At 59.4% G+C, this 111,187-nt stretch carries 88 protein-coding genes, 3 tRNA genes and 2 riboswitches (1 of these 93 running past the window's edge); of the genes, 47 read left to right on the top strand and 44 right to left on the bottom strand.

Features of this window, described 5'->3' with window-relative positions; genetic code table 11:
• The 10 genes from ACM6IN_RS00700 to ACM6IN_RS00745 form a co-directional block, all read left to right on the top strand.
• Positions 1–1,069: the 3' end of an autotransporter gene (locus ACM6IN_RS00700; protein WP_414915189.1), read on the top strand. 1,367 nt of this gene lie to the left of the window's left edge; only the last 1,069 of its 2,436 coding nucleotides appear in the window; its start codon lies beyond the left edge, outside the window; the stop codon is at positions 1,067–1,069.
• A gap of 98 nt (positions 1,070–1,167) precedes the next feature.
• Positions 1,168–2,232: an NAD(P)H-dependent flavin oxidoreductase gene (locus tag ACM6IN_RS00705; RefSeq protein WP_414915190.1), complete on the top strand. Its 1,065-nt coding sequence runs from the start codon at positions 1,168–1,170 to the stop codon at positions 2,230–2,232.
• A gap of 169 nt (positions 2,233–2,401) precedes the next feature.
• On the top strand, positions 2,402–3,169 hold the full coding sequence (modA, locus tag ACM6IN_RS00710; RefSeq protein ID WP_007912266.1) for a molybdate ABC transporter substrate-binding protein: 768 nt from the start codon (positions 2,402–2,404) through the stop codon (positions 3,167–3,169).
• Positions 3,170–3,850, top strand: coding sequence for a molybdate ABC transporter permease subunit (gene modB / locus ACM6IN_RS00715; RefSeq protein ID WP_007912267.1), 681 nt, complete (start codon positions 3,170–3,172; stop codon positions 3,848–3,850).
• 3 nt (positions 3,851–3,853) lie between these two features.
• Positions 3,854–4,933: a molybdenum ABC transporter ATP-binding protein gene (gene modC, locus ACM6IN_RS00720; RefSeq protein WP_095113352.1), complete on the top strand. Its 1,080-nt coding sequence runs from the start codon at positions 3,854–3,856 to the stop codon at positions 4,931–4,933.
• A gap of 72 nt (positions 4,934–5,005) precedes the next feature.
• The gene (locus ACM6IN_RS00725) at positions 5,006–6,043 is read left to right on the top strand and encodes a DNA topoisomerase IB (protein WP_123375104.1); all 1,038 of its coding nucleotides are present in this window, start codon (positions 5,006–5,008) and stop codon (positions 6,041–6,043) included.
• Between the two features lie 146 nt (positions 6,044–6,189).
• The gene (locus ACM6IN_RS00730) at positions 6,190–7,827 is read left to right on the top strand and encodes an ATP-binding cassette domain-containing protein (RefSeq protein WP_414915191.1); all 1,638 of its coding nucleotides are present in this window, start codon (positions 6,190–6,192) and stop codon (positions 7,825–7,827) included.
• 71 nt (positions 7,828–7,898) lie between these two features.
• Positions 7,899–8,129, top strand: coding sequence for a hypothetical protein (locus tag ACM6IN_RS00735; protein ID WP_414915192.1), 231 nt, complete (start codon positions 7,899–7,901; stop codon positions 8,127–8,129).
• A 118-nt stretch (positions 8,130–8,247) separates the two neighbouring features.
• The gene (locus tag ACM6IN_RS00740) at positions 8,248–8,478 is read left to right on the top strand and encodes a hypothetical protein (protein WP_007912278.1); all 231 of its coding nucleotides are present in this window, start codon (positions 8,248–8,250) and stop codon (positions 8,476–8,478) included.
• Positions 8,479–8,735: 257 nt separating this feature from the next.
• Positions 8,736–9,020 carry a hypothetical protein gene (locus ACM6IN_RS00745; RefSeq protein ID WP_414894905.1) on the top strand — a complete coding sequence of 95 codons (285 nt, stop codon included), beginning with the start codon at positions 8,736–8,738 and terminating at the stop codon, positions 9,018–9,020.
• A gap of 607 nt (positions 9,021–9,627) precedes the next feature.
• Here ACM6IN_RS00745 and ACM6IN_RS00750 read toward each other — a convergent pair.
• From ACM6IN_RS00750 to ACM6IN_RS00785, 8 genes are all read right to left on the bottom strand, one after another.
• Positions 9,628–9,714: transfer RNA gene (locus tag ACM6IN_RS00750), tRNA-Leu, on the bottom strand.
• Between the two features lie 196 nt (positions 9,715–9,910).
• Positions 9,911–9,984, bottom strand: a tRNA-Cys gene (locus ACM6IN_RS00755).
• A gap of 46 nt (positions 9,985–10,030) precedes the next feature.
• Positions 10,031–10,106 (bottom strand) — tRNA-Gly (locus tag ACM6IN_RS00760).
• Positions 10,107–10,166: 60 nt separating this feature from the next.
• The gene (gene pgsA, locus ACM6IN_RS00765; RefSeq protein ID WP_007950102.1) at positions 10,167–10,727 is read right to left on the bottom strand and encodes a CDP-diacylglycerol--glycerol-3-phosphate 3-phosphatidyltransferase; all 561 of its coding nucleotides are present in this window, start codon (positions 10,725–10,727) and stop codon (positions 10,167–10,169) included.
• A 32-nt stretch (positions 10,728–10,759) separates the two neighbouring features.
• Positions 10,760–12,583, bottom strand: a complete 1,824-nt coding sequence (gene uvrC / locus ACM6IN_RS00770) for an excinuclease ABC subunit UvrC (protein WP_414915193.1) — start codon at positions 12,581–12,583, stop codon at positions 10,760–10,762.
• A gap of 2 nt (positions 12,584–12,585) precedes the next feature.
• The gene (uvrY, locus tag ACM6IN_RS00775) at positions 12,586–13,227 is read right to left on the bottom strand and encodes a UvrY/SirA/GacA family response regulator transcription factor (protein ID WP_016984198.1); all 642 of its coding nucleotides are present in this window, start codon (positions 13,225–13,227) and stop codon (positions 12,586–12,588) included.
• Positions 13,228–13,354: 127 nt separating this feature from the next.
• Positions 13,355–13,798 (bottom strand): GNAT family N-acetyltransferase, encoded by a 444-nt coding sequence (locus ACM6IN_RS00780; RefSeq protein WP_007912292.1) that lies wholly within the window; start codon positions 13,796–13,798, stop codon positions 13,355–13,357.
• Positions 13,798–14,556 (bottom strand): carbon-nitrogen hydrolase family protein, encoded by a 759-nt coding sequence (locus tag ACM6IN_RS00785; protein ID WP_414915194.1) that lies wholly within the window; start codon positions 14,554–14,556, stop codon positions 13,798–13,800. Before ACM6IN_RS00785 ends, ACM6IN_RS00780 begins: the two co-directional genes overlap by 1 nt.
• A 616-nt stretch (positions 14,557–15,172) precedes the next feature.
• On the opposite strand from ACM6IN_RS00785, the gene ACM6IN_RS00790 reads away from it, so the two are divergent.
• Positions 15,173–16,249: a 3-deoxy-7-phosphoheptulonate synthase gene (locus tag ACM6IN_RS00790; RefSeq protein WP_007912298.1), complete on the top strand. Its 1,077-nt coding sequence runs from the start codon at positions 15,173–15,175 to the stop codon at positions 16,247–16,249.
• A gap of 55 nt (positions 16,250–16,304) precedes the next feature.
• Here ACM6IN_RS00790 and ACM6IN_RS00795 read toward each other — a convergent pair whose 3' ends face one another.
• The gene (locus ACM6IN_RS00795) at positions 16,305–17,384 is read right to left on the bottom strand and encodes a hypothetical protein (RefSeq protein ID WP_414915195.1); all 1,080 of its coding nucleotides are present in this window, start codon (positions 17,382–17,384) and stop codon (positions 16,305–16,307) included.
• Between the two features lie 335 nt (positions 17,385–17,719).
• Between ACM6IN_RS00795 and ACM6IN_RS00800 the strand changes: the two genes are divergently transcribed.
• The 10 genes from ACM6IN_RS00800 to ACM6IN_RS00845 all read left to right on the top strand — a co-directional run bounded on the left by ACM6IN_RS00800 (position 17,720) and on the right by ACM6IN_RS00845 (position 30,774).
• Entirely contained in the window at positions 17,720–18,589 is an 870-nt protein-coding gene (locus tag ACM6IN_RS00800; protein WP_095113419.1) for a lipase family alpha/beta hydrolase, read from the top strand.
• Positions 18,590–18,686: 97 nt separating this feature from the next.
• Positions 18,687–18,968 (top strand): peptidylprolyl isomerase, encoded by a 282-nt coding sequence (locus ACM6IN_RS00805; protein WP_007912303.1) that lies wholly within the window; start codon positions 18,687–18,689, stop codon positions 18,966–18,968.
• Between the two features lie 133 nt (positions 18,969–19,101).
• Complete coding sequence (locus tag ACM6IN_RS00810; protein WP_007912304.1) at positions 19,102–20,970, top strand: extracellular solute-binding protein; 1,869 nt, start codon at positions 19,102–19,104, stop codon at positions 20,968–20,970.
• Positions 20,970–22,031, top strand: a complete 1,062-nt coding sequence (locus ACM6IN_RS00815; RefSeq protein ID WP_007912305.1) for a microcin C ABC transporter permease YejB — start codon at positions 20,970–20,972, stop codon at positions 22,029–22,031. Before ACM6IN_RS00810 ends, ACM6IN_RS00815 begins: the two co-directional genes overlap by 1 nt.
• The gene (locus tag ACM6IN_RS00820) at positions 22,031–23,053 is read left to right on the top strand and encodes an ABC transporter permease (RefSeq protein ID WP_007912307.1); all 1,023 of its coding nucleotides are present in this window, start codon (positions 22,031–22,033) and stop codon (positions 23,051–23,053) included. Before ACM6IN_RS00815 ends, ACM6IN_RS00820 begins: the two co-directional genes overlap by 1 nt.
• 9 nt (positions 23,054–23,062) lie before the next feature.
• Entirely contained in the window at positions 23,063–24,637 is a 1,575-nt protein-coding gene (locus tag ACM6IN_RS00825) for an ABC transporter ATP-binding protein (RefSeq protein WP_007912309.1), read from the top strand.
• Between the two features lie 169 nt (positions 24,638–24,806).
• Complete coding sequence (locus ACM6IN_RS00830) at positions 24,807–26,213, top strand: sigma-54 interaction domain-containing protein (RefSeq protein WP_007912311.1); 1,407 nt, start codon at positions 24,807–24,809, stop codon at positions 26,211–26,213.
• A gap of 296 nt (positions 26,214–26,509) precedes the next feature.
• Positions 26,510–27,901 carry a GntP family permease gene (locus ACM6IN_RS00835; RefSeq protein WP_007912313.1) on the top strand — a complete coding sequence of 464 codons (1,392 nt, stop codon included), beginning with the start codon at positions 26,510–26,512 and terminating at the stop codon, positions 27,899–27,901.
• Between the two features lie 7 nt (positions 27,902–27,908).
• Positions 27,909–28,682, top strand: coding sequence for a 3-hydroxybutyrate dehydrogenase (hbdH, locus tag ACM6IN_RS00840; protein WP_007912316.1), 774 nt, complete (start codon positions 27,909–27,911; stop codon positions 28,680–28,682).
• Between the two features lie 136 nt (positions 28,683–28,818).
• A complete protein-coding gene (locus ACM6IN_RS00845) occupies positions 28,819–30,774 on the top strand; it encodes an acetoacetate--CoA ligase (RefSeq protein ID WP_414915196.1) in 1,956 nt (651 codons plus the stop codon).
• Between the two features lie 49 nt (positions 30,775–30,823).
• On the opposite strand, the gene ACM6IN_RS00850 is transcribed toward ACM6IN_RS00845, so the two are convergent.
• Together ACM6IN_RS00850 and ACM6IN_RS00855 are read right to left on the bottom strand one after the other, a co-directional pair.
• Positions 30,824–34,507, bottom strand: coding sequence for a hypothetical protein (locus tag ACM6IN_RS00850; RefSeq protein WP_414915197.1), 3,684 nt, complete (start codon positions 34,505–34,507; stop codon positions 30,824–30,826).
• 145 nt (positions 34,508–34,652) lie between these two features.
• A complete protein-coding gene (locus tag ACM6IN_RS00855) occupies positions 34,653–35,759 on the bottom strand; it encodes a PilT/PilU family type 4a pilus ATPase (protein ID WP_414915198.1) in 1,107 nt (368 codons plus the stop codon).
• Positions 35,760–35,872: 113 nt separating this feature from the next.
• Here ACM6IN_RS00855 and ACM6IN_RS00860 point away from each other — a divergent pair, with 113 nt between their 5' ends.
• The gene (locus ACM6IN_RS00860; protein ID WP_414915199.1) at positions 35,873–38,410 is read left to right on the top strand and encodes a PAS domain S-box protein; all 2,538 of its coding nucleotides are present in this window, start codon (positions 35,873–35,875) and stop codon (positions 38,408–38,410) included.
• 51 nt (positions 38,411–38,461) lie between these two features.
• Positions 38,462–38,737: a peptidylprolyl isomerase gene (locus tag ACM6IN_RS00865; RefSeq protein WP_007912322.1), complete on the top strand. Its 276-nt coding sequence runs from the start codon at positions 38,462–38,464 to the stop codon at positions 38,735–38,737.
• Positions 38,738–38,869: 132 nt separating this feature from the next.
• Here ACM6IN_RS00865 and ACM6IN_RS00870 read toward each other — a convergent pair whose 3' ends face one another.
• The 8 genes from ACM6IN_RS00870 to ACM6IN_RS00905 all read right to left on the bottom strand — a co-directional run bounded on the left by ACM6IN_RS00870 (position 38,870) and on the right by ACM6IN_RS00905 (position 45,790).
• Positions 38,870–39,805: a sugar kinase gene (locus tag ACM6IN_RS00870; RefSeq protein WP_414894912.1), complete on the bottom strand. Its 936-nt coding sequence runs from the start codon at positions 39,803–39,805 to the stop codon at positions 38,870–38,872.
• Positions 39,806–39,937: 132 nt separating this feature from the next.
• Positions 39,938–41,152 carry an amino acid deaminase gene (locus ACM6IN_RS00875; RefSeq protein WP_123375091.1) on the bottom strand — a complete coding sequence of 405 codons (1,215 nt, stop codon included), beginning with the start codon at positions 41,150–41,152 and terminating at the stop codon, positions 39,938–39,940.
• A gap of 39 nt (positions 41,153–41,191) precedes the next feature.
• Positions 41,192–41,956 (bottom strand): IclR family transcriptional regulator, encoded by a 765-nt coding sequence (locus ACM6IN_RS00880; protein ID WP_414915230.1) that lies wholly within the window; start codon positions 41,954–41,956, stop codon positions 41,192–41,194.
• Positions 41,957–42,348: 392 nt separating this feature from the next.
• Entirely contained in the window at positions 42,349–42,738 is a 390-nt protein-coding gene (locus tag ACM6IN_RS00885) for a RidA family protein (RefSeq protein ID WP_007912330.1), read from the bottom strand.
• Positions 42,739–42,767: 29 nt separating this feature from the next.
• Positions 42,768–43,559 (bottom strand): amino acid ABC transporter ATP-binding protein, encoded by a 792-nt coding sequence (locus ACM6IN_RS00890; RefSeq protein WP_095113367.1) that lies wholly within the window; start codon positions 43,557–43,559, stop codon positions 42,768–42,770.
• Positions 43,556–44,218: an amino acid ABC transporter permease gene (locus ACM6IN_RS00895; RefSeq protein WP_007912332.1), complete on the bottom strand. Its 663-nt coding sequence runs from the start codon at positions 44,216–44,218 to the stop codon at positions 43,556–43,558. Before ACM6IN_RS00895 ends, ACM6IN_RS00890 begins: the two co-directional genes overlap by 4 nt.
• Positions 44,219–44,227: 9 nt before the next feature.
• Complete coding sequence (locus tag ACM6IN_RS00900) at positions 44,228–44,890, bottom strand: amino acid ABC transporter permease (protein ID WP_007912333.1); 663 nt, start codon at positions 44,888–44,890, stop codon at positions 44,228–44,230.
• Positions 44,891–44,941: 51 nt separating this feature from the next.
• Positions 44,942–45,790, bottom strand: a complete 849-nt coding sequence (locus ACM6IN_RS00905; RefSeq protein WP_007912334.1) for a transporter substrate-binding domain-containing protein — start codon at positions 45,788–45,790, stop codon at positions 44,942–44,944.
• Positions 45,791–46,127: 337 nt separating this feature from the next.
• Between ACM6IN_RS00905 and ACM6IN_RS00910 the strand changes: the two genes are divergently transcribed.
• Positions 46,128–46,559: a thioredoxin family protein gene (locus ACM6IN_RS00910; RefSeq protein ID WP_414915200.1), complete on the top strand. Its 432-nt coding sequence runs from the start codon at positions 46,128–46,130 to the stop codon at positions 46,557–46,559.
• A 57-nt stretch (positions 46,560–46,616) separates the two neighbouring features.
• A complete protein-coding gene (locus ACM6IN_RS00915) occupies positions 46,617–47,054 on the top strand; it encodes a hypothetical protein (protein WP_414915201.1) in 438 nt (145 codons plus the stop codon).
• A gap of 255 nt (positions 47,055–47,309) precedes the next feature.
• Here ACM6IN_RS00915 and ACM6IN_RS00920 read toward each other — a convergent pair whose 3' ends face one another.
• From ACM6IN_RS00920 to cobW, 6 genes are all read right to left on the bottom strand, one after another.
• A complete protein-coding gene (locus tag ACM6IN_RS00920; protein ID WP_123375084.1) occupies positions 47,310–48,869 on the bottom strand; it encodes a TerC family protein in 1,560 nt (519 codons plus the stop codon).
• 377 nt (positions 48,870–49,246) lie between these two features.
• Entirely contained in the window at positions 49,247–50,893 is a 1,647-nt protein-coding gene (locus ACM6IN_RS00925) for a phospholipase D-like domain-containing protein (RefSeq protein ID WP_414915202.1), read from the bottom strand.
• A gap of 174 nt (positions 50,894–51,067) precedes the next feature.
• The gene (locus ACM6IN_RS00930; RefSeq protein ID WP_414915231.1) at positions 51,068–51,751 is read right to left on the bottom strand and encodes a vWA domain-containing protein; all 684 of its coding nucleotides are present in this window, start codon (positions 51,749–51,751) and stop codon (positions 51,068–51,070) included.
• Complete coding sequence (locus tag ACM6IN_RS00935) at positions 51,733–52,734, bottom strand: ATP-binding protein (RefSeq protein ID WP_414915203.1); 1,002 nt, start codon at positions 52,732–52,734, stop codon at positions 51,733–51,735. Before ACM6IN_RS00935 ends, ACM6IN_RS00930 begins: the two co-directional genes overlap by 19 nt.
• A 238-nt stretch (positions 52,735–52,972) precedes the next feature.
• Complete coding sequence (cobN, locus tag ACM6IN_RS00940; RefSeq protein WP_414915204.1) at positions 52,973–56,821, bottom strand: cobaltochelatase subunit CobN; 3,849 nt, start codon at positions 56,819–56,821, stop codon at positions 52,973–52,975.
• 3 nt (positions 56,822–56,824) lie between these two features.
• Positions 56,825–57,898, bottom strand: coding sequence for a cobalamin biosynthesis protein CobW (gene cobW, locus ACM6IN_RS00945; protein ID WP_414915205.1), 1,074 nt, complete (start codon positions 57,896–57,898; stop codon positions 56,825–56,827).
• Positions 57,899–57,996: 98 nt separating this feature from the next.
• Positions 57,997–58,209, bottom strand: a riboswitch (cobalamin riboswitch).
• A gap of 999 nt (positions 58,210–59,208) precedes the next feature.
• A riboswitch (cobalamin riboswitch) is annotated at positions 59,209–59,431 on the top strand.
• A gap of 123 nt (positions 59,432–59,554) precedes the next feature.
• Here cobW and ACM6IN_RS00950 point away from each other — a divergent pair.
• The 4 genes from ACM6IN_RS00950 (at position 59,555) to cobM (ending at position 61,701) form a co-directional block, all read left to right on the top strand.
• The gene (locus ACM6IN_RS00950) at positions 59,555–59,752 is read left to right on the top strand and encodes a CbtB domain-containing protein (RefSeq protein WP_007912603.1); all 198 of its coding nucleotides are present in this window, start codon (positions 59,555–59,557) and stop codon (positions 59,750–59,752) included.
• Positions 59,753–59,763: 11 nt separating this feature from the next.
• Positions 59,764–60,465 (top strand): CbtA family protein, encoded by a 702-nt coding sequence (locus tag ACM6IN_RS00955; RefSeq protein WP_414915206.1) that lies wholly within the window; start codon positions 59,764–59,766, stop codon positions 60,463–60,465.
• Positions 60,462–60,875 (top strand): cobalamin biosynthesis protein, encoded by a 414-nt coding sequence (locus ACM6IN_RS00960; RefSeq protein ID WP_007912596.1) that lies wholly within the window; start codon positions 60,462–60,464, stop codon positions 60,873–60,875. Before ACM6IN_RS00955 ends, ACM6IN_RS00960 begins: the two co-directional genes overlap by 4 nt.
• A 79-nt stretch (positions 60,876–60,954) precedes the next feature.
• Complete coding sequence (cobM, locus tag ACM6IN_RS00965; RefSeq protein ID WP_123375080.1) at positions 60,955–61,701, top strand: precorrin-4 C(11)-methyltransferase; 747 nt, start codon at positions 60,955–60,957, stop codon at positions 61,699–61,701.
• Between the two features lie 86 nt (positions 61,702–61,787).
• Here the strand turns inward: cobM and nfuA are convergent, their stop codons facing one another.
• From nfuA to ACM6IN_RS00980, 3 genes are all read right to left on the bottom strand, one after another.
• The gene (gene nfuA / locus ACM6IN_RS00970; protein ID WP_007912592.1) at positions 61,788–62,372 is read right to left on the bottom strand and encodes a Fe-S biogenesis protein NfuA; all 585 of its coding nucleotides are present in this window, start codon (positions 62,370–62,372) and stop codon (positions 61,788–61,790) included.
• A 57-nt stretch (positions 62,373–62,429) separates the two neighbouring features.
• Entirely contained in the window at positions 62,430–63,452 is a 1,023-nt protein-coding gene (locus tag ACM6IN_RS00975; RefSeq protein WP_414915207.1) for an acyltransferase family protein, read from the bottom strand.
• Positions 63,453–63,630: 178 nt separating this feature from the next.
• Positions 63,631–65,937 (bottom strand): fatty acid cis/trans isomerase, encoded by a 2,307-nt coding sequence (locus ACM6IN_RS00980; protein ID WP_414915208.1) that lies wholly within the window; start codon positions 65,935–65,937, stop codon positions 63,631–63,633.
• 156 nt (positions 65,938–66,093) lie between these two features.
• On the opposite strand from ACM6IN_RS00980, the gene metH reads away from it, so the two are divergent.
• Complete coding sequence (gene metH / locus ACM6IN_RS00985) at positions 66,094–69,804, top strand: methionine synthase (protein WP_007912586.1); 3,711 nt, start codon at positions 66,094–66,096, stop codon at positions 69,802–69,804.
• Positions 69,805–69,857: 53 nt separating this feature from the next.
• Here the strand turns inward: metH and ACM6IN_RS00990 are convergent, their stop codons facing one another.
• Positions 69,858–77,096 carry an NEL-type E3 ubiquitin ligase domain-containing protein gene (locus ACM6IN_RS00990; protein WP_414915209.1) on the bottom strand — a complete coding sequence of 2,413 codons (7,239 nt, stop codon included), beginning with the start codon at positions 77,094–77,096 and terminating at the stop codon, positions 69,858–69,860.
• A 169-nt stretch (positions 77,097–77,265) separates the two neighbouring features.
• Between ACM6IN_RS00990 and ACM6IN_RS00995 the strand changes: the two genes are divergently transcribed.
• A complete protein-coding gene (locus ACM6IN_RS00995) occupies positions 77,266–77,484 on the top strand; it encodes a DUF2970 domain-containing protein (RefSeq protein WP_007912583.1) in 219 nt (72 codons plus the stop codon).
• 5 nt (positions 77,485–77,489) lie between these two features.
• Here the strand turns inward: ACM6IN_RS00995 and ACM6IN_RS01000 are convergent, their stop codons facing one another.
• The gene (locus tag ACM6IN_RS01000) at positions 77,490–78,563 is read right to left on the bottom strand and encodes an ABC transporter substrate-binding protein (protein WP_123375075.1); all 1,074 of its coding nucleotides are present in this window, start codon (positions 78,561–78,563) and stop codon (positions 77,490–77,492) included.
• A 524-nt stretch (positions 78,564–79,087) separates the two neighbouring features.
• Between ACM6IN_RS01000 and ACM6IN_RS01005 the strand changes: the two genes are divergently transcribed.
• Together ACM6IN_RS01005 and ACM6IN_RS01010 are read left to right on the top strand one after the other, a co-directional pair.
• Positions 79,088–80,746, top strand: a complete 1,659-nt coding sequence (locus ACM6IN_RS01005; protein WP_007912574.1) for a nitrite/sulfite reductase — start codon at positions 79,088–79,090, stop codon at positions 80,744–80,746.
• Positions 80,730–81,224 (top strand): DUF934 domain-containing protein, encoded by a 495-nt coding sequence (locus ACM6IN_RS01010; RefSeq protein WP_007912572.1) that lies wholly within the window; start codon positions 80,730–80,732, stop codon positions 81,222–81,224. Before ACM6IN_RS01005 ends, ACM6IN_RS01010 begins: the two co-directional genes overlap by 17 nt.
• A gap of 68 nt (positions 81,225–81,292) precedes the next feature.
• Here ACM6IN_RS01010 and sohB read toward each other — a convergent pair whose 3' ends face one another.
• On the bottom strand, positions 81,293–82,324 hold the full coding sequence (gene sohB, locus ACM6IN_RS01015; RefSeq protein ID WP_007912571.1) for a protease SohB: 1,032 nt from the start codon (positions 82,322–82,324) through the stop codon (positions 81,293–81,295).
• A gap of 204 nt (positions 82,325–82,528) precedes the next feature.
• On the opposite strand from sohB, the gene ACM6IN_RS01020 reads away from it, so the two are divergent.
• Both ACM6IN_RS01020 and ACM6IN_RS01025 read left to right on the top strand, forming a co-directional pair.
• A complete protein-coding gene (locus ACM6IN_RS01020) occupies positions 82,529–83,239 on the top strand; it encodes a histidine phosphatase family protein (protein ID WP_414915210.1) in 711 nt (236 codons plus the stop codon).
• Positions 83,240–83,289: 50 nt separating this feature from the next.
• Positions 83,290–83,607, top strand: a complete 318-nt coding sequence (locus ACM6IN_RS01025) for an SCP2 sterol-binding domain-containing protein (protein ID WP_095113380.1) — start codon at positions 83,290–83,292, stop codon at positions 83,605–83,607.
• 158 nt (positions 83,608–83,765) lie between these two features.
• Here ACM6IN_RS01025 and ACM6IN_RS01030 read toward each other — a convergent pair whose 3' ends face one another.
• The 10 genes from ACM6IN_RS01030 to ACM6IN_RS01075 all read right to left on the bottom strand — a co-directional run bounded on the left by ACM6IN_RS01030 (position 83,766) and on the right by ACM6IN_RS01075 (position 98,042).
• A complete protein-coding gene (locus ACM6IN_RS01030) occupies positions 83,766–85,340 on the bottom strand; it encodes an ABC transporter ATP-binding protein (protein WP_414915211.1) in 1,575 nt (524 codons plus the stop codon).
• Between the two features lies 1 nt (position 85,341).
• Positions 85,342–86,364: an ABC transporter permease gene (locus ACM6IN_RS01035; RefSeq protein WP_414915212.1), complete on the bottom strand. Its 1,023-nt coding sequence runs from the start codon at positions 86,362–86,364 to the stop codon at positions 85,342–85,344.
• Complete coding sequence (locus ACM6IN_RS01040; RefSeq protein WP_414915213.1) at positions 86,364–87,428, bottom strand: microcin C ABC transporter permease YejB; 1,065 nt, start codon at positions 87,426–87,428, stop codon at positions 86,364–86,366. Before ACM6IN_RS01040 ends, ACM6IN_RS01035 begins: the two co-directional genes overlap by 1 nt.
• Entirely contained in the window at positions 87,415–89,256 is a 1,842-nt protein-coding gene (locus ACM6IN_RS01045) for an extracellular solute-binding protein (RefSeq protein WP_414915214.1), read from the bottom strand. Before ACM6IN_RS01045 ends, ACM6IN_RS01040 begins: the two co-directional genes overlap by 14 nt.
• Before the next feature lie 314 nt (positions 89,257–89,570).
• Complete coding sequence (locus tag ACM6IN_RS01050; RefSeq protein WP_414915215.1) at positions 89,571–92,225, bottom strand: TonB-dependent receptor; 2,655 nt, start codon at positions 92,223–92,225, stop codon at positions 89,571–89,573.
• A gap of 118 nt (positions 92,226–92,343) precedes the next feature.
• Entirely contained in the window at positions 92,344–92,847 is a 504-nt protein-coding gene (locus tag ACM6IN_RS01055; RefSeq protein WP_414915216.1) for an RES family NAD+ phosphorylase, read from the bottom strand.
• On the bottom strand, positions 92,844–93,320 hold the full coding sequence (locus ACM6IN_RS01060) for an antitoxin Xre/MbcA/ParS toxin-binding domain-containing protein (protein WP_414915232.1): 477 nt from the start codon (positions 93,318–93,320) through the stop codon (positions 92,844–92,846). Before ACM6IN_RS01060 ends, ACM6IN_RS01055 begins: the two co-directional genes overlap by 4 nt.
• A gap of 270 nt (positions 93,321–93,590) precedes the next feature.
• Positions 93,591–96,500, bottom strand: a complete 2,910-nt coding sequence (locus ACM6IN_RS01065; protein WP_414915217.1) for a TonB-dependent receptor domain-containing protein — start codon at positions 96,498–96,500, stop codon at positions 93,591–93,593.
• Positions 96,501–96,591: 91 nt separating this feature from the next.
• Entirely contained in the window at positions 96,592–97,539 is a 948-nt protein-coding gene (locus tag ACM6IN_RS01070; protein ID WP_414915218.1) for a FecR domain-containing protein, read from the bottom strand.
• Positions 97,536–98,042 (bottom strand): sigma-70 family RNA polymerase sigma factor, encoded by a 507-nt coding sequence (locus ACM6IN_RS01075; protein ID WP_007912551.1) that lies wholly within the window; start codon positions 98,040–98,042, stop codon positions 97,536–97,538. The genes ACM6IN_RS01070 and ACM6IN_RS01075 overlap by 4 nt, the downstream gene beginning before the upstream one ends.
• Before the next feature lie 297 nt (positions 98,043–98,339).
• Between ACM6IN_RS01075 and ACM6IN_RS01080 the strand changes: the two genes are divergently transcribed.
• The 4 genes from ACM6IN_RS01080 (at position 98,340) to ACM6IN_RS01095 (ending at position 103,505) form a co-directional block, all read left to right on the top strand.
• A complete protein-coding gene (locus ACM6IN_RS01080) occupies positions 98,340–100,058 on the top strand; it encodes a hydrogenase maturation protein (RefSeq protein ID WP_414915219.1) in 1,719 nt (572 codons plus the stop codon).
• Between the two features lie 254 nt (positions 100,059–100,312).
• On the top strand, positions 100,313–101,176 hold the full coding sequence (locus ACM6IN_RS01085) for a LysR family transcriptional regulator (RefSeq protein WP_007912548.1): 864 nt from the start codon (positions 100,313–100,315) through the stop codon (positions 101,174–101,176).
• A 110-nt stretch (positions 101,177–101,286) separates the two neighbouring features.
• Positions 101,287–102,432 (top strand): sterol desaturase/SRPBCC family protein, encoded by a 1,146-nt coding sequence (locus ACM6IN_RS01090; RefSeq protein WP_414915220.1) that lies wholly within the window; start codon positions 101,287–101,289, stop codon positions 102,430–102,432.
• Complete coding sequence (locus tag ACM6IN_RS01095) at positions 102,429–103,505, top strand: SMP-30/gluconolactonase/LRE family protein (protein ID WP_414915221.1); 1,077 nt, start codon at positions 102,429–102,431, stop codon at positions 103,503–103,505. Before ACM6IN_RS01090 ends, ACM6IN_RS01095 begins: the two co-directional genes overlap by 4 nt.
• Positions 103,506–103,638: 133 nt before the next feature.
• Here ACM6IN_RS01095 and ACM6IN_RS01100 read toward each other — a convergent pair whose 3' ends face one another.
• Together ACM6IN_RS01100 and ACM6IN_RS01105 are read right to left on the bottom strand one after the other, a co-directional pair.
• Entirely contained in the window at positions 103,639–103,803 is a 165-nt protein-coding gene (locus ACM6IN_RS01100; RefSeq protein WP_007912545.1) for a hypothetical protein, read from the bottom strand.
• A 109-nt stretch (positions 103,804–103,912) separates the two neighbouring features.
• Entirely contained in the window at positions 103,913–104,155 is a 243-nt protein-coding gene (locus tag ACM6IN_RS01105; protein WP_016983385.1) for a YdcH family protein, read from the bottom strand.
• Between ACM6IN_RS01105 and ACM6IN_RS01110 the strand changes: the two genes are divergently transcribed.
• Entirely contained in the window at positions 104,154–104,330 is a 177-nt protein-coding gene (locus ACM6IN_RS01110) for a hypothetical protein (protein ID WP_414915222.1), read from the top strand. The two genes, ACM6IN_RS01105 and ACM6IN_RS01110, sit on opposite strands and share 2 nt — an antisense overlap.
• Before the next feature lie 30 nt (positions 104,331–104,360).
• Entirely contained in the window at positions 104,361–104,882 is a 522-nt protein-coding gene (locus ACM6IN_RS01115; protein WP_007912543.1) for a DUF4142 domain-containing protein, read from the top strand.
• 307 nt (positions 104,883–105,189) lie between these two features.
• Here the strand turns inward: ACM6IN_RS01115 and ACM6IN_RS01120 are convergent, their stop codons facing one another.
• Positions 105,190–105,453 carry a hypothetical protein gene (locus ACM6IN_RS01120; RefSeq protein ID WP_414915223.1) on the bottom strand — a complete coding sequence of 88 codons (264 nt, stop codon included), beginning with the start codon at positions 105,451–105,453 and terminating at the stop codon, positions 105,190–105,192.
• Positions 105,454–105,701: 248 nt separating this feature from the next.
• On the opposite strand from ACM6IN_RS01120, the gene ACM6IN_RS01125 reads away from it, so the two are divergent.
• Genes ACM6IN_RS01125 through ACM6IN_RS01150 form a run of 6 tightly spaced genes read left to right on the top strand, consistent with a single transcriptional unit; the run spans position 105,702 to position 111,127 of the window.
• Positions 105,702–106,553 carry an STAS domain-containing protein gene (locus ACM6IN_RS01125; RefSeq protein WP_414915224.1) on the top strand — a complete coding sequence of 284 codons (852 nt, stop codon included), beginning with the start codon at positions 105,702–105,704 and terminating at the stop codon, positions 106,551–106,553.
• 2 nt (positions 106,554–106,555) lie between these two features.
• On the top strand, positions 106,556–106,918 hold the full coding sequence (locus ACM6IN_RS01130) for an STAS domain-containing protein (protein WP_007912539.1): 363 nt from the start codon (positions 106,556–106,558) through the stop codon (positions 106,916–106,918).
• Complete coding sequence (locus ACM6IN_RS01135; protein WP_007912537.1) at positions 106,915–107,319, top strand: anti-sigma regulatory factor; 405 nt, start codon at positions 106,915–106,917, stop codon at positions 107,317–107,319. The genes ACM6IN_RS01130 and ACM6IN_RS01135 overlap by 4 nt, the downstream gene beginning before the upstream one ends.
• Positions 107,316–108,326 (top strand): ATP-binding protein, encoded by a 1,011-nt coding sequence (locus ACM6IN_RS01140; RefSeq protein WP_414915233.1) that lies wholly within the window; start codon positions 107,316–107,318, stop codon positions 108,324–108,326. Before ACM6IN_RS01135 ends, ACM6IN_RS01140 begins: the two co-directional genes overlap by 4 nt.
• Positions 108,319–109,194 (top strand): sensor histidine kinase, encoded by an 876-nt coding sequence (locus ACM6IN_RS01145; protein ID WP_414915225.1) that lies wholly within the window; start codon positions 108,319–108,321, stop codon positions 109,192–109,194. Before ACM6IN_RS01140 ends, ACM6IN_RS01145 begins: the two co-directional genes overlap by 8 nt.
• Positions 109,184–111,127 carry a response regulator gene (locus ACM6IN_RS01150; protein ID WP_414915226.1) on the top strand — a complete coding sequence of 648 codons (1,944 nt, stop codon included), beginning with the start codon at positions 109,184–109,186 and terminating at the stop codon, positions 111,125–111,127. The genes ACM6IN_RS01145 and ACM6IN_RS01150 overlap by 11 nt, the downstream gene beginning before the upstream one ends.
• The last annotated feature ends 60 nt before the right edge of the window (positions 111,128–111,187 follow it).

Raw genomic sequence — 111,187 nt, forward strand, 5'->3', positions numbered from 1 at the left:
CTATTCGATCCCGCCGAGCTCGCCCATGCATTACCTCACGTACGTCAAGGTCTACGAGTCCAGCGGCGATACCGTGGTGGTCGGCTACACGCCGGGTTATCAGGGTTCAAATCTTGATCCGAACACGGGCGTCGTGGTGTATGGCACCGGTTATCCCTACACGCCCTGGGTGGGCAGCGTCTGGTATGGCCCGCCGGTGACTTACGGTTTCGGCGTCGCCATCCGCTATACACCGTGGACGGGCTGGACTTTCGGTTTCGGTTTTGGCTGGAGTTGGGGCGGCAGCACCGTGGCGATGGGTTGGGGCTGGGGCGCGTACCCGTGGTGGGGCAATTACGGTTGGGGTTATGCCTGGGGGCCGCACCTGTACCCGGCGCCACTGGCCTGGGGTGGCGCCGCTTACGGCTATCGCGGTGGCGCGGTGGCCTGGGGACCTGGCGGCTGGGCCGGCACTACCGGCAACCTCTATCATCAGTGGGGTGACCGGGCCACGGTCAGCCGCTATGGCGCGGGCTACAACGCCTGGACCGGCAATCGCTGGGCCGGCCAGGTCGGTGCTTCCTACAACTCACGCACGGGCGTCGCGGCTGCCGGTCAACGCGGTGCCGTGCACAACGTCTACACCGGCAATTACGCAGCCGGACGCAGCGGCGTGGCAGTCGGACCGAACGGTGGTGCCATTGCCGGCGAACGGGTCACCGCCGGCAATGCGCGTAACGGCACGCAGGTCACCGCCAATCGTGGCGCCGTGTACAACCCCAACACCGGCAACACCACTCAATATGGCGGGATTCGCGGGCGCAATGGCGGCGCTGCACGCGTGGGCGACAACGTTTACGCAGGACGCGACGGCAACGTCTACAAGAAGACCGACAACGGCTGGCAATCGATGGTCGGGGGCGCGACTCGCACTGCCCCGGTCAATAACAATGCGCAATTGCAGAACCTCAACCGTGACTCCGCTGCGCGCAACTTCGGCAACCAGCGCACCAACAACTTTCACAACTCTTCGCAATTCATGAATCACTCGTTTGGCGGCGGTGGAGGCGGCGGATTTCATCGACGCTGAAAAACTGCACGGGTTGTTCTGAATTTCGAACTGGCTGCGGATCCGGTTTTGCTGTTAAAAAACCGGCTCTGCCTTTCATAGTTTGGAGTACAGCCTTCATGAGCCAATGGCCAGACACGCGCCTTCTTGACCTGCTCGGCATTGAACTGCCGATCATCCAGGGCCCGATGGCCGGCGCGACGAATTCGTCCATGGTCATCGCGGTGTGCAATGCCGGTGGCCTGGGTTCGATGCCGGCGGCGATGCTGAGCATCGAGCAATTGCGCGAAGAGCTGAAGACCATTCGCCAACACACCGACAGGCCCTTCAACGTCAACTTCTTCTGCCATCAGCCACCGCCGGCCGATGAGCAGCGCGCGCGTGAATGGAAGCATTTGCTGGAACCGTACTACCGCGAACTGGGCGCCGATTTCGACGCACCGACGCCGGTGTCGAACCGAGCACCGTTCGATGCGGCAGCCTGCGCAGTGCTGGAAGAATTTCGACCTGAGGTCGTGAGTTTCCACTTCGGTCTGCCAGAGAAATCCCTGCTGGATCGGGTCAAGGCAACCGGGGCGAAAATTCTGTCCTCGGCCACCACTGTCGATGAAGCGATCTGGCTGGAGCAGAACGGTTGCGACGCGATCATCGCCATGGGCTACGAGGCCGGCGGCCATCGCGGCATGTTTCTCAGCGATGATCTGAGCAGTCAGGTCGGCACCTTTGCCCTGGTGCCTCAGGTGGTCGATGCGGTGAAAGTGCCGGTGATTGCTGCCGGGGCCATCGCCGATGCTCGCGGTGTGGCAGCGGCATTCTTGTTGGGCGCTTCAGCAGTGCAGGTCGGCACAGCCTATCTGTTCACGCCGGAAGCGAAAGTCAGCGCCGCTCACCACAAAGCACTGCGCACCGCCAAAGAGAGCGAAACAGCGATCACCAATATTTTCACCGGGCGACCAGCGCGGGGTATTCTCAACCGCGTCATGCGCGAGCTGGGTCCGATGTCGTCGAAGGCACCGGCATTTCCCTTGGCCGGTGGTGCACTGATGCCACTGCGAGCGATCAACGAAACAGAGTTTGCCAACCTCTGGGCCGGTCAGGCATTCACTCTCGGTAAAGACATCGGCAGCGCTGAGCTGACCCGGCAATTGGCCGAAGGTGCATTGGCAAAACTCACTCGCCAGTGACGCTAAACAGAGTGAGGATTCAAGCATCCTCACTCTGCTTTTAAGCAACGCTTCCCGTTTGGCGGCATTTCGCTATATATTTCGCTATATAGCGAATTCACCCCCTCGCATCGGCGCAGTCCACGTCCAACAAAAGCGCCCTCTGCACTCGCCAACACGGAGCTGTTACATGACCATTCGTGCCCCACGTTTTGCCCCTACCTGCCTGGCCTCTTTACTCGCCGTCTTCGCCATTGGCGCTGCTCAGGCTGATGAGGTGCAGGTGGCGGTTGCAGCCAACTTCACCGCTCCGATCCAGGCCATCGCCGCCGATTTTGAGAAAGACACCGGGCACAAATTGGTGGCTGCCTATGGCGCCACTGGCCAGTTCTACACCCAGATCAAGAACGGCGCGCCGTTCGAAGTGTTCCTCTCCGCTGACGACACCACCCCGGAAAAACTCGAAAAAGAAGGCGACACCGTCAAAGGTTCGCGCTTCACTTACGCCATCGGCACTCTGGCGCTGTGGTCGGCGAAAGAAGGTTATGTCGATGCAAAGGGCGAGGTGCTGAAAAACAACGAGTACCAGCACCTGTCCATCGCCAACCCGAAAGCGGCTCCCTACGGCCTGGCAGCCACACAAGTGCTGGAAAAACTCAAACTGACCGAAACCACCAAAGCCAAGATCGTTGAAGGCCAGAACATTACTCAGGCCTACCAATTCGTTTCGACCGGCAACGCCGAGTTGGGTTTTGTCGCCCTGTCGCAAATTTTCAAGGACGGCAAAGTCAGCAGCGGTTCGGCATGGATCGTCCCTGCGAGCATGCACGACCCGATCAAGCAAGACGCCGTGATCCTCAATAAAGGCAAAGACAACGCCGCTGCCAAAGCCTTGGTTGAATACCTTAAAGGCCCGAAAGCCGCTGCGGTAATCAAGTCTTACGGATACCAGCTGTAAATGTCGCTGACGAGTGCCGATTTCGCGGCGATCTGGCTGACCCTGAAACTGGCGTCCCTGACCACCGCGATCCTGCTGGTTGTCGGCACTCCGATTGCCCTGTGGCTGTCGCGCACCCGTTCGTGGTTGCGCGGCCCGATCGGCGCCATCGTCGCCCTGCCCCTTGTGTTGCCACCGACCGTCATCGGTTTCTATCTGTTGCTGATGATGGGCCCGCACGGGTTTCTCGGCCAATTCACCCAATGGCTGGGTCTGGGCACCCTGACTTTCAGCTTCACAGGCCTGGTGATCGGTTCGGTGATCTATTCCATGCCGTTCGTGGTGCAACCGTTGCAAAACGCGTTCTCGGCGATCGGCACCCGCCCACTGGAAGTCGCCGCTACCCTGCGAGCCAACCCGTGGGACACTTTTTTCAGCGTGATTGTGCCGCTCGCGCGCCCCGGTTTTATCACCGCAGCTATTCTTGGCTTCGCCCATACCGTCGGCGAATTCGGCGTGGTGCTGATGATTGGCGGCAACATTCCCGACAAGACCCGCGTGGTTTCCGTACAAATCTACGACCACGTCGAAGCGATGGAATACGCACAGGCGCACTGGCTGGCCGGGGCGATGCTGGTGTTCTCGTTTCTGGTGTTGCTGGCGCTGTACTCCAGTCGCAAAACCCGCGCAGGCTGGAGCTGAGTGATGATTGATGTACGTCTTAACATTGCCTACTCGGGCTTCAGCCTCGACGTCGACCTGAACTTGCCGGGGCGTGGCGTGACCGCGCTTTATGGGCATTCCGGCTCGGGTAAAACCACCTGCCTGCGCTGTATCGCCGGGCTTGAGCGCGCCGAACAAAGTTTTATCCGGATCAACGACGAAATCTGGCAGGACAGCGCCAACGGCATTTTCGTCCCGCCGCACAAACGTGCGCTCGGCTATGTGTTTCAAGAAGCCAGCCTGTTCCCCCACCTGTCGGTGCTGGCCAATCTGCAGTTCGGCCTCAAGCGTATCGCCAGATCCCAGCGTCGGGTTGACATGGCGCAAGCCACCGAGCTCCTGGGCATCGGTCATCTGCTCGAACGCCATCCGCAGCATTTGTCGGGGGGCGAACGCCAGCGAGTCGGTATCGCCCGCGCGTTGCTGACCAGCCCGAAGCTGCTATTGATGGACGAGCCATTGGCGGCGCTCGACAGTCAGCGCAAAAGTGAAATCCTGCCTTACCTGCAACGCCTGCATGACGAGCTGGATATTCCGCTGCTGTACGTCAGTCATGCCCAGGATGAAGTCGCACGGCTGGCCGATCATCTGGTCTTGCTCAGCGAAGGCAAGGCGCTGGCCAGCGGCCCGATCGGCGAAACCCTTGCGCGTCTGGACCTGCCGATGGCGATGGGCGATGACGCGGGTGTAATTATTGAAGGCCAGGTCAGTGCTTACGATGCGGAGTATCAATTGCTGAGTCTGCAATTGCCGGCCACCGACATGAGCATCCGTGTCACGCACGCGCCGATGGCAGTGGGTCAGGCCCTGCGCTGCAAGGTACACGCTCGCGATATCAGCCTGACCCTGCACAACAGCGAGGTCAGCAGCATTCTCAATCGACTGCCGGTAACGGTGGTCAGCGAACAATCGGCAGACAACGCCGCTCACGTGCTGATTCGTCTCGATGCCGGCGGCACCCCGCTGCTCGCGCGCATCACGCGCTACTCCAGAGATCAGTTGGGCGTACATCCGGGCCAGTCATTGTGGGCGCAGATCAAAGCGGTCGCGGTTCTCGCCTGAATCATTCGGCACGACGGCAACGGCGCGCGGTCAATCGTTTTACAGACCGCCGCGCCATTGAAGGAAACCGCCATGCCCGACACCGAGCTGATTGCCGAACTGCCCTCCGATCTGCATTACGTCGATGACACCCAGCCCGGTATCACCCGCAAGAAGCTGCGCGGCAAGTTCAGCTACTTCGAACCGTCAGGTCAGCGCATAACCGACACCGACGAAATCAAACGCATCAATGCCCTCGCCGTGCCGCCCGCCTACACCGACGTGTGGATCTGCGCGGACCCGCGTGGCCACCTGCAAGCCACCGGCCGTGATGCCCGTGGCCGCAAGCAATATCGTTATCACGCTCGCTGGCGCGAAGTGCGCGATGCCGACAAGTATTCACGCCTGCGCGAGTTTGGTCTGGCGTTGCCAAAATTGCGCAAACAACTGGAGGCACTGTTGGACGCACCCGGTTTCAGTCGTGACAAGGTCATGGCCACGGTGATCACGCTGCTCGACGCCACACTGATTCGCGTCGGCAACACGCAATACGCCCGCGACAATCGTTCCTACGGCCTGACCACCCTGCGCAGCCGACATGTCGAGGTCAACGGCAGCGCGATCCTGTTCCAGTTTCGCGGCAAAAGCGGCATCGAACACCAGATCACCGTCAAGGATCGACGCCTGGCCCGCATCATCAAACGTTGCCTGGAGATTCCCGGGCAGAACCTGTTTCAGTACCTGGATGAAAACGGCGAACGACATACCGTCAGCTCTTCCGACGTCAACGCCTACCTGCAAACCCTGACCGGCGCCGATTTCACCGCCAAGGATTACCGCACTTGGGCGGGCAGTGCCTTGGCGCTGGCGGTGTTGCGCGAGTTGCAATGGGAATCCGAGACGGAGGCCAAGCGGCATGTGGTGGAGATGGTCAAAGGCGTCGCCAAGCAATTGGGCAACACGCCGGCGGTGTGCCGCAAGTGCTACATCCACCCCGCTGTGGTGGAGAAATTCATGCTCGGCGCCCTCGCTGAACTGCCCCGGCCGCGTGTGCGCAAGGGCCTGCGTGCCGAGGAAGTGGCATTGGCGATGTTTCTCGAACAAATGAGCGAGATGACCGAAGCCCCTTGATCCACGGCAAAACGTCATCTAGGCTAGCGACCTTCTCCTCCTCCCCGGACGACCGCAGAAGTGAACAATCCAGCCTTCTAAAAATGTAATCGCGACAGGCCGCTCTCGGCGCTTGTCAGTGTTCACGACATTTTTTGGAGGTGCCGATGACTCACGTCTCGCGTACAGCCGCACTCGTTTCCCTGAATCAACTGGGCTTTCAGTTCGCCAATGGCGCAACGCTTTTCGAAGCCCTGAACCTGAACTTCGATGGTCAACCGACCGCTATCGTCGGGCGCAATGGTGTCGGCAAGAGTGTGCTCGCACGTTTGATTGCCGGGCATTTGCAGCCTGATTTCGGCAGCGTGGCACGTTCAGCGTCCGCGCACTATGTCGCGCAAACCTTGGTCACCACACATGGACAAACCGTAGCTGACGCGACAGGAACAGCCACGGTGCTCCGCGCACTGGAGCGACTGCAACTCGGTTGTGCCACAAGCGAAGATTTCGATCTCATCGGCGAACGTTGGGACCTGAGCGAACGCTTGCGTGAAATGCTTGATGAGACCGGGATGAGCGATATCACCGCGACGGACCTGACCGAAAACCTCAGCGGTGGCCAGCAAGCCAGAATTGCCTTGATCGGCGCGTTGCTGAGTCAGGCGCAATTGCTCGTCCTCGACGAACCCACCAATCACCTCGACACTGCCGGTCGACAGTGGCTGATGAGCGCACTTGATCGCTGGCAGGGCGGACTGATTGTCGTCAGCCATGACCGACAACTACTGGAGCACATGCAGCGAATCGTCGAACTTACACCGCTGGGGGCAACTGTTTTCAGCGGAAGATTTTCGGCCTTCACCGAGCAGCGCCGGATACATCAACAAGCCGCGCAGGCACAACTCGATCAGGCCCGTACCGAGCGTCAGCGCGAACGCACGCGACTGCAACGCGAGCACGATACGATTCAGCGCCACGCGGCTGGCAGCCGGCGCAATGCGCAAACTGCCAACGTTTCTGCCTTCGAACGGGCGGCGATGAAAGCGGCCGCGCGGGACATCACTGGGCAAACAAAGGTTGGCCATCAGGTACGCAAATCCGAACTGGATGAACGCGTTCGTGAGGCTTACGCCAAGGTCCCGCTGGACGACGGTGTGCTGATCAATTTGCCGGGCAGCGTGGTTCCAGATAATCGCCGGGTGTGCACACTCGTCGACGCCTGTTTGCCATGGTTGTCGGCAGACGCGCCCAGCTCTCGGCTTGACCTCGCCATTCAAGGGCCGATGCGCATTGCTGTCAGCGGTCCTAACGGTTGCGGCAAATCAACGCTGTTGAGATTGCTGGCTGGCGAGTGGGCACCCGTGAGTGGCGAGTGCATCACCCATGTGCCTTTTGCCTTTCTCGATCAACAGCTGAAACTGCTGGATCCCGATGCATCTATTGTCGATCAATTGCTGACACAGCAGACGCCTTTGAGCGAAGGGACGCTGCGCAGTTACCTCGCTCAGCTGCAACTGGATGCGCAGCGTGTCACCCGACCTTGCGCCTCACTCAGTGGAGGTGAACGCTTGAAAGCCGCGCTCGCGCTGGCGCTGTGGCGCCAGACACCCGCACAACTACTGCTGCTGGATGAGCCCACCAATCATTTGGACCTGGCGTCGGTGCAGGCCTTCGAACAAGCCTTGCGGACATTTCCCGGAGCGATTATCACGGTGTCCCACGATCAGGCGTTTCTAGAGGCGTTAAACCCAAGCCATCATTTGACTTGGCACCGCGAAGGCTGGCGCTGGCAACCGACGAGCTGAGCTGTCTATTTTTTGCACGATTGCCAAGGGCTTCTATAGTTGATCTGACACGAATCAGCTGCGGTGACGCCATGGAAGACATTTTCGTCGTGAAGCGTTGCAACAAGATCATCATTCACGGTCGACGCGCCGGAGACAGTCAACATGATCCCGCCGAAGCCACTGGCTGGTTCCGCATCTGCGACACTCGCACCGGCGGTTTTATCGGCGACGGCTTCGACGCAGAGCAGGACGCGCAGCGCGAATGCAGGCGTCTCAACGCAGCCAGTTCCCCACTACCGACCCGCGCGCCGTCCGGCTGATGCCGATCAGAAGCGGGTCTATACTGAAACCAGCTGAAGGAGCAGCACCCCACGGCAGAAGGCTCGCAACACGCGGGCTTTTTGCTGCAGCTCAGGTTTCATAGAACGGAGGTGTTCCATGTCCGAAAAAGAGTCCATCACCACCCTCCTCACCCTGCTCGACGCTCGGCAAGCGCGCCTCGCGGCCGCCTGCAAAGAGATCGCCGACTGGGTCGACCACCAAGGCGGACATCCAACCGCCCTGCGCATCCGTGACCGGCTGAACGACATCGAGAAAGATGCTCCGCTGATTCGCAATACGCTGTCGGCGCTCAAACCCCTTGATCGGCCACTGCCTCGGTTCAGATGACCTCGACCCGGCCAGGGGTCCAGGAATTTGCTCATTAGCGGTGACACATGGGTCACCGCGCATGTGTCTGGCCGCTATGTTTCTTTTTCCAGTTTTTCACATGACCAATACATCCGCGCGACTACAGTGAAATCACTCCTTTGCAAAGTAACGCCCTCACCCGCCCGCATGCGGGTGTTTTTTTGCCAATGCCCAAACGGCGAACGGTTGCAGTTCGTAAGTTGTCATAACTTATACATGTCGCAAAGGAGACAGTCATGGTTACCCATTTCAGCGTCGACGGGCATCTGGCCTGCGGCCACAAAGGCAAACAACTGTCGGCAAGTCGCGAACTCAATCGCGTGAAGTGCCGCAGTTGCCGCAATACCGATGCCTACAAGCAGGCACGAAAGGATCAGCGCAACGCCACCCGCCGCATGGCCCGTCAGGCCAAAACCTTGCACGGCGCAACAAATTGGCGCGCAGAATGGATCGAGCGCCTGACCGCCATGGCCGGCCTTCAGCGCTTGCCTCGCGGCTTTAGCGGGCAAGCATTCGTCTAGCAGCGCGTATAAGCAAGGCACAAAAAAGGCCTGCATGAGAAAACTCATGCAGGCCTTTAATATTCAAGGTACCGCGCGGCGTTGTCCGAACATCCACATGGACTCAATCCCGCCAATCTGGAGAGCCTCGCCTTAGCACAAATGAGGCACCGAAGGATGAACATACGTTCATCGAAAACATGGCTCGATGCGTCTAGGCTGCGGGTTCCGACATAGTGACTACAGGAGTAACCCACCATGTTCTCGCACGAAAGCATCCCGCTTGTTGCCATCTTCATCATCATGCTCATAGGCGTGCTTACCGCCTTCCTACACCCGGTGCACGCGATCTTCAGCTGGCTTCGGAGACGGATTGAAAGATCTTCCTCTCGCTCTTCGAAAGAAGTGGATTCGCGCTGAATTTTTCCCCGACGAGCCCGGATACTTCCGGGCTTCTTATTCGTAACGCCTGCAAACTGCCGATAGCAGCCAACGGCCTCCACACACCTCTGCCTGCAAGCCCAAGGGATGGGATTGCACCAACTTCAGCGCGCTTACGACCTGGATTGAGACCCGGAAACAAACAAGGGTTTGCATCAGCTTTCGCCCGCAAACCCTTGATTCAAGATGGTGCCCGAAGCCGGAATCGAACCGGCACGCCCTTACGAGCGGGGGATTTTAAGTCCCATGCGTCTACCAGTTTCGCCATTCGGGCGGTAGCGCGGTGTTGCTGTCTTCTGCTGCACGGTAGCGATCCTGACAGGATCCAGCCTTGAACAGTAGTGCGGGAAATATATACATCACTTCCCGGTGAAGCAAGTTCGCAATGGCCGTTTTTCAAGACTAAATCTTGCAGCGCAGTGCAAATAAAAAAGCTCCGTAAATCATGGATCTACGGAGCTTGTTTATAGTGGAGGCCGAGGTCGGAATCGAACCGGCGTAGGTGGATTTGCAATCCACTGCATAACCATTTTGCTACTCGGCCTCAAAGTATTTGCTGTCAGTAGCACAACAACAAACACTGTACAAATTGGAGCGGGAAACGAGACTCGAACTCGCGACCCCGACCTTGGCAAGGTCGTGCTCTACCAACTGAGCTATTCCCGCTTGGTGATGCGCATTCTATAGAATTAAGAAGCTCCGTCAACCCCTTGATTCAAAAAAGTTTTATTTCTTTTCAACATCAGTCTTCAGGTGCGGCCAGGCGGCACGAAGGTATTGAACCATCGACCACAATGTCAGGCCAGCAGAGACCATCAGCAAGGCGTAACCCAGGATAACCCAGAAACTGAAGTCCTTAGGATTGGCCAGCAGGATCACCAGTGCGAGCATCTGCGCTGCGGTTTTCCATTTGCCGAGATTGGAAACGGCGACGTGGGCACGGGCGCCGAGTTCGGCCATCCATTCACGCAAGGCCGATACCACAATCTCGCGACCGATGATGACAGCCGCCGGCAGAGTGAGCCAGAGGTTGCCGTGTTCCTGGACCAGCAGTACCAGTGCCACCGCAACCATGAGTTTGTCGGCGACCGGATCGAGAAACGCACCGAAAGGCGTGCTTTGCTCCAGACGACGGGCCAGATAACCGTCCAGCCAGTCCGTCGCTGCCGCAAAGGCAAACACCGAGGCGGAGGCCATGTAACTCCACTGGTAAGGCAGATAGAACAGCAAAATGAAGATCGGGATGAGCAGGACGCGTAGAACGGTAATCAGATTAGGGATATTCATCGGCACAACTGGCTACGAGGTGAAGGGGCATTCTACTCGCTATGCAGGTTTGCATAAATCGACTCTGCGAGCTTTTTACTGATCCCCGGGGCTTTGGCGATCTCTTCGATGCTTGCACGAGACAGCTCCTGCAATCCACCAAAATGTTTCAACAAGTCGCGACGTCGGGTCGGCCCAACGCCGGCAACGCCTTCCAGCGTTGACGTACGGCGGGTTTTGCCGCGGCGTGCGCGGTGTCCTGTAATCGCGAAGCGGTGGGCCTCATCGCGGATCTGTTGAATCAGGTGCAGCGCCGGCGAATCGCCACGCAAGGTGAACTCATGCGCTGCATCATTCAGATACAACGTTTCGAAGCCCGCCTTGCGCGTAGCACCTTTGGCAACACCGAGGAGGATCAGGTCCGGCACGGCCAATTCGTTGAGAACATCTCGTGCCATCGACAGCTGGCCCTTGCCACCGTCTACTAGCAAGATGTCCGGCAACTTGCCCTCGCCTTCCTTGAGTTTGCTGAAGCGACGCGTCAGGGCCTGATGCATGGCGGCATAGTCGTCTCCCGCCGTGACCCCTTCGATGTTGTAGCGCCGGTAGTCCGACTTGATCGCGCCTTCCGGACCAAACACCACACAAGACGCGACCGTCGCCTCACCACTGGAATGACTGATGTCGTAGCATTCCAGGCGCTGCGGCGGCTCATCCAGGTTCAATACTTCGGCCAAGGCCTCAAACCGCGCGGCAGTGTGTTGACGGTTGGCCAGGCGCGCGCCCAACGCCTGCTCGGCATTGGTGACGGCCAGTTGCTGCCAGCGCGCACGCGTACCGCGCACCCGGTGACTGATGGCCAGCTCGCGACCACGCAACTCATGGATCGCTTCAATCAGAGCTGGAAAATCTTCATGCACCACGTTGACGATCAGCTCGCTCGGTAAATCGCGCTCAGGACTGCTGATGAAGTATTGGCCGAGAAACGCGGCCATGACTTCCGACACATCCTCTTCGATACCGACTTGCGGAAAGAAATTCTTGCTGCCCAACACGCGCCCACCACGGACGCTGATCAAGTGCACGCAGGCGCCGCCCGGATTGACGAATGCCGCGATGACATCGATATCTCCCGTGCCGCCCTCCATGCTCTGTTGATCCTGGACTCGACGCAGCAGCGCGATCTGATCACGCAGTTCGGCAGCTCGCTCGAACTCCAGGTTGATTGCCGCCTCTTCCATTGCAGTCGACAATTCGTTGGTCAGCGCGTGACTACGCCCCTCAAGGAACATGACCGAGTGACGCACGTCTTCGGCATAAACCTCAGGCTCAACCAACCCCACGCAAGGCGCTTTGCAGCGTTTGATCTGATACTGCAGACAGGGACGGGTGCGGTTCTTGTAGTAGCTGTCTTCACACTGGCGAACGAAGAAGGTCTTTTGCAGCAGACTCAGGCTTTCACGTATGGCGCCGGCACTCGGATAGGGGCCGAAGTACTTGCCTTTGGCTTTTTTCGCCCCGCGATGAATGCTCAGACGCGGGAATTGGCCGTCGGACAGAAATACGTAGGGATAGGATTTATCGTCGCGCAACAGGATGTTGTACGGCGGCCGCCATTCTTTGATCAGCGTCTGTTCAAGCAGCAGCGCCTCGGTTTCGTTGGCGGTGATGGTCGTTTCGACCTGCGCAATGCGCCCCACCAACGCGGCAGTTTTGGGCGCCAGACCGGTTTTGCGAAAATAGCTGGCCAAGCGTTTTTTCAGGTTCTTGGCCTTGCCCACGTACAACAGGCGTGCATCGCTGTCGAACATGCGATAGACGCCCGGGCGCCCGCTGACTGTCGACAGAAACGCGCCGGAATCGAATGTGTCAGTCATGGTCAGAGGCTGGCATCAACCATGCCGTGACGAACCGCCAACAGTGTCAACTCGACGTCGCTGCTGATCGAAAGCTTCTCGAAAATACGGTAGCGATAGGTGTTCACGGTTTTCGGCGACAGACACAACTTGTCGGAAATGATCTGTACCTTCTGACAGCCAACAATCATCAGGGCGATCTGAATTTCCCGCTCGGACAAGGCGTCGAAGGGCGAATCATTGGACGGCTGAAAGGACTTGATCGCCAATTGCTGGGCAATCTGCGGACTGATATAGCGCTGGCCGGCGAACACCAGGCGAATGGCCTGGACCATTTCCGGCAAACCCGCGCCTTTGGTCAAATAACCCGCGGCACCCGCCTGCAGCAAGCGTGTCGGGAAAGGATCCTCTTCACACACCGTAACCGCGACCACCTTGATGTCCGGATGACTGCGCAACAGTTTGCGCGTGGCTTCGAGGCCGCCGATGCCAGGCATCTTGACGTCCATCAGCACCACATCGGGCTTCAACTCTCGGGCCTTGATCAGGGACTCTTCCCCGGATTCGGCCTGGCCAACCACCTGCAAGCCATCGATATCGGCCAGCATACGTGTAATGCCTGTACGAACGAGATCATGGTCATCGACCACTAGCACCCTAATCAAGCAGACACCTCGCGATATGGTCATATTGGGATGCCGGACACCTTAGCAAAAAGAGCCACACAGACCTAGCGGAAAGCATCATTTAAAAAGTTTCAATTCATCATTGAAGGCTTGCCGGCCGTGGGTTTCAGAGCACATGTGTACTGATATCAAGCTGCATTCGCAGAAAACACTCGTCCGCGCCCTGAACCTGTAGGCCTTTTCTTTCATACAAGTTTCTCGCCGGATTATTTTCGAATACGGTCAGCCGCAAAGCCGGACGCTTTTCTTTGCGAGCCATCTCGATAACCTGATCAATCGCCCAGGAACCCAGGCCCCGCCCCTGAAACGCTTCAGCAATCTGCAGTTCACGAATGTACAACGCGCGCATATCCCGGCTGAGGCTGAGATAACCTGCCGGCACATCACCCTGCACTATCAGCCAGTTCTGCCGCCCCGACCACGCCACGTCAAACGCCTCGTCCTGCCATAACAGGTCATGGTGAATGTAGTAGCGCAGCATGTTCTGACAGGTGAGATCGCGGGCAAAGGCCAGATCCTCTGGACTTGCGAGACGTAAGCGCAATGTCATCAGGCTTGCACAACAGGAACTACTCGCCCCTGCCATACACTCTCGTGGCGCTCGGCGATTACCAGAAGATCGCCCGCCCCTGGCGCCGCAACGACCAACGAACCATCTTCAGACCAGATGCCACTGCGCCCTGCGGATTGCCATCCACCGGTTAGCCCGCCGTGATTGGCCATCAACACAGCCATCGAATGTTGCCGGGCATAACCCTGAAGTATTGCTGTGTCGGCTGCGTACCCTTTTTCGCTGATCAATACACCGGCCGCGTACAAGCCAGCGCCCTGATCAGCGGCCGCTGCAGCATGGCTGGCATGTGAGAAATCGGCGCACACCGCCAATGCGATCACTTCGCCGCCAATGTTCAGCGTCGACCCGCCGACACCTGGGGCAAAAACAAGCTCCTCGCCCGAGTGCAAATGCTGCTTGCTGTACACGCCGAGCGAGCCATCAGCGCCCAGGACGACGGCACCGATCAAAACCGAAGCACCGTCTTCAAGCCGAATCGGCATGCCGACGACGGCCGTTATACCAAGCGCTCGGGCCAAATCCCTCAGAGGTTGCAGCACGGCATCTTGCGGGTCTATCGCCAAAGCTGCCGCCACCTCTCCCTCGTAGCCAGTCAGCGACAACTCGGGAAAAACCAGCAATTCGACGCCTTGCTGCGCAGCGATCTCAATGAAGCGACCATGCCGGGTAATGTTTGCAGGAAGATCACCGGCGATGGAAATGGTCTGGGCAGCAGCAATAGTCAATGTCGACACGTTTCATCCTTGGCAATCAAGCAAAGCACAGAGTGTCACCACTCTTGCGTGACTCTAGCAATAGGCGTTTTGTTGATCAGGCGATAGCAATTTCTGATTGCTGAGGCGTATCAGCCTCTAGTAAGCTCGGCCCATTCATCGGAGACAGACCATGTTCAACGCCCTCTCACAGCTTCGTACCGCCAGCGCCCTGCGCTCGGTTGCGGCTGCCCGGGTGAATGACGTTTGCGCCCCGATCAGCTTTTATTTTGGGTATTGGTTTAGCCACTGGCGCGCCTGATACCCAAACGGCGCCCATAAAAACGGGTCGCCTACCAGAGAATTCTCAACCCCCGGTCGGCCTCCCGACCGGGGGTTTTGTTTTTTCAGCCCCCCACTTTTTCAGCAACACACCAGACACTTTGAGGATTCACGAAATGAACTACGCCACTTATTACCGTTACGACAGCTTTAGCGCCTGGCGATTTACCAGCTTCCGCTCGGGACAGCCTGCCGCCTCCGATCGGTCACCTACAGGTGGCAAGCACACACATATAGCCAATACGGCCAACTGTCGAACACCCCAGTAGGGCCGAGTGCGCGGGAAGAACCCGCCGCCAGCCCAGGAAGACCGAATATGAACTCGTCCGTTTCTGCTCTGCCACTGTCCACCCTGAACCCTGCCAACGAAGCATTGACCCTGCGTCTGCCCAGCTCGTTGCAACTCAAACAGCAATTGCCTCTGAGCAATGCCTTAAGCCTGCAAGTCACCAACCACCGCCAGGCGGTTCGTGCCATTCTCAATGGCCAAGATCCGCGACTGCTGGTTATCGTTGGCCCCTGCTCCATCCACGACCCGCAATCGGCACTCGAATACGCGGGCAAACTCGCTCGACTGGCTGAAGAAGTCAGCGGCGAAATGCTCTTGGTGATGCGCGCCTACGTCGAAAAACCACGCACCACGGTCGGCTGGAAAGGTCTGGCCTACGACCCACACCTGGATGGCAGCGATGACATGGCTGGCGGCCTGACTCTGTCACGCGAGCTGATGCTGGAAATGATCCGTCTCGGCTTGCCGGTGGCCACAGAATTGCTGCAACCGATGGCCGCCGGCTACTTCGATGACCTGTTGAGCTGGGTGGCCATTGGCGCCCGCACCACTGAATCGCAGATTCACCGAGAGATGGCCAGTGGTTTGAGCATGCCGGTCGGTTTCAAGAACGGCACCGACGGCGGCGCAGCCATTGCGGTTGACGCCATGCGTTCGGCAGCCCATCCGCACCGGCATTTCGGCGTCGACAGCCAAGGTCATCCGGCCATCATTCAAACGCCAGGCAACCCCGACACTCATCTGGTATTGCGCGGGGGCCATAAAGGGCCGAACCATGATCGCGAGAGCGTGGCAAAAATCCACGCTGACCTGAACCGACTGAAGATTCCAGGCCGAATCATGGTCGATTGCAGCCACGCCAACAGCGGCAAAGATCCATTGCGCCAGCCAGGCGTATTCAACGAAGTGCTCGAGCAACGCCTGCAAGGTGATCGCGCACTGATCGGCATGATGATTGAATCGCACCTGTTCGAAGGCTGCCAGCCACTGAGCGAGTCCCTGCGTTACGGGGTGTCGATTACCGATGGCTGCCTCGGTTTCAGCGCAACGGAACACCTGCTCCTTGACGCCGCACAACGCCTGGCGGCACAGGTAAAAGCCTGACAACCAGGCTTGCCCTCCAGATTCAGTGCAATCCGGAGGGCTGGCCACGTTCCCGCTATGCCTCCACTTGCACCTGCGCCACCGCCGATGCCTGACTGACATCGTCCAGACGTTCAACCGTGTAGGCCACACGCACAGTCGTGCCATGGTGCTCACGCCAGAACCGGTGTGGCACGATAAAGATCAGCGGCTTTCCCGCCGTCTCCCGAGTGATCTCACGGTCATCCCGGTGGTTGAAAAGATCGCCGTCGCACTTGAGATAAACCAGCTCACCTTCCTGCGTCTGGGCATTACCGATCACGACGGTGACACCATCGACTGAATCCTCTTTCAGCAACACGCCATTTTCAGCTTCCAGCACGTCGGGAGCATCCAGTTCACCACGAAGGAGCGGAGCGACAAGGATTTTTGTCACCTCGGATTTTCGCACTGCTCCACCGGCCTGCTCGACTCGATAGCTCACCATCACTTCGCCACCGAGATGCGCTGCGATGTGCGCCCCGTCAACCCAGAACGACAGCACGTCAGCGACAGCACAGGCTTCAACCTTCAAGCTGTCGCTGAACGCTGCGGGCAGTGCGTCAGCGCCCCACAGCAACCTGACCCGATCCCCCACCGCCATTCGGGCGTAAGGCTGGATAACGATTAGCGTGCCTTCCGTCACTCGCTCCGGATCCAGTGTTCCCCTTATCGCCCCCTCGACAACTGGTGCAAGCAACTGCGGCGGAGTATCTCCCACAGACAATTGCACCCGTGCAGATAGCGCAGGGACGGACGCGCCCGCACTGAGCAGCTTCCAGTAGACCTCCAGCGAGCCGCCATCCAGCGCCGCGATGTGCATGCCTTTGATAACGAAAACGACATCCCTGCCGACCTGGGCTTCGCTGACATAACGAACCATTTCATGCTGATAAGCAAAGCCCTCTATATCCAGACCGTCCCAACTCAACAGCAACTGATCGCCACAGGTCATGTTTGCATAAGGGGCAATACGGGCAACGACCTTGCCAAGAGAAGGGTCCAGCACCGCCCCCTCCAGACAATCCAGGGTTGCCGCTGGCAGCAGTTCGTTCGCCACACAGGGACTGACGGGGTGACGCATCCGGTAGCAAAACTCGACTTCATGCGTGTGCATTGGTGGCTCCATTCCTTGGAAAAAACGCCGTATCGGTGGACGGCGTCGACAGCCAACATTTAACCCGCCCTCTCACATTTTCGATGTCAGCCCGATCCGCCGCAGGTTCCCGGCAAAGGCCTCCAACTGGGTAGGCAAACTGCACAAAACCGCTATCAACCGGGCGAAAGATGGCCGCAACTTCCGATTCGGATTTCATAAGTATCTGAAAATTCGTACAGCACCTAGTCCAGATTCAACGGCCAAGAGAAGCCTCTTCTTACTTCGTCAACGGGACGAGTGTTTTAGAGTGGCCTCGGTACTCCCCGATGAACTTCTGCGAAAAAGGTAAGAACATGCAACGGAATGCTTCAACTCGTTATCCCGTCCTGTTGGTACATGGCCTGTTCGGATTTGAGCGCATTGGTCATTTCGAGCTGTTCCATGACGTAAAGAACGCGCTGAAAGCCGGCGGCAGCCGAGTGTTTGTTCCGCACCTCTCTGCCACCCACAAAAACGAAATACGAGGTGAACAACTGCTTGCACAGATTGATCGTGTATTGCGGGGCACAGGTGCCGAAAAAGTCAATCTCATCGGACACAGCCAGGGCGCACTGGCTGCCCGATACGCTGCGGCGCTTGCGCCACACGCGGTAGCCTCGGTGACTTCTGTCAGCGGACCGAACCACGGTTCGGAGCTGGCCGACTTTCTGCGCAAGGCACTGGTGCCCGGGCGACTGCCCGAGGCGGTCGCACAGAATGTTGCGACCCTGTTCGGCAACTTTCTTTCGCTGCTCAGTGGCAGTGCAAGATTGCCGCAAAACGCGCTGGCGGCACTCAATGCCTTGACTACCGAAGGCGTGGGCGATTTCAACGACAAGTTTCCTCAAGGGTTGCCCGGGAGCTGGGGCGGCCACGGCGCGGAGCAAGTCAATGGTGTGCGTTATTACTCATGGAGCGGCGTCCTGCCGGCTGACAGTCCATCGACACTCGATCCGACCCGGAACATTTGCCATGCGCTATCGCAATACTTCATGACCGAGACCCAGCAGAATGACGGTTTCGTCGGTCGCTTCAGTTCTCATCTGGGGCAGGTTATCCGCTCCGACTATCCGCTGGACCATCTGGGCAGCCTGCGCCGCACGGCCAGCCCCATCACGACCCTGCCCGATCCGATTGAACTGTACGTTGAACACGCCGAACGTCTGCACGCCGCGAATCTCTGATCAAAGCTGCGGACAATCGAACGGAACTTTGCCGAGAATTCGCCCACTGAATCCGGTAGGCTCCACACTTTACTGAAATAGATTGGAGAGTTTCCCCATGGCTAAAGCCACTGCCCGCCACATCCTGGTTTCCAGCGAAGACAAGTGCAACGAACTCAAGGCCCAGATCGAAGGTGGCGCTGATTTCGCCGAAGTTGCCAAAGCCAACTCAACCTGCCCGTCCAGCCGCCAGGGCGGTGATCTGGGTTCGTTCGGTCCTGGCCAGATGGTCAAGGAATTCGACACCGTGGTCTTCAGCGCGCCAATCAACGTCGTGCAAGGTCCAGTGAAAACCCAGTTCGGTTATCACCTGCTGGAAGTCACCAGCCGTCAGGACTGATCCGTCGCCTGATTGCTTATCAACGGCCCGCCTTCTGGTGGGCCGTTGTGTTTCAGTTACACATACGGCTGGCGACTGGCGCGCCTCTCGCGTACAACTTGCGCTTATCGATTTCCCGGTTCCAAGGCTGACAATGCGACTGGTTTTCCCCACATTGATGCTCACCGCCCTCGCCCTGCTGACGGGCGCCACCGGCGCGAACGCTGCACCGCAACACGCGCTGACTGTTTATGGCGAACCCGCCAAGTACCCTGCCGGCTTCAGTCACTTCGACTACACCAACCTGCAAGCGCCCAAGGGCGGGACGATGCGCCGCTCGGCCATCGAAATCGGCCACTTCGATCATGTTCTTCCTTATATAGACAAAGGCATCGGCGTCACCCAGATCGATGGTTTGCTCTATTCGCCGCTGGCCCAGCGTTCGCTGGATGAGCCTTACACGGTTTACGGACTGGTCGCGCAAAAGATGGAGCGCTCGGATGACGGTCTGTCGCTGCGATTTTTCATCAATCCCAAGGCACGTTTTGCTGATGGCAAGCCGATTACCGCCGAAGACGTACGCTACACCTACGATTTATTGATGACCCAGGGCAGCCTGCGTTATCGCACCCAGTTTGCTGACGTCAAAGGCGTCGAAGTGGAAGGCCCGTTGACCGTGCGTTTCGACTTCAAGAGCAATGAAAACCGCACCCTGCCACTGGACGTCGCGACCCTGCCGGTATTTCCCGAGCACTGGTGGAAGAGCCGCGATTTCGCCGGGGGTGGCGGGTATGAACCACCCCTGGGCAGCGGCCCTTATCGAGTCGGCAAAGTCGATTCAGGGCGCAGCATCACCTTTGAGCGCAACGCCGACTGGTGGGGCAAGGATTTGCCGGTCAGTCGCGGCCTCTACAATTTCGATCATTTCAGCATCGAGTACTTCGGTGATACCGACGTCGCCCGGCAAGTGCTGCGCGGTGGTGCTTATGACTACAACCGCGAGTTCTCGGCCACCGGCTACTCGATCGGCTACGACAGCCCCGCACTGAGCGACGGACGCCTGCAAAAAGCGCATCTGGCCACCGAGGCGCCCCAGTCGGCCCAGGGGTTTGTGTTCAATCTGCAAAAACCTGTATTCGCCGATCGCCGCGTGCGCCAGGCCCTGGCCATGCTCTGGGACTTCGAATGGAGCAACCGGCAGATGATGCGCGGCATGTATATCCGTCAGCAGAGCTACTTTTCCAACACGCAATTGGCCGCAAGCGAATTGCCCGATGCGCAGGAACTGAAAATTCTCGAACCGCTGCGCGGTCAGGTTCCCGATGAAGTCTTCAGCAAAGTCTTTGAAGCACCGAAAACCGACGGCAGCGGCCTGATCCGCGACAAACAATTACAGGCCCTCGAATTGCTCGAACAGGCTGGCTGGAAACCGGATGGCGATCAACTGGTGAATGCCCAGGGCGAGCCGCTGACCTTCACCTTCCTGGTCAGCCAGAACGGCATGGACCGCTTGCTGCTGCCGTACAAGCGCACGCTGAAACAGATCGGCATCGACCTGAATATTCGCCGCATCGACTCTTCGCAATACGTCAATCGCCTGATGAGTCGTGACTACGACATGATCGTCACCGGCTATCCGGTCAGCACTTCGCCGGGAGGCGAGTTGCTCAATTACTTCGGTTCCGCATCGGCCAACGACCCGGGCGCGAACAACTACATGGTGTTGAAAAACCCTGCCGTGGATACGCTCATCAACGGTCTGATCCGCGCCTCCACGCAGTCCGACATGCTGCGCTACGCCCATGCTCTGGACCGTGTTCTGCAATGGAATTACTACTGGATTCCCAACTACTATCCACCGGGCACCTCGACCGTGTGGTGGAACCGCTTCGGCATACCGTCGGTGCAAGCCAGCAATGACGAAGCCATCGAGAGCTGGTGGGAAATCAGCAGCACGCCGCTGACCAATCAACAGATGACGGCCGAGAAGATCGCCCGTGGCAGACCCGGAGGACCGCACTGATGTGGGGTTACATACTGCGGCGCCTGCTGCTGATCATCCCGACGCTGGTGATCATCCTGCTGGTCAATTTCGTGATCATCCAGGCCGCGCCCGGCGGTCCGGTGGAACAGGCCATCGCCCACCTGCAAGGGATCGGCGGCGCCAGTGTCGGCGGTGGTGCCAGCGAAACCATGAGCGGTACTTCCCGCGCCAGTCGCGGTCTCGATCCGCAACTGATCAAGGACATCGAAAAACAGTACGGCTTCGACAAACCGGCTCACGAACGCTTGTGGCTGATGTTGAAGAACTACGCGCAACTGGATTTCGGCAAGAGCTTCTTTCGTGGCGCGACGGTCACCGACCTGATCCTGGAAAAAATGCCGGTGACCATTTCCCTCGGGCTGTGGGCGACGCTGATCACCTATCTGGTGTCGATCCCGTTGGGGATCCGCAAGGCTGTGCACCATGGCAGTCATTTCGATATCTGGAGCAGCACGGCGATCATCATCGGTTACGCGATGCCAGCGTTTCTGTTTGCGATGTTCCTGATCGTGGTGTTCGCCGGCGGGACGTCATTGAACTGGTTTCCGGTGCGTGGCCTGGTCTCGGACAACTTCGAATCGCTGTCGACTCTCGGCAAGATTGCCGACTACTTCTGGCACCTGGTGCTGCCGGTCACGGCGCTGGTGATTGGTGGTTTCGCCACACTGACCATCCTGACGAAAAACTCGTTTCTCAATGAGATCACTCGCCAGTACGTGGTCACCGCGCGCGCCAAAGGTCTGAGCGAACGTCGCGTGCTCTACGGACATGTGTTCCGCAACGCGATGCTGCTGGTGGTGTCAGGCATCCCGCAGGCGTTCATCAGCGTGTTCTTCGCCGGTTCCTTGCTGATCGAAGTGATCTTCTCCCTCGACGGTCTCGGGCGCATGAGCTACGAAGCCGCGGTTTCGCGGGATTACCCGGTGGTGTTCGGTTCGCTGTTCATCTTCACCCTTTTCGGCCTGCTGATAAAACTCGTCGGTGACTTGTGTTACACGATGGTTGATCCGCGTATCGATTTCGCCGCGAGGAACGCCTGATGTTCAAGCTTTCGCCGCTGGGCCGTCGGCGCTTCGAACGCTTCAAGAAAAACCGCCGTGGCTGGTGGTCGCTGTGGCTGTTTATCGGCCTGTTTGTCCTGACACTGGGCGGTGAGTTGATCGCCAATGACAAGCCTTTGGTCGTCAGCTATCAGGGCCAATGGTACTTCCCGGTGTTCAAGCGGCATACCGAGCAGGAATTCGGCGGGCAACTGCCGTTCCAGGCCGATTACCGCAGCGACTATGTGCAGAAGCTGATTCGCAAGGACGGTGGCTGGTTGCTGTTCCCACCGATTCCATTCAGTGACGACACACCAAACTACGATCTCAACAAACCGGCGCCGAGCCCGCCGACGTCGGTCAACTGGCTGGGCACCGACGATCAATCGCGAGATGTACTGGCGCGAGTGATTTTCGGCGCACGGGTGTCGATTCTGTTTGCCTTGATGCTGACGTTTGTCAGCGCCCTCATAGGCATCGCCGCCGGGGCTTTGCAGGGCTACTACGGCGGCTGGGTCGATCTGCTCGGGCAACGCGTGCTGGAAGTCTGGTCGGGGTTGCCGGTGTTGTATCTGTTGATCATCCTCTCCGGTTTCGTCGAACCGAATTTCTGGTGGTTGCTGGGGATCATGGCGCTGTTTTCGTGGCTGGCACTGGTGGATGTGGTGCGCGCCGAGTTCCTGCGCGGACGCAACCTGGAATACGTCAAAGCCGCCCGCGCGCTGGGCCTGAGCGACCGCAAGGTGATCTTCCGGCACATTCTGCCCAACGCCATGAATGCGACACTGAGCTACCTGCCGTTCATTCTGACCGGGGCGATTTCCACCCTTACTGCGCTGGATTTTCTCGGTTTCGGCATGCCTGCCGGCAGCGCCTCGCTGGGTGAGTTGATCGGTCAGGGCAAACAGAACCTGCAAGCACCGTGGCTTGGGTTGACAGCGTTTTTCACCTTGGCGCTGATCCTTTCTTTATTGGTGTTCATCGGCGAAGCGTTACGCGACGCGTTCGACCCTCGATCATGAAGCGTGGCCATGACTGACAACCTGATTGAAATCCGTAACCTCAACGTCGCCTTCCATGGCCAGAACGTGGTGCGCGACCTGTGTCTGGACATCCGCCCCGGCGAATGTCTGGCGCTGGTGGGCGAATCGGGCTCGGGCAAATCGGTGACCGCCCATTCGATTCTGCAATTGCTGCCCGAAAGCGAAGCGCAAACCACTGGCAGCATTCGCTATCGCGGACAGCAACTGATCGGCGCCGATCCCAAGGTCTTGCGCGAGTTGCGCGGCAACCGCATCGCGATGATCTTTCAGGAGCCGATGACCTCGCTCAATCCGCTGCACACCATTGAAAAGCAGATCGGCGAAACCTTACTGCTGCACCGTGGCCTCGGCGGCAAAGCGGCGCAGGCGCGGATCCTCGAACTGCTGGGACTGGTGGGCATCCAGAAACCCAAGGAACGCCTCAAGGCTTACCCGCATCAACTCTCCGGCGGCCAACGGCAACGGGTGATGATCGCCATGGCGCTGGCCTGCGAACCGGAGCTATTGATCGCCGACGAACCAACTACGGCGCTCGACGTGACGGTGCAGCGCAAGATCCTGCTGCTGCTCAAATCCCTGCAGCAACGCCTGGGCATGTCGCTGCTGCTGATCAGCCATGATCTCAATCTGGTGCGCAGTATTGCCCAGCGCGTGTGCGTGATGAAGGCCGGGGAAATCGTCGAACAGGCGCCCTGCGAAACCTTGTTTACCGAGCCGAAACATCCATACAGCTGCGTGCTGCTCAACGCCGAACCCGAAGGCGAAGCCCTGCCCCGGGATGAGCGCGAAAACGTGCTGGAGGTCGATGACCTGAAGGTTGAGTTTGTCGTCGGTGGCGGTCTGTTTCAGCGCAAGCGATACCTGCGGGCGGTGGATGGCATCAGCCTGAGTATCCAGCGTGGCAAGACCCTCGGCATCGTCGGCGAGTCCGGCTCAGGCAAGTCGACGCTGGGTCAGGCGATCCTGCGTTTGCTCGACTCCGTGGGCGGTATCCGCTTTCAGGGCCAGGCGCTCGACGGCCTCAATCAGAAGCAGATGCGGCCGTGGCGCCGGCAAATGCAGGTGGTGTTCCAGGATCCGTTCGGCAGTCTCAGCCCGCGCATGTCAGTGGCGCAGATCATCAGCGAAGGCCTGGAAGTGCACTGCGAGTCGAGCGCTGATGAATGCGACGAACAAGTGATCCGCGTGCTTAAAGAAGTCGGCCTCGACCCCGAGAGTCGCCATCGCTACCCACACGAGTTCTCCGGTGGCCAGCGCCAACGCATTGCCATCGCTCGGGCGCTGGTGCTGAAACCGGCACTGATCCTGCTCGACGAACCAACGTCGGCGCTGGATCGCACGGTGCAGAAACAAGTGGTCGCCCTGCTCCGCCAGCTTCAGGAAAAACACGGTCTGACCTATCTGTTCATCAGCCATGACCTGGCGGTGGTGCGCGCCCTGGCCCACGACATGATCGTGATCAAGGATGGCAAAGTGGTCGAGCGTGGTGCCAGTCATGATGTGTTTGATGCGCCGCAGCATCCGTACACCAAAGAGCTCTTGGCGGCGGCGCATCCGGGGTAGGCATAATCGGGGATCGACGTGAAACCGAGTCGCGGCCATCGCTGGCAAGCCAGCTCCCACAAGGGGCTGCGGTGTACACAACAGGTGTGAACGACCGAGAACCCTGTGGGAGCTGGCTTGCCAGCGAAGAGGCCCGCATCAACAACTCAAATTCCGGACCAGCCGCCAGATGAACACCACCGAAAGCCTCAAGGACTACCAACGGGTTCGCACCCTGGCGATCCGTTCGCTGTTCGAGATCATCGAGCAGTCCAGCGAAGGCACGGTGATTGTCGACCGCGATGCCAACATCGTCTGGATGAACGAGCGTTACGCCCGGCGTTTCGGTCTTGAATCGGCAGCAGGCGCGATCGGCAAACCCTGTGAAAGCGTGATTCCCGGCAGCTTGTTGCGGGAAGTGGTGCGCACCGGCCGCCCTATTCTTCTGGACATGCAAGACACGCCAAAAGAGCCTTTGGTGGTGATGCGCCTGCCGATCCATGACGACGCCGGCACGGTGATCGGCGCGATCGGATTTGCCCTGTTCGACGAGTTGCGCACGCTGTCGCCGATGCTCAAACGCTACTTGAGCATGCAGGAAGAACTGGCCTCGACCCGTTCTCTGCTGCGCGCCCGACAGACCAAGTACAATTTCGCCCATTTCATCGGCACCAGCGCCGCCAGCCTCGAAGTCAAACGCCGTGCCCGACGCAGTGCCAGCGCCGAGTCGCCGGTGTTGCTGCTCGGCGAGACCGGCACTGGCAAAGAGTTGCTGGCCCAGGCGATTCACAGTGCCTCGCCACGGGCACACAAAGCCTTTGTCAGCATCAACAGCGCGGCGATTCCCGAGGCACTGCTGGAGGCAGAATTTTTCGGCACGGCACCCGGTGCGTTTACCGGCGCCGACCGCAAGGGCCGCACCGGCAAGCTGCAGATCGCCCAGGGCGGCACGTTGTTTCTCGACGAAATTGGCGACATGCCGCTGCCCTTGCAGAGCAAGCTGCTGCGCGTGTTGCAGGAAAAGGAGTTCGAACCGGTCGGCTCCAACGAGGTGATTCAGAGCGATGTGCGTGTGATTGCCGCCACCTCGACCGATCTGCAAGCGGCGATCAAACGCGGTGAGTTCCGCGCCGATTTGTACTATCGCCTCAATGTGTTGCCGATTCAGGTGCCGCCATTGCGTGAGCGTCTCGATGATCTGCCGGCGCTCAGCGAAGCGATCCTTGAAGAGCTGCGCAGTCAGCATGAGCTGCACCGTGATGCTCTCGAACTGCTCGGGCAACACGCCTGGCCGGGGAACATTCGCGAGCTGCGCAATGTGCTGGAGCGGGCGGCGTTGCTCAGTGATGACTTGATGCTGACCGAGCAGGATATTCGCGCGGCGATTGGCACGTTGACGCCGGTTGAACGTGCGACCGTGCCGACGATAGAGGCGCTGGCTGAAGAGACATTCGCTCAGGCGCGGGAGCGTTTTGATCGACAACTGATCCAGGCAGCTCTTGCGCAATGTGCGGGGAACGTGCCCGAGGCAGCGGCTCGACTGGGACTCGGGCGGTCGACGTTGTACAAGAAAATGGTGGCGCTGGGGATTGCTTGAGTCTCTATAAAGAGACATCAATCTCTTTTTCTAGATCAGTTATTTGAAGAGCAAAAGATCGCAGCCTTCGGCAGCTCCTACAGGGGAAATTCGCGTTCGCACTGTAGGAGCTGCCGAAGGCTGCGATCTTTTCGGTTTAACTCAGTCTCTAAAAGGAGACGAAACCGTTGAAAACCTTTAGTTACAACCAATAAAATCCATATATTTCAATAACTTAAATATCTGGCACAGATCTCGCTAATACCTCTCCCACACCCGTTCCACCCACAAAAATAACAATTCTGGAGAGACACACCATGAGTGTGATCATTGCCTTGGCAGCCCTGGCGCTGCTGATGCTGGCTGCCTACCGTGGCTATAGCGTTATCCTCTTCGCCCCGATTGCTGCCCTCGGCGCCGTGCTGCTCACCGACCCCTCCGCCGTCGCTCCCGCGTTCACCGGGGTGTTCATGGAAAAAATGGTCGGGTTCATCAAGCTGTATTTCCCTGTGTTCCTGCTCGGCGCCGTGTTCGGCAAGTTGATCGAACTGTCGGGGTTCTCCCGCTCGATTGTCGCTGCGGCCATTCGCTTGCTGGGCACCAAACAGGCGATGCTGGTGATCGTGCTGGTCTGCGCCTTGCTCACTTACGGCGGCGTGTCGCTGTTCGTGGTGGTCTTCGCGGTTTACCCGTTTGCTGCCGAGATGTTCCGCCAGAGCAATATTCCCAAGCGGCTGATCCCGGCAACGATCGCCCTCGGCGCGTTCTCGTTCACCATGGACGCCCTGCCCGGCACCCCGCAGATCCAGAACATCATCCCCAGCACGTTCTTCAATACCACCGCGTGGGCGGCGCCGTGGCTGGGCGTGATCGGTACAATTTTCGTGTTCTGCGCCGGCATGCTGTTTCTGCAACGTCAACGCAACAAGGCCCAACGCGCTGGCGAAGGCTACGGCACTGAATTGCGCAATGAGCCGGAAACCGCTGAAGACCTGAAACTGCCAAACCCATGGCTTGCGCTGTCGCCGTTGTTGGCGGTGGGCATCATGAACCTGCTCTTCACCCAGTGGATTCCGCAGTGGTACGGCAAGACCCACAGCCTCGCGCTGCCGGGCATGGCGGCTCCGGTCACCACCGAGATCGCCAAACTGACGGCGATCTGGGCCGTGCAGGCGGCTTTGCTGGTCGGCATTCTGATGGTGCTGGCATTCGGCTTTCAGGCGATTCGCAGCAAACTCGCCGAAGGTAGCAAAAGTGCGGTCAGCGGTGCATTGCTGGCGGCGATGAACACCGCGTCGGAATACGGCTTCGGCGCGGTGATCGCGTCGCTGCCGGGCTTTCTGGTGCTGGCGGACTGGCTCAAGCAAATCCCCAATCCGCTGGTCAACGAAGCCATCACCGTGACCCTTTTGGCCGGTATCACCGGCTCCGCCTCCGGCGGTATGAGCATTGCGCTGGCGGCGATGTCCGAGCAGTTCATCAGTGCGGCCCACGCCGCGAATATTCCGCTGGAAGTGCTGCACCGCGTCGCCGCGATGGCCAGTGGCGGCATGGACACCCTGCCGCACAACGGCGCGGTCATCACCTTGCTTGCGGTGACGGGCCTGACCCACCGCGAAGCCTATAAAGACATTTTCTGTATTACGCTGATCAAGACCCTGGCGGTTTTCGTAGTGATCGGCACTTTCTACGCCACTGGCATTGTGTGAGGTATTCATGACGACTCTTTCCGGCAAGACCGCCCTAGTGACCGGTTCCACCAGCGGCATCGGTCTGGGCATCGCACTGAGCCTGGCCAAGGCTGGCGCCAATCTGATTCTCAACGGTTTTGGCGATGCATCGAAAGTCATCGCCGAAGTCGCCCGGTTCGGCGGCAAGGTCGGCCATCATCCGGCCGATGTCAGTGATCCGGCGCAAATTGCCGACATGATCAATTACGCCGAGCGCGAGTTCGGCGGCGTCGACATTCTGGTCAACAACGCCGGCATCCAGCATGTCGCCGCCGTGGAGGATTTCCCCGTCGAGCGCTGGGACTCGATCATTGCCATCAACCTGTCTTCGGTGTTTCACAGCACGCGCTTGAGCCTGCCGGGAATGCGCGCCAAAGGCTGGGGGCGGATCATCAATATCGCCTCGGTACATGGCCAAGTCGGCTCCACCGGCAAAGCGGCTTATGTGGCCGCCAAACACGGCGTGATCGGTTTGACCAAAGTGGTCGGCCTGGAAACCGCGACCAGTAACGTCACCTGCAACGCGATCTGTCCGGGCTGGGTGCTGACGCCGCTGGTGCAGAAACAGATCGATGACCGCGCAGCCAAGGGTGTCGATCCGCAGCAGGCGCAGCATGATTTGCTGGCAGAGAAACAGCCGTCGCTGGAGTTCGTGACACCGCAGCATCTGGGCGAACTGGTGTTGTTTTTGTGCAGCGAAGCTGGCAGTCAGGTGCGTGGGGCGGCGTGGAATATTGATGGTGGGTGGTTGGCGCAGTAATGCTGCGTTCCTGTAGGAGTGAGCCTGCTCGCGATAGCGGTGTGTCAGCCCCGTAACAGTTAACTGACAAACCGCCATCGCGAGCAGACTCACTCCTACAGGGGAATTTTTGTAATCCGATAACAAGAGGCAAACAATGTCCGACATCCTCTGGCAACCCAATGCCAACCGTATCGCCCAATCGCGCATGGACACCTTCCGTCGTGCCGTGAACCAACGGCACTCGCTGAAACTCGACGACTACCCTGCCCTGCACCAATGGAGCGTCGAGCAGCGCCCGGAGTTCTGGCAGGCGATTGTCGATTTCTTCGATATCCGCTTCCACACTCAGCCCGATGCGGTGCTGCGCGAAGGCCCAAACATGCCCGACGCCGAGTGGTTTCCCGGCGCCACGCTGAACTTCGCCGAACACCTGCTGCGCCGGCGTGACGATGCAGTGGCGGTGATCAGCGTGGCGGAGAACGGTCAGCGCGAGCAATTGACCTGGGCCGAACTCGCCGAGCATGTCGCCGGATTTCAAGCCAGTTTGCAGGCCGCCGGCGTCGGTATCGGTGATCGTGTCGCCGCGTGCATGCCGAATACCTGGCAGACGCTAGTGGCGATGCTGGCCACCACCAGCCTCGGCGCGATCTGGTCGTGCTCCTCGCCGGATTTCGGCACCCACGGCGTGATTGATCGTTTCGGCCAGATCGAACCCAAGGTGCTGCTCACCTGCGCCGGTTATCGCTATGCCGGCAAAACCATCGACCAGACTGACAAGATCAACGGAATACTCGAGCAACTGCCAACGTTAAGGCAGTTGATCATCGTGCCTTATGCCCAGCCGCACGCCCACGTCGAGACTTACCGGACTCACGCCGAAGTGACCTTGTGGGATGACTTCTATCAAGCCGGCGGCGAAGCGGATTTTGTCCCGGTGCCGTTCAGTCATCCGCTGTACGTGTTGTATTCCAGCGGCACCACTGGCGTGCCGAAATGCATCGTCCACAGCACCGGCGGCGTACTGCTGCAACACGTCAAGGAACACGGCCTGCATTGCGATCTCGGCCCGGGCGATCGACTTTTCTACTACACCACCTGCGGCTGGATGATGTGGAACTGGCTGGTTTCGGCGCTCGCGGTCGGCAGCGCCGTGGTGCTCTACGACGGCTCGCCGTTTCACCCGGACAACCAGCGTTTGCTCGATTTGATCGACGACGAACGCATCAGCGTGTTCGGCACCAGCCCCAAGTTCCTCGCCACCCTGGAAAGCAGCGGTGCGAAACCCCGTGAAAGTCATGACCTCGGTAGCCTGAAGACGCTGCTGTGCACCGGATCGGCGTTATCGCCGCAAAGCTACGATTTCGTCTATCGCGACTTCAAGCCGGATGTGTGCCTGGCGTCGATGTCAGGCGGCACCGATATCGTTTCGTGCTTCGTCAACGCCAATCCACTGTCTTCGGTGCGGCGCGGCGAGATCATGGGCAAGAGCCTGGGCATGGCGGTGGAAGTCTGGAATGACGCCGGCCAACCGGTGATTGGCGGAAAAGGCGAACTGGTCTGCACCCGGCACTTCCCGGCCATGCCGATCGGTCTGTGGAATGACCCGGACGGAGCAAAACTGCGCCAATCGTATTTCAGCCTGTTTCCCGGGGTCTGGGCACAGGGCGATTACGCCGAACAACGGCCGCATGGCGGGATGCTGATTCATGGGCGCTCGGACGCCGTGCTCAATCCCGGCGGCGTGCGCATCGGCACGGCGGAGATTTATCGTCAGGTCGAGAAAGTCGCTGAAGTGCTGGACAGCGTCGCTATCGGTCAGCAGTGGCAGGACGATGTGCGGGTTGTGCTGTTTGTCCGGTTGCGTGAAGGGCTGACACTGGACGAGGCGCTGGAACAACGAATCCGGCAGGTGATCCGCGCCAATACCACCCCAAGGCATGTACCAGCAAAGATCGTTGCGGTGACGGACATTCCACGCACCATCAGCGGCAAGGTTGTGGAGCTCGCCGTGCGCGAGGTGGTGCATGGGCGACCGGTGAAAAACACCGATGCGCTGGCCAATCCCGAAGCGCTGGAGCAGTTTCGGGAGCGGCGGGAGCTGGGCGATTGAGCTCCAAGAAGCAACACAGCCCCGCGCCAGTGCGGGGCATCGGTAAAATTCAATCGCTGTTCAATTCAATAAGAACCTCACTGTCTATCGTGCGACCCGCGCTGCCAGCGACTGCTGCCTTCAGAATTTCCATATTCTTGAAGTACGCAGCAGCATCTGTTTCCACCTGACTCAGCAAAGCAGTTAATAGCGCATAAGAGTCTGCATTCAGCCGAGCTTCAGTCGCACTGTGAAAGCCTCCTCCCGACTTCGGCAGGCGCCCCGCCGCAAGATTCAACAAGGGTGCCACATTCAATACGGCATTTCTGTTCTGCATACTCGCCGTGGCGGCAATCAAGTCGGTCTTGCCTGCCCCTGCGCGGAACATCTCATGAAGCAAGTCGTCAGCAATCTCGCCATAATTAAAACCCGCTGCATTGAAACGGCGATTGAGATTCTGGTTATTGACGCTCAGGTACTGGATATTTTCCTTCTCATGCAAGCCGGCTTTTTTCCATTCGCTGTATTGCGTCTGGCTGACTTGAATGGTTTGATCATCAACTTTTGCACTGTCCAGCACGAAATTGCTGACGGACGTGTTGTAAATGTTTAATCGGACAGCCTTTAACAGATTTGCAAGCTCATCACGCCCGCCTGGGGTACTGCCTAAAAACAACCCAATGGCAAGATCGGTTTTCGTATTAAGCTTTGGCAAGTTGAGCACTTTGACAGCAGCGTCAACCTTTTCCCGCACAATCGGCAGACTGTTTTGAACGATATGCCGTGTATAGCTCTCAGGACGGACGCTAGGCACAGTAAATGCGTGCTGGAACTGAAAGTCCGCCAGTTTTTTTCCCCAAGGGGTTCCACGGCCGCTGATCGCATACCACTGATTGTTTCTGTTCAGCGCGCATACGTTGACTACATCCGCCGTACTGGAGCGAGGTCTCCATTTGCCTTGGCCTGCTTGGGGCAAGTTCACTAGCTGAAGAAAATCCACAGATTGGCGCCTGCCAGTCAATCTATGCAATTGAGATGTAGCTGTATCAAGCAGCTTGACACCCTGCCTGCTCAACTCAAGTCCGTTTTTCAACAGTGACTTGGTCGCCAGGTACCCAGCCGTCGGCAAACCATCGATAGGGTTCAGTGTCGACACCGTCAACTTCAGGGAGTATTTCACGACGCTGGCGAGTTTCGCAGTCAGCGAAACTGTTCTGGCTGCAATCGTCAGAATTTTTGCCGGCGCGCCTAATACCGTAAAGAAAATACCGATAGCATCCATCGTGCAGGCATAAATGCCATCAACGACTTTGTTGCGCTCCCCCGAAGCGAGGTCTTCAATGCATCGCTTAAAAGGCACGACCAGATCAATTACATATGTCACCCATTCGTCTGTCTTCTTGGTAAGCGTTTCTCTCTCCGTGAGGTCGGTAAACGCCAATACGAGTTCATCAATGCTTCCAATAGGGCGATGGGTAATCACGAACTGCGCGATATTTTCTATATGTTCGTTGATAAAAAACTGATAAAGACTGTGCTTGCTCTCTGGCGCAGTTTTCGGGGCCGCAAGCGTACCCAGCTTTTCGATGACCATGATATCGGAGGCATTAGGACGGGGACGTGTACCCTGCGTATAGCTTTGGAAATCAGTCGGAACATGATGGGTTTCAGGAAGAGGGAAAAAGGCATCGGTGCTACTACCTTTAAAGTCCAGCCTGGCCGGCATATTCATCTTTTGAGTTTGCAGAACCAGGTCACCCAAGGCGTCATTTCTTCGACACTCACCCAAAAGGCTGAATAACTCATAGCACAGAAATTTGTTGTCACCGTGCGAGGCGATCATGATCACCGCGAAGCGGCCTCTTGCCTGATCTTTCTTCGCTTGTACTTCGACACTCTGAGGCCCCTTGTTACCTACACCAATCAAGTTGTAATTACTTCTTGGGTAAACAAGCTCAGTGACTGGCGCTCGTACGGTAAAAAACGTGATTTTGCTTTTAGCAAAAATATCGCGATCCAGAGGGGGCATACCAGACAAGGCCAGCTTTACATTAGAAGCTATCGCCTTATGAATCTGCTGGTGGTACTTTCGAACCTCATCCTCAAAAACACGTTGATTAATCGCCAGCCCCATCAACTGCGGGTATTGGCTAAGAATGTGTGGTGTTTTATTCCAGTCCCACGCACCGGAAGTCAGCTCACCCTCAATGTGCAAATCCAGCATGGATACTCTTGCATTGGAAAAAGTCTCTGGCCGAAGTAGCGGATCTTCCAGGAAGTCACATTCTGGTATGGATTGTTGCAACGCTGTCAACGCTAGTTTCTTCCGATTGGGTACAGGCGTGGAAAACGCCTTTACGCCGTTGACCATCGTTTCTACATGTATTTGATAAGCACCCAGAGCCACATGAGCGGCGCTGGCGGCGGATGCGCTCAGATCATTCTGAACAATCACCTCGTTTATTAACGCCCAATCGATGATGACATCAACTGCGGTCAAGCCCTGTAGTTGGCCCAATGCGTTGCTGATCGAACCCATGTCGGCAAACAGCATGACGTCCTCGTAATCCACGCAGCGTGAAGCGCCTCTGATGCTGAGTTCGATCATGCCCACCGCTTGAGAAAAGGTTACCCACCCGATGGATCCGGCGGTAAGCCATGTCGGCACATTGTTGATCAGCAGCGCCGGGGCTACGGATGACAGCAGCATATGCGAAGCCAAAGGTGCCAATGCCCGAGGCACAATTTTCTGGCTGACGAGATGTTGTTCAAAGCCATGACGAATACTGGCCAAGGTCTTATCAGCGGCAACACTTGGATGATAAAGATCATAACCAGCGATGACGTTGCGTTGTTTTTCGTCACCCATTCGTGGATCAAATTGAAGAAGAATGGCGGTGTAGAGAATTTGCGCATAGTCATTAGCGTCACACGCCTCGCCAGCGCCAGCACCCCACCAACCCAGTGCGTCAATATATTTTTTCGCCAGATCATAAGAGAAGTCATGATGCACAAGTTCCTGTAGGACCTCGTCGGCAGTTTCCCAATCAATACCATCGTGTAGCACCGGTTTGACGTTGTCATACAACATCCCCAGCAAACTCTTTCCGGCAGGAACGAGCTTTCCGGTCAAGGTACGAATCTCTCGACATTGAACCTCGGTCAATGCGGCGGAGCCACCATCGTGGCCGTTTATTTGCTCCCAGTAATTGGCGATACGATCGGCGCTTGGAATCTCCCATTGCAGAAAGGTCAATAAACGTTCCAGTTGCTCAACATCAGTCGGGACGAGCAGCCCATGAAAACGTAACCATTGAGCATAACTGGCGTCATCCGTTACCGAGCGGACAGCCCCACCCGTTTGCTCGGCGCCTTCCATTATTATTTTCAACACCGCTTGTGCATTCGGATCAGACTGTATTCTCTGCCGTATGCTTTCAGCACCACTTCCGTTATCGATCCATATATCAAGTCCAGCGCTGGTGACAATTGCATTCGCACCACGATGGTACGACTTGATCAGATCCGCCAGCATCTCGCTGAAAGTCTTGTGCACATAATGAAAAGACGAATCTTCCTGCAGTGTCAGAGTGATTGATTCCATATCGATCAACACTGTACTTTTTCGCACCTTATACAATGCATAAAGCACTGAGGTTATTTTTTTGCGTTCTACCTCATCACCTTTAATGCATAGTTGATTCTCTTGCGCAGCCATAACTGCAGTACCAACAAAACCATTCCTGACCTTCATGCCTCATCCTTATTTAAATTGATTCACACCGCAATCGGCGCCGCCAAATTTAAACAGATGAAACAATCAATCAACTAGTTAGTTATTAACTTAAATTTCAAAACCGAACTTTCTGCAGAACAACCATTCCACCAGCAAAACACACTCACTCAATCAGCCCCCAGTCATCCGAAGATATACCTTTAATCTTATCGCCTGAATCCAGTTTTATCCGCAGCCTTAAATTATTCACAGAATCCGCATACTTCAAGGCCTCACCCACACTGACAACGCCCTCCTCAACCAACTTATAAAGCGCAGAGTCAAATGTTTGCATACCCGTATCATCTGACTTCTCCATGGCATTTTTGAGTTCTCCCAACTCATTTCTTCGAACCAGATCTGCCACTGTCGGCGTGCCCAGCAACACCTCGACAGCAGCCCTTCGTTGCCCATCGACAGTGCGAACCAACCGCTGTGAGATAAATGCTTTCAAGTTATTGCCCAGCGTGTGCAATAACTGCGGCCGCCGGTCTTGCGCAAACATATTGATGATCCGGTCCAGTGCCTGATTGGCATTGATGGCGTGCAACGTCGACAACACCAGATGCCCGGTATCGGCAAATGCCAAGGCATGTTCCATGGTTTCCCGATCACGGATTTCACCGATCAGCACCACATCCGGTGCCTGACGCAGGGTGTTTTTCAGGGCGGCGTGGAAACTGCGCGTATCGACCCCGACTTCCCGTTGATTGATGATCGAACGCTGGTGGCGATGGATGTACTCGATCGGATCCTCGATGGTGATGATGTGCCCGCTGCTGTGGCGATTGCGGTGGTCGATCAGCGCAGCCAGCGACGTCGATTTGCCGGAATCGGTGGCACCGACAAACAGAATCAGCCCCTGCTTGAGCATGACGGTTTCGAGCAGTACCGCTGGCAGTTTCAGATCAGCGAAACGCGGAATGTCGAGTTTGACGTTGCGAATGACGATCGATACATCGTTGCGCTGTTTGAAGATATTGACGCGAAAGCGGCCAATGCCCGTTCGCGAAATCGCCAGGTTCATTTCCAGATCCCGGTCGAACTCCCGTCGTTGCTCGGCGTCCATCAGGGAGGCAGCGATGGCGGCCGTTTCACCGTTTTTGAAAGGTCGTTCGCTCAACGCCGTGAGCACGCCGTCGACGCGCGCACTGGGCGGTGCTCCCGTTGACAGGAACAGATCCGAACCGTTTTTATTGGACAAAACTGACAACAGTGCATCGATTTCCATGGCAAAAAACACCCGCGAAGCATTCAATGAACAGACAATGAACTACGCCTGGCGCAGATCAACTGCAACAATGATAGACGTCGCCTCACCGAACCACGCTCAGGACTGATGTAATGAATGCTGTACCGAACAACGACGACGCCCAGGCACTGATCGCCCGCACCGACTGGAGCCGCAGCCCTTTGGGCGCTGCCGGCAACTGGCCGCAGAGCCTGCGCACCGCGGTGGACATCGTGGTTCACTCGCCGATGCCGATGCTGTTGTTGTGGGGCCCGCAACTCACGCAGATCTACAACAATGGTTTCGCCCTGCTCGCCGGTCACAAGCATCCGCACGCTTTCGGACAGCCTGCACACCAGATCTGGCCAGAACTTCGCGACTTTACCGACCCGATTTACAGCGCCGTCCTACAAGGCCAGGTTCGCACCTACAGTGAAAGACGCTTCACCCTGCAGCGCGAAGGCCAAGAGTCCGACTTCTGGCTGGATTTGACCTACAGTCCGATCCGCGATGAAACCGCGCAAGTCGCCGGGATTCTGGTCACCGCCATCGAAACCAACGAACGCCGACGCATCGCTCTGGAACTGCAGCGACGCTCCGAGGAAAGCCTCAAGGCTCAACGGGAAACCGAAGAGCGCCTGCAACTGGCGTTGGCCGCAACTGATGCCGTTGGCACCTGGGATTGGGACATCGGTGAAGACCGCTTTATCGCCGACGCGCATTTCGCCCAATTGCATGGCGTCGATCCCAGCCTCGCCGGACAGTTGCCGATCAGCGATTACTTGCAAGGCGTGCACCCTGAAGACCGCGCCATGATTGCGCGCAGCATCAAACACTGCATCACCCACGGCACCGAATATGCTGAGGAATATCGCTTGCAGCAAGGCGATGGCGAGGTGCGCTGGGTGTTCGCCCGCGGGCGTTGCTACAAGGATCACCACGGCAGGCCCATGCGCTTCCTCGGTGCGGCGCTGGACCTGACCGAGCGCAAACACACCGAACAGGCGCTGCGCCAGAGCCAGACCGAACTGCAGTTGATCATCAACGCCATGCCGATCCTGATCAGTTATGTCGACTGTGAAGAGCGCTTTCGCCTGAACAACGCGGCCTATCTGGACTGGTACGGCCTCACGCCACAGGAACTCTACGGCCGCACCATTCGCGAAGTCATCGGTGAAGAAGCCTATTTCCTGCGCCTGCCCTACATTGCCGAAGCGCTGGCTGGCAGACCGTGTTCGTTCAGCCTGTACACCCCGCACCGTGATGGCAGTAATCGCCACGCGCTGATGAATTACCTGCCGCGTTACGCCGCCGACGGCGCGATCAGTGGTTTCTATATCTTTGTGATCGATGAGACCGAGCGCAAGAAAACCGAAGAAGCCTTGCGCAATCTCAACGAAACCCTGGAAGAACGGGTCAGCGCCCGTACCGAACAATTGGCCCAGGCCAACCAGCGTTTGCAGAACGAGATGTTCGAACGCGAGCGCGCCGAAGATGCCTTGCGTCATGCGCAGAAGATGGAGGCGGTCGGTCAGCTCACCGGCGGTATCGCCCACGACTTCAATAACATGCTCACCGGCATTATCGGCAGCCTCGATTTGATGCAGCGCTACATCGCCAACGGCCGGGCAGACGAGATTGGTCGTTTTACCGAAGCGGCGGTGTCATCGGCCAACCGTGCGGCAGCATTGACCCATCGCCTGTTGGCATTTTCGCGGCGCCAGTCGCTGGATCGCAAAACCCTGAACGTCAATGAACTGGTGCATTCGCTGGAAGACCTGATCCGTCGGACCAAGGGCGACCCGATCGAACTCACCCTGCGTCTGGCCGAGAACGTGTGGCCGGTCAGCACCGACGTCAGCCAATTGGAAAACGCCCTGCTCAACCTGGTCATCAATGCCCGCGATGCCATGCCCGATGGCGGCGAGTTGTTGATTGAGACGGCCAACGTCTATCTCGACGGCAGCGATATCACCACGCTCGAACCGGTCAAGGCTGGCGATTACCTGATGCTGGCGGTCAGCGACAACGGCACCGGCATGACGCCGTCCGTACGTTCCAAGGCCTTCGATCCGTTTTTCACCACCAAGCCTATTGGGCAAGGCACCGGGCTGGGCCTGTCGATGATTTATGGTTTTGCCCAGCAATCAGGTGGGCATGTCAGCCTCGACAGCCTGCCAGGCCAGGGCACGTGTGTGCGCTTGTACTTGCCGCGGTTGTACGGCATCGAACCGGAACAGCCGGCTATCGTGCCAGTAAAACAAGCGCCGACGACGGCGACCGGTGAAACCGTAGTGGTCGTCGAAGATGACCCGGCGGTGCGCATGCTGGTGCTCGATCTGCTCCGGGAGCTGGGTTATCAGGCCCACGAAGCCGAAGACGCCAAGACCGCCCTGCCCCTGCTCGAATCCGATCTGCGCGTGGACCTGCTGGTCACCGACGTCGGCCTGCCAGGCATGAACGGCCGACAGTTGGCGGAGATTGCCCGTCAGCATCGGCCGGGCCTCAAGGTGCTGTTCATGACCGGCTACGCACAGAAAGCCGCCGAGCGGCAGGGGTTTCTCGAGGACGGCATGGACATGGTCGCCAAACCGTTTGCCATTGAGCTGCTGGCCAGCAAGATCCGCACGATGATCAGCCAAACCCCGTGACTTGAGGCATAATCCGCGCCCCGCCGTCACCCCGTTATCAGGTACCGCACGATGAAAGCCCAAGCCCGCCACATTCTGGTGAAAACCGCCGAAGAGGCCGAACAGCTCAAACAACGCATCGCCAAGGGTGAAGCGTTTGATGTGCTGGCGAAGAAATTTTCGACCTGCCCGTCCGGCAAGCGCGGCGGCGATCTGGGTGAAGTGCGGCCGGGGCAGATGGTCGGGGCGATTGATGCGGTGATTTTCAAGAAACCGCTGCGCACTGTGCATGGGCCGATCAAGAGCAAGTTCGGCTATCACCTGGTGCAGGTGTTTTACCGGGATTAATACTTTCCTCACAGGAGCTGTGTAGGAGCTGTCGAGTGAAACGAGGCTGCGATCTTTTGATCTTGAAAAACAAGATCAAAAGATCGTCCGATCGCGGCCCGAGCCTTCGCCAGCTCCTACAGGGATTGCATTTCAGGTTCTGGGGATCAGTGCTCCTGGCATCTGGATCACCCGACTTGCCAGCAGATGCCCGGCCTCGGCAGCCTCCGCCGGACTCCCCCCCAGCAGTCGCCTGGCCAGATACGCCGCACTGAACGAATCCCCCGCCGCCGTAGTGTCCACCACTTTCCCGACCTTCTGCGCCGGCACTTCAAATGCCTCACCATCACAGCGAATCAGACACGCCTCGGCGCCGCGCTTGAGCACCACTTCCGGCGTGCCGAACTGCGTGTAAGCGGCAAACACCGCGTCGCCATCGGCGAAACCGAACAGCGCCTGTTCGTCATCCACGGTCAGCAACGCCAGATCAACGTAAGGCAACACGCTGCGATACGCCGTCCGCGCGTCTTCTACAGAAGCCCACAACCGTGGCCGGTAGTTGTTATCGAAGACGATGCGCGCATCACGCTGCCGTGCTTCGATCAAGGTCTGGATCAGTTTTTCCCGGCCGAGCGCACCGAGCACGGCCAGGGTGATGCCGCTGAAATACAGCACATCGTAATCCGGCAACGCCGCAAGAATCGGCGCGGCGGCTGGCGTGGTGAAACAGTCGCGCACGGCGGCCTCGTTGCGCCAGTAGAGAAAGCGCCGTTCGCCGTTGGCGTCAGTCTGAATGCAATACAGGCCCGGCAAGCGACCCGGCAGACGCTGCACCAGACCGAGGCCGATACCTTCGCTGCTCCAGATCTGGCACATGGCGTCGCTGAAGCTGTCATCTCCCAGCGCGGTGACGTAGTCGACCTGGGCCTTGTCGCCCATGGCGCGGGACAGATACACCGCCGTGTTCAGGGTGTCGCCGCCGAAACTTTGCTGCAGGCTGCCGTCGGCACGCTGCTGCAGTTCGATCATGCACTCGCCGATCAGGGCAATGCGCGGGGTGTTCGGGCCCAAGGGGCTTAGGGTGGTCATGTTGTGGTGTCTCTGGTTGATCGCTGGTGTCTGGACGGGCGCTTTCGCGAGCAGGCTCGCTCCCACAATTTGGAATGCATTCCCCTGTGGAAGCGAGCCTGCTCGCGAATGGCCGCGACTCGGTCTCAAGCTTTAGAAACAGGTCTCCATGCTCTCAATCACTGACAACTGCTCATCCACCAGCAACCCCACACGCCACTTGTCGAACGTCAGGCACGGGTGCGACGTACCAAAGGAAATGATGTCACCCACACGCAATTCAACGCCCGGCGCCACCGTCATGAACGCGTGCTGATCCATCACCGCCGTGACTTTGCACGCACCGACATCCTCGCCCACTGCCGGCACCACACCCGCCTTGTAACGCAACAACGGCACCGGCAAACCCGCATCGAACGCAACATCACGCTTGCCCAGTGCGATCACCGCGAAGCCCGGCTCGGGCAGCGACTGCACGTGCGCCCAGACTTCCAGCGCCGGGCGCAAGCCCTCGTGCAGATCACTGCGACGATCAAGCACGCAGCACTGCGCTTCCTTGTAAATGCCATGGTCATGGGCCACGTAACTGCCGGGACGCAACACACTGAGGAAACGTCCGGATGCGTTTTGTGCCTCGAACGATTCGGCAATCAGGTCGTACCACGCCGAACCCGAGGCAGTGATGATCGGCTTACCGATGGCGAACGCGCCGCTGTCTTGCAATTGCACCGCCAGGCGCACCAGTGACGCGGCAAATTCACGAATGCCACTGACCGCGTGATCACCGTGAATCACCCCTTCGTAACCTTCAATACCGGTCAGGGCCAGCGCCGGTTGCGCGGTGATCGCCTTGGCCAGTTCGATGACTTCCTGTTCGCTGCGGCAACCGCAACGCCCGCCGACTACGCCGTATTCGATCATCACGTTCAGCTTCACCCCGCGCGTGGCGAAGTAGGCGCCGAGATCCGCGACGTTGTCCGGGTGATCGACCATGCAGTAAAAATCGAACGACGGATCCGCCAGCAGATCGGCAATCAGCGCCATGTTCGGCGTGCCAACCAGTTGGTTAGCCATCAGCACCCGGCGCACACCATGGGCGTAAGCGGCGCGAGTCTGGGTCGCGCTGGCGAGGGTGATGCCCCAGGCACCGGCGTCGAGCTGACGCTTGAACAGTGCCGGGGTCATGCTGGTTTTGCCGTGAGGCGCAAGCTGCGCGCCGCTGTCGCTGACAAACTTCTGCATCCAGCGGATGTTGTGCTCCAGCGCTTCGCGGTGCAGCACCAGCGCCGGCAGGCTGACGTCGCGTACCAGTTGCGCACCGATGGCGGCGTCGCCCTTTTCCACAGCAGTATTGATGGCAGTCGTCATGGTCGAACTCCTCACTTTCGCGGCCGCAGGCAGCCGTGGTTATTCGTTGATGCGCCGGGCGAGGCTGTTGGCGCTCTCGATCAGCACTCGGCGATAGTCGTTGTAATTGTTCTTCGCATCGGCCCGCGGGGCGACGATGCACAAGGTGCAAATCGCTACGCCTTGAGGGTCTTTGACCGGCGCGGCGAAGCAGTGGGTAAAGGTGTCGGCGACGCTGTCGAAGGAGAAAAATCCGTCGATGCCGGCCTGACGGATTTCCGTGAGAAAACGCTCCAGCGGCAGACGTTCGCCATCGGGCAGGATGAAGTCGTCTTCGTCGATCAGGTCGATGATCTGTTGATCGCTCAAGTGCGCGAGCAACAGACGCCCGGAAGCCGTCCACGGGATGGGGGCGTTTTCACCGATGTCGGAGGAAATGCGGAAATGCCGCTCGCCCTCCTTCATCAACGCCACTGTGTATTTACGGCCGTTGAGCAGGCACATCTGCGCGGTTTCATGGGTCTGGCTGACGATCTCCTGCAAGGCGTGATCGGCCTCGCGGCTGAGGTCGAAATGACGCAAATGCGCCTGACCGAGAAAATACAACTGCCGGCCCAGATAGACATGACCGTCCTTGCCCACCGGCTCCAGAATTCGTCGCTCGAGCAGCGACGCGACCAGTTCGTAGACCGTGGATTTCGGGCTGCCGATGCCGTTGGCGATGTCGTTGGGGCGCAGCGGCTGGCCGATCTCCTTGAGGAAATCGAGGATATCGAACGCCCGGTCCAGACCGCGTGCCCGGCGTTTGATGGTGTCTTCGGTCATTTCAGTGGTTCCCATTCAAAGTCGCCGGATGGTAACTGGCCCTTGGTGTTGTGTCAGTTGGATTGCTGCCCTCACCCCCCGCCCTCTCCCTGAGGGAGAGGGAGCCTGACTGTATCGATGCACATGTCATGGTCAGCCGCCAAAATCTGCATCGATGGAGATCAGTCCCCTCTCCCAGAGAGAAAGAGCCTGGCCGTATCGATGTAAATGTAAGCGTCATACGCAAAATCCACATCGATACAGATCAGTCCCCTCTCCCAGAGAGAAAGAGCCTGACCGTATCGATGTAAATGTAAGCGTCATACGCAAAATCCACATCGATACAGATCAGTCCCCTCTCCCTTGGGAGAGGGTTAGGGTGAGGGGCTGCGGCCTAAGCAACACAGCAATTTTCAAGCCTTCTTCTTGTACGCGATGCAGTCGATCTCGACCTTGCAATCGACCATCATGCTCGCCTGCACACAGGCCCGCGCCGGTGCGTGTTCAGGTTTGAAGTATTCGCCGAAGACCTTGTTGAAACTGCTGAAATCACGCGGATCATCCAGCCACACCCCGGCACGCACGACATCTTCCAGGCCATAACCGGCCTCCTCGAGAATCGCGATCAGGTTCTTCATGGTCTGATGGGTCTGCTCGACGATGCCGCCGACAATAATCTCGCCATCCACCGCCGGCACCTGGCCGGACACATGCAGCCAGCCATCCGCTTCAACGGCGCGAGCGAAGGGACGTGGCTGACCGCCAGCGGCGGTGCTGCCGGTGCCGTAACGCGTAATGCTCATGGGTGCTTCTCCTGATTACAAAACGAAAGTTAAAACCGCGTGCTCTTGAGAAACTCAGCCAGACGCGGCGATTGCGGGCGCTCGAACAGTTCCTTGGGAGGCCCCTGCTCTTCGATTCGCCCCTGATTCATGAAAACGATTTTGTCCGAGACCTCGAAGGCGAAACGCATCTCGTGGGTCACCAGCAGCATGGTCATGCCGTCTTCGGCCAGGCCCTTGATCACGTTGAGCACTTCGCCGACCAACTCAGGGTCGAGGGCCGAAGTGACTTCGTCGAACAGCATCAAACTCGGGTTCATCGCAATCGCCCGGGCAATCGCCACGCGCTGTTGCTGACCGCCGGACAACTGACCGGGAAAGTGATTGCGCCGCTCCAGCAAGCCGACGCGCTCCAGCCACTTTTCCGCGAGGACGACGGCTTCGTCCTTGTGCATTTTCTTCACCTTGAGCAAGCCCAGGGTGACGTTCTGCAACGCGGTCAAATGCGGGAACAGGTTGAACTGCTGGAACGCCATGCCGGTCATCGCACGATGGCGGGCGATGACTTTTTCGGCATGCCGCACTCGCTTGCCGTTGACCTCTTCATAGCCGATGGATTCGCCGTCAAGCAGGATCTGTCCGCCCTGGAATTCTTCGAGCATGTTCACGCAACGCAGCAGCGTGGTTTTACCCGAACCGCTGGAACCGATCAGCGTCACCACGTTGCCGCGCTGCATGCTCAGATCGACACCTTTGAGCACTTCTACTGCGCCGTACTGTTTGTGCAGGCCACGGATGTCCAGCAACGCCTGATTCTGTGGAGAAACTTGAGCTTGAGTCATGGCAGAGCCACCCGCTTTTCAATGTGCCGGCCGAGTAATTCGATGCCGTAGTTGATGACGAAGAACAGAAAACCGGCGAACAGGTAGAACTCCAGGGTCATGAAGTTCCGGGCGATGATCTGTTGCGTGCTGAGCAGCAATTCGGCCACGCCGATCACCGAGAGCAAGGTCGAAGCCTTGACGATTTCGGTGGACGAGTTGACCCAGGTCGGCAGGATCTGCCGCAGTGCCTGGGGTAACAGCACATAACCGAGGGATTGATAAAACGTCAGGCCGATGGCTTTGCTCGCCTCCATCTGCCCGCGCGGCAAGGCTTGCAGCGCACCCCGCACGATTTCAGCGACGTGGGAGCCGCAGAACAGCGTCAGCCCCAAGGCCCCGGCCTGAAATGCGCTGATCTGCCAGCCGAGTGCCGGCGCCATATAGAAGCAGGCCAGTACCAGCACAAACACCGGCGTGCCGCGAATCAGATCGACGTAAAACCGAAACGGTGCGCGCATCCAGAACTTGCCGTACGTCAGCACCAACCCGGTAATAACGCCGAGCATCGTGCCGAGCAGAATCGCCAGCGCCGACACTTGCACGCTGGTCAAAAAACCCTGCCACAGTGGCTCGCGTGCGACCCACAACTCATGTAACCAACTGGGAGATTCGTACATCGCAGCCTCCTATCGGCGGATCGCCAGACGCTGCTCGAGGTAGCGCAGCAGCATGGCAATGAGGTAACAGGCCGCGACATACAACGCCGTGGTCACCAGCCAGGTTTCAATCACCCGGTAGCTCTCGACGTTAATCTTGCGCGCGTAATAGGTCAGCTCCGGCACCGCGATCGCGGCAGCCAGCGAGGTGTCCTTGAACAGCGAAATGAAGTTGTTCGACAGCGCCGGCAAGACGTTGCGCAACATCACCGGCACGGTGACGTAGGCCTTGACCTGCCACTCGCCGAGACCGATCGCCAGCCCGGCTTCACGCTGCCCGTTGGGGATGCTCAGCAAGCCGCCACGGAACACTTCGGTCAGGTACGCCCCGGCATACAACGACAGCGTGATGATGAACGAGGGAATCTTGTCCAGACGAATGCCCAGGCTTGGCAGCGCAAAGTAGATCAACAGAATCAACACCAGAATTGGCGTGTTACGCACCACCGTGACGTACACCGAAGCCAGCACCCGCAAGGCGCGATGCTTCGACAGCAAGGCAAACGCCATCAGCAGGCCGATCACGCAGCCGATGGCGATCGACACCAGCGCCAGTTCGAGGCCCAGACCGAGCCCCGCCAGCAAGGTGTCGAAATCGCGCCAGACGGCGGCAAAGTTCAACTGATAGTTCATAGTCAGCAGTACCTTGAGCGGGGCGACTTTAATCGCCCCACTCTCACGGGATCATTTGAATTCGACTGGGAAACCAATTGCTGGCGAAGGCAGATCTACACCGAACCATTGCTTGAACGACGCCGCATAAGTCGGGAATTCAACGCCGGTCATGGCTTCATGCAGCGCAGTGTTGACGAAGTTCAGCCAGTCCTGATCGCCGCGTTTCACCGCGCACGCATAGGTTTGCGGGCTCCACGCATAGCTTGGGCTGCGGTAGCGGCCAGGGTTCTGCACCATCAGGTATTTGACCGAGGACTGGTCGGTGGCGGCGGCATCGGCGCGGCCGGAGTTCACCGCCTGATACATCAGGTCGACGCTGTCGTACTGATCGACCTTGGCTTTCGGCAATGCCTGATGCACCAGTTCTTCGGCATAGACGTTTTGCAGCACCGCCACGGTGACGCTGTCGCCGGCGGCCTGCAGGTCTTCAATTTCCTTGTACTTGCTGTTGTTCGGCAGCAACAGGCCGACGCCTTCGCGGTAGTACGGCAGGGTGAACGCCACTTGTTGCGCGCGGCTGGCGGTAACGGTGATGAACTGGCAGCTCATGTCGACCTTGTCGGTCAGCAGATTGGGAATCCGCGCATCGGACGACTGCACCACGAACTCGACTTTGCTCGGATCATTGAACAGACCTTTGGCGACGATCCGCGCAATGTCGATATCAAAGCCCTGCAACTTGCCGTCCGCGCCCTGAAAGTGCCACGGCGCATTGGTGCTGCCGGTGCCCACGATCAATTTGCCACGGGCCAGAACACTGTCGAGTTTGCTGTCAGCTGCCTGGGCCATACCCATGACAGCGGACGAAGCCGCAAGAACAAAAACACACGCTTTGAACAACGAAGGACGGCGATGCATGGCAAGCACTCCAGAATGGTGTTTATTCCGCTATACCGGAACACGGTTTGTTACTACGGAATAGACAGCAGAAAGTGTGCCACAGGATTGTTGGGGAATCTGTAGTGGAATTAAAAGTTTTCGAAATCAAAGAGATGCAGAAAAAGACAATGGCGCTGTTACCAAAGACACCATGAAGACTCGCTACCGTTGGCTACACACGCCGGGTATTCGCGCCACATTGCGGGGCGCATGACACAAAACAATGCGCGTGACACCTGTCAACTCTGACAGTAGGCGTGCGGAGCGCGCTGGATTACCGTTTAGTGAAACAGCGACAACTGAAAAGGAGATTCTCATGAGCGCGAATATCCCTCTCGCCACGTTGCCCCCCACCTATCGCAAAGCCCTGAAAACCTGGCGCCCAGTAATCCTTTATTTCGCTAACGAACATTGCCCCGCCTGCGAGTGGGCCGGGCCGATTTTTCGCCAGACGGCCGAGCCATACCGGCATCGCGCCAATATCTACATGCTCAATACCAGCGAAACTGCCCGTCATCCGCTGGTAACCGGTACGCCCACCGTACTGTTCTACAAGAACGGCAGGCTGGTGAAAAAACTCAAAGGCATCGGCACGGAAGAAACCCTCGCACGGGATTTCGCCGAGCACATCGGCAAGACCAAAGCGCCCGCTGCCGCCCGTAAAAAAACGCATAATCTGCCCTGGCTGCGTCAGACACTTCGTACTCTGTGCACGGTTGCACGTGCGCACCTGCGGAGTCAGTGCTGAACAGGCTGAAGGTTCCGAAGCCGGGTTAACCAAAAAGTCGCAGGGAGGGATAAGGACATGACGAATTTGATCAGGAATGGCGAGTTCTACGAAGGCGAGAAAGACTGGTCAGTGAGCCATCCAGATCAGGTGAAATTCAACGAGGATGACTGCAAGATCACTTCACCCGGATACATCAGTCAGGACGTCATTTTCCAATCTGAAGCCGAAGAATATGCGCTGTCCGCCAGAATCAAGACTGCATCCGGCTCCACGGCTCGCGTGATATTGACGCTACATCCTGCTGGCGACGAACTTGAGTTGGCGCTGACAGACGATCCAAACTGGCAAGTGCGAACCGACTGGATCCTCGCGCCAGCCGGCACGACCGGCGCCACAGTCAGACTCCAGACAGACGGAGCAAACAGCGTCGCCGCCGCGCAATTTGGCAGTCTGGTGCTACTGAGTCTGGAGACTAGAGAACCGAAAAACACCCTTGAGCGAATCGGGGTGTAGTGGAGATCCCTGTTCGGTGTCAGGGGATAAATCCAGCTTCCTGTTCTCTTGTTTGAAGCGCACTCATTCGAGCAGTGACGTCGAAAGCCGGAAGTAAAAACGCCCAAGGAACAGCAAGGCAGTGGTACGTCAGGATGAACAATGGATCAACCCAAGCATTCGCGAGCAGGCTCACTCCCACATTTGAAACGCATTCCAATGTGGGAGCGAGCTTGCTCGCGAAGTGGCCGGCACGTTTCGTAGAGAACTCAAGGATTACGCTGGCGCGCGCTCCAAAAGCACCCGCGTCACCCGCCGCTCTTCCACCGCTTTGACCGTCATGTGCCAGCCTTCAAGTTCCAGACGATCACCAATGACCGGGAGACGATCAAGAAGGCTCATCACCAACCCGGCCATGGTCTGATAGTCCTCGGTCGGCTTGGCGCCAAACCCGGTGCGTTGGCGCACCCGCGCCAGATTCAACGCACCGCTGACCATAAACCCGCCCTGCTCCTCGACCACGTCCGGGCCTTCGATTTCGCTGGCATCGGGCAACTCACCGGCAATCGATTCGAGAATGTCGGTCATGGTCAATACGCCGACAAAGTCGCCGAACTCGTTGACCACGAAGGCAATGTGCGTCGACGCAGCGCGCATCTGCTCCAGTGCGTTGAGGATCGAGTAACTGTCGAGCAAATTGATGGTCTTGCGCGCCAGGTGTTCCAGGTTCGGCTCGGTGCCGGCCAGGTATTCCTTGAGCAGTTCCTTCTTGTGCACGAAGCCCAACGGCTCATCCACCGCACCGTTGCGAATCAACGGCAGACGCGAATAGGACGAGTGCATCAAGCGGGTTCGAATCGCCTCGCGGTCATCGGCCAGATCAATCGTGTCGACATCGGCGCGCACGGTCATCAGCCCGCGAATCGGCCGCTCGGCCAGTTGCAGCACACCGCTGATCATCACCCGTTCACGACGATCGAACAGTTCGGTACTTGGCGCGTCACCGTCGTCGAGCAGGTCGGAGAGTTCTTCGCCGACCTCTTCCACCGCCAGTTTGCGCCCGCCCAGCAAACGCATGACCGCGTGAGCCGTGCGCTCGCGTATCGGCCGTAAACCCTGCATCGAGCGCTTGCGGCGTGCCCGGGCGATCTGGTTGAACACCTCGATCAGAATCGAGAAACCGATGGCGGCGTACAGATAACCTTTCGGAATGTGGAAGCCCAGACCTTCGGCGGTCAGGGCGAAACCGATCATCATCAGGAAGCCCAGACACAGCATGATCACCGTCGGGTGCGCGTTGACGAAGCGCGTCAGCGGCTTGCTGGCGACAATCATCAAGCCGATCGAGATGATCACTGCGATCATCATCACCGCCAATTCATCGACCATGCCCACCGCCGTGATCACCGCATCGAGCGAGAACACCGCGTCGAGCACCACGATCTGCGCGACGATCGGCCAGAACATGGCATAAGCGCTGTTGGTCGTGCGTTCGCCGACGTGACCTTCAAGGCGTTCGTGCAATTCCATGGTGGCCTTGAACAGCAGGAACACGCCACCGAACAGCATGATCAGGTCACGGCCGGAGAAGCTCTTGTCGAACACCTCGAACAACGGCTGCGTGAGGGTGACCAGCCAGGAAATACTCGCCAACAGGCCAAGACGCATGATCAGCGCCAGCGACAGGCCGATAATCCGTGCACGATCACGTTGATGCGGCGGCAATTTATCCGCGAGGATTGCGATGAACACCAGGTTGTCGATACCCAGCACCAGTTCCAGCACGATCAAAGTCAACAAGCCTAACCAGGCCGTGGGATCCGCTAACCATTCCATAAAACGTCTCTATCTCTCTCGGTTGATTCAGGCTGCCGGACACGGCAAAGCGCAACGCAAAGGCTCTGGGGCCGCGTTAGCAACGATAGTCGGGTGTCGGAAAACTGGATGCTGCGAGTGCGTCAAGACCGCGCCATGGCGCGAGGGGAAGCTGAAACTGGGAGGCTCCGAGAGGGTGTTCATGTAGATCCTGAATGAAAAGTGGCCTTGGAGCGTACAGGCTTTGGGAACATTTCCTACAGCGGCAAATCATTTCAAAATCTGTAATCCGCCCCGAATACCTCTGTAGGAGCTGCCGAAGGCTGCGATCTTTTGATTTTGATTCTTAAAAACAAGATCAAAAGATCGCAGCCTTCGGCAGCTCCTACAGTACGGTTTCAGCGTCCGGCAAAACGCAGCCGGGACAACTGCCGCAAATCCCCCTCGATGTAGTAATCGTTAGTCCAACTGTCATCCACGGCCAACGGACTCACCTGCTTCAACGCCAGTTTCTTCGCGAAATAGCGAAACCGGTAATGCTCGTAAAATCGCAGCAGCTCCAGCCCGTAACGATCCGCCAGATCGGTGTCGCCGCGAATGATCAGGTAGTTTTCATCGTTGCCATTACTGGCCGAAGCGCTGAGGTTATGGCTGCCACTGATGATGGTCGGCGTATCGGTGGTGAAGTCGGTGACCACCGCTTTGGTGTGCACCAGCAGATTGCCTTTCTGACCTTTCATGTTCTCGCGCAGCCAGCCTTCCAGACCGGTATTGAGCAAAGCGGTGGCGGCGAATTCGGCGCTGCGGTCGGCGTGAAACCCGGTGATGCGGCTGGCGGTGTTTTGCAGGCCATAACGCAAAATGTCGTCGTGGGGCTGGCCAAGCAAGGCATTAAGGATCGCGTCCGGCAGCGAGAACGCGGTGACGAACAGCACGTCCTTTTTTGCCGCGCTGATGATGTTCTCGAACGCCTGCAGGTCAGCCCCGCCGGTACGCGGTGAAAACCCGGTAAATAACGGCTGCTGCGGATTCATCGGATTGTGTTCGGTGATCCAGTCACGGGTTGCACCGACGTCGTCCGGCTGCACCCAGATCTGCTCGAACGTCTGCTGATAACTCGCGGCGATCGATTCATCGTCCAGCACATGCACCACGTTGGCCTGCCGGTAGACCCCGTTGGCGGTGAAATTAGTGCTGCCACACAGAACCGCCTCAGGGTGATGCTCACCACTGACACCGACGCGACTGAGGACCATGAATTTGTTGTGAAAGATGTTATGGGTCACTCGCCCGCGTTTGCTCGCCGCAGGCAGTGCCGCCAGACTCGCTTCGTTGATTGTGGTGTCTTCATCGTCCGGCCGGGCGTGGTAGAGCACCCGCACCTTCACGCCCCGCGCGAACGCCGCGTTCACCGCTACGACGATCGCCTGCAATTGATATTCGTAGATGGCAATGTCCAGCGCCCATTGGTCATCGACGGCACGCTCGATAAAACCCAGCAAGCGCCCGAGCAAACCGTTTTCCAGCCACTGACGGGCCGCATCGGGCCAGGCTTCGATGGGCATGTTTTTATTGGCGCTGATCTGCGCGTCGAGATCAGGAAACTTGCGCTGGAAGGCCTGACTGGCAGCAACGGCTCGATTGAAATTCACGCTTTGGTTGCTCGGCTGGCCGTCATCGGAAGTGATCGTCAGCTCCAGCGACTCGCCCAACTGCACGGCATCGGCCGTGCCGTAGGCCAGATGCACGCGATAGTGGAGGGTCATGCCCGGATTGACCGCGTAATCCGCCCAGCGAAATTTCTGCAGCGGCGCGGTATCGCTTGGTGTCGCGTGGAACTGGGGAAAGGTGTGAGCCTTATTCGGGAAGGTCAGGCTGTTGAACAGGAACAACCAGGGTTTGGCGCCCTGCTGCTTTTCGATGGCAAATCCCAGCAGGCCTTTGCGCCGGGGTTCGGCCAGATCCATGGCCAGCAGCACGCCGTTGGTGCCGGCGTAGGCTTTGACGCGGAAGTCGTCTTGAGGGTTTTTGACCAGAACGCGCATCGCTCACTCCTTGTGATTGGGCTGGGTGCAGCATAGAGCAGGGATGCGGGTTTTGAGTGTTCGGTTCTAGACCGGGTCGATGCAATCGCGAGCAGGCTCACTCCTACAGGGGAACGCATTCCAAATGTAGGAGTGAGCCTGCTCGCGAAGACGGTAGAACAATCGCCGAAAAGGTTAGAGAGAAATCAGCTCATCAATGTGTCGATACTCGGATCCCAACGCTGAAGCCAGATCCCGTGCCCGACCCAACCGGATCGGCCCGCGCTCGATATCGATCAACAACCCCGGACACGCTAGCGCCGGTAATCCCGACCACTGTTTCAAACGCCCATCGGTCACCACCAACAGCCGCTGCTGCTCGGCGGGAAAGCGCTTGCGGCGCACCGACAGCCATTGCTCTGCCTGCACCAGTGCCGCCAGCAACGGCGTGCCACCGCCAGCGCCCAACGCCTCCAGCCAGCTATGCAAACCGCTGGAGGCCTTCAACCCTTGCACCTGCCATTTCGGCGCCGAGCCGCTGGCCGTCAACAAGGCCAGGCGCGCCCGTTGGCGATAGGCGTCATCGAACAGTTGCGCGAGCAGGCCTTTGGCATCGCTCAAGGCCTGATGACGCCGCGTCGAGGCGGAGGCATCGACGATCACCAGCCACAGCTCATGCGGCGAGCGTGTGCGCAGTTGAAACAGCAGATCTTCACGAACCCGAGGACGCCCCTTGAGCAACGTGCCCGGCCAGTTCACCGTACCGCTGCGGGCCGTATGGCGCTTGCCCTGACGTCCGTTGTCCAGCCGTCCGGCGCGGGGTCTGGCATTCGCCCCCGCATCGGATCGGGGACGAATGCCTAAGGCTTTTTTGGCCAGCTCGGCACTTCGCGGCGGGCGCCGGTGGCGAGCGCCGGCGCCGGCATGTCACCCCACTGGCCCTGCCCTTCGCTCGGTGATGCCTGAGTCTCGGCCGGCGCCTGAGCCGGTTGTTGCGGACTCGATGGCGCTTGCTCACGGCGCCGATGGCGCAGGGCAAACTCGGCCACGGCGTCGATGTCTTCCTCGCCAATCACCTCAGCCCCGCGCCATGCCGCGTGAGCACGAGCGGCGCGTAACCAGACCAGGTCGGCACGCAGTCCATCGACGCCGGCAGCAAAGCAACGCTCGGTGATCTGCGCCAGTGCGGCATCGTCCAGCGCAATATTGGCCAAGGCAGCGCGAGCATTTTCGCAACGCACACGCAGGGCTTGTTGCTCAGCTTCCCACTGCGTGCAGAACGCTTGCGGATCGCTGTCGAAATCCAGACGCCGACGGATGATCTGCCCGCGCTCGGTCGGCGCCGTGTGGCCACTGAGGGCAACGTTCAGGCCGAAGCGGTCAAGCAGTTGCGGACGCAGCTCGCCCTCTTCCGGGTTCATCGTGCCGATCAGCACGAACTTCGCCGAATGCCGATGGGAGATGCCGTCGCGCTCGATCAGGTTGGTGCCGCTGGCGGCAACGTCGAGCAGCAGATCGACCAAATGATCGGGCAGCAGATTGACTTCATCGACGTAGAGCACGCCGCCGTCAGCCTTGGCCAGTACGCCCGGCGAAAACTGCGCTCGCCCCTCGCTGAGGGCGGCGTCGAGGTCGAGGGTGCCGACCAGGCGTTCTTCAGTCGCACCCAGCGGCAAGGTGACAAATTGACCGCTGGCGAGCAGGTCGGCCAAACCACGGGCCAGGGTGGATTTGGCCATGCCTCGCGGGCCTTCGATCAGCACACCGCCGATTTTCGGGTCGATGGCGGTGAGGCACAGGGCGAGTTTCAGGTCATCGGCGCCGACCACGGCGGAGAGCGGGAAATGCGGGGTGTCGGTCATTTGGGTTTTCTCTGTCGTGGTCGTGGATGTACTTGGCATTGTGGGGTGTCAGTCGGGGTGGCCCTCACCCTAGCCCTCTCCCGGAGGGAGAGGGAACTGACCGAGGTGTTCTTTCAAGGTACGCCGACCTGGATTATCGAGTCGACTTCGATTCTGAACAGCACACAAATCGGCTCCCTTTCCCCCTCGCCCCCTTGGGGGAGAGGGCTGGGGTGAGGGGGTGACTTTCCTGAGGACGCTACATATCTTCCTCAATATCCAACAGCAGATTCTCCAGCGCCTCTTTATAAGCCCCCGGCTCCTGCCACATCCCGCGCTGCTGCGCCTCAAGCATGCGCTCGGTCATGTCCCGCAGCGCATGCGGATTATGCTCGCGAACAAACTCCCGGGTTGCCGGATCGAGCAAATAAGCCTCTGCCAACAACGCGTACTGGTGGTCATCAATCAGTTGAGTCGTCGCATCAAACGCAAACAGGTTATCAACCGTCGCCGCCAGTTCGAACGCGCCTTTATAGCCGTGACGCTTGACCCCGTCGATCCATTTCGGATTGGCCGCCCGTGAGCGAATCACTCGGTTCAGTTCTTCTTTCAAGGTGCGAATCTTCGGCAGATCCGGTTGACTGTGATCGCCGTGATAACTCGCCGCCGCTTCGCCGCGCAGGGTTTCCACGGCAGCAAGCATGCCGCCCTGGAACTGGTAATAGTCGTTGGAATCAAGCAAGTCGTGCTCGCGGTTGTCCTGATTTTGCAGCACCGCCTGGACGTGACTCAGGCGCTGGACGAACTGCTCGCGGGCGGCCGTACCTTCGTCGGCACCGCCATAGGCGTAAGCGCCCCAGTTCAGATAAACCTCGGCCAGATCGTCGCGGCTCTGCCACAAACGGCCATCGATCGCGCCCTGCACGCCTGCGCCGTAGGCACCGGGTTTGGCGCCGAAGATCCGCCAACCGGCCTGACGCCGTGCTGTGTCCGCATCGACGCCCGACTGCAACAGTGCCTCGCGCTCGGCCCGTACTTTGGCGGCCAATGGGTTGAGATCGTCCGGCTCGTCCAGTGCCGCTACCGCCTGCACCGCCGCATCGAACAGGCGAATCAGGTTAGCGAACGCATCGCGGAAAAATCCGGAAACCCGCAACGTGACATCGACGCGCGGGCGGTCGAGCAGACTCAGCGGCAGAATTTCGAAATCGTCAACGCGCTGACTGCCAGTGGCCCACACCGGACGCACGCCCATCAACGCCATGGCCTGGGCGATGTCGTCGCCACCGGTGCGCATGGTTGCCGTGCCCCAGACCGATAAACCGAGCTGGCGCAGGTGATCGCCGTGGTCCTGGAGATGGCGTTCGAGAATCAACGTCGCCGACTGGAAACCGATGCGCCACGCGGTGGTGGTCGGCAAGTTGCGTACGTCGACCGAGTAGAAGTTGCGCCCGGTGGGCAGCACGTCGAGGCGGCCACGGCTGGGTGCGCCACTCGGGCCAGCAGGGACGAAACGACCGCTGAGGGCGTCGAGCAGGCCGCGCATTTCGGCAGGGCCGCAGGCATCGAGGCGTGGGGCGACGACTTCGCGCAGATTCTCGACTATTGCACTGACTTCAGCCCAACGCGGCCCTTGTAGGAGTGAGCCTGCTCGCGATGGCGGTGTATCAGGCAAATCTGTATCGAATGACACTCCGCTATCGCGAGCAGGCTCACTCCTACAAGGGGATTGCAGCGTCTGGGAAATCAGTTGCGTGGCAAACAGTTCGAGGCGTTCGCGGGTGTCGCCGGCGCTGCGCCAGACTTCATCGCTTTGCGATTGCAGCTCTGCGGGGCGCGGGCCGGTCCATGGATCGGCTAGCGCGCAATCGAGCGGATCGAAACCGAGTTCAAAGGCTTTGGCCAACGCGCGCAGCAGACTCGACTGCGCGCCCTTGCCGTCTCCGCGTGGAATGCGCAGCAGCGCCAGCAACGTATCAATGCGCAATCGCCCGCTCGGTGACTCGCCAAAAATGTGCAAGCCATCGCGAATCTGCGATTCCTTCAAATCACACAAATAGGTATCGAGACGCGGTAGCCAGATTGCCGCGTCGGCGTCGCTGTCCATCCCGGCGTCGAGTTGCAGTTCGCGGTCGATCTGCGTCTCGCGCACCAATTGCAGAATGTCGCGCTGCAACTCGCGGGCGCGGCGCGGATCGAGCAGTTGCGCTTCGTAATACTCGTCAGCCAGCAGTTCCAGATTGCGCAGCGGCCCGTAGGTTTCGGCGCGGGTCAGCGGCGGCATCAAGTGATCGATGATCACCGCTTGCGTGCGTCGCTTGGCCTGGGCGCCCTCACCCGGGTCGTTGACAATAAACGGATAAATGTTCGGCAGCGGCCCGAGCAACGCATCCGGCCAGCAATTCTCCGAAAGACCAACACCCTTGCCCGGCAGCCATTCGAGGTTGCCGTGTTTGCCAACGTGAATCACGCCGTGTGCACCGTAGGTGTTGCGCAGCCAGAAATAGAACGCCATATAGCCGTGCGGTGGCACCAGATCCGGGTCGTGATAGACCGCACTCGGGTCAACCTGATAACCACGCGCCGGTTGAATGCCGACGAAGGTCAGGCCGAAGCGAATGCCGGCGATCATCATGCGCCCGTCGCGGCACATCGGATCGTTTTGCGGCGCGCCCCAGCGTTCAACCACCGCCGCACGATTGGTTTCGGGCAAGGCGTTGAACATCGTCAGGTAAGCGTCCATCGCCAGGCTTTGTTGGCAGGGGCGCAGATCAATGGTGTCGAGATCGTTGCTGACGCCACCGAGCAACTGCTGGATCAACTCGGTGCCGCTGCCCGGCAATTCTGCGGTGACCGGATAGCCCTCAGCCTGCAACGCACGCAGGATGTTCAGTGCCGCCGCCGGCGTGTCGAGGCCGACGCCGTTGCCGATGCGTCCATCACGGGTTGGGTAGTTGGCGAGGATCAACGCGATGCGTTTATCGCCATTTGGCACCCGCGCCAGATCGATCCAGCGCCGCGCCAATTCGGCGACAAAATCCATACGCTCGGGCTGCGCGCGATAGCAGACCACGTCGGACTGACTGCGCTCGCTGCGCCAGGCCAGATCCTTGAAGCTGATCGGTCGGCTGATGATGCGTCCGTCGAGTTCCGGCAAGGCAATGTGCATGGCCAGATCCCGCGGCCCCAGGCCTTGCTCGCTGGCGCGCCAGCCAGGCTCGTTGTCCTGCGCGCAGATCGCCTGGATCACCGGAATATTGCGGCGAAACGGCCGCAAGTGCGGCGCTTCAGGGCTGGATTGGGCGAAGCCAGTGGTGTTCAAAATCACCCCAGCCTCGACTTCATCCAGCCAATCCTCGACCACCGTCAGGCAGCCGGGTTCTTTCAGACTGGCCACCGCGATCGGCAACGGATTAAGCCCCGCCGCCTGCAAGCGCTGGCAGAAAACATCGATAAAAGCAGTGTTCGCCGCTTGCAGATGCGAGCGGTAAAACAGCACCGCCGCAACCGGGTTTTCGGGCAGCCATTCGGCTTCCCAGTCACTCAGTGCGGCGGAGGTTTTATTGGGGTGGTAAATCGCCGTGCGCGGCAGGGTCTGCGGTTCTTCCCAGGCGTAATCACGGGCGAGCCAACGGCTGGCCAGACAGCGGAAGAAGTCCAGCGCATTGCCCAAGCCGCCCTGACGCAAAAACTGCCAGAGCCGGTCGCGATCTTCGGCGTTGACAGTGCTCAAGTCGCTGAGCTCCGGATCGGGACGGTCATCGCCCGGCACCAGAATCAACTTCACGCCACGCTCGGACAACTCAACCAGACGCTCAACGCCATAACGCCAATAGGCAATGCCACCGTGCAACGAAATCAGAATCACCTTGGCGTGACGCAGCACTTCATCGACATACAGATCGACCGAGGCGTGATTCTGCACCTGCATCGGATTGGCCAGGCGCAGGCTCGGGTAATCTTCGGGCAACTGCTGCGCGGCCTCGGCGAGCAGCGCCAGGCTGGAGTCGCCGCTGCACAGGATCACCAGCTCGGCGGGGGTTTGGCCAAGGTCGGCAATGTTGTCATCCGAGACGAAACCGCCGGGCTGGGTCCTGAGCAGGTGCATGGCTTAAACGCTGAGCGCGGCGCGCAGTTGCGCTTCGAGTTGGGCGGCGTCGAGTTCCTGGCCGATCAGCACCAGACGTGTCACGCGCGCTTCATCGGCGCCCCACTGACGGTCGAAATGCTTGTCGAAACGCGTACCCACACCCTGGATCAGCAGGCGCATCGGCTTGTTCGGAATGGCGGCGAAACCTTTGACCCGGAGGATGCCGTGCTTGACCACCAGTTGTGTCAGTGCGTCGAGCAGCAGGCTTTCATCGGCTTGCGGCAGTTCGATGGAGATCGAATCGAAGGCGTCGTGATCGTGGTCATCGTGGTCGTCATCGCCGTCACCGTGGTGGTGATCGTGATGGCTGTGGCGGCTGTCGATGTGTTCTTCGGATCCGGCGCCGAGGCCGATCAGCACGTCCAGCGGCAGACGGCCGTTGCTGGCTTCGATGATTTTCACCGCTGGCGGCAGTTCTTCGGCGACTTCAGCGCGAACGCGAGCCAGATCTTCCGGGCTGGTCTGGTCGGCCTTGTTGAGGATGACGAGGTCGGCGCTGGCCAGTTGGTCGGCGAACAGTTCGTGCAGCGGCGATTCGTGATCGAGGTTCGGATCGAGTTTGCGCTGGGCATCGACCTGATCCGGGAACGCAGCGAAGGTGCCGGCAGCGACGGCCGGGCTGTCGACCACAGTGATCACTGCGTCAACGGTGCAGGCGCTGCGGATTTCCGGCCACTGGAAAGCTTGTACCAATGGTTTCGGCAGGGCCAGGCCCGAGGTTTCGATGAGGATGTGGTCGAGGTCGCCACGACGGGCAACCAGTTCACGCATCACCGGGAAGAATTCTTCCTGAACGGTGCAGCACAGGCAGCCGTTGGCCAGCTCGTAAACGCGGCCGGTGGCTTCTTCTTCGGTGCAACCGATGGTGCATTGCTTGAGGATTTCACCGTCAATGCCCAACTCGCCAAACTCGTTGACGATCACCGCGATACGACGGCCCTGAGCGTTGTCGAGCATGTGCCGCAGCAGCGTGGTTTTGCCCGAACCGAGGAAGCCGGTGACGATGGTGACGGGGAGTTTGGCCAGTGTTTTCATCGGTATGCCCTTTGGCAAGCGGCGGGCATACGGGACGAGAACCGGCAACGCGCGTGCGTGCCCGGAGAGTTCGCCACCGGATCACCCCGCCCGGTTGAATTGAGAATCTGTGACGAGGCAGGTCTCCTGGCTGACGGCGTTCAGGCGCTGGGCCTGGCGTTTGCTGCGCCTTCCCGCGGGCTCATCAGTTGAGCTGGCAGTGGCGTGGCAGCGAACATCACCGTTCACAGTTGCGGGGGCAGCCGCGGCATTGACCGCGTTCCCTTCTTAGCTTCGGCGTGGGCCGAAGAACCTCGAAGGCGCAAGGCTACGCATGGTGTGGTTATGGGTCAATGTTTGGATTGGGGGCATATCCGTTGCTGCGGGTGGTGCCGCTGGCGGTTTCGCTCTTACAGCGAGTCCCTTTTTCAAACGCCAAAAAGGAACCAAAAGGCTTTGCCCCGGCGTACGGCACTTCGCTGAGGCTCAGTGTTCCCTCGCTACGGTGTCCATCCGGGGGCATCGCCTACGGTTTGCTTCGCTGCACCTCCTCTCGATGTGTTCGACTTCGTCGAACGGCGCTGCGCGCCTACCCCCCGGATGAACACCTTCGCTCGGCCTGCCGAAGGGGCAAAAGATCAAAAGCCAAAGGCAAAGCCAAAGCCAGATCAAGAGCCCCTCACCCTAGCCCTCTCCCGGAGGGAGAGGGGACTGACCGAGTGGTTTGGTAGGGTTACGCCGACGTGAGATATCGCGTTGAACTCAGGCTTTGAAAAGCACATAAATCGGCCTCCTCTACCTCGGGAGATTGGACTGATCGAGGCGTTTGGGGGAGGTACGCCGACGTGCGATACCGCGTTGAACTCAGATTTTGAGAAGCCCAAAAATCGGCTCCCTCTCCCTCGGGAGAGGGCTGGGCGGGCGGCGTTCCGATGAGGGGCAGCAACAACGCAAATCAAAAGCCGAACACCCGCTCTTCACCACTCAAGGCCGAGTGTCAGCTCGCCTGCTTTTGATCTTGATCCACGGGCGACGTCGGAAGGCTGAGTGGAGGGATTGATCCGGGCGTGGGAGCGCAGCGACCGTTTGGCGAAGCCAAACACAGCGGGAGTAGGTGCAGCGAAGCAAACCGGAGACGCTGCGCCCGGATCGATCCCGGAGCGAAGGCACCCCGAGCCCCAGCGAGCGGGCCGCACGTAGGAGCAAGCCTTTTTGGTTACTTTTTCGGCGTCTGGAAAAAGTGACCCGCCGTAAGGGCGGAACCCTAAGAAGCCGTTACCGCAGCAACGGATCCACCCACATAATTGACTAAAATCCCCGAGCCATGCTCTCCTACACAACTTGTTACGGGTGCCCTTCACAGGGTGAAACGGGAAACCGGTGAATCATGTGCTTTACTCAAGCCCATGTCAGTCCGGTGCTGCCCCCGCAACGGTAAGCGAGCGAAGCGTCAAAACCACTGTGTCAGCAAGGCATGGGAAGGTGACGCTTGCAGGTCGGCCTGACGCCAACCCCTCGTGAGCCCGGAGACCGGCCCGCAACACACAGCCCGCATTTTGTGCGTCGCTGAACATAACAAACCCGCGGTGGGCGGGCGCTGTTCGAACCTCTGCGAGCCCGACCCGCAGGGGTTTTCATGCGCTCGATTCACCCACTGACACTCCAGAGGGAAGCGCCATGTCGATCATCAGCAGCACCGGCAGCAACACGGACAAAATCGTCAGCACCACCACCCTGAGCCAACGCCTGAGCGCTGCGATCTTCGCGTCGATCCTCGGCGCCAGCCTGGTCTACTTCGCCGGTTTCTCGCACATCGAGGCGGTGCACAACGCCGCTCACGATACCCGTCACAGCGCCGCGTTCCCGTGCCACTGAGACCTGCCGACATGATCAAGCGTATTGCGCAAACCGCAGGTTTCACCGGCCTGCTGGCCGCCCTGCTCCTCACTCTGCTGCAAAGCTTCTGGGTTTCACCGCTGATTATTCAGGCTGAAACCTACGAGAAAGCCGAGCCGGTGGCTGTTCATGAACACGCCGAAGGCGCCATGGCCGGCCACACCCACGATGCCGAAGCCTGGGAGCCGGAAGACGGCTGGCAGCGCGTGGTTTCGACCACAGGCGGCAATCTGGTGGTGGCTGTCGGTTTCGCCCTGATGCTCGCGGGCCTCTACACCCTGCGCGCGCCGACCAAAACCTCGCAAGGCCTGCTCTGGGGTCTGGCCGGTTACGCGACCTTCGTCCTCGCGCCAACCCTGGGCCTGCCGCCCGAGTTGCCGGGCACCGCTGCCGCTGATCTGGCCTCACGACAAATGTGGTGGATCGGCACGGCCGCTTCGACCGCTGTCGGCCTGTCGCTGATCGTGTTCAGCCGCCACTGGCTGATGAAGATCCTTGGTGTGGCCATCCTCGCCGTGCCGCACGTGATCGGCGCGCCGCAGCCGCAAGTGCATTCGATGCTCGCGCCGGAAGCACTGGAAGCCCAGTTCAAAATCGCTTCGCAGCTAACCAACGTAGTGTTCTGGCTGGCCTTGGGCCTGATCAGCGCCTGGTTGTTCCGCCGCAAAAGCGATGGTCAATACCACGCATGACCGATGACAGCGCAGTGCCGACCTTCGTGATCGGCCTGGGCTGCCAGCGCGGCTGCCCGGCCAGCACGCTGCGCGCATTGCTTGACCAAGCCTTACAGGCACACCGAATCGAGCTGCAAGCGGTCAAGGCGTTGGCCAGCATCGACTTGAAGCGCGACGAGCCAGGGCTGCAAGAACTTGCCGCGCAACTGGCCCTGCCCTTGCTGTACTTCAGCAGCGAGGAATTGGCCACTTATCAGCAACGACTCAGTCACCATTCGCAAATCGCCTTCGAACGCACCGGTTGCTACGGCGTCGCCGAAAGTGCGGCACTGGCCCTCGCCGAACAGTTGATTCAGGCACCGGCAAAATTGCTGATTTCCCGGCAGAAATACGCCCAGGCCACGTTGGCATTGGCCGGCGCGGCGTAAAATCCCGATAATCCCCGCCATTGATCATGAGCAATCTTCATCTGAAGCGTTGTTGCACCTCTTTTCCAAGGATTTAACGATGACTGTCTACTTCATCGGCGCCGGCCCCGGCGACCCGGAATTGATCACCGTGAAAGGCCAGCGGCTGATCCGCAGTTGCCCGGTGATTATCTATGCAGGTTCGTTGGTGCCGGCAGCGGTGCTCGACGGCCATCAAGCCGAGACGGTGGTCAACAGCGCTGAGCTGCACCTCGAACAGATCATCGAACTGATCAAAACCGCGCATGCCAACGGCCAGGATGTGGCGCGGGTGCATTCCGGCGATCCGAGTCTGTATGGCGCGATTGGTGAGCAGATTCGTTATCTGCGTGAGCTGGATATTCCGTTTGAGATCATTCCCGGGGTGACCGCGACCGCTGCGTGTGCGGCGTTGCTTGGCGCGGAACTGACACTGCCGGACGTGTCGCAGAGCGTGATTCTGACCCGCTACGCCGATAAAACCGCCATGCCGGCCGGTGAGGAATTGGGCAGCCTGGCGCAGCACGGCGCAACCATGGCGATTCATCTGGGGGTCAACCATCTGGAGAAGATTCTGGCGGAGCTGTTGCCTCATTACGGCGCAGACTGCCCGATTGCGGTGATCCACCGGGCGACGTGGCCGGATCAGGATTGGGTGGTGGGGACGCTGGCGGATATTGCCGGGAAGGTTGAGGCCAAAGGGTTTCGGCGTACGGCGTTGATTCTGGTGGGACGCGTGTTGGGCAGTGAGGTTTTTAGCGAGTCATCGTTGTATCGCGCCGGGCATGCTCACCTCTATCGCCCATGAAGCCTGCTCGCGAATGCATTCCTGAATGTCACCCATAAAAAAACGGCGCTCACGGGGCGCCGTTTTTCATGTCCGCAGCGAACACCTTAGTAGTAGGCGTTTTCTTTCTGCGTGTGGTCGGTCACGTCGCGAACGCCCTTGAGCTCCGGGATGCGCTCGAGCAAGGTGCGCTCGATGCCTTCCTTCAAGGTCACGTCCGCCTGGCCGCAGCCCTGGCAACCGCCACCGAACTGCAGTACGGCGATGCCGTCTTCAACCACATCGATCAGGCTGACCTGACCGCCGTGGCTGGCAAGCCCCGGGTTGATTTCGGTTTGCAGGTAGTAATTGATGCGCTCGTTGACCGGGCTGTCAGCGTTGACCATCGGTACTTTGGCGTTTGGCGCCTTGATGGTCAGTTGACCGCCCATGCGGTCGGTGGCGTAGTCGACCACGGCGTCATCGAGAAACGCTTCGCTGAAGTGATCGATATACGCGGTGAAGCTTTTCAGCCCCAGCGCGGTGTCTTCAGGTTTTTCTTCGCCCGGCTTGCAGTAGGCAATGCAGGTTTCGGCGTACTGGGTGCCAGGCTGGGTGATGAAGACGCGGATGCCGATGCCCGGGGTGTTCTGCTTGGAGAGCAGATCAGCCAGGTAATCGTGGGCGGCGTCGGTAATGGTAATAGCGGTCATGGAAACTCCTCGCAGGCTTGGGCGCAGTTTACGCCAATCGTTGCGCCGGACAAAGTCCTAGTATTTTTGTCGGGAAAGATTCTCGTCAGGCTCTTCGTCGATTTGCGCCTTGAGCCAGCGATAGCTGCGTTTTTCCACCCACTCGTAGCTCAGCCAGGAGCCGACACCGATGGCCAGCGCGCAGACGACAAACATCAAATACGGGTTGATGCCGTAGCGCCGGGCCAGATAACCGCCTGCCGACAGCACCAGAACGTGCATCAGATACACCGAATACGAGCAATCGCCGAGCAGTTTGAGTACCCGACTGCGCTCGACATAACGCTCAAGTGAGATACACGCCATCACCAACACGGCGCTCGGCCCCCCCCAGTTCAGCAACCTCGGCGCCGGCGGCAACTGATAGATCGTCAGCAATACCGCCACGATTGCCGCCAGCGGCAGCCACAGTCCCGCACCGATCCAGCCCCGGCGATAAAGCATGCCGATGCCAATCCCCAGCAGGAATTCATAGATGATGTCCGAACGATAGAACTCGCTGATCCAGCCAAACCCGGTCCAGGTCTGACACACGGCGAACAACAGCGCCGCGACCACCAACAGACGCACCTGCAAGCGAAACAACAGCGCCCAGGCAAACAGCACGTAGAAAAGGATTTCGTAATTCAACGTCCAGCCGACATTGAGCGTCGGGTAGATGCCGTAACCGCCGGGGTTCTCGGTAGGAATGAACAGCAACGACAACAGCAGATGGCCCCAGTCCACCGTTTGATCCGGCAATATGGGCTGGGCAAACGCCACCAGCAGCGCCATCAATAGCGTGTAGAGCCAATACGCCGGGACGATGCGAAACAGCCGGTACAAGAGAAACCGCGCGGGCGGCAGGGGTTTGTTTTCGGTCGAGAGGAAAATCACCAGGCCGCTGATGACAAAGAAAATATCGACCCCCACCGCTCCTTTATCGATGAACAGTTGCCCGATCGGTCCGCGTGCCTTGAAGTCGAAGAAAATCTGCATGAAGTGATGGCAGACCACCGTCCACGCGGCCAGCGCACGCAGGGCTTGCACTGAAATCAACATCACCTGCTCCCGATCACACCCTCAAATTCACCTCAATCCCTGTAGGAGCTGCGGCACGCTGCGATCTTTCGATCTTGATTTTGAAAGATCAAAAGATCGCAGCCTCGTTTCACTCGGCAGCTCCTACAGGGTTTTGCGGTGTTGCTTGAAGTTGGGACAGCAGGACGCTCTCAAACGATCAAAGATTCTCGTAGCGGTTCATGTCCAGCACACCCTCTTCCACCGGATCGGTTTCGTGGATGTACTGACTCAAATCGTGGAAATAGAACCAGAATTGCGGATGACTGCGCCGAATTCCCCAACGTTCGACGATTTTCTCGAAGCGGTTGGCATCTTTGGCGTTTTCCATGGCATCGACAAATTCCGCCACTTGGTCGGCAGGAATGTTGAACATGAAGTTCGGATAACTGCTGAGCACGCCCGGATAAATCGTGATCGTGTCCAACCCAGGCTGATAGCGCAGCGACTCACCAAGCAGGAACGCCACGTTGCTGTGCGCACGGTTGCGCAGCAGGCTGTAGACCTCGCGCTTGCCGTTGGCCGTTTCTATGCGCAGCATGGTCGCTTCCGGCAACTGGTCGATCACCTTCAAACCGGCCGCCGGGCGCGACGTCAGGCGACTCAGCGCCTGCTCGGCATTTTGCAGCGCCGGGTCGATATTCGGCCGTGAGCAGTAAGCGCCGTCGCAACGGTTGATCGGATCGGGCCGCGCGTTGAGGTCACCGTAACGCGCCAGCAATTGCATGGCGAAGTCGTATTTCGGATCCTTTTCATCGAGCTTCAGCGCCGTCGGCTTGTCGTCATCGATCGCCTCATAATCGAGCCACATCTTGAACTGGCCGCTGCTCTGGTACCAATCGTCGAGGTAATCCTCGCGGGAATCGGCGGGCATCAGGCGCAGGAAGTTCTGCTCGGCGCCATTACGGATCAGGTCGAAATACAGACGGGTTTGCGCCTGATGCGAAACGTTGCCGAACACGTCGAAGTTGACTGCCAACTGGTAATAGGTGCGCTCGAGCAAGGGATAGTCGAACAGCCACATTGTCTGCGGCACCTCGCCAATCAGGCCTTTGGTCACCGAAGCGCTGTCGAAGTGACGGAAAATGCTCAGCAACGCGTTGTCGTTGCCGGCCCACAGGGTCGACCAGCTCGGCGCGGGCAGATCGGCGTAGCTGTCGCGGCGCAGCGCTTCGTACTCATTACGTTTGTTGCGGTAGTTGTGCCACAAGCTCAAAACGCTGCCGACATCGTCGTTCTGCCCGGGCATGGCCAACAACGGCGTGGCCTGGCCGCGATAGTTCGGGTCGGTGATATAGAGGTCGTGTTCCGGCGCCTGGAACAGCGCCCAGAAGTTGTCGCGGATTACGTCGGTGGCGATCTGGCCCCGGCACACCGGCCCGCGAATAAAGGTGCGGACGAAGTATTCGGCGTTATCGAGCATAAATTGATATCGCGCCTGGGCCGGAATCGCTTCGAACGTCGCGAATGGATTGGCACGGCTCTGCGGGCCGTAACCGGGCAAGGCATTGACCTGCCAGTTGCCGCTGTAGAACAGGCTTTTCACCCGCGCCATCTTCGCCGCGCTCAGCGGATAGGTGATGTGGGTTTTATGCACAATCACGCCCTGCACCGGCCACAAGCGGTAATACACCTGAGTACCCGGATCGTCGTTGGGACGACGGGTGGCGATCAGGTCGATCGGCTGACCGCTCGGCGTGCGCGAACGCACCCACTGGAAGTAATGCCCCGGCTCGCCGTCCTTGAAATAAATGTGCGCGAGGTACCAGTGCTCGTACAACCAGCGGCCGACCAGACTTTGCCGTGCCCCCGGCATGTTGAGCAGGTTCTCCCACTGGACGATTTGCAGCGCCTCTTTCGCACTCGGTGCCAGGCCTTGTTCGTCAATCGGCGCTCCGGATGCCAGCCAACGCTGCAACGTCTGATATTGCTGATCGGTCAACCCGGTCACCGCCAGCGGCATGCCTTCTTTCGGGTGAGCGCCGGCGTAACCTTCAAACTCGGCGGGCAGCGCGCACATATTCTGGCGGTTCAGGCCCAGCACGATCTCTTGCGGGAGTTTGGCGTTCGGTGTCAGCGGCGTCTTGTGCCCGAGTTCGAGCATGCGCGCCATCAGTGCAGCCTGGCTGCCTTGGGCGTCGAGCACCGAATAGAAATCTTTCTGCTGCCAGGCGTGCTTGCCGAAGGCGTCGTAATACAGTCGGGTGGTCGGCGCCGCGACAGTGCGCTCGCCGTCATAGACCGGCATTTTGCTCGCACCACGGGCCGCGCCTTCGCCACTGCCCAGATTCAACTGGCAAGCGGAGTCGTAGCACGCATGACAGGCTACGCACTTCTCGGTGAAGATTGGCTGGATGTCGCGGACGTAAGAAATCGAAGGAGAAATGGCCGGTGCAGTCGCTGGCTCTTGCGCCACGGCGCCCCAGCTGAGAAACAGCAACACAAAACCAATGACGCGGTAAGACATGCTGCTGATCCCGATTGTTAAAAAAAACGCTGCGATTCTACATTATGACGCTCGTACCAACATGAGCGATATTCATGCAAAAGCCCCGCATGCTCTAAAACCGCACAGGTTTGCTATGATCCCGCTCCTTCGTAATGGTCTTTCCGAGTAGTCCAAATGTCCGATCGCAGCGTCCGCCTTCAAGCTCTCAAGCAAGCTCTCAAAGAGCGCATCCTGATACTCGACGGCGGCATGGGCACGATGATCCAGAGCTACAAGCTCGAAGAGCAGGATTATCGCGGCAAACGCTTCGCGGATTGGCCGAGTGACGTCAAGGGCAACAACGACCTGCTGGTGATCACCCGTCCGGACGTGATCGGCGGCATCGAGAAAGCCTACCTGGATGCCGGTGCCGACATCCTCGAAACCAACACTTTCAACGCCACGCGCATTTCCATGGCCGACTACGGCATGGAAGAACTGGCCTACGAATTAAACGTAGAAGGCGCACGTCTGGCGCGCAAGATTGCCGACGCCAAGACCGCCGAGAACCCGGCCAAGCCACGTTTCGTCGCTGGCGTGCTCGGCCCGACCAGCCGCACCTGTTCGCTGTCGCCGGACGTCAACAACCCCGGCTATCGCAACGTCACCTTCGATGAGCTGGTGGAAAACTACACCGAAGCCACCAAAGGTCTGATCGAGGGCGGCGCCGACCTGATCCTGATCGAAACCATTTTCGACACCCTCAACGCCAAAGCGGCGATCTTCGCCGTGCAAGGTGTGTTCGAAGAGCTGCACATCGAACTGCCGATCATGATTTCCGGGACCATCACCGACGCCTCCGGCCGTACCCTCTCGGGCCAGACCACCGAAGCGTTCTGGAACTCGGTGGCGCACGCCAAGCCGATTTCTGTAGGTCTGAACTGCGCGCTCGGCGCCAGTGAACTGCGTCCGTACCTGGAAGAGCTATCGAACAAGGCCAGCACTCATGTGTCCGCGCACCCGAACGCCGGCCTGCCGAACGAATTCGGCGAGTACGACGAACTGCCGTCGGAAACCGCCAAAGTCATCGAAGAATTCGCCCAGAGCGGCTTCCTCAACATCGTCGGCGGCTGCTGCGGCACCACGCCGGGGCACATTGAAGCCATTGCCAAAGCCGTCGCCGGTTATGCGCCGCGGCAGATTCCGGACATTCCCAAGGCTTGCCGCCTCTCCGGTCTGGAACCGTTCACCATTGATCGCAGTTCGTTGTTCGTCAACGTCGGCGAACGTACCAACATCACCGGTTCCGCCAAGTTCGCCCGCCTGATCCGTGAAGACAACTACACCGAAGCGCTGGAAGTCGCCCTGCAGCAGGTCGAGGCCGGCGCGCAGGTGATCGACATCAACATGGACGAAGGCATGCTCGATTCGAAGAAGGCCATGGTGACCTTCCTCAATCTGATCGCCGGTGAACCGGACATCTCCCGCGTGCCGATCATGATCGACTCCTCTAAATGGGAAGTCATCGAAGCCGGCCTCAAGTGCATTCAGGGCAAGGGCATCGTCAACTCGATCAGCATGAAAGAAGGCGTCGAGCAGTTCATCCACCACGCCAAACTGTGCAAGCGCTACGGCGCGGCGGTGGTGGTGATGGCGTTCGACGAAGCCGGCCAGGCCGACACCGAAGCGCGCAAAAAAGAAATCTGCAAACGCTCCTACGACATTCTGGTCAACGAAGTCGGCTTCCCGCCGGAAGACATCATCTTCGACCCGAACATCTTCGCCGTCGCCACTGGCATCGAAGAACACAACAACTACGCGGTGGACTTCATCAACGCCTGCGCCTACATCCGCGACGAACTGCCGTACGCGCTGACGTCGGGCGGCGTGTCCAACGTGTCGTTCTCGTTCCGGGGCAACAACCCGGTGCGTGAGGCGATCCACTCGGTGTTCCTGCTGTATGCGATCCGCGCAGGCCTGACCATGGGCATCGTCAACGCCGGGCAGCTGGAGATCTACGATCAGATCCCGCAGGAACTGCGCGACGCTGTGGAAGACGTGATCCTCAACCGCACGCCGGAAGGCACCGACGCCCTCCTCGCCATCGCCGACAAGTACAAGGGCGACGGCAGCGTCAAGGAAGCCGAAACCGAAGAGTGGCGCAACTGGGACGTCAACAAGCGTCTGGAACATGCGCTGGTCAAAGGCATCACCACGCACATCGTTGAAGACACCGAAGAGTCGCGTCAGTCGTTCGCGCGTCCCATCGAAGTGATCGAAGGTCCGCTGATGTCGGGCATGAACATCGTCGGTGACCTGTTCGGCGCCGGTAAGATGTTCCTCCCGCAGGTAGTGAAATCCGCCCGTGTGATGAAGCAGGCCGTGGCGCACTTGATCCCGTTCATCGAACTGGAAAAAGGCGACAAGCCGGAAGCCAAGGGCAAGATCCTCATGGCGACGGTGAAGGGCGACGTGCACGACATCGGCAAGAACATTGTCGGCGTGGTACTCGGTTGCAACGGCTATGACATCGTCGACCTCGGCGTAATGGTGCCGGCGGAGAAGATTCTGCAGGTCGCCAAAGAACAGAAGTGCGACATCATCGGCCTCTCCGGCCTGATCACGCCGTCGCTGGACGAAATGGTTCACGTTGCCCGTGAGATGCAGCGTCAGGATTTCCATCTGCCGCTGATGATCGGTGGCGCGACCACTTCCAAAGCGCACACTGCGGTGAAGATCGAACCGAAGTACAGCAACGATGCCGTGGTTTACGTGACCGACGCTTCCCGCGCGGTCGGCGTGGCCACGCAGTTGCTGTCGAAAGAATTGAAGGCCGGTTTCGTCGAGAAAACCCGTCTGGAATACGTCGATGTACGCGAACGCACCTCGAACCGCAGTGCCCGTACCGAGCGCTTGAGCTACGCCGCGGCCATCGCCAAGAAGCCGCAGTTCGATTGGGCAACTTATGAGCCGGTCAAACCGACCTTCACCGGCAGCAAGGTGCTGGACAACATCGACCTCAAAGTCCTCGCTGAATACATCGACTGGACGCCGTTCTTTATCTCTTGGGACCTGGCCGGCAAATTCCCGCGCATCCTTGAAGACGAAGTGGTCGGTGAGGCCGCCACCGCGCTGTACAAGGACGCGCAGGAAATGCTCGCCAAGCTGATCGACGAGAAGCTGATCAGCGCCCGTGCGGTGTTCGGTTTCTGGCCGGCCAATCAGGTGCATGACGACGACATCGAACTGTACGGCGATGACGGCAAGCCATTGGCCAAGCTGCATCACCTGCGCCAGCAGATCATCAAGACCGACGGCAAGCCGAACTTCTCGCTGGCCGACTTCGTGGCGCCGAAAGACAGCGAAGTGACCGACTACGTCGGCGGTTTCATCACCACCGCCGGCATCGGCGCCGAGGAAGTGGCCAAGGCTTACCAAGACGCTGGCGACGACTACAACTCGATCATGGTCAAAGCCCTGGCCGACCGTTTGGCCGAAGCCTGCGCCGAATGGCTGCACCAGCAAGTGCGTAAAGAGCACTGGGGTTACGCCAAGGACGAAGTGCTCGATAACGACGCGCTGATCAAAGAGCAATACAGCGGCATCCGCCCTGCTCCGGGTTACCCGGCCTGCCCGGATCACACCGAGAAAGCCGCGCTGTTCGCCTTGCTCGATCCGCAAGCCGAAGAAATGCGCGCCGGCCGCAGCGGCGTGTTCCTCACCGAACACTACGCGATGTTCCCGGCGGCTGCGGTCAGCGGCTGGTACTTCGCCCACCCGCAAGCGCAGTACTTTGCCGTGGGCAAGGTCGACAAGGATCAGGTGCAGAGCTACACCTCGCGTAAAGGTCAGGAATTGAGCGTGACCGAGCGCTGGCTGGCGCCGAATCTGGGTTACGACAACTGAGACCGGTTAAGGGCCCGGGATTTCTCTAATCCCGAGCCCGGTCAATCACTCAGTCAAGAACGCCACGAGGGCCCGGGCTTGGCTGAAAGCGTGCCTGGGCGCTCCGACTCATCGGCCAGACTCCGAAGATCGTTGATCTCTCGACGGGTCAGCTCGACTACTTTCTGTACGCGCAGGGCATCAATTGTCCTGCTCAGCTCAGCCAATTCCAGGTTGTAGTGTTCTTTGTCGATTTCACCGTTTGACTGGCGATCCTCAAGCTCGCTGAGCGATTGGTGACGCTGCTCGGCCACCGCGCGGTCGATCGCATTCGTTTCCTGCGGATAACGCTCGTGCAGATATTCGTTCCAGTAGTCGCGCGATGCCATGCTCACCAACAGTGCGTCGGTGCGCTCCGCCTCCAGAATCGATGCCCGCGATTGCGCCAGCATTTGGTCGCTGATCGGCGTGCCGTATAGCATGTACGCCGGTTGCCCGGGCAAATCCACGCCGTCCCCCCAACCGCTGGTCAGGCTGATCCGATAACGCAGACGTATTTCGGCGCGATCATGCCCCTGCCCTGCGGCCTCGGCCAGGGTCTCGACCCTTTCCAGACGAAACAACTGCCGTGACAACCTCAACAAGGCCCGCCCTCGGAGCATCAGTCGATTCGGTGGAATTTCGCGCAAGGCGCGATACACCGCCACCCGTACTTCCATTTCGCTGAACGTCAGAGTTCGTCCATCAGGACAGGTGCCATGGGACTCAGCGCTTTGGAACAGCAACTCCCGAAGCTCGGTGTTTTCGCTTGCGGCGTCCATGACATCCCACACCCTGCGCGTCAGATCGGCCTGCACAAGCCTGTAGTCGCGGGTATCGCGCAACAGTCGGATCAACTGGAAAAAGCGCTCGTGGCCTGGCTCTTGCGCCAATCGCGCCCAGACGCCCCTTCTCACCTCAGCCAATTGCGGTGAAGCCCCCTCGAGCCAGGGATTCAATGCCCTTGGCGCAATGTCGTTGGCCGGGTCAAAGATGTTTTCGGCTGGCAACACGGCCGCATGGGGGTCATGCCCCGCGACGGCGCCATCTTCGCCTTCCACCACGCCACCGTTTCCGGCAATGGGCTGCTCGGCGAGCGGGCTGACGTCGGCGCCAAACAGCTGAGCGTGAATCATCCCGTCAATCTGCCCGCGTGAAATGCCCAGGACATGAGAAGAGGCATTCACGCGACTGAAGTATCTGAGCTGCTGTAACGCAGAAAGTGACAGGTCATCGTTGCCGGACAAATCGGTGCCTGCTACCAGGCGCGAGTGATTGCCATCGAAAAGCGTCTCGGGAAGGTGCGCGATGTTGTTGCTGCGCAGATCCAGCCGGCGCAGGTATCGAGCCTGCAAGACGCCAGCGGGCCAATCGTTCAACGCGTTGTAGCGCAGATCCAGCGTTTCGAGGACGCCGAAGCCGGGCGGGTTGAAGGCTTGCAGAATGTTGTAGCCCAGATCCAGTCTGCGCAGACGGTTATGGCTCAGCAACGGGTAAACACTGGCGCCGCTCGAGAGGTTGCAGTGTTGCATTTCCAGTTGTTCCAGTTCGCGCATGCGGCGCACCGCGCCTGGAAGATTCGCGAGGTCATTGCCACTGATGATCAATGTGTTCAGATCAGCAAAGGCATTCAGAAAGCCATTGGACCCGTGCTCGCTGATTCCCACACCGCGCAGGTTCAGCGTCGTCACCCCTGCAAGTGGCGCATCCAGAGAAGGTAGATCGCCGGTCTGCAGTCCTTGCAACCTAAGCTCCATGGCTTCGCCAGCGGCGCCCGGCGTCAGCCCCTCGAGCCAGGCTTCACAGATGCGCAAAGCCGCGAACGAGCGATTTTGCGCAGTGATGTGGCGCCTGCCAGTGCGCACCTCGCGGGTATACAGCCAGTCATTCAACTGGCGAATCAAGCCTTCACTGGCTTGCTGCCATTGGCTGATTTGCGCGTCTATCTGCACATCGCTGCGTCCCGCTTCACGCAGCTTGCGCAATAGCAGCCGGGCGCGTTCGGGCGTCATGCTCGGGGTCAGGCGCCGCAAGTGCGCCAGCCTCCCCGCCTTGTCCGCAATCACGGCGCCGCGCTCGGGCACGGGTAGCAACAGGTCAGCCAGAGACCAGCCCGTTTCCGCCGGTGGAAACTGTGCAGGCACCGGCTCCTCGGCGAAGCGTGTCAGTGCGCCGTGCCCAAGCCCTTTGGCCTGTTCGATGCGGCGCAAAGCCGTATTCAGGGCGGTCTCGCCTTCAGCACTGAAGACGTTGCCCGTCAGATTGGCTTTTATCAATGCATCGGGATGCGCCAGTGCTTGAGGCGACAGCGACGCTATCTCGTTGTCACGCAAGTCGAGCCAGGACAGCAGCGGCAGACTTTCGGCGCCGGTGGGCCAGGATTGCAGCTTCGTCGAGCGAAGGTTCAACGCCTGCAACCCGGTCATCGCCCTGACATCCAGAGTGTTTAACGGGTTATGCCCCAGATTCAGTACCTCGATGCGCGGCAAATCATTGAATTGCGCTTGCACTGGCGGTGTGACGAGCAGGTTGTTATTGGACAAGTCGAGTTCGGTCAAGGCCGGTAGCTCACTGGCGGTAAACGGCAGTTCGGTGAACGCATTGCCACTGACATCCAGTATTTCAGCACCGCTGAAACCTCTGATAAACCCGCGAGCCTGTTCGACGGGGACGTCGAGCAACCCCAGGCGCAACGTAGAAACGTGGGGAAAACTGCCCGCCGGCAATGACGGCAGCGTGAGGATCTTCTCGACCGATGCCAGTCCTCCAAGGCTCAGCCCTGACTCAGGCAGGGCAAATGTGGAAAGGTCTGCCCTCACGCCGTAACGCTGACGAAGCGCGCCATTCCAGCTGCTCTTGAGCGCCCTTAAAACGCCGGCGCTGCGTCCGGTCGCCCATTGCCAGCGAAGTGCCGGATTGCGCAGCCCGCCCTGCTGGGACGGGGCGTAGAACTGCGCAAAGATTTCATCGTGTTCGACCCTGAGCTGGTCAATCGCCAGCAGTCTCGCTTCGGGCGTTGTCCAGACCTCATTGAATCTCTGCGGCAGAGGATCGCTGAAGTTAGGCATCACGGCCATGAAGTCCAGTTCTGCGCGGCAATACTCGCTCACCATTTGTTCCAGATCGACCAGATGGCCGAAGGGGCCTGAATAGTTTTTGACGTATTCAAAAGCGCGCCTGAACGCCGCCCGACTCAGTTTCGACCAGTCCAGCGAGAGTCCGGCCCAAAGCCTTTCGTGCCCGCTGTAGAGAGCATCGGGCAGTGTGTCGATCGAGGTACGTGTCAAATCCAGACGCTCAAGCTGTTCCAGCCGCTCGACGTAAGCCGGCCACTGTCGCAATGCGTAGGGGGCGTTGACTTGCAAAGCACGCAAACCACTCAGCGGTGAAAGATCCAGCGCGTGCAGGATTGTCGAGTCGAATCCTGAATAGTCGATGCGTAACGTCTGCAAAGACGTCAACGCACTGAGCCTGTGCGTAAAACTCTCGGCCAATTCCGGCGCATAGGTCGAAAACCGCAGGTGGGTCAGCCCGGACAACCGACTGACCGCCTCGGGCAATGAGGTGAGTGGTTGAGGCCTGGCGGGCAGTTGACCATAGCTGGGGCCCAGATCCCCCAGGGTCAGCCGGGTGACATTGGGGAACAACGCGATGAAGGCGTCGGCATTGGCATCCGTGATGCCGCTGCCTGTCACCGAAAGTTCGCGCACATGGGGAAAACGCGTGGTGATCACCGGCAGCGGCGTCTCACACACCAGCGACAGACGCGCCGCTTCGGCTGAGTGCTCCGCGAGTGGGCCATTGCGCCAAGCCTCCCTGAGCGCTTGAGAGAATGACCACTGGTGTTGTCCAGCCTGACTGCCAGTCGGGCCGGCCTGCCATTGATCCAGTGTGGCGTTGAGCGCCTCCCACTCACGCCGACGCGTGCCCAGTTCAGTGAAGATTTGCCTGTCGGTCCGGCCGCGCTGCTGGCGCAAAAATGCCTCGGCCTGTTGCGGACTCGGATAAAGCTCCGTCACGCTCGCTGCGACGGAGGAATGCAGGCTGGCGCCACGCCCGCTTGCGTAGTAGCCCTTGAGTGTGGCGCTCACCCGTGTCGGAGGCTTGAACCATTTGAGTCGCGGCGCCAGCAGTTGTGCGGCTTCACGGCGATGAATATGCGCGTATTCGATGATTTTGTGTTGCAGTTCACGGCTGTCACTGACCTGCGGCAGACCAATCGCCGCACGTGCGTCATCCGGCAGTGCATGCATGATCGAGTTGTAGAAATTGTCGCCCGCCCCGGAAACGTGGTTGAGCAATTCACCGCGCTCATTGAAGGCGAGAAAAAATGCTCCGTTCTTGACCAGGTATCTTTTATCCGGTGCGGTTGTTTCACCGAGGCTGTCGAGCAGTGCTCCGGTGGTGCTGCCGTCACGGAGCTCCAGACGCAGAGTCGACGGCCAGCCTGGCAATTGCTGCAAGGCGTGCAAGGCCAATCGTCGGCTGTCCGCCGTTGCAAGGTTGGCACTGCGCAAACCGATAAAAGCGCGGGTCTGGCGTCCTTGACGGGCATGCCAGCGAGCCTCTTCGAGCATTTTCAAAGGCGAGCGCCCCGTCGTATCCATACGCTCCAGCTGTGCTGCAGTGGCATGATCCAGCACATCCTGCGCGGCGGCCTCACTCAAACCTGGACACTCGCGCTGCAGCAGGCTGACTCGCGCATCGAGCGGTTCAGTGCCGTCGTAGAGGCTGGCAAAAATCGCAGGCTGGCGTGTATTGGCAAAACCGGCGAGTTGCTTGCGCAATGCGTCTGCTCTGGCGGAATGGAGTCGCGCCGCATCCCTGCCAAGCAGATAGGTAATCTCGTTTTCGTCCAGCGCCGCCAGAATCCGCGCCGGCATTTCGCCGTTCAACACCTGCGCACGACTGAGCTGGATAACCGGTCGGGGGACGACCCATGGCGGTTGTTTTGCCGCGCCATAGCGGATGGACGGCCCGGACAATCCCGCCGCTTCAAAAACTTCCAGCGCCCGACCGAGTGGCCAGCGCGGCATTTCGGTGACCAGGGTAAGTGCATACAGATAGCGATCATCGATCCGCGCTGCCCCGCTCAATTGTTCGATGACCTGCCCTGCCGACGCATCCGCGTTGAACAAACGCATGGCGTCGAGCCATTCCGGCGGCGGTGGCAAATGATCCAGGTGCATCTTGCGCAAGGTGTTGTCGCTGACACCGCTGATCTGCGCCAGCATCAACAACGCCTCATCCGAAAGGCCCTCGGTGACATGCCCCATGCGCCGCAGCAGTGTCAGCGTGTCCCAGGACATCGGGCGTTCCAGCGTGTGGCGCCAGGCACCCCGGCCGTTGTGCCCAAGGACGGGCTGGTAAGCGTTGGGTTCAGTGGGGTGCCTGAGGCGCCATTGCGACGTCGAGGGATCGAAAAACTGTTCGTAGACCTTGTCACCCTGACGAATGTAGGTTTTACCGTCGATAGCGTGTTGCCCCAGGTCATTCGGCTCGGTCGAATCACTCAGCGTGACAGGATGTTCATAGCCGCTCAGATCGGATTTCCACAAACGTGTTTCACCGTTGGGCAATGTCACCGGGTGCAGATCTTCGATCACCGGCTCAGGCTTGACGGCAGCCAGTCGATTGAACCCCGCGCCCGCGCCAGCCATCACAGCGATCAGCGCAAGGTTTTCTGCCACATCCACCAGGTGCGCCTTGGCGGCGTGCTTGTCGCCCTCGCTCCACTCTTTTACGCCTTCGAAGGTTTCGTATAACAGTTGTCCGGCCATGATCACCATCATGACCTCGCCCAACACCGGGACGAACATCGACACCATGTTCAGCCCCAGCAACCCGACCTGCAGCAAGGCCGCCAGTTTGGCGTCGCGCGCCTTGATGTTGACGTCAGCGGTCGGAACCGCATGACTGCGCGCGTCGGCCAATACCCTGTCGCGATGCTGTTCATAGAGATATGTCCACAAATCCGAATTCTCGGCCCAATGACCATCGCCTTCGTGACGCAAAAGCGAGGCGCCCAGATAAGGATCAGGATCAGGCTGCATTTTCGTATGCCTGGGTGGCAGCTCCTGGATCGCGATAAACGGGTAAGCCGGGGTAATGACCTCGATGATCCTGCGCCACGGCGACCAAAGCAGATCAGTTGATGCATCGTCAGCTTCCTGTACGAACTGGCTGAAGTAATAGGGGCGCTTGGCATAAGGCAAAAACTGGCTGAAAAACCGCTGATAGGGTGTCGGCTCGGCACTCTGTGCCTGTTGTGCATCGCGAGTGGTAAACAGGCGCTTGAACGTTTCGTCGGCTTGCTTGCCGGAGTAGCGTTTCAGCGGATGCTCGGGATCATTGGGCACATAGAGAATCGTTGCATCGTACGACCGACGCTTTTCAGCGATCGTGAAGGCGACGCAGCCCACCAGCCTTTCCCCCATCAGGCCCAAGTCATGAAACCAGACGGGTTTGCCTCGCACCCTTGGATGTTTTTCACCATCGACGACGGAAAGAATCATGGCGTGATCTTCTGGCTGAATATCCCCGGCCAACAACGCGCGTTCGGCCGCCGCCCTCAGGGCGGCCTTTTGACTGGCAATGAAATGCTCGCGCAACAGCGTTTCTGCCGCAGTGTCCGCCGGGTGGAAAAAAGCCTTGAGATACGCCTGGTATTTCGCCCCGATGTCCAGGTCGCGGCACAGGCTCAGAAATCCTCTGACCGAGACGTTAACGGGCACTGGCGTGTAAATGCCGGGAGTAGTGGTCTCTACGATGAAACCGGAACTGCGGTGAAAGGCACCGTACTTGCACTCCTGACTTTCGAAGTTGTGCAGAGCCGCCTGCAGCAGCGGCAACTTCAAGACCTCGAAAGAACCGATTTCCGCTTGAAAGATCCCCATGACCAAAGGACGCTTGAGGCATAACAAGGTCTTATCGACGTCGACATCCACCTGATGGCGACTTTTCAACGCTTCAAGCAGTAAAGGCCGGGCAAACGCGTCGATGTCTTTGAAGCTGGACAGGGTGTTGTCCAATTGCACCTGCGCCGTGACACTGCTCTTGAAACTGGCATCCAGAATCTGGCGTTGTGCAGATGACGCGCGCGCGTACCAGTCTGGCATCACCGTCCCCGCGCGCTTGATCGCCGTCCTTCTCGGCTCGCTGGCATCGATCAGCCATTGCGGTACTGCAGCTTCCAGGAACTGCGCGTGGAAACTGTCCGTGGCTTGAGGTCTGGCTGGCCCGTTGTCCTGGGCAGTAAGGGAATTGGGGGACATACATCGCTCCTGTAAATGGAGCGACAGCACACCATCTCTGCCCCGCTGTACTGCGATACATAGTTATTGGCGATCGGTATCAGTTGTAACAAGTCATCTGAATCAAAAGACCGAGGCACCGCTGGCGCCTTTGACTATGCTTCAAATGCACGATTTCGAAGGGGGATTTATGGACGATCCAATCGACAACAAACCACCGACCTTCTGGCAGATGCTGCACAGCGTGATGGCGGCGGCGTTCGGGGTGCAGAGCGGCAAGAACCGGGCAAGGGACTTCACCCATGGCAAGCCCAGCCATTTCGTGGTGCTGGGCATTCTGTTCACGGCGGTGTTTGCGTTGACACTATTTGCCATCGTCAAACTGGTGCTGCATTTCGCCGGGGTCTGACGCGGTCAGCGCATCAGGGTCTGCAAGGTGAACGGGTAGCGATACGACACCGGTTGCCCCTTGGCCGAGAGCTTGCGGAAATTCACGCCGTAGTTCGGCGACTTGCCCATGGCCAGCATTTGCCGGGCATGCGATTTGTCGATCAGTTGCAACAAGGGAATCTGCCGGTCGCGGCCGCCGTAGTGATTCAAATCGACGCCCTGCTCAACGTCATGCAATTCGACCAACGCCCAGCCACCCAAGGTGAAATGCCCACCGACCAGTGCGCTCAGGCGCCCGTCAACCAGCGCCTGCAAGGCCGCCGGCGAGGTGTTGACCGCACTGAACAAGGCATTTTTGCCGGCGACTTTGCCGGTCTCGGCGTACGCGCGCATCGCGCCGAAAGCCATTTCATCATTGGCCGACCACACCAGCGACACCTTCGGGTAACGGGCGAACAGCTGTTTGGCCTGCTCATAGGCGCGTTCCTGGTTCCAGCCGCTGTAGACCAATTGCCGCAGACGCATCTGAGGGTGTTCGGCCAGCGCCCGTTGCATGCCACGCTCGCGCAATTGCGCCGAGGGGGTGACTTTCAGCCCGGAGAACGCCAACACTTCAATCGGTTCGGCAGCGGGCGTCGGCGGGTGCAGGCGGATCAGTTCCTTCATCATCAGGTAACCGCCCTCCTCGTCGTTCGGCACCAGACTGCCGATGCGGTCATTCCGTTCGCCGACCAGCGCTTGCTGGTCAGGTGTCAGTGCCGCGTTGACCATAAACAGCTTCACGCCGCTGTTCTCGGCCAGACGCAAAATTTGCGGGGCGACGTATTGTTCGTTGACGAACACCAGGTACTCGGGACGATTCGGCCCCTGCAACGCGACACGCGCCTGAGCCAGGGTCAGTTCGGGCTGGCGTTGGGAGTAGAGAATCTGCAGATCGATGCCCAGATCATGGGCGGCCGCCTGCATGAATTGCGAATAGCTGACCCAGAAGGCTTCCTGCGTCGAACCCGGATTCAAAAACAGCACAGACTCTGCCCGCGCGCCGGTCTGGAACAGCGCGACGAACAACAGAAGACTGATTTGCAAAAGCTTGAACATGAAGCATCCGGGCCCAAGGAAAAATGGCCGCGCATTATAGCCCTCGTTCCACCGGCTATTGATGCCTGATCCCGCTTTTGTCCGACAATTTGTCGGAAGCGGGCCCGGATGGGTCGTTTACTGATGGCTGACCCAGAATACCGCTGTTCCTACCACGAGAATGATCAGGAACAAAATGGCCCACGCATCGACACTGCTGTCGCTTTTTCTTGCCTTGGTCGGATTGCTCATTGCATCGCCTCTTGTCGGTTTTATCGGTGATTGCAGAAAGACTCGACCACAGTTAAGACGATGATTGTCCGCACGACAAATGTGGGATAGTTGACAGCGATTCTCGTTAGGCGATTTGGTTCTTTACATATACTCAAACATCACTTTTGCGCATAACTGCAAACGGGTATATTGCCCCGGCTCCGTTAGGGAGTGCGCGGCCGTGCGCGCAGAATTGCAGAGGCACAATCGGACTCCGGCAAGCGAAAACGCAGTGCTACTCCGAATGGCCCAAGCCTGAGAACAGGACTTATATGTACGTATACGACGAGTACGATCAGCGGATCATCGAGGACCGCGTCAAGCAGTTCCGTGATCAGACCCGACGCTATCTGGCAGGTGAGCTGAGCGAAGAAGAATTCCGCCCCCTGCGCCTGCAAAATGGCCTGTACATCCAGCGCTTCGCGCCGATGTTGCGTGTGGCGGTGCCTTACGGCCAGCTGACTTCGCGTCAGACGCGCATGATGGCCAAGATTGCCCGCGACTACGACAAGGGCTACGCCCACATCAGTACGCGGCAGAACGTGCAGTTCAACTGGCCGGCGGTGGAAGACATCCCGGACATTCTGGCTGAACTGGCCACCGTGCAAATGCACGCGATCCAGACCAGCGGCAACTGCCTGCGCAACGTCACCACCGACCAGTTCGCCGGCGTCGCCGCCGACGAAGTGATCGACCCGCGCCCATGGTGCGAAATCGTCCGCCAGTGGACTACATTCCACCCGGAATTCGCCTACCTGCCGCGCAAATTCAAGATCGCCGTCAACGGTTCGACCGCTGACCGTGCGGCCATTGAAGTCCACGACATCGGTCTTGAGCCGGTGCACAACGCCGCCGGCGAACTGGGTTTCCGCGTGCTGGTCGGCGGTGGCCTTGGTCGTACGCCAGTCGTTGGCGCGTTCATCAACGAGTTCCTGCCATGGCAGGACCTGTTGAGCTACCTCGACGCCATCCTGCGTGTCTACAACCGCTACGGCCGTCGCGACAACAAATACAAGGCGCGGATCAAGATCCTCGTCAAGGCACTCACGCCTGAAGTGTTCGCACAGAAAGTCGATGCGGAAATGGAACACCTGCGCGGTGGCCAGACCACACTGACCGACGCTGAACTGCAGCGCGTGGCCAAGCACTTCGTCGACCCGGACTACAAGGCGCTGGACAACCAGACTGCGCAACTGGCCGAGCTGGACAAAGAGCATCCGGGTTTCGCCCGCTGGCGTACCCGCAACACCCTGGCGCACAAAAAGCCGGGTTATGTCGCCGTGACCCTGTCGCTGAAGCCGACCGGCGTTGCCCCGGGCGACATCACTGACAAGCAGCTCGATGCCGTCGCCGATCTGGCCGACCGCTACAGCTTCGGTCAGCTGCGCACCTCGCACGAGCAGAACATCATTCTTGCCGACGTCGAGCAAAGCCAACTGTTCACCCTCTGGGGCGAACTGCGTGAAGGCGGTTTCGCTACGCCGAACATCGGCCTGCTGACCGACATCATCTGCTGCCCTGGCGGTGATTTCTGCTCGCTGGCCAACGCCAAGTCGATCCCGATTGCCGAGTCGATCCAGCGCCGCTTCGACGACCTCGACTACCTGTTCGACATCGGCGAGCTGGACCTGAACATCTCCGGTTGCATGAACGCCTGCGGTCACCACCACGTCGGCCACATCGGCATTCTCGGCGTCGACAAGAAAGGCGAAGAGTTCTACCAGGTCTCCCTCGGCGGCAGCGCCAGCCGTGATGCGAGCCTGGGCAAGATCCTTGGCCCGTCCTTCGCTCAGGAAGCCATGCCGGACGTGATCTCGAAGCTGATCGACGTGTACGTTGAACAACGTACCGAAGACGAGCGCTTCATCGACACCTACCAGCGTATTGGCATCGACCTCTTCAAGGAACGCGTCTATGCAGCGAATCATTAAGAACAACGAGGTCGTCGACGAAACCTGGCACTTGCTGCCCAAGGATTTCAACATCGACGAGATCAGCAACTGCGACGATCTGATCGTTCCGCTGCAACTGTGGCGCGAACACAGCCGCATGCTCAAGGCTCGCGACGGCGGTCTGGGTGTATGGCTGGACGCCGACGAAGAAGCCGAAGAAATCGGTGAAGACGTTGCCGAGTTCCAGGTGATTGCCCTGAACTTCCCGGCGTTCACTGACGGCCGCAACTACTCCAACGCCCGCCTGCTGCGTGACCGTTACGGTTTCAAAGGTGAACTGCGGGCGATTGGCGACGTGCTGCGCGATCAGCTGTTCTACATGCACCGCTGTGGTTTCGACGCCTTTGCCGTGCGTGCGGACAAAGATCCGTACGAAGCCCTGGAAGGTCTCAAGGACTTTTCGGTGACCTACCAGGCTGCCACCGACGAGCCGCTGCCGCTGTTCCGTCGCCGCTAAGTCTTCTGGTTTAGCGCGGACAAAAAAACGCCGGTCATGTGACCGGCGTTTTTTTATGCCTGCTCGATTTACCAGAAACGCTGCTGGGTCAGGCGACTCCACCAGCTCAACAGTACGCGATCAACCGAACCGCTGGCGGCCATGCCAATGCGCTCTTGCAGGCTTTTGCGCTCGGCATAGTGCAGGTGATAGACCTCGGCCTTTTTCGCCCGGTCTGCGAGGTATTCATCGCTGGTCTTGAGCTCATCGACCAATTGTTTATCCAGTGCTGCGACGCCGAGCCAGACTTCACCGGTGGCGACATCGTCGATCGCCAGTTGTGGACGGTAGCGGGCGACGAAGTTCTTGAATAACTGATGAGTGATGTCGAGGTCTTCCTGGAACTTCTCCCGGCCCTTCTCGGTGTTTTCGCCAAACACGGTCAGGGTGCGCTTGTACTCACCGGCGGTGAGGACTTCAAAGTCAATGTCGTGTTTCTTCAGCAAACGGTTGACGTTGGGCAACTGCGCGACCACACCAATCGAGCCGAGAATCGCGAACGGCGCGCTGATGATCTTCTCGCCGATGCACGCCATCATGTAACCGCCGCTGGCCGCGACCTTGTCGATGCACACGGTCAACGGCACGCCGGCTTCACGGATACGCGCCAGTTGCGAGGACGCCAGACCGTAGCTGTGAACCATGCCGCCACCGCTTTCCAGACGCAGAACCACTTCATCTTTGGGTGTGGCGAGGGTCAGCAGTGCAGTGATTTCATGGCGCAGGCTTTCGGTGGCCGAGGCCTTGATGTCGCCGTCAAAATCCAGCACGAACACCCGTGACTTGGTCTCGGGCTTGCTCTTCTTCTTTTTCTCGCTTTTCTCCGATTTGGCCTCGCCCTTGCGCAGGGCCTTGAGCTGATCCTTGTCGAGCAAGGTCTGCTCCAGGCGTTCGCGCAGGCCCTTGTAGAAATCATTGAGTTTGCTGACCTGCAACTGACCGGCCGATTTGCGCCGGCCCTTGCTGCGCAATGCAGCAAAACTGGCCAGCACCACCAGAATGGCGATCACCAGGGTGACGGTCTTGGCCAGGAAGCTGGCGTATTCGGTGAAAAACTCCACAGAGACTCCTTAAACGATGCGCGGATTTCAGACACACGCGGGATGGCTCCAGCATACCCATGCGCCGGCTTGTCGGCCAGCCGTGAAACCTCTGGCAACACCCCTGTAACGGGCATTTCAAACAAGCGTATGTTTTTTCATTGACAGCTACCCGTCATCCTCATAACCTCGCCACAACCTTCAACGTACCGGGATGACGCGGACGTGGGCAGCATCTACTTGATTCGACATGGCCAGGCCTCCTTTGGTGCAGACGACTATGACGTCCTCTCGCCGACCGGTGTGCACCAGGCAGAAATCCTCGGTCAGCACCTCGCTGAACTGGGTATCAGCTTCGATCGCTGCCTTGCCGGCGACCTGCGTCGTCAGCAGCACACGGCCACCAGCGCGCTGGCGCAATTCGCCGCCAAAGGTTTGCCGGTGCCGACGCTGGAAACCGATTCCGCTTTCAACGAATTCGATGCCGACGCGGTCATCCGCGCGCTGCTCCCGGACATGCTGGCGGACGAGCCGGAAGCGCTCGACATCTTGCGCAACGCCGCGCAAAACCGTGGCGAATTCCAACGCATTTTCGCCCTGATCATCGAGCGCTGGCTGGCCGGCACTTATGACACACCGGGGCTGGAAAGCTGGCTGGGGTTCGTCGAACGCGTTCAGGCCGGGCTGCAGCGGATTCTTGATCTGGCCGATAAAAACCAGAAAATCGCCGTGTTCACCTCCGGCGGCACCATCACCGCCCTGCTCCACCTCATTACGCAAATGCCGGCTAAACAGGCTTTTGAATTGAACTGGCAAATCGTCAACACCTCGCTCAACCTGCTGAAGTTCCGCGGTCGCGAGGTGGCTTTGGCCGCCTTCAACAGTCATGCACATCTGCAGCTGTTGAAGGCTCCGGAACTCATCACTTTTCGCTGAGTCCGGTTAACTGTGAACCTTGCTGTAATCAACCTCATAAGGATCGAACCATGACCTCCGTAGCCGATGCCGTAAAAGCAATGCAAGCCAAGTTCAACCCAGCCGCTGCTGTCGGTCTGGATCTGGTCTTCGGTTTCAACATCACTGACGAAGACAAGCAGTACTCGCTGATCGTCAAAGACGGCACCTGCGATATCCAGGAAGGCGAAAACCCGGATGCCAACTGCACGCTGGTGCTGGACAGCGAAACCCTGAAAGGTATCGTCAGCGGCGAAACCGACGGCATGCAGGCTTTCATGGGCGGCAAGCTGCGCGTTGAAGGCGACATGATGCTGTCGATGAAACTGTCCGAACTGTTCCCGTCGTAATAACGCGTTCAGTGACACAAGAATCCCGCCCCCTGTGGCGGGATTCTTGCGTTTCGGCCCTGTAGGAGCTGCGGCACGCTGCGATCTTTTGACCCTGTTTTTTTTGAAAGCAAAGTCAAAAGATCGCAGCCTCGTTTCACTCGACAGCTCCTACAGGGTTACCCGGTGAACGAAGCGGCCAGTAGCTCCCGGGTATACGGATGTTGCGCGGCATGAAACAGCGTACTCGTCTCGCCACGCTCCACCACTTCACCGTCCTTCATCACAATCAAGTCATGGGCCAACGCGCGCACGACCGCCAGATCGTGGCTGATGAACAGATAGGTCAAGCCGTGCTCCGCCTGCAAACGCCGCAACAACGCGACGATCTGCTTTTGCACCGTGCGATCCAGTGCCGACGTCGGTTCATCCAGCAGGATCAAGTCGGGCTTGAGCACCAGCGCCCGGGCAATGGCGATGCGTTGCCGCTGACCACCGGAAAACTCGTGGGGATAGCGATGGCGGGTAGCCGGATCGAGACCGACTTCATGCAACACTTCAATCACTGCCCTCTCACGCTCGCTGGCGTTCAAATCGCTGTGCACCTGTAAACCTTCAGCGATGATCTGCTCCACGCACAGGCGTGGGCTGAGGCTGCCGAACGGATCCTGAAACATCACTTGCAGACGTTTGCGCAGCGGTCTGAGTTGCTTGCCGCTCAAGTGCTCCAGCGCCTCGCCCTGAAAGCGGATGCTGCCCTGGGCATCGAGCAAACGCAGAATGGCCTGGCCCAGTGTCGACTTGCCGGAACCGGATTCGCCGACAATCCCCAAGGTCTTGCCGCGCTGAAGATGCAAATCAATGCCGTTGACCGCGTGCAACCAAGACTTCGCGCGCAGCCAACCACCGCCCAAACGGAAGCGCACATTGAGATCACGCACCTCCAGCAAATCCTCAGCGGGCTCACGGCACAATGCCTCACCACCCGGCTCGGCATTGAGCAACTCAATGCTGTAAGGATGCTGCGGCGCGCTGAACAACTGTTCACAGGGCGCCTGTTCGACAATCACCCCGCCACGCATGACCGCCACCCGCTGAGCGATATTGCGCACCAGATTCAGATCATGACTGATGATCAACAGCGCCATGCCCAGGCGCTCCTGCAGTTCTTTGAGCAACAGCAGAATCTTGCGTTGCACGGTCACGTCCAGCGCCGTGGTCGGCTCGTCGGCAATCAACAACTGCGGCTCGCAGGCCAGTGCCATGGCAATCATCACCCGTTGGCGCTGACCGCCCGAGAGTTGATGCGGATAGGCCTTGAGCCGCTCGCGCGGGCGCTGAATACCCACGAGTTCGAGCAACTGCACAATTCGCTGACGTGCAGCCGCTCCGGCCAACCCCTTGTGCAGCGCAAGGCTTTCACCCAGTTGCCGCTCAATCGTGTGCAAAGGGTTCAGCGAGCTCATCGGCTCCTGAAAAATCATTGCGATGCGGTTGCCACGCAATTGCCGCAAGTAGCGCTCATGCACGCCCAGCAGTTCCGTGCCGTCATAGCGGATGCTGCCGTCGATCCGGGTGATGGCCGGGTCAAGCAATTGCAGAATGCTGTGCGCCGTGACGGATTTGCCCGAACCGGATTCGCCGACCAGTGCCAGGCACTCGCCGGGGCGGATATCGAGGTCGATGCCGTGCACCACAGTCTGGCCATTGAACGCGACGCGCAGGTCACGAATTTCAATCAAGTGTTCAGGCATCTCAAGTCCTCGGATCAAACGCATCGCGGCAGGCTTCGCCGATGAATACCAGCAGCGAGAGGATCAGCGCCAACGCAAAGAACGCGGTGAAACCCAGCCACGGTGCTTGCAGATTGCTCTTGCCCTGGCCGATCAACTCGCCCAGCGAAGCGCTGCCCGCCGGCATGCCGAAACCGAGAAAATCCAGTGCTGACAAGGTTGCGATTGCCCCAGTGAGGATGAACGGCAGATAAGTCAGCGTTGCGCTCATGGCATTGGGCAGGATGTGCCGAACGATCACTTGCGCATCACCTACACCCAGCGCCCGCGCCGCTTTGACGTACTCCAGACCGCGACTGCGCAGGAATTCGGCCCGCACCACATCGACCAGGCTCAACCAGGAAAACAGCGCCATGATCCCCAGCAGCCACCAGAAATTCGGCTCGACAAACCCGGACAGAATGATCAGCAGGTACAACACCGGCAGCCCCGACCAGACCTCCAGCAAGCGCTGACCGATCAGGTCGACCCAGCCGCTGTAGTAACCCTGCAAGGCCCCCGCGGCGATGCCGATCAGCGCACTCGCCGCCGTCAGCGCCAAGGCAAACAGCAGCGACACGCGGGTGCCAAATATCACCCGTGCCAGCACGTCGCGCGCCTGATCATCGGTGCCCAGCCAATTGTCGCCGCTGGGTGGACTCGGCGCCGGCTCCGTCAGGTCGTAATTGACCGTGTCGAACGCGAACGGAATCGGCGCAAACCACATTCGCCCGCCCTGCCCCTCGATCAATTGCCGCACCTGAGCACTGCGATAGTCCGGTTGAAACGGCAACTCACCGGCGAAGTCCTGCTCGGTGTAGCGCTTGAACGCCGGGAAATACCAGTCGCCCTGATACGTCACCAGCAGCGGTTTGTCATTGGCCACCAGTTCACCGCCAAGGCTCAGGCCGAACAACGCGAGAAACAGCCACAACGACCACCAACCACGGCGATGCGTCTTGAAGCGCGCCCAGCGGCGCTGGCCGATCGGAGATAACGTCAACATCAGGCAACCCTCGCGGTGAAGTCGATGCGCGGGTCGACCAGCGTGTAGCAAAGGTCGCCGAGCAGTTTTATCAGCAGGCCGAACAGGGTGAAGATGAACAGCGAACCGAACACCACCGGATAGTCGCGCGCCACCGCCGCTTCGTAACTGAGACGGCCGAGACCATCGAGGGAAAAGATCACTTCGATCAACAGCGAGCCGCCGAAGAACACCGTCACCAATGCTTGTGGCAAACCGGCGACGACCAGCAGCATCGCATTGCGAAACACGTGCCCGTACAAAACCTGTTTTTCACTCAGTCCCTTGGCACGCGCAGTCACCACGTACAGTCGTGAGATCTCATTGAGAAAGCTGTTCTTGGTCAGAATGGTCAACGTGGCGAACCCACCAATGACCAAGGCAATCACCGGCAACACCAAGTGCCAGAAATAGTCGGCCACCTTGGCCCACGGCGACAGTTCGGCGAAGTTGTCCGAGACCAGCCCGCGTACCGGAAACCAGTCCAGCGCCGTGCCGCCGGCAAACACCACGATCAGCAGCAGCGCGAAGAGAAATCCGGGCAGCGCATAACCGATGATGATTGCCACACTGCTCCAGACATCGAACGCCGAGCCGTTGTGCACGGCTTTGCGAATGCCCAACGGAATCGACACCAGATAGGTGATCAGCGTCGCCCACACGCCCAACGACAAGGTCACCGGCAGTTTCTGCCAGATCAGTTGCGTGACGCTCGCACCGCGAAAGAAACTCTGGCCGAAATCCAGTCGCGCATAGCTTTTGAGCATCAGCCACAAACGCGCGCTGGCCGGTTTATCGAAGCCATACTGACGCTCGATATCGGCCAGCAGTTTCGGGTCCAGCCCTCGGGTGGCGCGAGACTCGCCACCGACGGTTTCGACATGGCTGGAACCCACCGCCGCGCCGACGCCAATTCCCTGCAAGCGCGCGATGGCCTGTTCCACCGGGCCACCGGGTGCGGCTTGGACGATAACGAAATTGACCAACAGGATGGCGAGCAAGGTCGGCACGATCAGCAGCAGACGCCGCAGGCTATAACCCCACATGGCTGTACTCCTTGTGCATCTCGCTTGTGGTCAGTGCAGTCGGACTGATTTCCCACCAGGTGTCGAGGCCGGCGTCGTACAGCGGCGCAATCGCCGGTCGGCCGAAGCGGTTCCACCACACCGTGGAAATCCCCGGCGGGTAATAGTTGGGCACCCAGTAATAGCCCCACTGCAACACCCGATCCAACGCATGAGCATGGCGCAGCAGACTCTCGCGTTTGTCGGCCCGCACCAGCCCTTCGAGCAGGGCATCGACGGCCGGGTCGCGCAGCACCATGTAATTGTTCGAGCCGGGATCAGCGGCGCCATCTGAGCCGAAGTAATTGAACATCTCGCGCCCCGGCGCCTGACTCACCGGGTAACCGGCGACGATCATGTCGTAGTCGCGATTGCGCACGCGGTTGGTGTATTGCGCGGTGTCGACCTGACGGATATCGAAGCCGATGCCGATCTGCGCGAGGTTGCGTTTGAACGGTAACAACAGTCGTTCGAAACCTTTCTGGCCATTGAGAAACGTGAAGTGCAGCGGCTCGCCATTGGCGTTCACCAATTGATCGCCACGGGGTTTCCAGCCAGCGGCTTCGAGCAATTTCAAAGCCTGCAACTGTTCGGCGCGGACGTTGCCGCTGCCATCGGTTTTCGGTGCTTCAAACACCGTGGTGAACACTTCATCGGGAATCTGTCCGCGCAACGGCTCAAGAATCTTCAACTCTTCGGCATCCGGCAATGCCGTGGCCGCCAGTGCGCTGTGGGAGAAGAAGCTGCGCTGACGCAGGTACATGCCGCGCATCATCTGTCGGTTGGTCCACTCGAAATCCCAGAGCATGGCGATCGCCTGACGCACGCGACGATCCTGAAACGGCGGTTTCTGCAGGTTGAACACAAAGCCCTGCGCGCCTTGCGCAGCACCGGGTGCAAGATGTTCGCGGAGTAATTTGCCTTGCTCCAGTGCGCCCCCCGCGTAACCGATGGTGAAACTGGTGGCGGAGAATTCGCGGTTGTAATCAAAGCCACCGGCCTTGAGCACCTGCCGTGACACGTCGGTGTCGGCGAAGAACTCCACGCTCAATTGATCGAAGTTGTACAAACCGCGCGTGATCGGCAGATCCTTCGCCCACCAGTCCTGCACCCGCTGGAATTTCACGCTGCGCCCGGCATCTACCGCGTTGATGCGATACGGACCGCTGCCGGGCGGGATCTCGAAACCGCCGCCCTCGGCGAAATCGCGGGTCCGCCACCAATGTTCGGGCAGCACCGGCAGTGTCGCCAAATCCAGCGGCAAGGTGCGGCTGTCGTTGTTCTTGAAGAGGAAGCGCACTTGCGTCGGCGACTCCACGACGACTTCAGCGACATCGCGAAACTGCTGGCGGTATTTGAGGCTGCCCTGGGTGGTGAACAGGTTGAAGGTGTAGCGCACGTCTTCGGCGGTGATCGGCGTGCCGTCGTCGAAACGCGCCTTCGGGTTCAGGTAGAAGCGTATCCAGCGGCGATCCGGATCCAGCTCCATCTGCTGCGCCACCAGACCGTAAACGCTGTAGGGCTCATCCTTGCTGCGATAGGCCAGCGGTGCGTAGAGCCAGCCATCGATGTCGGCCACGCCAGTGCCTTTGTCGGTATAGGGAATCAGGTGATCGAACGGGCCGCTTTCCAGCGAAGAACGGCGCAGGCTGCCGCCCTTCGGTGCATCGGGGTTGGCGTAGGCCAGGTGCTGAAAGTCGGGGGCGTATTTGGCGGGTTCGCCGTAGACCGTTAACGCGGGTTGCGGTGCGGCCCAACTGAACGGCGTTAAAAGCGCACATGCGCTGAATAAAATGAGCCTGGAGAACATGGGCAGATCCTTTTACACGGTGCTGCTACCTGCCTCATCGCTGGCAAGCCAGCTCCCACATGGAATTTGTGAACACCACAGACCCTGTGGGAGCTGGCTTGCCAGCGATGAGGCCAGAACAGCCAATACACCTTCTGCCTACCTGTGATGTGCAACAGGCCGGCGATTTTTATAGGGCGGGCTTTAGATCAATAGGTGACTAAAATTCGCACCAACTGCTAAAGCCCGTTCTGTAGGAGCTGCCGAAGGCTGCGATCTTTCGCCGTTGGAAGATCAACAGATCGCAGTCTTCGGCAGCTCCTACAGGGCTCGTTTCAGAACTTGTAACTGACCCGCGTGTACAGCGTCCGCCCAAACGGATCGCCGTATTTCGGGTCGTAGCCGCTCTGGAACGTGTACGTCTGGTTGCTGAACGGTGGCTCGCGGTCGAACAGGTTTTTCGCGCCGAGGGTCACGCTCAGGGTCTTGCGCCAGGTGTAGGTGCCGGCCAGATCCCAGACGTTGTACGAGCCGACGTAATCGTGAGTATCGCGATCGGAGTCGTGGTAACCGCTGGTGTAGCGGTTGGTCAGCGCGGCGCCGAACGGGCCGGAACTCCAGCTGCCGGTCAGGCTGTGCCGCCAGCGCGCCACGGCGCCCGCCGAAGCAAAGTCGCCGCCACGGAAATCGCCCAGTTTGTCGATGTAGTCGCCCTTGAGCTGTTGCTGATAGTCATAGCGAGTGACGTAAGTGCCTTGCAGGCCGATGCCGAAATTGCCGTACGGGGTGCTCGGCAGACGGTAATCGAAGCTGACGTCGACGCCGTTGGTCTTGATCTTGCCGAGGTTGGCCAGGCCGGTAACGATGTGGTCAATGGAGCCATCCGGCTTGCGGATCAGGCGATCCGGGTACAGCTCAGGATTGTCGAACACCGCCGACTCGGGGAATTCGGCAATCTGGTTGGCGATGTCGATCCACCAGAAATCCAGCCCGGCGCTCAGGCGCTCGAACGGTTGATAGACAAACCCGAGGGTAACGTTGCGCGCGGTTTCCGGGCTCAGGTCGGTATTGCCGCCACTGGTGCGATTGAACTGCTGCGCGCAATCACGGTTGGCGATACCGCCATTGCTCGGATTGCCGCCAGCGCACAAGCGCGGATCGTTGTAGTTGGCGTTGGTAAAACTGGTGAAAGTCGGGTTGTACAACTCATACAACGAGGGCGCGCGGAACCCTTCGCTGTAAGCACCGCGCACCACCAGTTCCTTGAACGGCTGGAAGCGGAACGAGTATTTCGGGTTGGTGGTGCTGCCGAAGTCGCTGTACTTGTCGTGACGCACGGCAGCGGACAGTTCGAGGCTGTCGAGCACCGGCACGTTGACCTCGGCGTACTCGGCCGAGACGCTGCGATCCCCGGCCACGCTGCCATTGGGATCGACACCGAGGCTTTGCACGTCGCCGGCAAACTGCGCGAAATCCTGATGGAAATCTTCCTTGCGGTATTCGCCGCCCAACGCCAGTGCCGAAGGGCCGGCACCGAACCAGTCGCCGATTTCACGACTGATGCGCCCGTCGATAGCCTTCACCCGCCCGACCGCCGTGGCGTAATCGCCGTCCACCGCGTTGGCCGCCAACAGCGCCGAGCCGGCAGCCGTCTGCGGGCCGAACGGATTGATCACACCGTTGGCAATACCGGCACTGACGGCGCGGTCGTTGACGTAACCGTCCTGAATACTGTTGACCACTTTGTTCTGGTTGTACGAGGCACCGAGGTTGTAATCCCAACCGACCAGCGTGCCGTCGAAACTCAGCAGCAAGCGCTGACTGGTGTTGTCGTCTTCGTGCTGGCGCGCGCCGACGGCGGTTTCGCGCCAGTTCACGTCGACCGGTTGCGTCGGGTCGAGGGCAAAGCCGTTCGGCCCCGGCGTGATGCCGTTACCCGGATAGAACGTCGTACCGGGGTTGACCTGATTACCCATCAAGGTGCCGGGGCCGATTTGCGTGCGGTTTTCGTTTTGCGCCCAGAAGTATTCGAGGCTGACGTTGTGATCGTCGGACAGCTTGCCGGTGGCTTTGGCGAAGGCCGAGGTCTTCTCCGTTTCCGGCACCAGATCGAGGTAGTTCCACAGGCTCTGCCGGCAGATGCCGTTGCGCGCCAGCAACCCCGGTGCGTTGCAGCCGGAGCCGGCCAAGGGGTTGGTGGCGTTACTGCCCTGACTCCAGTTGGCCGGCGATGCGGTGCCGGAGGTGTAGTCGAGTCCACGGTTCGGCTGATAGTTGTAGGTGTAGCCGCGATCCTCAGCAGCCAGACGTTGCTGCTTGTCGTAGCTGACCACGCCGAACACGTTGAAGCGATCATCCTGCAAATCACCGAAGCCCCAACTGCCGCTGAAGTTGCGGCTTTCACCGCCACCGGAGTGCGTCGGTGTGTCGTAGTTAGTGCTGATCTGCCCTTCGGTGAGGCTGGTCTTGGTGATGAAGTTGATCACTCCGCCAATCGCATCAGTGCCGTACAACGCCGAGGCACCATCGCGCAGCACTTCCACGCGGTCAATGGCGGCAAACGGAATGGTGTTGAGGTCGACACCCGAGCCATTGATCGCGTTGGTCGCGTTGTTGCTCAGGCGGCGACCGTTGAGCAGCACCAGCGTCTTGTTCGGGCCGATGCCACGCAAGTCTGCATAGGACGCGCCGCCACTGCTCGAGCCCACCGAACGTCCGGAGCCAACCGAAGACTGGTTGGCGGAAATGCGGCTGACCAGTTCCTCGGTGGTGGTGACGCCCTGCTCGCGCAGCTCTTCGACGCGCAGGATGGTGACCGGTACCGCTGTTTCTGCATCGACCCGGCGAATTGCCGTCCCAGTGACTTCGACACGCTGCAGTTGAGTGGTCGGTTCGGTTGCCGTGCTATCAGCGGCGATGGCCGGCAGCGTGTTGATTGCCAGCAGCAAGGCCAGGCTCAAAGGTGATTTGACGGGTGAAAACTGAATCATGAACAGCCATCCCTGCGTTTTGGTTTATGCAGGGATGTGCGATGACGAATCAGGATTTATAGAGGACGGTTTAGACCGTTGGGTGATGAGGTTATGCAAAAAATGCCATGCCTCAGTATCAAGCCAATGCCACTTCCTTCAACAAGCGGGTATCCAGCCCGAAACGCTCCTGAGAGATCATCTTGAACTGCCCCTCTGCCAGATCGCAACTCACCAGCAAATTCCACGAATGCCGGGTTGCCGCTGATGGGATCAGTACAAATGGATGCTCAGCCAGCAAAGCGTCGGCAAACCGCTGTTGATTGGGTGAAGGCGGTGCTGGACTCAGCCAGTAAGGATTCGGCACCTCTTCCGGCTGTACGATTCTGACCCTTGCGTCGCTGATAACTTCAAAGCAGGTCAGTACATAAGGCTCCTTGTCCAGCACATCAAAACTGCGATTAGCGGCCACCTCCAGAATGGCAGAGGACGGATCGACTGAGGCGTAAACGACACGCCGGCCGGGTGCATTCCATCGGCCTCCGTTCACCTCTGAACCAATCCCGCTGTCCAACGTACATCGGTATACCTCGGGATCCAGTCGCCACGCATACCAACGTTCATCCCAGGGCAAGGGATTCATGGAGTAACCCCGTAAATGAGCCGACCCAAATGTTGCTCCACCCTCTGGAAACCCAGTGGGTGTCGGGTCAACTCCAACGGCACGTGGCCGTTCAGGTAAGGGGTGGGCTTCTGCATCCACTCCTCCGCCCGTGGCTGTCCCCCGAATGCCCGAATGGCCATTTCCAGCACCAATGCGTATTGGTAGGCGACGACACTCTGCTGCGGGTCAAGCCGTACCGGATTGCCCTCCTTCAGGAGACGGCGCACGGTTCTGACAGATTTGCCGGTGATACGCTTGACCATGTCGCCTTGCAGAAATAGCTCGGAGGTTGAAAGCATGTTGACGACGTCGCTCAATTCAAAGCCTTGGTCAGTCAGGTGGACGATCAGCAAGGCATCGTCGTCTATGTTCTGGCCGTTCACGAGCAACTCGACAGGTTTTCCGTCGGCCTTTTTCAGCCCCGTGAGCCGAGGTGTTTGTACTGTGGGCATCGCGACATCCTCCATAGGGCACCTGGCGCGATCATCGCGCCAAAAATACCGATGAGAATAAGCAGGCGTTTCATGCTCGATGTGAGGGGTACGCATAATCGATCCTTTATCTGGGAGCCTGAGCGTTCAAGCCGCTCAGCGACTTCAATGTCAGGTCCGATGCTATAGGTCGCGCTTCCGACGACCAACCTGAAAAAGTCGTCGGAAATATCCCCTGCTTGCCGCAAAAATCGCCAATTTCCGTAGGACGTAAACGCGAAATTCCAGCCATCAGCCGCCGAAGTGATAACTCACATCGAGCCACCATTGCCGTCCGTACGGGTCATAGTTGCCAGTCGGGTAGTACGGCCACCCCGCCGAGTCGTCGTGTTTAACCTGATCAAGCACGTTGTTCACGGTCAGGCCGACACTCGCCCGATCATTGAGTTTGTAACGCGCGCTGGCGTTGAACACTGTCCACGGCGACAGGCGCCCGTCCCCCGCACCGTTGGTGACCGAACCGTAACGAATGCCCATCAGCGTCGCCGTGGCTTTCTGATAATCCCAGGTCAGGCTGGCGTTGACCTTGCTGCGCCAGTCGTAGTTGGTGCGTGAGGTGCGCCAGTCTTGTGTCGGCGCCTCTTCCGATTCCTTGTAGTAATGCGACAGCACCAGGGTGTAGCCCAGCGCCGAACTGAACGCACCGTACTGCCCGGCGCCCCAGCGGATGTTGCTTTTGAAGTCCAGACCACTGACCCGCTCGCTCGCGGCGTTGATCGCGTTGACCCGCACGCGATTCAGCTGGTTCGGATCGACCGCCGCATTGCCGGCGTTGCGATCGATGCGCGCCAGCGTCGATTGGCAATTGGCCGAGTTGATGTCCTGAGTGCCATTGCGGCACTCGTTCTCTTGTTGCAGCAAGCGGTTTTCATCGACGGTGGTCAGCAGATCGTCGATCTCCACGCGCCAGAAATCCGTGGAGAAATCGAAGTTGCGCGACGGCGACCAGACAAATCCGTAGGTCCACGATTTGCCGCGCTCCGACTCAAGGTTCGCCGTGCCGCTCTGGGTGTAGTCAACGCGCCCGCGTTCACAGGCGCCCTCCACGCCCTGGCTGCAACCGTAGTAATCGATTTGCGCCGGGTAGTAGCCGTTGCTGTCGGACTGATAGATGTAGTTCAGGTCAGGCGCACGGAAACTGGTGCCGTAACTGCCGCGCAGCAACAGGCTGGTCACCGGGCGCCATTCCAGCCCGAGGTTGTAGGTTTTCTGCTGCTCGGTGCGGCCACTGAACTTGTATTGATCCCAGCGCCCGGCGGCAGTCGCCAGAATCGTGTCGGTGACCGGAATGCTGAACTCGCCGCCCGCCGCATAACGCTTGCGCGAGCCCCCGGAGCTTTGCTGTGGGCTTACGCCGTAGAACGTGCCGTCGTTGAGGCCGTCATCCGGATCGACACGGTATTCCTGCTTGCCCGCCTCCAGCACCCCGGCGAAGCCCACTGGACCGGCCGGCAGATCGACCAGATCACCGTTGACCGAAGCGTTGTAGCTGGTCGATACCGACTTGCTGCTCTGGGTCAGGTTGCCGCGAAACTGCTGCCACTCCTGCGGCGTCAGTGGCCGGTCGAGCCGCGAGGCGTCCGGGGCGAACACCGGATAACCGCCGCTCACACCCAACTGCGGGCCGAGGTAGAAATCCTGAATCGATGACAGCGGCGTGTAGCGAGTGGTTCTGACGCTGCGATACTCCGAGCGATTGGCCGCCAGATCGTAACTCCAGCCGGTGTCGGCGATCTTGTCCGAGAGGCCGAGGGTGCCGGTCCACGAGGTATCGCGCCACTTGCTGTTATTGCTGGTGCGTCCGCCGATCTCTTCCTCACCGAAGCGGCGATACCAGCGTTCCAGATTGCCGCTGTTCTGGTTGATGAAGTCCGGCGAGGTGAAGGTCGGCCCGCGTGTGTTGTTCTGGATATGGTCGAGGCCGTACATCAGGTCGGCGAAGACCTGACCGCTGTCACTGAAATGCCAGGTGCCACGGGTGTAGCCGTCGTAGTTTTCTTTCTGGGTCTGCACGGTCCAGTAATCGTTGTACATCTGGTCGGTACGGCAGCGCCCGCCACTGTTGACCAGTTTGTTGTCGAAGGTGCCCTGATAGGCGCCGCAACCTGGTCCCAGATAGCGACTGTTACTCAGGTCGCGGCGGTAACCGACGTCCGCCAGCGGGCCGTTTTGCATAAAGCCACGGTCATCGGCCCAGATTGGATCGCGGTTAGTCAGCTCCAGGCCAAACAAACCGTCGAAGTCGCCCCAACTGCCGCCGCCACTGATCTGCAAACGCTGGTTGTCACCGCCGCCGCGCTCACTGGTGCCGCCCTTGAGATTGACGTCGACGCCGTTGATCTTGTCCTTGAGGATGATGTTGACCACCCCGGCGATCGCGTCCGAGCCGTAAATCGCCGAGGCGCCGCTGCTGAGGATTTCGATGCGTTCGATGACCGCCGACGGAATGTTCGCCAGGTTGGTGAAGTTGACCTTGCCGTCGTATGGCGTCGGGTAATCGGCCACGCGACGGCCATTGATCAACACCAGCGTATGGTTCGGGCCGAGGCCGCGCAGGTTCAGCGCACTGGCCGCTGGTTGCCAGGTATTGCCGTAATCTTCGCCTTGGGTCATGCCGGTGTTTTGCGTTTGTGTGGCCAGGGCGTCGTAGACGTTTTTGTAGCCGCGCGCTTCCATTTCTTCGTGGGTGATGACGTTGACCGGCGTCGCGCCATCGCTTTGCGCGCGGGCAATGCGCGAGCCGGTGACGGTGACTTTTTCCATGCGGTAATCGGCGCTGGTGACCGGTGCCACGGCAGTGACTTTCACCGGCGCATCGGCTGCGCGAACGGTCAGGCCCTGAGCGCTTTGCTCGACTTGCAGGCCGCTGCCGAGCAAAGCCTTTTCCACTGCCTGACGACCGCCCAACGCCCCGCGCACCGCCGCGCTGCGTTTGCCCTGCACCAGCTCCTGACTGAAGGAAATCGGCACACCGCTCTGCCGCGAGATGCCCAGCAGCACTTCGTCGAGCGGTCCGCTAGCGATGTCGAAGGTGAACACCGCCGCAGCAGATTCCTGAGCGACTGCCGCCAGTGGACTGAGGCCCAGCGCCAAGGCAGCGGCGAGGGTCAATCGAGGTAATTGTTGTTTGAATGAGAACATCGAAGGGTTTCCCTGTTGGAGGCATCTGCAGGGAATGAGCAGCGGGCCAGCGCTTTTTATAGGGCGGCGATTAGGCCAAGAAGTTATGGATTTATAACCGCGCGTCGACGCTGACCCAGTACGGGTTGTGCCAAGTCACGCGGATCGGCAGCGAGTGCTCCAGCAGTTGCAGGGTGCGATCACTGTCGTCGAGCGGATACAGCCCGCTGAGGCGCAGATCGGCGACTTCCGGACTCAGATGCAAAATGCCGCGACGGTAACGGCGCAGGCTGTCGATGACCTCGCGCAGAGGCCGGTCGTGCACTTCCAGGCGCCCCTGCACCCAGGCACTTTCCTGGCCGTTGCTGCGCTCCAGCGACAGCAACCCGGCACCGTTGAACAGCAGACTTTCGCCGGCCGCCACCACTTGCCGCGCGCCACCTGCGGTGACTACTTCAACTTGCGAATGAAGCATCACCAATCGCGTCGCCTCCTCGCTGTACTGCACGAGAAACTTCGTCCCCAGTGCACGCATGCGACCGTGCCCGGTCTCGACCACAAAGGGCCGCGCCGAATCTTTCGCTACGTCGACCAACAACTCACCGCTGCGCAAGGCGAGCAGGCGCTGTTGGCTATCGAACAAAGGCACCACACGGCTGCGTGCGTTGAGGGTCAGCGCACTGCCGTCGGCCAGGGTGAAGTCACGTCGCTCGCCAGTCCCGGTCGACAACTCCCCCGCCTCCGGCAGCCAGCCGTAGCGCCGTCCGAGCAACCCGGCCAACAGCGCAATGCCGAGCACACTCAAACTGCCGCTGATAAAGCGTCGCCGACTCGATGGCGCATTGAGACTGTGCAGCAGGCTGTTGCGCGGCACGTTGCGCAGGCTCGGGTTACGCAGCAGATTGAGGCCGCCGCCCATTTGCTCGATGACCTGCTGATGCCGAGGATCAGCAACACGCCAAGCCTCGAATGCGGCCCGCTCGGCCATGCCCGCCTTGTCCGATTGCAGCAACGCCAACCATTGCGCCGCCTCGTCGATCACCGCTTCGTCCGGCCTCATGCCTGCATCGCCTGATAGCAGCGCTTGAACGCCTCGACCATGTATTGCTGCACGCGGCTGGTGGACACGCCGAGGCGCTCGCCGATCTCGCTGTAAGTCAAACCGTCGAGTTGATGGTAGAGAAACGCCGCTTTTGCCTTGGCCGACAGCCCATTGAGCAGGCGATCGACCGCCAGCAGTGCTTCGATCACCAGCGCGCGTTCTTCCGGGGACGGATGCACCGGCTCGGGCGCGAGCGCCAGACTGTCCAGATAAGCGCGTTCAAGGTCCTGACGGCGCCAACCTTCGTACACCAGCCGCCGGGCGATGGTGGTCAGCAGCGCGCGTGGCTCACGAATGGCCGTGGGGTCCGGCAGTGCCAATACCCGCAAAAAGGTTTCCGAGGCAATGTCTTGCGCACTGTGCGGGCAACCCAGCGTGCGGCCAACGGCAGCGCACAGCCAGCGATAGTCCTTTTGGAACATCTGCCCGATGATCTGGTAATGCGGGTTGTACCCACCCATGCCTTGCTCCCTGAAACGGGTCCCACCCGCTGCGAAAAACCATCGTTCTGCCGGGATCGTCCGGCTCTGATCAGGCGCGACTGTGCAATAGCCTCGAAGACATTTGAAGTAATAAAAAATCAGCACAAGCAAACCATTGAGCATAAGGCGTTTGGTCGCCGCAGAAACATTGGCTGACACAACGTTGACCTCGGTCACTGGCGCGTGGCCGGCCACTGATTAATCTCGCGGCTCCATCGAAAGCCAAGGACGGCTCAGCGAGAGCCCGTGGCTGAATCCACTCAAGGAAGAGCAAGCATGCGACCACTCAACATCATTCTGCTGTCGTCAGCGTTCAACGGTCTGACCCAACGCGCCTGGCTGGAACTGCGCGAGGCCGGGCACTCACCCAGCGTCGTGCTGTTTACCAATGAACAGGCTGTGTGCGAACAGATCGAGAACAGTGGCGCGGATCTGGTGATCTGCCCGTTCCTCAAGGACCGCGTTCCGCAGGCACTGTGGAGCAACACCGAGCGTCCGGTGGTGATCATCCATCCCGGCATCGTCGGCGATCGCGGCGCCAGTGCCCTCGACTGGGCAATTACCAACGAGCTGCCGAGCTGGGGCGTCACCGCGCTGCAGGCCGTCGAGGAAATGGACGCCGGCCCGGTGTGGGCCACTTGCGAATTCAATCTGCCAGCGGGCCTGCGCAAATCCGAGCTGTACAACGGTCGGGTCAGTGACGCGGCGATTCGCTGCATACGCGAAGTGGTGGAGAAATTCGTCGAAGGCTTTGAGCCGGTGGCGCTGGATTACGCCGATACGAAAGTGCGCGGGCGCTTGCAACCGAACATGAAACAGGTCGACCGCAGTTTCAGCTGGCACGATTGCGCGCGCTTCATCAAACGTTGTATCGATGCCGCCGACGGCCAGCCCGGTGTGTTGGCGAGCCTCGCTGGCGGTCAGTATTACGTGTACGACGCACACCTCGATTCGCGCAGCGGCATGCCCGGCGAGATTCTCGCGGTGCATGACGATGCGGTGCTGGTTGCAGCGGGTGATCAAAGTTTGTGGATTGGCGCACTGCGGCGTAAACCGCAACCTGGCGAAGAAACCTTCAAGCAACCGGCGCGGCACCTGTTGGCCGGGCAACTGACCGACGTGCCGGTGCTGGACTGGTCGATCGCTACACAGCCGTTCAGTGACGAAGCCTATCAACCGCTTCGTTATCGCGAATCCGGCAACGTCGGCGAATTGACCTTCGAGTTCTACAACGGCGCCATGAGCACCGAGCAATGCCAGCGCATGGTCGCCGCGCTGCGCTGGGCCAAGTCCCGTGATACCCAAGTGTTGCTGATCAAGGGTGGGCGCGGCAGTTTTTCCAACGGCGTGCATTTGAACGTAATTCAAGCTGCGCAGGATCCTGGCGCCGAAGCCTGGGCCAATATTCAGGCAATCGACGACGTCTGCGCAGAACTGCTGACGGCCCGGCAACTGGTGGTCAGCGGCGTCACCGGCAACGCGGGCGCCGGTGGCGTGATGCTCGCACTGGCGGCCGACATCGTGTTTGCCCGCGCCGATATCGTGCTCAATCCGCATTACAAGAGCATGGGTTTGTACGGCTCCGAATACTGGACCTACAGCCTGCCCCGCGCCGTCGGACCGGCGATGGCCGAGCAATTGACCCAGGCTTGCCTGCCGGTAAGCGCGGTGCAGGCGTGGCAACTGGGCATGGTTCAGGAAGTTGGCCCGCGCTGCCCGGACGAGTTTTCGTTGTGGTTGCTGCAGCGGGCCAATGCTGTGCTGAGCGATCCGACCTATGCCGCGGTGCGCGAGCGCAAGGCGCGGGTTGATCAGCCGTTGATCCAGCAATGCCGCGAAACCGAGTTGCAGGAGATGCAGGAGGACATGCTCTACAACCGCCATCAGTTTGCCGAGAAGTGCCGAAATTTTGTATTCAAGCGTAAGGTGTGTGGCACGCCGGCGCGGTTGATTGAAGAGTGGGCGCGGGTGCGTTTGACCGAGTTGGCCAGTTGATTTTGGCGGTGACTGCATTTTCCCTCACCCTAGCCCTCTCCCAGAGGGAGAGGGGACCGACCGAGGTGTCTGGCGCCCTGCATCGACCTGAAAAATCGAGTCGATTATGGATTCAACGCTGATCGTTCAAGTCAGTGCATTGCTTCAATATCCCCCAATCGGTCCCCTCTCCCTCCGGGAGAGGGTTAGGCGGGCGGCGATCCGATGAGGGGCTTTTGCCGTTACAATGCCGCACCTCAAACACCGGCCCGCCCATGGACATCGATCTCGCTCGCACCTTTCTGGAAATCGTCCGTCACGGCAGCCTCGCCGCCGCCGCACAGAAGCTGTTCGTCACGCAAACGGCGATCACCGCCCGGGTGCAGAAACTCGAAAGCCAATTGGGCAGTACGCTGTTCGTGCGCAACCGCGCCGGGGCAAAACTGACGCCCAATGGCGAGGCCTTTGTGGTCTACGCCAATCAGCTGGTGCAGACCTGGGAAGCGGCGCGCCGCGACCTGCCACTGCCCGAGGGTTATCACAACGTGCTGCACATCGGCGGCGAAGTCAGCCTGTGCAACCCGTTGATGCTCAGTTGGGCGGCGGAACTGCGCGAGAAAATTCCCGGGCATGCCCTGCGCATGGAAATCCGCGACGGCGAAAACCTGCTGCGCCAGCTCGAACTCGGCGTGCTCGACGCGGCGCTGGTCTATCAGCCGGAATACTGGCCGGGCTTGCAGGTCGAGCAAGTGCTTGAAGAAAAACTGATTCTGGTGCGCGCCCCCGATCGCCCCGATCCCTACGTCTACATCGACTGGGGCCCGGACTTCCGCCGCCAGCATGACGCTGCCCTGCCGGAAAAAGCCAAAGCGGCGCTGAGTTTCAATCTCGGCCCGCTGGCTCTGCAATACATTCTCGAGCACGGCGGCAGCGGCTACTTCCGCACTCGTGTGGTGCGCACCTATCTGGAAAGCGGCGCCCTCGAAGCGGTGACCAAAGCTCCGGAATTTGGCTACCCGACTTACCTTGTCTACTCACGCGATCGCGATTCGGCGACGCTGCAGCAAGCCTTCCACCTGCTGCGCGAAGTGATCCGCACCGATGACGACTGGTCGCAACGCTGGAACCCTTTGAGCTGAAGGGGCAGCATTACACCGGAGCATGGCGCATGTGCCATCGAGGTCCGGCCTGCACAAACGGCCGGATCGGCTAATCTGCCGGGTATAACAACAATACCGCAGGTGAAGCAGTGAGGCAGACCACCGAGATATTCCGCAGCCGTTACCGTGCGGCCATTCATCCGCTGTACAACCCTTGGCTGCACGGCGCCTTCGTGCTGTTGTTCGGGGTGCTGGCCATCAGTGGGTTCTGGAGCAGCGTGCAGCAGGTCAGCTTGCTGGAATGGCTGACAGTGCCGCTGACCCTGCTGTTGTTCAATTTCGGCGTGTACATGGTCCATCGCCATCTCGGCCACCACAAAAAAGCCTTCGCAAAAATGTTCTACGCCCGGCATGCCGGCGATCATCACAGCTTCTTCACCCCCGGCCACATGACCTACGACAGTGCCCGTGACTGGCGGGTGATTCTGTTTCCCGCCTGGCTGATCGTAGTGCACACGCTGGTGATCACCCTGCCGCTGTGGTGGCTGATCGCACAAGCCAACGCCAACGTCGCCGGACTGTTCGGCGGCTGCATGGTCCTCGGTTATCTGACTTACGAAATATTCCACGCCTGCGAACACCTGCCGCCGCACAACCCGCTGACCCGCCTGCCGTGGATCCGCCAGATGCGCCGTCTGCACGAATTGCATCACCGCCGCGAGCGCATGCAGGAGCGCAACTTCAACATCGTTCTGCCGCTGATGGACTACCTGTGCGGCACCCTGTACTGGGAGCCGGAAACCGCCCCTTTGAGCTATTCGAGAATGCCCATGACCCGTATGCAGCACACCATCGATATCGCTGGCGACCCGATTGCCGTGCTCGCCTACGCCGCCAGCGTCGGTCGCTGGCCGGAGTGGCACCCCTCTTCGCTGAAAATCGACGGCGCCCACGGCCCGCTGCATGCCGGCTCGCGCTTCGAAGAGGACATTCACGCGGGTGGACGTGAAGGCCATTTGAGCTGGGAGGTCACCGAGTATTTGCCCGGTCGGCGCTGGTGCGCGCGGGCGCAAGGCGATCATGGATTGTCGTTGCTGCTGACCTATGAATGCAGCGCGGCAAGCAGCGGCACGCGGTTCGTGCGCACGCTGGATTATCGCTTCGAAGGACTGGGCATGCGCATCGCCAATCACCTGCTGCTGAAACGGCGCATCGAGCGTGAATCCGCCGCATCGATGCTGGCGCTGCGCGACATGGCCGCGCAATACCTGGCATCGACGAGGGCCAGCGCGTGAAGCTACGGCATCTGTTGTTGCTGCTGATCCTCATCGTCATCGCGTTCTTATTATTGATGCCGACCAAAGTCGAACCCGTGGCCTGGACGCCGCCTCCAGCACCTTCGCTGAAAGAAGGTCTCTACGCCGAGAATCAGAAACTCAAAGGCGCAGTGCAGGTCGGGCCGAGCGACATCGAGGGACCGGAAGCCTTGCTGCTGGAGAGTGACTTCCTGATCACCGGACTGCACGACGGCCGACTGATCCGCACCAGCCTCGACGGCCAGCAACGCAAAGTACTCGCCGACACCGGTGGCCGACCGCTGGGATTGGCCCGGCATCCGAACGGCTTGCTGGTCATTGCCGATGGGGTCAAGGGCTTGCTGTCCCTCGATGCGCAAGGTCAGCTGGTTCCTTTGACCACGGAGGCCAATGGACTGGCATTTGGTTTTACCGATGACGTGGCCATCGACAAGTCCGGGCATTACGCCTATTTCAGCGATGCTTCCAGTCGCTGGGGTTATGGCCATGACGGCGAGGCGGTCATTGAGCACGGCGGCGATGGACGTCTGCTGCGCTATGACTTTCAGAGCGGCAAAACCAGTGTGCTGCTGGACAAGCTGGAGTTCGCCAACGGCGTGACCCTCGGCCCGGACGACGCCTATGTGCTGGTCAATGAAACCGGCGCTTACCGCATCAGCCGTTACTGGCTGACCGGGCCGAAAACCGGCACTCACGACCTGTTCATCGACAACCTGCCGGGGCTGCCGGACAACCTGGCGTTCAATGGCAGCAATCGGTTCTGGGTGGCGTTGTATGCGCCGCGCAATGCTCTGCTTGATGGCACGGCGGGGCATCCATTCGTGCGCAAGATGATCGTGCGGGCGCTGAAGGTTTTACCGAAACCGGTGGAGAAGCGCGGGTTTGTTCTGGGGCTGGATCTGGACGGCAAGGTGATCGCCAATCTGCAGGATGCGAGCAGTGGCAATTATTCGCCGATTACCACGGTGCGCGAGTATGGGCCGTGGTTGTATTTCGGCTCGTTGAAGGCGACGCATATGGCGCGGATGCCGTTGGATGCGGCGCTGAAGTGAACCTGCTGGATCTGTATCGAGCCTACTGACGCCATCGCTGGCAAGCCAGCTCCCACAGGGTTCTTTGCTGACCACGGCATTTGCGGACAACACCATTCACTGTGGGAGCTGGCTTGCCAGCGATGGCGATCTGTCAGTTGCTGGACTTGTCGAACTTGTCCGGATCTTCGTCTTCGGGAAGATCCTCATCCGGTTCTTCAGGATTGGCCGTGGTATGCGCCGGGCTGTTGGGTTCGGGATGCGTGGGAACCGGGTCGAATGCGCCCTGCTCTTCACTGGGGAATTTGGGATCGTTCATAAGGCACCTCGTAAAGAGTCGGTAAAAGAAGACTCTGTACATTCGAGGTGCCGGTCGGGGCTGTCGTTCCCGTCAATCCGCAACCGCAGGTCGGCGGATCAACAAGGCCTCAGGTTCGCGCCTGCAATTGCTCGACAATCTTGTCTTTGACCTGCAAGCGCTTTTCTTTGAGTTTTTTCAGCGTGTCGTCGCTGGGAGCATCCGAGGTGGCAGTCTCGGCCTTGACTACCTCGGCGTCCGCCTGGGAGTACTTGTTGATCAGTGCATCCAGATGTGGATCCGCGGTGCGTTTTTGCTGGATCTCTTCCTTTGTAAGCTTCAAGTCCTGTAACAGATCATGGGTCACCGGCATGGAACACCTCCGTCAGTTGATCGGCTGGCCAACACGACCGATTGCGCTGGCCAGTTATCAGAATGGCCTCGGTTGGGCGCTTCTGTCGACCACCTGTCAGACCAGCGGTGTCCGTTCGTCGCCCTGTCGCAAATGCGATCAAACCTTTATTCGCCACATTGCCTCCATTGGTTAACACCAACAAAAACTGCGTGGAGATACACCAATGGACGGATTCAACCTGCGTCATCTGGTTTTGGCTGTCGCTTTGAGCAGCGGCATGGGCAGCGCCTTCGCTGCGACTGACAATGACTTTGTCGATAACGCCGCTGCCGGTGGCATCGCGGAAATCGAAACTAGTCGACTGGCGCTGGAAAAAAGCCAATCGGCTGACATCAAGGCCTTCGCCAATATGATGATCACCGACCATGGCAAGGCCAACGATGAGCTGGCGACCATTGCCAAGGCTAACGACATCGAAGTTCCAGACACCACAACTCTGGTCAAACAGGCCAAGGAAAAAATCCTCGAAGTGCGTGATGAGTCGTTCGACGCGGCGTACGCCAACAATCAGGTGAAGGCGCACGAAGAAACCATCGAGTTGTTCAAGAAACAAGCCAATACCGTGACCGATGACAAGGTCAAAGGCGCTCCTGAATTGAAGGCGTTTGCGCAGAAAATGCTGCCAGCCCTGGAAAAACATTTGGCCGCCGCCAAGGAACTGCAGGCCAAGCATCCGAGCAAGTAAACAGCCTTACCCTCACCCCAGCCCTCCCGAAACGTCGGACCGCCCGGAGGAAGAGGGAGCCGACCGAGGTGGATGCTCGAGTTACGCCGACCTGAACGTTTTGAGTCGAACGCAGGTTCTGCACAGCCCCCGATCTGAAATCTCGAGCTGAACTGAGCTTTTGAAAAGCACCGAGATCGGCTCCCTTCCCCCTCGCCCCCTTGGGGGAGAGGGCTGGGGTGAGGGGGATCGATGTCCGCAACGCCACAAATCCAAAGCAAAAAAAAGGCCGCATCCAGTAGATGCGGCCTTGTCATATCCGCCGAAATCAACCGCCATCCGTATCAATATCAGCATCGGTCTCCTCGCCCGGCTTTGCCCGGTCCGGTTTTGGCTCGAAGCCCGGGCTGAACTCATTGTCGTTGTCCGTGTGCTTGTTCTTCTGATCCACCGCCGGATCGCCACTCTGCGCCTGCCCGCCATCGCCCTGCTGCTGCGTCGGCACCGGCTGCCCCGGCACCTGCGGGTCAATGGCTGGATCATTGCGATTGATCGGTTCGCCAGATTGGCTCTGCTTCGTTTGCTCGTTCATGGCCACCTCGTTGGTCAAACACCCCCGACGCACATCCGCCGGGTGTCAAAGATTCGAAGCCTGCCCCGCGCCAACGTTCAAAACTTCGCCGCGCCCGGCCACGCCGACTAGAGTTACCGGGACGTTCCTTGCGCCAGATCAAAAATATACGTGCGTGAACGAACAACTATTTCGAACGGCAAATGTCGATCACTTCGCGGCGATCATTTTCACGACCGCCCCCCAATTCGCGACGGAGCAACAGGCACATGGCAGCACTGCAGAACAGCACACTCGATGCGATGAAAAACAAACAAGCACAACTGCTGGGCGAATGGATCAACGGCCTGCAAGCCAGCGGCGCCACGCGTAACCTGAAAGAGCACGATCTGCAGCAACAAACCACAGAATTCCTGCAACTGGTGGTCAGTGGCATCGAAAACGACAACGGCACCAATATCGCCGCACCGGGCTGGGAAGCCACCCGCCAGTTCCTCGAAAAGCTCTCCCACAGCCGCGCCCTGCTCGGCCAGGATTCGCAACAGACCGCCAGTTTCATCTTCGCCCTCAAAGGCCCGCTGTTTAACCTGCTGCAGAGCCATTACAAAGACCAGCCTGCACTGCTCGCCGAACAACTCTGGGAAGTCTCGGAACTGCTCGACGCGTTCGGCATGCACACCATCCGCACCTTTCAAAAATCCCGCGAAGCGGTGATCAAGCGTCAGCAGGAAGAGCTGCTGGAGCTGTCGACCCCGGTGGTCAAGCTGTGGGACGGCGTGCTGGCGCTGCCGATGATCGGCACCCTCGATTCGCAGCGCACGCAAGTGGTGATGGAGTCGCTGCTGCAACGCATCGTCGACACCGGTTCGGAAATCGCCATCATCGACATCACCGGCGTGCCGACCGTCGATACTCTGGTCGCCCAGCACCTGCTGAAAACCGTGACCGCAATCCGCCTGATGGGCGCCGATTGCATCATCAGCGGCGTACGTCCGCAGATCGCGCAAACCATCGTCCACCTCGGCCTCGACCTGCAAGGCGTGGTGACCAAGGCCAATCTGGCCGATGCGCTGAAACTGGCCCTGACCCGTCTGGGTGTCAGCCTCGTCAAGACGGTATAAACATGGAACGTATCCCGATTCTCCAGATGGGCAAGTTCCTGCTGGTGACCATCCAGGTCGACATGCATGACCAGCTCGCCCTCACCTTGCAGGACGACTTGTCCGAGCGCATCAGCAAGACCTCGGCGCGCGGGGTGTTGATCGACATCTCGGCGCTGGACATGGTCGACTCGTTCATTGGCCGGATGATCAGCACGATCTCCGGCCTGTCGAAAATCATGGACGCCGAAACCATGCTGGTCGGCATGCAGCCGGCGGTGGCGATCACCCTGGTCGAACTGGGCCTGACGCTGCCCGGTGTCAGCACGGCATTGAACGTCGAGCGCGGGATGAAGCTGCTGCAGGAACGAGTAGACCGGCAATGACCGTACGCAGCAGCGGTACTCAACCCATTCACATCGAGCAGGATGTCGTGCTCGCGCGCCAGACCGCACGCAAACTGGCCACCGAATGCGGAATGCGCCTGATCGACCTGACCAAAATGGTCACGGCCGTCAGCGAGCTGGCGCGTAACACCATGGTTTACGGTGGTGGCGGCGACATGGACTGGCAGATCCTCGATGAAGATCACAAGGTCGGTCTGCGCCTGACCTTCCGCGACGAAGGCCCGGGCATTGCCGACATCAAACTGGCGATGACTGACGGTTGGACGTCCGGCAGCGGCATGGGCCTGGGCCTGACCGGGGCGAAACGCTTGGTTGAAGAGTTCGAACTGGAAACAGAGCCCGGCAAGGGCACACGAATAACGATTACCCGATGGACATGAATATCAGCGGGTCGATGACCCAGGTTTTACTGATCGAGGACAGCAGCCAGATCGGCTACGCACGGCGTACGGCGCAACAACTGGCCGAACAGCATGGCTTCGACGAGCGCGATGCCGGGCGTGTGGCATTGGTGGCGACGGAGCTGGCGAGTAACGTGCTCAAGCACGCCAACCACGGTGAGATGCACCTGCGGGTGCTGCCGCGCATTGATGGTTTCGGCATTGAGTTGCTCGCTATCGACCGTGCTCAGGGGTTTGATTTGCAGGCCTGTATGCCCGACGGCTTCTCCACCGGAGGCACCCAAGGCATTGGCCTCGGCTCGATATCACGCCAGGCTGAAGTGTTTGATGTGTACGCGGATGCCCGTGGCGCGGTGTTACTGGCCCGGTTTTATCCTCGCTCGGATCGCGAACCGGACATGCATTTTGGAGTCAGCCAGCACTCGCTGCACAACGATCCCGCCTGCGGCGATGTCTGGCACCTGGCGTATGACAACGGCAGCGTCAGCGCGCTGATCATCGACGGCCTCGGTCACGGTGAAGACGCCGAACGCGCCGGGCGGGCCGGAGCGCAAACCTTCGCTCTGATGCCTTTTGCCGAGCCAGTGATGCTGATGGAAGACATGCACCGCGACATGATCGGCACTCGTGGTGGCGCTGTTGCGTTTGCCCAATTCGATGCACGGCGCGACAGCCTGACCTTCGCCGGCGTCGGCAACATCGGCGCCAGCCTGATCAACGCCGACAAGTCCCGCGGCCTCGCTTCGCACCCGGGCATTGTCGGCGTGCAATACCGGAAAGCCCGGCCCTTTGACTATGCTCACGTGAACGGACATCTATTGATCATGTACAGCGACGGCTTGCAGTCCCGTTGGAATCTTCAAGACTACCCCGGTCTGGTGCACCGCCATCCCGCCGTGATAGCCGCCGTCCTGCACCGCGATTTCTGTCGCGGGCGCGACGATGTAACGGTACTGGTCGTTGCCCTGGAGGCCGCCCATGGCTGAGTCGCCGATTCTGAGCAGTGCCGAGCAGGCTGCGCTGATTGCGCAGTTGCAGAGCGAAACCGCGGCCCTGCGCGAAGAACTCGATGAAACCAATCAGGGTGTGCTGGCGCTGTACGCTGAACTCGACATACAGGCTGAGGAATTGCGCCAGGCCTCGGACTTGAAAAGCCGTTTCCTGTCGTACATGAGCCATGAGTTCCGCACGCCACTGGGTTCGATCCTGAGCATCAACAGCCTGCTCGCCGACGAACTCGACGGCCCGCTCAGTCCCGAGCAACACAAGCAGGTAGCGTTCGTCAGCACGGCTGCGCGCGAACTCAGCGACATGGTCGATGACCTGCTCGATCTGGCGAAGATCGAGGCCGGGCGCATCAGCATTTCCCCGGCGTGGTTCGACATGTTCGACCTGTTCTCCGCGCTGCGCGGGATGTTCCGGCCGATTGTCGATGCCTCCGCCGTCGATCTGATCTTCGAAGAACCGGTCGGTTTGCCGCGCCTGTATACCGACGACAAGAAACTCGCGCAGATCCTGCGCAACTTCATTTCCAACTCGCTGAAGTTCACCACCCGTGGCGAAGTGCGGGTTTCGGCGCGGCTCGAAGGGGCGGACAAGGTGCGATTTGCGGTCAGCGACACCGGAATCGGTATCGCTGCCGAGCTGCATGGCGCATTGTTCGAGGACTTTTCCCAGGTCGACTCGCCGCTGCAGAAACGTCTGCGCGGCACCGGGCTGGGCCTGTCGCTGTGTAAACGCTTCGCCGCCCTGCTCGGCGGTGAAGTCGGGCTGGAAAGCACGCCGGGGGTCGGTTCGACCTTCTTCGTGATCATTCCACTGGCGATCGCTCTGGAGAACGTCGATGAAACGTGACATCCGCCTGTTGATCGTCGACGACAACGTCGCCACCCGCTACGCCCTGCGCCGGCGGCTGGAGCGCCACGGCTACGAGGTGCTGGAGGCCGGCACCGGCGGCGAGGGGCTGGCGCTGATCGACAGCGAAGCGCTCGATGCGTTGATTCTCGACGTCAATCTGCCGGACATGAGCGGCTTCGACATCGTGCGCAAACTGCGCGCAGATACCCGCACGGCGCTGCTACCCGTTATTCATGTGTCAGCTGCGTCGATCCAGACCGGCGACATCATCACCGGCCTCGACGCCGGTGCCGATGCCTACCTGATTCACCCGGTTGACCCGGATGTGCTGCTGGCCACCCTGCGCACGTTGCTGCGAGTACGCGACACGGAAAATGCCCTGCGCGAAAGTGAAGCGCGGTTTCGCGAGATTTTCGTCAACGTCTCCGCACCGATCGCGGTGCTCGATGCCAGCCTCAAGGTGCACGAATGCAACCATGCCTTCACACAACTGATTCTCGACAATCGGGATCCGCAGGCCCTGCGTGAATGCTTCGCCGAAGATCAGAGCGCCATCCTCAATGAGCTGCGCCTGCGTCTGGTCGATGGCGAGCGCTGGAAAGGCACGCTGAACATGCGCGTGCAGGGCGAGATCCGCGAGACCGAGTGGCAGATTTCCCCGTACCGCACGCCCGAACTAAGCCTGGTCTTCGTTGAGGACGTTACCGAACACCGCCATCGCGAGCGCTCGCATCTGGCGCGCCTGGACGACACCACCACGCAACTGGCCAAGGAAGTCGCCGAGCGCGTGCGTGCCGAGGCGCAGTTGCTGCAAGTGCAGAAAATGGACGCACTGGGCAAACTCACCGGCGGTATCGCCCACGACTTCAACAACCTGCTGACCGGGATCATCACCAGCCTCGAGCTGATCCAGAAACGTGTTGCCGATCAACGTCTGGACAAGGTGCAGTTTTATAGCGAAGCGGCGCTGAATTCGGCGATGAGTGCTGCGTCGCTCACCCATCGTCTGCTGGCCTTCGCCCGTCAGCAGCCGCTGGATACACGGCCGGTGGACATCAACGAGCAAGTCCGTTCGCTGGAAGAATTGCTGATGCGCACCATCGGTGAGCGGATCACCCTCAAGCTAGAGCTGACCAGCAAACCGGCCATCGCGCTGGTTGACCCGGTGCAGCTGGAAAGCGCGGTGTTGAATCTGGTGATCAACGCCCGGGATGCCCTGCCGGTGGGCGGCAATATCTGGGTCAATACTTACGCCGCGTACTCCCATGGCGATCCGAATCTGGCCGATGGCGCTTACGTGGCGCTGTCGGTGCGTGATGACGGTACGGGCATCGAGCACAATGTCATCGACAAGGTCTTCGATCCGTTTTTCACCACCAAACCGTTGGGCCAGGGTACGGGGCTGGGGTTGTCGACGATCTATGGTTTTGCCCGCCAGTCGGGTGGCGATGCACACATCCGCAGCGTCGCGCGGCGCGGTACCGAAGTGACGATCATGTTGCCGGCCACCACCGATCCGACGGGGGCCGATATCCCTGCTCCCGTGGTCGATCCGCAAGGCAGCGGTGAGCATGTGCTGATTGTCGAGGATATGCCGTCGGTGCGCATGTTTGTCACTGAAGTGCTGGAGGACGCCGGTTATCGCTGCACCCAGGCGGCGGATATCGAAACGGCGCTGGAGCGGTTGCAGAATGATCCGTCGATCAACCTGTTATTGACCGACGTCGGCCTGCCGCGCATGAGCGGTCGTGAATTAGCGGATGTTGCGCGCGGTTGGCGTGAGGGATTGCCGATTCTGTTCATGACCGGGTATGCGGAGACAGCGATCAATCGTCAGGTGTTTCTGGGCAGTGGCATGGACATGCTGGTCAAGCCGTTTCAGATCAGTGAACTGCTCGAAAAGGTCCGCCGCACCCTTGATGGTGCCTGACTGCAGCACCCACAGGAACTGATGTCGAACACAGATCCACTGTAGGAGTGGGGGGGGTGG

Source organism: Pseudomonas sp. IT-P395 (assembly GCF_949767675.1).
Classification (GTDB): Bacteria; Pseudomonadota; Gammaproteobacteria; order Pseudomonadales; family Pseudomonadaceae; genus Aquipseudomonas.

Excerpts from the sequence above, each read along its gene's own strand:
- ACM6IN_RS00705 (WP_414915190.1), top strand. The coding sequence starts at position 1,168 with ATGAGCCAATGGCCAGACACGCGCCTTCTTGACCTGCTCGGCATTGAA.
- modA (WP_007912266.1), top strand. The coding sequence starts at position 2,402 with ATGACCATTCGTGCCCCACGTTTTGCCCCTACCTGCCTGGCCTCTTTA.
- modB (WP_007912267.1), top strand. The coding sequence starts at position 3,170 with ATGTCGCTGACGAGTGCCGATTTCGCGGCGATCTGGCTGACCCTGAAA.
- modC (WP_095113352.1), top strand. The coding sequence starts at position 3,854 with ATGATTGATGTACGTCTTAACATTGCCTACTCGGGCTTCAGCCTCGAC.
- ACM6IN_RS00725 (WP_123375104.1), top strand. The coding sequence starts at position 5,006 with ATGCCCGACACCGAGCTGATTGCCGAACTGCCCTCCGATCTGCATTAC.
- ACM6IN_RS00730 (WP_414915191.1), top strand. The coding sequence starts at position 6,190 with ATGACTCACGTCTCGCGTACAGCCGCACTCGTTTCCCTGAATCAACTG.
- ACM6IN_RS00735 (WP_414915192.1), top strand. The coding sequence starts at position 7,899 with ATGGAAGACATTTTCGTCGTGAAGCGTTGCAACAAGATCATCATTCAC.
- ACM6IN_RS00740 (WP_007912278.1), top strand. The coding sequence starts at position 8,248 with ATGTCCGAAAAAGAGTCCATCACCACCCTCCTCACCCTGCTCGACGCT.
- ACM6IN_RS00745 (WP_414894905.1), top strand. The coding sequence starts at position 8,736 with ATGGTTACCCATTTCAGCGTCGACGGGCATCTGGCCTGCGGCCACAAA.
- pgsA (WP_007950102.1), bottom strand. The coding sequence starts at position 10,727 with ATGAATATCCCTAATCTGATTACCGTTCTACGCGTCCTGCTCATCCCG.
- uvrC (WP_414915193.1), bottom strand. The coding sequence starts at position 12,583 with ATGACTGACACATTCGATTCCGGCGCGTTTCTGTCGACAGTCAGCGGG.
- ACM6IN_RS00780 (WP_007912292.1), bottom strand. The coding sequence starts at position 13,798 with ATGACATTGCGCTTACGTCTCGCAAGTCCAGAGGATCTGGCCTTTGCC.
- ACM6IN_RS00790 (WP_007912298.1), top strand. The coding sequence starts at position 15,173 with ATGAACTCGTCCGTTTCTGCTCTGCCACTGTCCACCCTGAACCCTGCC.
- ACM6IN_RS00795 (WP_414915195.1), bottom strand. The coding sequence starts at position 17,384 with ATGCACACGCATGAAGTCGAGTTTTGCTACCGGATGCGTCACCCCGTC.
- ACM6IN_RS00800 (WP_095113419.1), top strand. The coding sequence starts at position 17,720 with ATGCAACGGAATGCTTCAACTCGTTATCCCGTCCTGTTGGTACATGGC.
- ACM6IN_RS00805 (WP_007912303.1), top strand. The coding sequence starts at position 18,687 with ATGGCTAAAGCCACTGCCCGCCACATCCTGGTTTCCAGCGAAGACAAG.
- ACM6IN_RS00810 (WP_007912304.1), top strand. The coding sequence starts at position 19,102 with ATGCGACTGGTTTTCCCCACATTGATGCTCACCGCCCTCGCCCTGCTG.
- ACM6IN_RS00815 (WP_007912305.1), top strand. The coding sequence starts at position 20,970 with ATGTGGGGTTACATACTGCGGCGCCTGCTGCTGATCATCCCGACGCTG.
- ACM6IN_RS00820 (WP_007912307.1), top strand. The coding sequence starts at position 22,031 with ATGTTCAAGCTTTCGCCGCTGGGCCGTCGGCGCTTCGAACGCTTCAAG.
- ACM6IN_RS00825 (WP_007912309.1), top strand. The coding sequence starts at position 23,063 with ATGACTGACAACCTGATTGAAATCCGTAACCTCAACGTCGCCTTCCAT.
- ACM6IN_RS00830 (WP_007912311.1), top strand. The coding sequence starts at position 24,807 with ATGAACACCACCGAAAGCCTCAAGGACTACCAACGGGTTCGCACCCTG.
- ACM6IN_RS00835 (WP_007912313.1), top strand. The coding sequence starts at position 26,510 with ATGAGTGTGATCATTGCCTTGGCAGCCCTGGCGCTGCTGATGCTGGCT.
- hbdH (WP_007912316.1), top strand. The coding sequence starts at position 27,909 with ATGACGACTCTTTCCGGCAAGACCGCCCTAGTGACCGGTTCCACCAGC.
- ACM6IN_RS00845 (WP_414915196.1), top strand. The coding sequence starts at position 28,819 with ATGTCCGACATCCTCTGGCAACCCAATGCCAACCGTATCGCCCAATCG.
- ACM6IN_RS00850 (WP_414915197.1), bottom strand. The coding sequence starts at position 34,507 with ATGAAGGTCAGGAATGGTTTTGTTGGTACTGCAGTTATGGCTGCGCAA.
- ACM6IN_RS00855 (WP_414915198.1), bottom strand. The coding sequence starts at position 35,759 with ATGGAAATCGATGCACTGTTGTCAGTTTTGTCCAATAAAAACGGTTCG.
- ACM6IN_RS00860 (WP_414915199.1), top strand. The coding sequence starts at position 35,873 with ATGAATGCTGTACCGAACAACGACGACGCCCAGGCACTGATCGCCCGC.
- ACM6IN_RS00865 (WP_007912322.1), top strand. The coding sequence starts at position 38,462 with ATGAAAGCCCAAGCCCGCCACATTCTGGTGAAAACCGCCGAAGAGGCC.
- ACM6IN_RS00870 (WP_414894912.1), bottom strand. The coding sequence starts at position 39,805 with ATGACCACCCTAAGCCCCTTGGGCCCGAACACCCCGCGCATTGCCCTG.
- ACM6IN_RS00875 (WP_123375091.1), bottom strand. The coding sequence starts at position 41,152 with ATGACGACTGCCATCAATACTGCTGTGGAAAAGGGCGACGCCGCCATC.
- ACM6IN_RS00880 (WP_414915230.1), bottom strand. The coding sequence starts at position 41,956 with ATGACCGAAGACACCATCAAACGCCGGGCACGCGGTCTGGACCGGGCG.
- ACM6IN_RS00885 (WP_007912330.1), bottom strand. The coding sequence starts at position 42,738 with ATGAGCATTACGCGTTACGGCACCGGCAGCACCGCCGCTGGCGGTCAG.
- ACM6IN_RS00890 (WP_095113367.1), bottom strand. The coding sequence starts at position 43,559 with ATGACTCAAGCTCAAGTTTCTCCACAGAATCAGGCGTTGCTGGACATC.
- ACM6IN_RS00895 (WP_007912332.1), bottom strand. The coding sequence starts at position 44,218 with ATGTACGAATCTCCCAGTTGGTTACATGAGTTGTGGGTCGCACGCGAG.
- ACM6IN_RS00900 (WP_007912333.1), bottom strand. The coding sequence starts at position 44,890 with ATGAACTATCAGTTGAACTTTGCCGCCGTCTGGCGCGATTTCGACACC.
- ACM6IN_RS00905 (WP_007912334.1), bottom strand. The coding sequence starts at position 45,790 with ATGCATCGCCGTCCTTCGTTGTTCAAAGCGTGTGTTTTTGTTCTTGCG.
- ACM6IN_RS00910 (WP_414915200.1), top strand. The coding sequence starts at position 46,128 with ATGAGCGCGAATATCCCTCTCGCCACGTTGCCCCCCACCTATCGCAAA.
- ACM6IN_RS00915 (WP_414915201.1), top strand. The coding sequence starts at position 46,617 with ATGACGAATTTGATCAGGAATGGCGAGTTCTACGAAGGCGAGAAAGAC.
- ACM6IN_RS00920 (WP_123375084.1), bottom strand. The coding sequence starts at position 48,869 with ATGGAATGGTTAGCGGATCCCACGGCCTGGTTAGGCTTGTTGACTTTG.
- ACM6IN_RS00925 (WP_414915202.1), bottom strand. The coding sequence starts at position 50,893 with ATGCGCGTTCTGGTCAAAAACCCTCAAGACGACTTCCGCGTCAAAGCC.
- ACM6IN_RS00935 (WP_414915203.1), bottom strand. The coding sequence starts at position 52,734 with ATGACCGACACCCCGCATTTCCCGCTCTCCGCCGTGGTCGGCGCCGAT.
- cobN (WP_414915204.1), bottom strand. The coding sequence starts at position 56,821 with ATGCACCTGCTCAGGACCCAGCCCGGCGGTTTCGTCTCGGATGACAAC.
- cobW (WP_414915205.1), bottom strand. The coding sequence starts at position 57,898 with ATGAAAACACTGGCCAAACTCCCCGTCACCATCGTCACCGGCTTCCTC.
- ACM6IN_RS00950 (WP_007912603.1), top strand. The coding sequence starts at position 59,555 with ATGTCGATCATCAGCAGCACCGGCAGCAACACGGACAAAATCGTCAGC.
- ACM6IN_RS00955 (WP_414915206.1), top strand. The coding sequence starts at position 59,764 with ATGATCAAGCGTATTGCGCAAACCGCAGGTTTCACCGGCCTGCTGGCC.
- ACM6IN_RS00960 (WP_007912596.1), top strand. The coding sequence starts at position 60,462 with ATGACCGATGACAGCGCAGTGCCGACCTTCGTGATCGGCCTGGGCTGC.
- cobM (WP_123375080.1), top strand. The coding sequence starts at position 60,955 with ATGACTGTCTACTTCATCGGCGCCGGCCCCGGCGACCCGGAATTGATC.
- nfuA (WP_007912592.1), bottom strand. The coding sequence starts at position 62,372 with ATGACCGCTATTACCATTACCGACGCCGCCCACGATTACCTGGCTGAT.
- ACM6IN_RS00975 (WP_414915207.1), bottom strand. The coding sequence starts at position 63,452 with ATGTTGATTTCAGTGCAAGCCCTGCGTGCGCTGGCCGCGTGGACGGTG.
- ACM6IN_RS00980 (WP_414915208.1), bottom strand. The coding sequence starts at position 65,937 with ATGTCTTACCGCGTCATTGGTTTTGTGTTGCTGTTTCTCAGCTGGGGC.
- metH (WP_007912586.1), top strand. The coding sequence starts at position 66,094 with ATGTCCGATCGCAGCGTCCGCCTTCAAGCTCTCAAGCAAGCTCTCAAA.
- ACM6IN_RS00990 (WP_414915209.1), bottom strand. The coding sequence starts at position 77,096 with ATGTCCCCCAATTCCCTTACTGCCCAGGACAACGGGCCAGCCAGACCT.
- ACM6IN_RS00995 (WP_007912583.1), top strand. The coding sequence starts at position 77,266 with ATGGACGATCCAATCGACAACAAACCACCGACCTTCTGGCAGATGCTG.
- ACM6IN_RS01000 (WP_123375075.1), bottom strand. The coding sequence starts at position 78,563 with ATGTTCAAGCTTTTGCAAATCAGTCTTCTGTTGTTCGTCGCGCTGTTC.
- ACM6IN_RS01005 (WP_007912574.1), top strand. The coding sequence starts at position 79,088 with ATGTACGTATACGACGAGTACGATCAGCGGATCATCGAGGACCGCGTC.
- ACM6IN_RS01010 (WP_007912572.1), top strand. The coding sequence starts at position 80,730 with ATGCAGCGAATCATTAAGAACAACGAGGTCGTCGACGAAACCTGGCAC.
- ACM6IN_RS01025 (WP_095113380.1), top strand. The coding sequence starts at position 83,290 with ATGACCTCCGTAGCCGATGCCGTAAAAGCAATGCAAGCCAAGTTCAAC.
- ACM6IN_RS01030 (WP_414915211.1), bottom strand. The coding sequence starts at position 85,340 with ATGCCTGAACACTTGATTGAAATTCGTGACCTGCGCGTCGCGTTCAAT.
- ACM6IN_RS01035 (WP_414915212.1), bottom strand. The coding sequence starts at position 86,364 with ATGTTGACGTTATCTCCGATCGGCCAGCGCCGCTGGGCGCGCTTCAAG.
- ACM6IN_RS01040 (WP_414915213.1), bottom strand. The coding sequence starts at position 87,428 with ATGTGGGGTTATAGCCTGCGGCGTCTGCTGCTGATCGTGCCGACCTTG.
- ACM6IN_RS01045 (WP_414915214.1), bottom strand. The coding sequence starts at position 89,256 with ATGTTCTCCAGGCTCATTTTATTCAGCGCATGTGCGCTTTTAACGCCG.
- ACM6IN_RS01050 (WP_414915215.1), bottom strand. The coding sequence starts at position 92,225 with ATGATTCAGTTTTCACCCGTCAAATCACCTTTGAGCCTGGCCTTGCTG.
- ACM6IN_RS01055 (WP_414915216.1), bottom strand. The coding sequence starts at position 92,847 with ATGAATCCCTTGCCCTGGGATGAACGTTGGTATGCGTGGCGACTGGAT.
- ACM6IN_RS01060 (WP_414915232.1), bottom strand. The coding sequence starts at position 93,320 with ATGCCCACAGTACAAACACCTCGGCTCACGGGGCTGAAAAAGGCCGAC.
- ACM6IN_RS01065 (WP_414915217.1), bottom strand. The coding sequence starts at position 96,500 with ATGTTCTCATTCAAACAACAATTACCTCGATTGACCCTCGCCGCTGCC.
- ACM6IN_RS01070 (WP_414915218.1), bottom strand. The coding sequence starts at position 97,539 with ATGAGGCCGGACGAAGCGGTGATCGACGAGGCGGCGCAATGGTTGGCG.
- ACM6IN_RS01075 (WP_007912551.1), bottom strand. The coding sequence starts at position 98,042 with ATGGGTGGGTACAACCCGCATTACCAGATCATCGGGCAGATGTTCCAA.
- ACM6IN_RS01080 (WP_414915219.1), top strand. The coding sequence starts at position 98,340 with ATGCGACCACTCAACATCATTCTGCTGTCGTCAGCGTTCAACGGTCTG.
- ACM6IN_RS01085 (WP_007912548.1), top strand. The coding sequence starts at position 100,313 with ATGGACATCGATCTCGCTCGCACCTTTCTGGAAATCGTCCGTCACGGC.
- ACM6IN_RS01100 (WP_007912545.1), bottom strand. The coding sequence starts at position 103,803 with ATGAACGATCCCAAATTCCCCAGTGAAGAGCAGGGCGCATTCGACCCG.
- ACM6IN_RS01110 (WP_414915222.1), top strand. The coding sequence starts at position 104,154 with ATGGAACACCTCCGTCAGTTGATCGGCTGGCCAACACGACCGATTGCG.
- ACM6IN_RS01105 (WP_016983385.1), bottom strand. The coding sequence starts at position 104,155 with ATGCCGGTGACCCATGATCTGTTACAGGACTTGAAGCTTACAAAGGAA.
- ACM6IN_RS01115 (WP_007912543.1), top strand. The coding sequence starts at position 104,361 with ATGGACGGATTCAACCTGCGTCATCTGGTTTTGGCTGTCGCTTTGAGC.
- ACM6IN_RS01120 (WP_414915223.1), bottom strand. The coding sequence starts at position 105,453 with ATGAACGAGCAAACGAAGCAGAGCCAATCTGGCGAACCGATCAATCGC.
- ACM6IN_RS01125 (WP_414915224.1), top strand. The coding sequence starts at position 105,702 with ATGGCAGCACTGCAGAACAGCACACTCGATGCGATGAAAAACAAACAA.
- ACM6IN_RS01130 (WP_007912539.1), top strand. The coding sequence starts at position 106,556 with ATGGAACGTATCCCGATTCTCCAGATGGGCAAGTTCCTGCTGGTGACC.
- ACM6IN_RS01135 (WP_007912537.1), top strand. The coding sequence starts at position 106,915 with ATGACCGTACGCAGCAGCGGTACTCAACCCATTCACATCGAGCAGGAT.
- ACM6IN_RS01140 (WP_414915233.1), top strand. The coding sequence starts at position 107,316 with ATGAATATCAGCGGGTCGATGACCCAGGTTTTACTGATCGAGGACAGC.
- ACM6IN_RS01145 (WP_414915225.1), top strand. The coding sequence starts at position 108,319 with ATGGCTGAGTCGCCGATTCTGAGCAGTGCCGAGCAGGCTGCGCTGATT.
- ACM6IN_RS01150 (WP_414915226.1), top strand. The coding sequence starts at position 109,184 with ATGAAACGTGACATCCGCCTGTTGATCGTCGACGACAACGTCGCCACC.